Raw genomic sequence first — 115,343 nt, 5'->3', positions numbered from 1 at the left:
TTTTTTTTTGTATTCAGGAGAAGTACTAGTTAATAAATCATACTGTTTCTGACCCCAGGCAAAAATCGCATCACTAATCTTAATTGTCGTTTCATCTATTCTTGTAGATCTGTAGACTTTAGGTGATGCCCAACTGAGCCCTTCTTCATCCATGGTAACAATTTTCAGACCTACGACTTGAAGTTCTTGGAGTAAGCGTGATGATAGCGGAGAATGATCTTTATAGAAATAAATACCTCTTCCATATGAACGCGCGCTTTTGTAAACTCCTCCTTTTGTTCCCACAACTACCGAATAGCCTTTTTCAAGTGCCTTGTGAGCGATAAGTAATTTGGAATCTAATTCTCGTGGTATTATCTCAATTGGTAAGAAAAGTGTTTTTTTTATATCTTTCATTTATAAATTTTAAATTAAAGGTTAAAATATTTTTTGATAGCTCTCTTATTTCATTAAAATTTAATGTTTGTATAATGAATTTGTATATCGATTGATACCTAAAAAAGTGATAAAAAGTAATTCTTACGTAAATTTTTTAGGACTAGCATCAAGAATGTCCTGTGCAATCCAGTTATTTATGTTTTTTATTTGTGGAAAAAGTTCGTTGTATTTAGTTTGAAGTTTGGAAAGTACAGTTTCTCGATTATTCATTATTTCCATAACATGTTCTTTCATCTGAAAATAATCACTTGCACCTAAAACCAAATCCAGATATCGGTAGCTAAAAACGGGTTCATCGTTTTTATCGCGAAGAGATTTATTGTTATCAAATTCAGATATTCCTCTTAAGTCAAGATATTCAATCGTAGGTACGCCCAATGCTAGCATGTCTATCACAACACCAGAATAAAAACTTATTGCAAAATCACACTCTTTACCTAAAACAAATGGATGAAGGTCTGAATATATCCAATTATCGCCATAGTTTTCATTACCAAACACCTCCTCATAAATCCCCTCTTTCCTCTCTTTCGGATGCAGTTTAACCACAATATTTTTTTTAAGATCTTTCCATGCCAATAGTTTGATGTTTTCTAAGGCTTTCTTTTTGCGTTCATATGGAAAATACTTTGTGGTGCCTGGTCTCGAGATTATAAAAATTGATCCTTTGTTCTTCTCATTGATTTTATTACTCTGTTTGAGAATATTTAATCGTATAAATTCCATCCAGTTGGGACTATGTCTAGGCACTCCCACAACTTCCATCTTTGATTTATGTATAGCGTATTCATATTCATAAAATGGACGCTCTTTGGAAGAAAATAAATATGCATTTACATCTTTTCTAAAATCATTGTTTAGTTTATTTTTTGTTTTCCTTAAAATACCGCCATCATTTATATTAATTCCATGTTGAATAGAGAACTTGGGAACTTCTGCAAAATTCTTCATCAATTCTAAATTATATGACTTTGACTCTTCATAAATATCAAAAAGAAGATAAGCTTCATTTTTTTCGGTAAATTGCCAATTACATAAATATTTTTTATTTAAAAGTTTACTAAATTTATTGTAACCGTAATGAATTAAACTACCCAGTGTTTTGGTAATTGGCCATTTTTTTAACTTTCTAGAAACTCTTAATAAAAACCATTCAAGTTTTGAAGGCTTATTTATTATTTTCGCCTCTGAAAAAGTATTGGTAGTTAACCAATGTTTCCCATGAGATTTGAAAATAATAGAGTCAAAAATTTTAGCCGCTAAAATAATTAGAACATTTGATAAATGAATCTGATTAATAGCGTTAGATTTTGGAAAAATAATAACAAATTTTAAATCTTTCCGCTTTTCTTTAAGACTCCAAATCACAGGTAACCAATTATCTAGCATGCCCAAACTAGGAGAACATAAAAAATAGACAACTTTTTTTAATGGTAGTTTTTTACTCATTGGTAAGCAACTAGTAGCAAACTTATATCTAACAAACTAAACTTATACATATTTTTCTATTTTTAATATTTGACTTTAAATTGCCTTTTATAAAATTTCAGAGGAGCCTCTAATTTGATTAATTCTACTTGTTAAATTATTATAAATATTTTTATAGTTATTATCTTATAATTCTGCCAGTTCCTCTATTAGCAATAACTTTTCTAACTTCATCAGCCGAAAACCTTGAGGCATCTCCAATGGTAGTGTGATTAAGTGCAGCTAAAGTTGTTGCAAAGTCAATAATTTTTTGGTATGAATATTTCTTGTCATTTAAAAGCCCATAAATTATCCCAGCAACAAAGCTATCACCAGTTCCGACTCTGTCCATTATTGATTCAAGGTTGTACTTTAAACCTTCAATTTTTTTTATATCTTTATCTTTTACAAATAGGAATCCATTCCAAATGTTGGTAGAGGCTGATAACGCTTCTCTGTTTGAAATTGAGATATACTTCAAGTTTGGAAACTGTTCAAAACATTTAGTTGCAATATCAGTATAATTGTTTTCAGAATCTGGATGGATTCCTAGAACATCCTGAAAATCACTTTCATTCCCAGCGATTAAGCTGGCTCGTTTACATAAAGACCTCATATATTCTGTAATCAATTTGGCATCTTTATTTACCCATTTCCAAAGGTTTTCTCTATAATTTAAATCTACAGAATAAGGTATGTCTACCTTTTGAATGGCATCTAGTAAAACATTTTTAACATTTTCAGAGATTGCAGGAGAAATACCAGAGAAATGAAACCAAGATGTATCCTGAAATATCTCTTCCCAGTTAAAGTCATTTGTTGACATTTGGCAAAATGATGTGTTATCCCGGTCATATATAACAAAGGAATTTCGAGGGCCAATGCCATTTTCTGTCCAGTAAATTCCCACCTTATCACCGCCAGTTTTGATGAAAGTAGTATCCACACCAAACTGTATTAGGCTTTGGATTATTTTATCTGTAAGTACATTATCAGGAAGCCTTGTAATAAATCTAGATTCTAAACCTAGATTACTCAAGGCAATGGCGACATTTGATTCACTACCTCCTGTCTCAATTCTGAAATAAGTAGCTTGAGTCAGACGTTCACCTTTTTCAACCGGAGACAGTCGCAACATTATTTCTCCGAAAGTTGTTACTTTTTTTATCATAGTTTGTGTATTTCTTTTAAACGTCTCTCAACTATAGCAATGTCTTCTTCAACATCGACAGCATATGAGTTCCCTTCTACTTCTAACATCTTAACTCCTATACCAAGATCAAGATACCTCAATATCTCAATATCTTCAGAACTTTCAAGTCTAGATTTTCTACCAAAATCTCCAAAACCCAATAATTGCTCTCTATTAAAGGCATATATACATACCTGTTTGTAATAAGTTTCAGGTCTGTTTTCGTAATTTTTAAATCCAGGTATGGTCATTCTTGACATGTATACCATTTCGTTATCTTCAGTCGTTATAACTTTAGGTATATTAATATTACCAGGATCTTCATCTGTATTTAATTTTGCCATGGCGTTAATGACGTAAGAATCGTTATTTACTTTCATATTTGCCACTGCTTGAATTATTTCATGATTAATAGTGGGTTCATCTCCTTGTATATTTATATATATATCTGCATGTACCTTTTGGGCAACTTCTGATAGTCTATCGGTTCCAGTAAGGTGAGTATCAGAAGTCATCACAACATTGAAACCTTCATCCTCTACTACCTTCTTGATTCTTTCATCCTCTGTTGCAACAAATACATTTTCGTTTCCCAGCGCTTTTCCTGAAAGTTCTGCAACCCATAACACCATTGGTTTTCCAAGAAGTTTAGTTAGTGGTTTACCAGGGAATCTAGATGACTTGTACCTTGCAGGGATAATACCAATAATCTTTTTAGTCACAATCAAATTGTTATTTATAAACTGAATCCGTAATGAAATTAATGGATAGCTTTTCACGAAGTTCGTTAAGAGAAACTATAATATTTTCATTTTGTTGTTCCATGACTTTTCTTTCGACAATTCGATCATACTCTGTGTAACTATAGTTATCAGAATCGAACTTATAGCCATCAAAACCTGCAAGATATACTTCTTTAACTTTTTGATCTATTAAAAGGTTTAATAAAAGGATGGTTACATTGTCATTTTTATTGCTTGTTTTTGTAGCAAGGGTATTATAGTCTACTACTTTATAATTACTGCTGTCCGAGTTTACATGAATATTAGTAGTAATAATTGCTTTTTCAGGTTCGATTTCCTCAATAAATTTGTCGTAACGTTTTTGATTTGAAAAGAAGAAATAACTGGGTTTGAAGTTTTTGGGGATATGATTTACAGCAATAGTTAATGGTTTTTTGGTATTGATAAATTTCTCTACATTTTCTTTTTGACTAATTAAACTAGGACCTGGAGCCAATACTAAAATGTTTTGATCTTTAAAAAAGTCTACACTAAAATTAATGGGTAAATCAACATTCGATTTAAAATTGAGATACAACTCTTCAATACGGTGTTTATTAAAATTCTTTTTTTCACCATTATCTAATAAGCCTAAAATTTTTTGAATATCTACAATCGACAAGTTCTTTTTATTGACTAAAAATGTAGAATAATTTGGATGACAATTAAATGAAGCTGAAAGAAAATGAGCAATTGAATAACCCCAATAATTTTCTCTATAAATAGATTCTAAATATTTATCAATTATTTCTAATAAAGGAACAATATTATATTCTGTGCTTTTTTTCTTGTTTAAAAAATTGGCTATTAGCTCTGTAGTCAAATTACCAGCGCCTCTGCCCATTCCTTGGATTGATGAATCAATTATAATTTCTCTCTCAAAATCCTTTATTTGAATAAAATCAATAGCATTTGAATAGGCTAATTGCAAGTTATTATGGGAATGATACCCTAGTCTAATATGCTTCTTTAAGTTATTTTCAAATAAATAATGTAATCTCCTAAAATCATCTCCAAACATAGCTCCAAAGCTATCCACAATGTACATAGCATAAACATTATATTTGTTTACTTCAGTTAACATTTCTAGCAATTCAGTATCAGAGTACGACAAAGTAACCATTGGCTGAACATATACTCGATATTTTTTTTCAATCAAAATTTCAATATCGTCTAGTGCTTCTCTCCAGTCCTTTCTATGAAAAGCATAGCGAATCATATTTACCGGCCCTGACTTTTTATTATAAGATGGTAAAGAGTCAATATCAAGATCCCCTTTATTTACCATCACACAAAAATCTGTACTTTCAATATCTCTGTCTAAAGATAACAACAATTCATTAACTTGACTTATTTCTGAAAAAACTGTCGAATCACTTGAGTTTTTATGCTTTTGATTTACAAAGCCACACTCTACAATTTCAATGTTAGAATCAATTAACGCCTTTACAATTGCTTTTGTTGATTCCAATGAGAACTCCCAATTGTTTACATACCCACCATCACGTAAGGTACAGTCCAAAATTTTTATTAAATTATTATTCTTCACAAGGTTAATTTTTTTAAAAGTTAATAATTAAATTGATATTACTCACAGCCTTTCAGTTTAGAATTTCAATTTAATTGTAATTATGTTTGTCATCTTTTATTGTATCATTGAATCATTAGGGATACTAATGCTAGGTTTTGCCTTCCTTAAAACCCAAAACATTTTAAATATTAATAATATCGCATTTATAACACAGAAAGAAGCAATCGTTAATAAATCATCATTAAAGTATATAGCTGTCATATTTAGTGTAGCCGCGCTTAATAAAACTGTAATGACGGAAAAAACAAGCGCAAATCTCTGTATTCTAATAACAGTAATTACCCTCCAACAAGCCCCACCTATAAAACTAAAATAAGACATTATTGACAACCATCTGGCATATGTTCCGGCTATAAACCAGTCTTCTCCAAATATAAAGCCAAATAACCAAGGACCCCAAATAATTATTATCGCATATGGGATTATCCCAATCGCGGCCAAAGCTGCGGTTGCTTTTAATAATAGCTTTCTTATGTCCTCACCTCTATTAAAATTTTTTGCAATTTTTGGGTAAAAAACATTACTGAATGATTTTGCGATAATGCTACTAGGAAGTGTAATTACCCTTGATCCTAACGCATAGAAACCAACCACAACAGGCCCAAAAAAGCCTGTAAGTAATAAAATTGGTAATTTACCTGAAATATTCCCCACAAATGATTGTGGTGCCTTATACAATGGAAAATCGCTATATTTTTTTGCCATTTTATTGACAAGGCTAATAGAAAACCAATTGGCATTCTTAATACTATTAAACCTTTTTTTAGACCAAATGAATTGACTGCATGATAATGAAGTGGCGTGAAGTACTCTTCCAAAAGTTGCTATGTAAACTAAAAACAAAGCCGTTGGACTATTCAAACCCGCTCCAATTTTGGCGACTTGAACCATAGAAGTGTTAATAACCATGATTTTTGTTATTTTTCTAAATTGTTCTTTTCTCGTTAGCCATTGATCAGCAATAATAGCACACACTCCAAAAAAAACAAATAATGGTATTAACAAAACATATGAGTCAATTTCTTTTATTTGAAATAATGAAACAATTTGGCTTTTTAAAAAAATAAATATTAATGCGACTAACAATGAAATAATCCCAGAAATCATAAATGATAATAAAACAATTGCTTTCGCATCTCCATCCTTTTTGGGCAAAACAATTGCACTTGAATAGGTTAAAGAACCAACCGATTGAATAATACCTGTAATAGCAAGAAATACTCCTAGTACTCCAAGCACTTCCGGCTCATATAGTCTTGTGATTATAGGAGAACTTCCTACCACAATAACTTGTGCTACAGCCGTTCCAGTGAACACAGTGAACACATTACGCACAAAAGGCCTATTAATTAGTCCAATGAACTGGTTTTTCATTTTTTTAATAACACTTATCTGACATGGGCGTTCCTTTGGGAAAGTCACGTTGGAACACTTTTCCTAAAAGATTGTTTAAAAATTTTGGATGCATTCCATATCCAGGACGAATACTTCTGACATTTTCTAAAGTAATTTTATCGCCAGCCTTAACATCTTTTACAATAAATAAAGAGCGAGAAAACTGACGACTTTTCTTTTTCTTTTCTGTCATTGCATAATTTACATTACCCATCATAAGTTCAGCCTTTCGAACAGCTTTAACCATTTCTGTAAACTCTTTTTCATCTAGAGAAAAATGAGCATCTGCCCCGCCAACTTCTTTATTTAATATAAAATGTTTCTCAATCACTGAAGATCCTAAACAAGTTGCAACAACAGGTCCTTCAATACCCATTGTATGATCTGACAAGCCTACTTTAACACCAAATCTTTTTTTTAAATCTGGAATCGTTAATAAATTTGCATCTGCTGGATCTGCTGGATAGGCAGAAGTACATTTTAGAATTGTTATATCATTATTATCTAAATTCTTACATGTTTCTATTGCTAACTCAATATCATCTATTTCAGCAATACCTGTAGAAATAATCATCGGCTTACCTTTACTGGCTGCATATTCTATCAAAGGAATATCTTGTATTTCGAAAGATGCTATTTTATAAATTGGTGTTTCTAATTCTTCTAAAAAATCTACAGCAGTTGTATCAAATGGAGATGAAAAACATACTAAACCTTCTTCTTTTGCAACTTTAAAAATTTCTTTATGCCATTCCCATGGAGTAAAAGCTCTTTTATATAAATCGTAAAGATATTCACCATCCCATGCAGTTCCATGATTGATTTTAAAGTAATCATTTTTACAATCTATAGTTAAAGTTTCTGCAGTATAGGTTTGTAATTTAATAGCATCAGCTCCTGATCTTTTAGCGGCTCTCACCGTCTCTAGAGCAACTTTTAAATCTCCATTATGATTTGCTGATAATTCTGCAATAATAAATGTCTTATTTTTCACAATTAAATTAATTTATTTCCAACTTCTAATTTTATTTGTGTTCTTAATTTAGTTAATTCTAATGCCCCATTCGGAGTTTTTACAATTATATTTGGTCTATTCACTAAAACTATTCCATTGTCCATTGAAGCATTAAAACCAATTTCAGAAAATTTAACCGTATCAATAATTATTTTCGTTTTTTTATAAAAAGCAAATGCACCAGGATAAGGATAGCATTGTGCTCTTACCCAATTATATATTCTCTCTCTTTGCCAACTCCATTCAATTTTACCATCTGAAGGTGTTCTTTTTCCAAAATAAGTAGCAAGGGCTTCACTTTGCTTAATAATGAGTAATTTTTTATTCTCACAGTTAGAAATTACATCAAGCACCAATTTAAAGTAATATTTTTTATACTTTTCAAGTACATCATTTCCGGTGTCAAGAATATCAATAGGAATAACGATTTGTTTTATTATACCACCCGAATCACAACCCTCATCAATTATATGAGCAGTAATTCCAGTTTCTTTTTCATTGTTAATAATAGCCCATACATGTGGTGTTCTTCCCCTATATTTTGGGAGCAGAGAACCATGAATATTAAAAGTTAGTTTACCTGAATGATTTATAATATCTTTTTCAATTAAAAAAAGGTAATTTATAGAAGCAATTATATCTACAGGTATATTTTTGATGAAGTTATACCCTCTATTATTTCTGGGGTTACCAGAGTAATATGGTATTTGTTTTAATTGGCAAAAATTAATAATATTTATTGAATTAAAATCAGTTAGCACAAAACCTATCGTAAATCTAGATTCTAGTTGAACCAAAGTATTGAGACCTAAATTACCACTTGTTAAAACACCTAAAACCATTATTTATTATTTATCTTTGAATGGATTACAACATCCAAAAAGAGATTATTAAAATAACAATGATCTTTCAAAATTGCATCTTTGAAATATCTGTTGGCTTTCAGCACTTTATATAAATGAGGTCTTAAATCAAAAGCATAAACATAAATTTTATGCATATTCAATTCATTAAATGCAACAATTTCAATCAAATTTAAAAATGAAGACCAATACAAACTGAAATAATTTTCTTCTAATTCAGTTTTCATTATAAATGAAATTTCAGCATTTCTATCTACCCAATTAACATGTACTAGTCCTCCATAGCCAATTAATTCATCATTTTTAAGAAAAGAAAATAATATTTGATTTGGTTTTTCTTGTGGAAATAATGAATAAATAGTCGTTCTATAATAATTATCTTGACTTTCTTTACTTAAAGGTTCTACTTGCCTAAGATGATACATTTGTTCGTTTCTCCACTCCATAATATCTTGCCGGTCTTCAAATCGAATTGGAACAATTTTGAATTCTTGATTTTTAAAAACATTTGTTTTTAAACAAACATATTTTAAAGGAAATATCATTCTTTTAGTTGGTATTTTAGTTCTGCTAATTTCCAATCAACATAGGTATCAATATCTTGCGCTTCTAATTCAGAAATTATTATACCTCCTGTATTAGAATTAAACAATTTTTTTTCTCTTAAAACTTGTTCTACTAAACCCCAATAAAACTGTCCAGCATCATGGTATCTATTTTCCAAATCTTGTGAGCGAGTAGACAAGTATCTGTCATTTATCATTTTAACTTTACCTTTTTCCAAACCTAATGCTCTTTGAATGGGAAAACTGAATGCTAAAATTGGGAACACAGTATCAAACCTCTCAATTATTAACTTATTATAAGCTAATTTAAGTGTATTCGGTGTCACAAAAGGAGCACAAGAATATAAGCAACAAAAATACTCGAATTCTAAATTTAATTTTCTTTTATAATCCTTAATTACCTCTTCAATAACTTGGTAAGTTGTTGCAAAATCATTAGAATTATTAACTGACCTTAAAAAAGGGACTTTAGCCCCAAAATTAATTGCAATGTCAGCAATCTCATGATCATCAGTAGAAACCATTATTTCATCAAACAATTCAGACTCTATTGCTGCTTGAATGGAATATGCAATAATAGGTTTTCCTAAAAAATCCTTAACATTTTTTCTAGGAATTCTTTTACTTCCTCCCCTAGCTGGTATAATACATATATTACCCATTAACAAATTCTTTAACTTGTTCAATCACAAAATTTTGTTCCTCTTTTGAAAGCGTAGGATACATTGGTAAGCTGATACACCTAGAATAATATTTTTCTGCATAAACAAGATTAGCATCTGCATACCCTATATTCTTATAATACGGCAAAGTATGCACTGGTACGTAATGAATTTGAGCCAAAATTCCTTTAGAGTGAAGAAAATCATACAATTCTTTTCTATTTTCTACCTCTATAACAAAAAGATGATGTGCATTATACCTCCCAACAGGCAAGTCTTGAAACTTAATTTTTCCCTTAAATGCTTTTTTATAGGCTAAAGAAATTTCATTTCTTCGCTCAACTCCTTTCTCATTCTTCGCTAGTTGCACAATTCCCAAAGCAGATTGAAAATCGGTCAAACGGTAATTGAATCCCAATTCGATCATTTCATAATACCAACCTCCATGGTTTTCTTCCATGTTTTCTTTGGTTATTCCATGAGTTCTCAAAAGCATGAGTTTGTCATACAATTCTTTAGAATTTGTAGTCAACATCCCTCCTTCTCCACAGGCGATATGCTTGACCGGGTGAAAAGAAAAAACACCGACATCGGCATAATTTCCGTTTCCACAAAAGTTTTTATCTTCTTTCGTATCAATAAAATATCCACCAGGCGCATGACAAGCATCTTCAATTATCCAAAGATCATTAGCGTCTGCCAAAGCTCTAAAATCTTCCATATTAACTGGAAGTCCAGCAAAATCAACAGGTATTATTCCCTTAAAAAAACCTTCTGGCTTTGATTCAATCAATTCTTTAACAGAACTAATATCAAGTAAATATGTATTTGGGTCAATGTCTGCAAACCAAACCTCTGCTCCTACATAACGTATACAGTTGGCTGTAGCTGCAAAAGTAATAGGAGTTGTAATTACGCGATCTCCTTTAGATAAATTTAAAGCTAGAACAGAGAGATGTAATCCAGAGGTAGCATTGTTAACTGCTACAGCATAGTTAGCTCCGACGTATTCAGCAAATTTAGATTCAAATTCTCTAACTTTTGGACCCTGAGTAAGGTTATCAGATTTTAAAGTTGATAATACTGCATCGATATCATTTTGATCTATATTTTGTCTACCGTAGGGTATTTTTCTCATTATGCTTTAAAATTTGGATCCACATGAGTTTTCACCAACTCTCTCAAAGATTCTACCGTTTCCCAGTCTGAGTTATTTCCTGAATTGTATGAAAACCCTTCAGCCACATCAACTCCATTATAGGCTTTTTTATAATCATCTTTTGAATACTGTGAATATGGTGAATTTTGTGGAAGAATTGCATAATATTTACCTACATCAACTGTATTATATGAATCAGATGCTGTTATCATCTCTTCATGTAACTTTTCTCCTGGTCGAATTCCTACTATTTTTTGTTCTAGTTTTGGAGCGATAGCAGTTGCAACATCAGTAATTTTATATGATGGTATTTTGGGAACAAATATTTCTCCTCCCCAAGCCTTTTCGATTGCATAGAAAACCATTTCACACCCATCTTGTAAGGAGATATTAAAACGTGTCATTTGATTATCTGTAATTGGAAGGAATTTTTCTCCTTTTTTCTTTTTATTTAGGAAAAAAGGCATGACAGACCCGTTTGATCCCATTACATTTCCATATCTGACAACAGAAAAACGAATATCCCTCTTTCCTTTTATATTATTTGCTGCTATAAATAATTTATCCGAAGCTAATTTAGTAGCCCCATATAGATTAATTGGAGCCGCTGCTTTATCTGTTGATAAAGCAACAACCTCACTAACTCCAGATTCCAATGCTGCATCAATAACATTTTCTGCACCATTAATATTAGTTTTCACGCATTCCATAGGATTGTATTCAGCTAAATGAACATGTTTCATAGCTGCTGCATGAATTACAATATCAACCCCTTCAAAAGCTCTTTTTAACCTTTCTTTATCTCTAACATCTCCGATAAAGTATCTCATAACAGGATATTTATCTTCAGGAAATTCTTGAGCCATTTGAAAATGTTTTTGCTCATCCCTGGATAAAATTACGAGTTTTTTTAAATCTGTATTTCTTTCAAGAATTAGTTTTGTAAACATTTTACCAAAAGATCCTGTTCCTCCAGTAATTAGAATAGATTTATTATTAAGGTTTAACATAATTTTTCTTAGTAATTATTTTTTAAATGGGTGTTTTTCAAGTGGTTTTTTTACAAAAGGGTGATATTCTCCTTTTATGCCAATAGGTTCAGTATTTCTTATATTATGTACTATCTCAATTGCTTGCCTTGCATCTTCCAATCCATATCCATTTCCATCGAGAATACCTTCATAAACTTGAGTATGCAAATCTGTAAAACCTCCACTAAATTCTAATTCTTCTCCTTCGATGGTTATAGACCTATACGTTCTTTGACCTTTAGATTTAATTTCTTGTGGCAAAACGTCGTAACTTATAGATAAAAACCATCTTACTCTCGCTCTTTCAAATTCTAAATAACCAGAAGCTCTATCGTGTGTATGAATGTGAACTATATTTTCTTTTACATTCCCAAAAATCCAAGATAACATATCATAAAAATGAACTCCAATGTTTGTTGCAATTCCTCCAGACTTGGTAACATCTCCTTTCCAAGAAGTATAATACCAATTTCCTCTTGAAGTTAAATAGGTTAAGTCGACATCAAACACTTTATCCTTGGGTACTGCTTCAATTTTTTTCTTCAAATCTATAATGCTTTGGTGCATTCTTAATTGTAAAATATTATAGACTCTTTGCCCAGATTCTCTTTCCATTCTTTGAAGGGCATCTAAATTCCAAGGATTCAGTACTAATGGTTTTTCACAAATCGCATCTGCACCTCTACGCAAAGCCATTCTAATATGTGCATCATGAAGGTAATTTGGTGTGCAAATACTAATATAATCTAATCCGATTCCTTTATCATATTTTAATTTCTCTAAATGTCTATCAAAACGTTCAGTTTCAACAAAAAAATCTGCTTCTGGAAAATAACTATCCATCACACCTACACTATCAAAAGTATCTAAAGCAGCCAAAAGATTGTTTTTTGTATCTTTGATAGCTTTTAAATGTCTTGGTGCAATATAACCTGAAGCTCCAATTAGGGCAAAGTTTTTCATTTTAAATTTATTCTATTTTTTTAACTATATTTTCTTTGATTCTATATCATTTATTACTTTCTATGCAAGTAACTATTCCATTCTTATCAAAATGAAAGCTTTTTCATATTCGCTTGAACTGACAATTTATTTTGAATGATCACCTACTTTAGAGCAAAATCTAATGTTTCTTTAGTGCCACACTTCCATAATGTACAAAAGTAAATTGCCCAATATTATTTTCACCTACTATAGTTACATTTTTACCAATACTTACTTTTTTATTTAATATTGTTTAAGGCACCAACTTTTCCTATTTTACAGTATCTAGAGTCATAACATCCGTAAAAAAACATTGAAAAGCCTAAAATAAAATATACCCTCTTCACAAATTACACCTATTTAAATCGAACATTACTTTGTAGTTTGTCATTGTATACAAAATACTACATATTAAAAAATCACTAAATTTTTGTAATTAACACATTTTTTCCCTAAAATAAAATTTAAAGTCTTGAGAGAAGATGTCAAATTTTAGTTTTATTTCACATTTGACAATCTTTACCCATAACTGCAGTTTAACTCGCAAAGTATTTTACTTTTTTTTTACATTTTTTAAATTTTAGTTGCCATCAACCTAGCTCAAAAACGAATATGATTCCTCTATTTAGTTTTCAAATTTTCCTGCATTAGCATTAACACAGATAACTCTATTTTTCATCTCCCAAAACAAGTGTCAGAAACTAAAACTTACATATTTTAGACCTATAACTTTAAAACTAATACTGAAATTGAGATTGACTCTTATTTCGTTTACAACTTTACATTAGTTTTTGTAGTTATATGCTGTGCTATTTTGATTTTTATTTAAATTAAAATAACTTACATCTAATTCTAATGTAGATAATTATCTGTAATTACACACCCATTATTTTATAGTAAATATTTACTCATTTTAGACACAAATACTTCACTTTATCCTACGGCTTCGCCATCACCACTCACAGTAATGAATTATTCACTCACTAAAAATTTTCAATTGATCAACTCAATTGAAATGATACTACAGCGCCTAAACTTTGCAATCTAGCCATGCATTTCTTTCCTTGTAACTTAAGTATTTTTGCATCTTGATTCAATAAAGGTACATTGATAATATCACCCTCTGAAAGGTTCTTTACTTCTATATTAAATTTATTTTCTAAATAACATTTCATTGCCAATACCTCATCATTAGAGATGCAAGCACGTTTTCCTTGCTCAAATAAATACCGAACTACTCCTGTTACTTGGAATACTTTACTGGTGTCTTGCTCATCGAGATGAACCAATACCATAGAAGGCAATAACGGCACTTCTACTTTTTTACTCCGGTCAGACCATTGCCTAACCTCTAATCTAGTAGGTGCATAGACTTCTATACCTATGGCAGAAAGTCGTTCAGTAACTTTCAACTCATTTCTAGGCTTGGTATGCAGGACAAACCAGTTTTTTGTATTCATTTTTATTTTTGAAATGTTAATAATGACACCAAATTTAACCTTAATTTTATTTTTAATGTACTACTCTAACTATAATGCTTTATCTCTTTGGTTTTTAGGTAAACAATTTTTAACATCATAAACAACAGAACTAGATTTCTTTAATATTTCTAAATCCAACTCTTTGAATTTGTCATGTGCGACAGTCAAAACAATGGCATCAAATTTTTTGTTAGGTAAAAGGGTTGTCGAATTCAAACCATACTCATGCAACACCTCTTCCTCGTTTGCCCATGGGTCATAGATGGTAACGTCTGTACCATATTCTTTTAAAGTCAAAATTACATCTACAGCCTTTGTATTACGAACATCAGGGCAGTTTTCTTTAAACGTAATACCTAAAACCAATACATTAGCCTCTTTTATTTTTATGTCTTCAGCAATCATTAATTTAACAACTTCAGAAGCTACAAATTCCCCCATACTATCATTTAAACGTCTTCCTGCTAAAATAATCTCTGGATGATAACCATATTCTTGAGCTTTTTGAGCAAGGTAGTATGGATCTACACCTATACAATGTCCACCAACTAAACCTGGTTTAAATGGTAAAAAATTCCATTTTGTACCAGCTGCCTCTAAAACATCATGGGTATTAATATTCATTAATCCAAAAATTTTTGCTAATTCATTTACAAATGCAATGTTAATATCTCTTTGAGAATTTTCTATCACTTTAGCTGCTTCAGCTACTTTGATTGTTGGTGCTAAATGTGTACCTGCTGTAATTACAGATTTATACAAATTATCTATTTTAACCCCAATATTACGTGTTGAACCTGATGTAACTTTTAATATTTTCTCAACAGTATGTTGCTTATCTCCTGGGTTAATTCTTTCAGGTGAGTATCCCGCATAAAAATCTTCATTAAATTTAAGGCCTGATATTTTTTCTAAAACTGGAATACATTCCTCTTCAGTAGCTCCAGGATAAACAGTAGATTCATAAATTACAATATCTCCTTTTGCCAAAACCCCTCCAACAGTTTCACTTGCTTTTATTAAAGGTGTTAAAATAGGTCTATTATTTTTATCAACAGGTGTAGGGACTGTCACAATAAAGTAACTACAATCTTTAATATCATCAGTAGATGTTGTACAAAAAAGACCTTTATATAAATTATTTTTATCAACTAAAACCGATTTCAATATATCATTCTCAACTTCCAATGTTGAATCAACTCCAGTCATTAATTCATCTACTCTTTCTCTATTTATGTCAAATCCAATAACTGAATATTTTGTAGCAAACAGCCTTGCTAATGGCAAACCAACGTAACCTAAACCTATTACTGCAATTTTATTTTCTTTCATTTTTTTATAAATTTTCCCAGTACCATTTAACGGATTTTTTAAGCCCTTCTTGTAATGAAAATTGTGGGCTGTATTTTAATCTGCTTTTTGCTTTTTCTATACTGGCATGAGAATGAGGTATATCTCCTACCCTATTTGGTCCATACTTAATTTCAATATCTAAAACGTCTGGTTTAAATTCCATCAAACAATCTTTCAAGTACTCTATTAAATCGTTTAAGGTATTTCTGCTACCATATGCAACATTGTAAACTGAATTTGTAGCAGCTTGATCGGCAATTAAACTCAAAATATTAGCTTGAATTACATTGTCAATATAAGTAAAATCTCTAGAAAAAGAACCATCTCCGTTAATTACAGGAGATTTACCTGACATTAATTTTTTTACAAATTTAGGAATAACGGCTGCATAAGCACCATCTGAATCTTGCCTTCTTCCAAATACATTAAAATATCTTAAACCAATTGTTTCGATTCCGTAAGTTTTTGAAAATACATCAGCATATAGTTCGTTAACATATTTTGTAATTGCATATGGAGAAAGTGGCTTACCAATAACGTCCTCAATTTTAGGTAAACTAGAAGAGTCCCCATATGTAGAAGAACTTGCCGCATAAACAAAGCGTTTTACTTTATTATCCCTTGAAGCAACTAACATGTTTAAAAAACCATTAATATTAACTTCATTTGAAGTTATGGGGTCTTTGATAGATCTAGGAACTGAACCTAATGCAGCTTGATGTAAAACAAAATCAACATTTTCAGTAGCCTTTAGGCAATCATTTAAATTTCTAATATCCCCAGTTATATGTCTAAATCTACTATTATTTTTAAAAGTAGAAATATTACTTTCTCTACCTGTTGCAAAATTATCTAAACACACTACATAGCAACCAAGAGATAGAAGATACTCACAAAGGTTAGAGCCTATAAAACCAGCACCACCTGTAACTAAAACTCTTTTTTCTTTTATTTTTTCATACATATGAATTAATTTCCTTTTAAAGTACGAAAGTATAAAAAATAACTTATTTCTTATATTTTTATAGCTATAATATTATTTCTTTTTAAGAAGCCATGATGAAGATTGAATCTTATCTCCTAAACCATCGACTAGTTTAACGCCTAACTCTTTACAAATTGTACTTTCAGGTATAGAGTTATTATTCTGATCACCACCATTTGCGAATGAAAATTTAAAATCATTTTTAAATTTATTAACTATATAATTAATAGTTTCACAAACGGTTTTATCTTTATCTATTGATAAAAAAGCCTTATCTACAGCTTTAATATTTTCAACAATCAACAATCTTTCACTCTCTTTTTGAAATTCTTTTGACCTCTTTAGAGTTCTTTGATAATCGTTATTTACAATAACAAACAATAAATCTGAAATAGATTTAGCTTGATTAAAATATTCTATATGACCTTTATGGATAGGATTAAAATAACCAGAAACAATTACAACATTTTTTTTCATAATTCAGTTAAAATTATTTTTAATTAAAAAATCCTTTACAAATATTTGTAAAGGATTGTTATTGTGGGCGCGAAGGGATTCGAACCCCTGACCCCTTGGGTGTAAACCAAGTGCTCTGAACCAACTGAGCTACGCGCCCTATAATAGCGGATGCAAATATATAATAGATTTTAAACTTACCAAAAGAAAAAGTTAATTATTATTCAAAATAATTTAATGTTACATAACCTCCATCTTTTAAATACTGTTCTTTCTCCATTAAACTTAAATCTCCTTGCATCATATCCTTAACCAAATCTTGCAAATTGTACTTGCATTCCCAGCCTAACTTGTTCTTTGCTTTTGTTGCGTCACCGATCAATAATTCTACTTCTGTGGGTCTAAAATATTTAGGATCAATAGCTAATATTTGTTTTCCTTCTTCAAGTTGGTACTTTTTGTTATTACAAGATTTTATATATCCTTTTTCCTCTACACCTTCTCCTTTAAATTCTAACTTGATACCAACTTCATCAAAACTCATTCTTACAAAATCTCTAACGGTTGTTGTTTTACCTGTAGCTATAACCCAATCTTCTGGCTCCTTTGCTTGTAAAATTAACCACATCATTCTTACATAATCTTTTGCATGCCCCCAATCTCTTTTTGCATCTAAATTACCCAAATAAAGCTTATCCTGTAATCCCAACGCAATTCTTGATACTGCCCTTGTTATTTTTCTAGTTACAAAGGTTTCCCCTCTTAAAGGTGATTCATGATTAAATAAAATTCCATTACAAGAAAACATACCATAAGCTTCTCTGTAGTTAACAGTTATCCAATAAGCATACATTTTTGCAACTGCGTAAGGAGACCTAGGATAAAATGGTGTTGTTTCTGTTTGTGGAACTTCTTGAACTTTTCCATATAATTCTGAAGTTGAGGCTTGATAAATTCTTGTTTTCTTTTCTAAACCAAGTAATCTAACAGCATCTAAAATTCTTAACGTCCCTAGTCCATCTGCGTTTCCTGTATATTCTGGTGTTTCAAAAGATACAGCTACATGGCTCATTGCAGCTAAATTATAAATTTCATCTGGTTGAATTTCTTTAATCAAACGCGTAATGTTTGTACTGTCTGTCATATCACCATAATGCAAAAAGAAATTCCTGTTATCTACATGTGGATCTTGATATAAATGATCAATTCTATCAGTATTAAAAAGGGAAGATCTTCTTTTCATTCCATGAACTTTATAGCCTTTTTTCAGCAAAAACTCACTTAAATAAGCACCATCTTGTCCTGTTACTCCTGTTATAAATGCAACTTTCATATTTTAAATATCTTCTAATTTTACTTCTTTAATATTTTCTATGTTTTCTAAAAACCATTGATAAGTTTTTGAAATCCCTTCATTTAACTCTGTAGAAAACTGCCAACCTAAATCTTTCATTTTAGAAACATCCATTAACTTTCTTGGTGTTCCATCTGGTTTTTCTGAATCCCAAATAATTTTTCCCTGATGTCCAATTTCTTGTTGGATAGTTTCAGCCAATTCTTTTATTGTAATATCTTTTCCTGTACCAATATTATATAAAAATTCTGACATTTTATTTTCTAACGCAAAAACAACAGCATTTGCCATATCATCTACAAATAGGAATTCACGCATTGGGGTTCCACTTCCCCATAAAATAACATCAGTATGATTGTTGAGTTTTGCCTCATGAAATTTACGAATCATTGCTGGTAAAACATGTGATGTTTTTAAATCAAAATTATCATAAAAACCATATAAATTTGTAGGCATTAAACTAACGTAGTCTTTTTTAAATTGTTTTCTAATAGCTTGGCAAGCTTTTACACCTGTTATTTTAGCAATTGCATACCATTCATTGGTTGGCTCTAATGAGTCCGTTAACAAACATTCTTCTTTTAGGGGTTGTTTCGCTAATTTTGGATAAATGCAAGAACTGCCTAAAAAGATAAATTTCTTTACCCCGTTTTGTAAAGAACTATCAATTAAATTATTTTGAATTTGCATATTTTCCATTAAAAATTGATATGGAAAATCATTATTTGCCAAAATACCACCAACTCTTGCAGCTGCATCTATTACAACATCTGGTTTTTCTATTTTAAAAAAATTACCTACTTCTTGTTGATTTCTTAAATCTAATTCCTTGCTCGATTTTCCTATTAAACTTGTGTATCCTTTACTTTCTAGAGCGCGCCAAACTGCTGTACCAACCATACCTTTATGACCTGCAATATAAATTTTTGTATTTTTATTTAAACTCATTTTCTAAATAATTTCTGCAACAACAAATGTACTACCTCCAATATAAATTAAATCGCCTTTATTTGCATTTGTAGTTGCTTTCTTATATGCTTTTTTCACAGAGCTATACACATCTCCTTGTAAACCAAATTTTTTAGCTTCTTTTTGTAAAATTTTGGCAGATAAACCTCTTGGAATATCTGGTTGACAAAAATAGTAAATTGCTTTTGCAGAAAATAATTGTAAAATTTCATCTATTTTTTTATCAGAAACAATACCTAAAACAATATGCAGATTCGTATATTTTTCTTTTTTTAATTGGTGCAAAACAATTTGCAAACCTTCTTTATTATGTGCAGTATCACAAATTACTTTAGGGTTTTCTACCAAAATTTGCCACCTGCCTTTTAAATTGGTGTTTTTTACTACGTTTAATAAACCTTCTTTTATATTTTTTGAGGATACTTTAAATTCCTGTAATTGTTTTACAGCTATTACAGCAGTATTCATATTTTTCTGTTGATAATTACCAAATAAATCAGTCTTATAGTCTCTTTTAAAATCTGAAGCAAATGTTATTAATGCATTACAATCTTTTGCTTTTTCTAGAAAAAGGTCCTCAACCTCAACTTGTCTTTCTCCAATTATTATAGGTATATTATTTTTTATAATCCCTGCTTTTTCTAAAGCTATTTCTGGTAAAGTTTCTCCTAAAAATTGTGTATGATCTAAGCCTATATTGGTAATTACTGAAAGCTCTGGAGTTATAATATTTGTAGAGTCTAATCTACCTCCTAAACCCACTTCTATAATTGCAATATCTACCTTTTCTTTAGCAAAATAATTGAAAGCCAGACCTACTGTCATTTCAAAAAAAGATAACTTCTGGGCTTCTAAAAATGATTTGTATTTTGTTATGAATGAAGATACTTTTTGTTTTGGAATTTCCTTACCATCAATACGAATTCTTTCTGTAAAGTTTTTTAAATGAGGAGAAGTGTAGAGTCCTACTTTATAACCAGCTTCTTGTAAAATTGACGCTAACATATGACTTGTAGAACCTTTGCCATTTGTGCCACCAACATGAATTGATTTGAACTTTTTTTCAGGATGATTTAGAACTTCTGAAAATGCTAAAATATTGGTTAAATCCTTTTTAAAAGCAGTTTTTCCTTGCCTTTGATACATTGGCAATTGTGCAAACATCCAATCTAATGTTTGTTTGTAATTCATATAAAATTAAATTTTTCCTATTTGATAGTATTCAAATCCTTTTTCTTTAAGGTTAAAGAAATTATATTGATTTCTACCATCAAAAATAATGGGTGATTTTAACTTTAGCTTAATCTCTTCGAAATCTGGAGATCGAAATTCTTTCCATTCTGTCATCAATATTAATGCATCAGCATTATCTAAAACTTGATATTTAGAATCGAAGTATTCAATATTGTTTAATTCTGACAAGTATAACTCTTTAGCTTTATCAATAGCTTTTGGATCATAAACTTTTACAGAGGCTCCTTTTTCTAACAATTCTTTTATTACATAAATTGATGGAGCTTCTCTAACATCATCTGTACCTGGCTTAAATGACAACCCCCAAATTGCAAAATTTTTGCTTGATAAATCTTCACCAAATTTATCTATAACTTTATTTGCAATAATTAACTTTTGAGCATCATTTACCTTTTCTACTGAAGATATTAACTTTGTTTCATATCCAAAATTTTTAGCAATTTTATGTAAAGCTTTTACATCTTTTGGAAAACATGAACCACCATAACCAGCACCAGGATAAATAAAATTATAGCCAATTCTACTATCTGAACCTATACCAATCCTTACTTTATTTACATCAGCACCTACTTTTTCGCATATGACAGCTATCTCATTTATGAAAGAAATTTTTGTAGCCAACATTGCATTAGCAGCATATTTAGTCATTTCAGATGAGCGAATATCCATTCTTATAAAACGATCATGAGTTCTAAAAAAAGGAGAATATAGTTGCTCCATTTTATTGAAAGTTTCTTCAGATTCTGCTCCAATTACAATGCGATCTGGCTTCATAAAATCTGTAATTGCTGTACCTTCTTTTAAGAATTCAGGATTAGAAACAACACTAAAGGATAGATTCTCACTTCTTTTATCGAGTTCCTCTTTAATTATTTTTTTTACTTTGTCAGCAGTGCCAACTGGAACAGTTGATTTATTTACTATAATTATATCGTTCTTTATAATTTTACCAATTTGCTTAGTTGCTTCTAAAAAATATTTTAACTCAACATCTCCATTTTCTTTCATTGGAGTTCCAACTGCAATAAAAACAATTTCAGAATTTAATAGAGAATAGGATAAGTTATCATGAAAAAATAATGTTTTATTACTATTTTTTATAATCAGGTTAGTTAACCCAGGCTCAAAGATTGGGATAATACCTTTATTTAAATTCTTAATTTTAGTAGAATCTAAATCGATACATGTTACTTGATTTCCCATTTCAGAAAAGCAAGCTCCAGAAGTTAGACCAACATAGCCACAACCTATAACTGTAATTTTCAAATTACTTATCTTTAGTTTTCAAATTTTCTTTTTCTTGGACTTCTCTTCTTAAGCCACTACTAGAAAAGCGATGTTCTCTTTTATTAAAATATAAGTCAATACCTTTTTCTTCACAATATTTTCTTCCTGTAAATTGCTTACTAGCATATTCTTCTCCAATTATTCTAACATCAATTTTAAAAGAACGTAATACATCCTCTAAATCTTGTTCAGTTGCATAAGGTATAATCTCATCAACAAATTTACAGCCTTTTAGCTGAATATATCTTTCAACCACAGATTGTACTGGTTTATTTTTACCTGGCCTATCTAATGTAGGATCAGTTTGCAAGCCACATATCAAATAATCGCACTGTCTTTTTGCATCTTCTAACATTGTTATATGACCAGCATGTAACAAATCAAAAGAACTAAATGTTATACCAACTTTCATAAAATATTTTTTACAAATTTAATTGTTTAATGGAAAAAATAGTTTTTAATTCTAATAATATCTATTCTGTCAAAGAAAACTTATAGATAATAGTACCTATTTGTTTTGATGGAGCTTTTTCATCAGCATTCCATTGTGTTCTTAACGCAGCTGCTTTTGCAGGTTTTAATAAACAGGTAGCTGTATTTGTTGAACCCTTTACTCCTGGAATTGCCTTAATAACTTTACCATTTTTATCAACCTCAATTCTTACAACTACGATACCTTCTTCTTGACAATCTGGTTGTTCTTTTGGTTTTGATAAAGCTTTTCTACCTGCTAAATTATAATTTCCTCCAGAACCACTACCCGTATTTCCATAATATTTATTAGAATCAGGGTCTCCTTTTTTATTTCCTTTTACCCCATTTTTATTATCATCTCCCTCACCTTTTGGCTCACCTTTATCTGCATTACCATTTAACAAACTGTTTAATGCATCTGTTGTTTCTTTTGATGGTTTTGGCTTTGGTTTTTCTTTGGGAATTTCTTTTTTCTCAACCTCTTTAACAGGCTCTTTTTTTACTTCTTTTACTTTCTCTACTACAGGTACATCTTTAGTAGTATCATCTGTAATAATTTCTTCTTTAATAATTTCTTTTGGAGTTTCTTTAACCTCTTCTACTACCTCTTTCTTCTCAACTACTTTTGGAGAAGCTACTTTTTTAGTCGTTTTTACGGGGTCTCCTTTACCCACATTAGAATCTCCGAAATTAATAGCCAAACCATATTCTTCTGGTGGATCTAAATAAGTCATTCCAAAATTGAAGACTACAAACAACAATAACAACAAAATTATTGTTGTTATTGTTGCTGACTTTCTTTTATGCTTTGTTTCTAAAAACCTCATTTACTTCCCTTTTACAGCTAAAATCATTTTTAATTTATTTTTATTAGCTATATCTATTACCTTCATCACATTTTTATAAGGCACATCTTTGTCTCCTCTAATCACAATCGTTTTCTTTTTATCTGTACCTACGCTTTTCAATAATTCACTTTCTAATCTTGATGAATTAATACGAGTTTTATCAATATAAAATTGAGATTTACTAGTAATAGTTACTGCAACAGATTTGTTATTTTCTGTTTTACCTCCTGCCTTTGGCAATAACACATCAATAGCACTAACAGTAACTAAAGTTGAGGTAAGCATAAAAAATATCAACAGTAAAAACACAATATCTGTCATTGATGACATATTGAATGATGGATCTACTTTATTTCTTCCTCTTAAATTCATTTTTATTATTTAAAAATTAAAAAATTGAATAATTAAAAAATCTTTAAATACTTTAATTTTTTAATCTTTCAATACCCTTATATTGGCTCGTTCAATAAATCTAAAAACTCAACCGATTTTGCCTCCATCTGATACACCACTTTATTGGTTCTAACTACCAAATGATTATAAGTGATGTATGCAATTATACCTACAATTAGACCAGCAACTGTTGTTGTCATTGCTGTATATAATCCATCAGAAAGCATTTTAATATCGATTTGCCCACCTGCATTTGCAATTTCATGAATTGCTACAATCATTCCAATTACAGTTCCTAAAAAGCCTATCATTGGTGCTGCACCAGCAATTGTTGCTAAAACAGATACGTTCTTTTCAAGCTGATACACTTCTAATTTACCAGCAGTTTCTATTGCTGTATTAATATCTTCTAAAGGTTTTCCTATTCTAGAAATACCTTTACCTATTAACCTTGCTGTTGGTGTATTTTTACTTTTACAAAGTGCATCAGCAGATTCTAGTTTTCCATTAGAAACATAGTCTTTTATTTGATTCATAAAATTTTTATCAACTTTTGATGCTGATTTTATTGCAAAAAAACGCTCAAAATAAATATACAAAGCGACTGCTAAAAGCAAAAATAGAATTGCAATTATAATTTGCCCTCCTAAACCACCATCTATAATCAATTTGTAGATGGACAGCGTTTTTTCTTCAGATAAGTTATCCTCTAAAATTTCTTTATTTTCTTGGAAAAATGAAATCATTCAAAATCTTATTTATGTTCTTTATAGTAACGACTCAATTATTTTAAAATTGTTTCATCGTTTTATTGTTTTATTGTTTTATTGTTTTATTGTTTTATTGTTTTATTACTTCACAAAAAAAATGCCATTTTGCATAAAATCAAAATGGCATAGTATTTTTTATACTTACTCTACACAAACATTCTTATTACAATAAAAGATGCTGAACCTACTAAAAAACCAACAAAAGCTAGCCAAGATATTTTCTTTAAATACCAGAAAAAATCTATTTTTTCCATACCCATTGCAACTACACCAGCAGCAGAACCAATTATCAACATACTTCCACCTGTTCCTGCAGAAAACGCAATAAAATGCCACAAAGGATTATCTAAAGGTTCAGAAAACATTCCTAAACTGGCTGCAACTAATGGAACATTATCAATAATTGCAGAGCCAATTCCCAATAATATCACTACTAAATCAGAAACTTGAGTTCCAGGTAATTCTGTATTTATTAATGGAATACTTTCTTTTAAGCTATCTGCAAAGTTAAATAGAATACCTAAAGATTCTAGTGCTGCTACTGCCATTAAAATACCTAAGAAAAATAAAATACTCGGCATTTCTATTTTTGATAATGAGGAATGCACAGGGCTGTGCATAGCATGCTCATTATGTTCTTGTGCTTGACTACCTTCTACACTTGATATAGAAAACTTTCTTCTGCTATAAATTTCTGCACACGTTGCTACAATTCCTAGTGATAACATCATCCCTACATAAGGTGGTAAATGAGTTACTGTTTTAAATACAGGTACAAAAACGATTGCTCCTAAACCAATTAAAAGCATTCTTCCACTAAATTTACTTTTAGGTTTTTCTACTTCATTTTCATCAAAATCTATATCACCTTGAAAAGCTGGTAAAAATGATGCAATTGTAGATGGAACAATCATACATAATAATGAAGGTATAAATAGATATACAAATAACATACCTGTACTTACTTTATCACCAATCCAAAGCATTGTAGTAGTTACATCTCCTATTGGTGAGAATGCACCACCAGCATTTGCTGCTATAATAATTAAACCTGCAAACCAAATTCTATCTTCTCTGGTTTTGACTATTTTTTGTAAGATTGATATTAGTACAATTGTTGCAGTCAAATTATCTATAATTGCTGATAATATGAAGGCTAGGATTGAAAACATCCAAAGTAATTTTTTCTTACTTTTAAAGTTAACATAGTTTTTGATTGTTGAAAAGCCATCAAAATAATCGATAATTTCAACAATAGTCATTGCTCCTAAAAGAAATACTAATATTTCAGCAGTTTTTCCTAAATGATGCAACAAGGTTTCTTCTACTAGATGCAATTTATCATCATGTGCCATTGAAGAAAAACCTTCTACCAAACCATGCTTACTAGAATCAAACCAATTAGAAAAACTATCAACACCTAAAGCAACAATAGCCCAACAAACTGCCATCATTACAAGTGCTGGAATTAATTTATCCATTTTTATGTTATGCTCTAATGTAATGGCTAAATAACCCAATACAAATACTACAATAATTATTGATTCCATGTGTAAAATTTAATTTTTATATCAATTGTTCTAACGCTATTTCAAACGCTGTTTCGCTTATTCTTTTTTTATAAGGGCTTTTTTCAAAAGTTTTTTCTAAAGCTTTTTTTATTGTTTTTGATGTATCATCAAAAATTGCTTTATCTGTCATCTCTACTCTTCTTTCCATAAAGTATGCAAAAACTCTAGCCATACCACAGTTAGAGATAAAATCTGGAATTAAACTCACTTTTTTATCAGTATCTTCCATGATTGGTCCAAAGAAAATTTCTTTATCAGCAAAAGGAACATTAGCTCCAGATGAAATTACTTCTAAACCAGAGGCTATCATTTGATTGATTTGATCTTGCTGAATCAATCTTGATGCTGCACATGGTGCAAAAATTTCACACTCTAAATTCCATATTTTCTGATTAATTTCATTAAAAGGAATCATATTTTCTGCAACCAACGTGTTACCATCTTTATTCAAAAATAAGTTTTTTATTTCTTCAAAAGTAAATCCGTTCTCGTTAATAACCCCTCCATCTCTATCTATGATACCTACAACTTTAGCTCCCATTTCTGCTAAATAATAAGCTGCTGCAGAGCCTACATTTCCAAAACCTTGTACTACTGCTTTTTTACCAACTACTGAACCACCATAAATATTATAATAATGACGAACAGCTTCTGCAACACCAAAACCTGTAATCATATCAGCAACTGTATATTTGTTGAATATGTCTGGAGACAATCTATCATCTTCAATTACTTTAATAACACCATGCCTTAACTGACCTATTCTATTAATTTTATCTGCTTCAGTTGGTTTAAAATGTCCGTTAAAAACTCCTTCTTGAGGATGCCAAACACCACTTTCTTCTGTAATCGGGATTACTTCATGAATTTCATCAATATTTAAATCTCCACCTGTACCATAATAGCTTTTTAATAATGGAGCAACTGCTTTGTACCAACGTTCTAAAACTCCTTTTTTTCTTATATCATGTGGATCAAAATTGATTCCTGATTTTGCCCCACCAATTGCTGGACCTGAAACCGTAAATTTTACTTCCATTGTTTTAGCCAAAGAAAGTACTTCATTCATATCTAACCCTTTACGCATTCTTGTACCACCACCTGCTGCACCTCCTCTTAAGGAATTTATTACTGTCCAACCTTCTGCTTCTGTTTCAGAATCTTTCCAATTAAAAACAATCTCTGGTTGTTTATTTTCATATTTTTTTAATAATTCTTTCATGTTTATTTTAATCATTTACAACGTTTACTTAATATTTTTAGCAATTTTCTTATAAAACAGACTAAAAAAGTTAAAGTTGATTCATATTACAAACAAATTTTAAGAATTAATACTATTATTTGATCTTTACAAACTTAATGTAAAATTTACGATTGTTAAAATTTTTCACTTTAAAAACTACGGATTCACCACAACTCCTGAAGAATGGCTTTTACTAGCACCTGTGACTGATTTTAAACAGTTAATTTCATTATTTATTTTTAGCAGTCCTAAAAAAGAAAAAATAAATGCTTCTTTAAAATTGATAAGTTTTTTACTAGGCAACTCAATTGTGATTTTTGCATAAAACTGAATTCTTTGTATTAAAAAATCATTAAAAGCTCCACCTCCAGTTATTAGAACATTATCATTTTTATAAATAACTTTACCAATCTGAATAGCAATATGCTCTGCAAAAGTTCTTAAAATTGATGGAATATTGGTTTCTAGTTTATCAATCAAAGGAAAAATATCTTGTTGAACCCACTCTAAACCCAGAGATTTTGGAGGTTCTTTTTTGTAAAACTCCAAAGCATTCAAACCCTCTAAAAGTTCGTCATTTATTTTTCCTTCGGATGCAATTTTACCAGATTTATCATATTCTAAACCTATTTTATTTGTATAATAATTCAATACAATATTTGCAGGACAAATATCAAAAGCTATTCTTTGATTATTTTTTTTGAATGAAATGTTAGAAAATCCGCCTAAATTTAAACAAAAATCATAGTTAGAAAAAAGTAGTTCATCTCCAATTGGGACCAGAGGTGCTCCTTGTCCACCTAATTTTACATCTTGCGTTCTAAAATCATACACCACTTTTTGATTTGTAATTTTCGCAATTTCTTCTCCAGAACCAATTTGTAGTGTAATTCCATCTTCTGGTTGATGCAAAATTGTGTGTCCATGAGAAGCAATAAAATCAATTTGAGTAACTTTATAATCAATTATAAATTGATTGATAATTTTTCCTAAAAATCTACCATATTCAGTGTCCAACTCTTCTAATTTGTCTTTTGAAAAATGAATTGCAGTTTGTAAAGTTTGCTTCCATCTTTTAGAATAATTAATGGTTATAGCATCAATAACATGAAACTTTTGGTAGTTTTTTTCATCAAACTTTACATAAACCAAATCAACTCCATCTAAAGATGTTCCAGACATCACTCCAACTGAAAAAACCTCTTTTTTAATCATATATGTAAAAATAGCAAAAGTCTATTGAAAATATGTTACGAAATCGATATCTTTGCACTCCAAAATTAAGAATTTAACAAATAGTTTCAGAATGGATTTTAGCTTAACAGAAGAACATTTAATGATTCGTGATGCTGCAAGAGATTTTGCACAAACAGAATTATTACCTGGTGTAATTGAAAGAGACAACAAACAAGAATTTCCTCAAGAATTAGTAAAAAAAATGGGAGATTTAGGTTTTATGGGAATTATGGTAGATCCAAAATATGGAGGAAGTGGAATGGATGCTACTTCTTATGTATTAATTATGGAAGAACTATCTAAAATTGATGCCTCTGCTTCTGTAATTGTTTCTGTAAATAATTCTTTAGTTTGTTATGGTTTAGAATCTTATGGAACAGAAGTGCAAAAACAAAAATACTTAACCAAATTAGCAACTGGAGAATTTGTTGGAGCATTTTGTTTGAGTGAACCAGAAGCTGGTTCTGATGCTACATCACAAGCTACGACTGCCATTGATAAAGGAGATCATTATATAATCAATGGAACTAAAAACTGGATTACAAGTGGTGGACGTTCAGATGTTTATCTAGTAATCGCACAAACAGACAGGGAAAAAGGACACAGAGGAATCAACGCTTTTATCGTAGAAAAAGGAATGGAAGGTTTTCATGTTGGTCCAAAAGAAGACAAACTAGGAATCAGAGGTTCTGACACCCATACTTTGCAGTTCAATGATGTAAAAGTGCCAAAAGAAAACAGAATTGGAGAAGATGGTTTTGGATTTAAATTTGCCATGAAAACCCTTTCTGGTGGTAGAATTGGTATTGCTGCACAGGCTTTAGGAATTGCTTCTGGAGCTTACGAATTGGCTTTAAAATACTCTAAAGAGCGTAAAGCTTTTGGTACAGAAATCTGTAATCATCAAGCTATTGCCTTCAAATTGGCAGATATGTATACAGAAATTGAAGCTGCAAGAATGTTGGTAATGAAAGCTGCTTGGGACAAAGACCAAGGCAATAATTACGATATGTCATCAGCAATGGCAAAATTATACGCAAGTAAAGTTGCTATGGAACAAACTGTTGAGGCTGTGCAAATTCATGGAGGAAATGGTTTTGTAAAAGAATATCATGTAGAGCGTTTAATGCGTGATGCAAAAATTACGCAGATTTATGAAGGCACTTCAGAAATTCAGAAAATTGTAATTTCTAGAGGAGTTATCAAAGGATAAATTTACATCCGAGCATATAAATTTATAAAATCCATCTTTTCTAGATGGATTTTTAATTTCTTCAAAAATCAATCTCTATATTATACAATTGTAAACCCGAAGCTTGTGCAATATTTCGCATATATTTTCTATCATTATTTTCTTTTAAAGAATTTTCTATAAAATCTAAATCAAAATTTCCTTTTCCCACTTCAAAAAGAGTTGCCATCATCAAACGAATTTGATAACGTAAAAACCCTTTCCCTCTCACCTTTAATATATAAGATTGCTTTGGAAAAAAACTTGCAGTTAAAATATCATTCTTAACAATTTCGCAAAAATCTATTCTTCTTTTAAGAATAGTATGCTCTGATGGTTTTGTACAGTATTTATGAAAATAATGTTCTCCTTCAAATAACTTTGCTGCATTTTGCATCAATTCTAAATTCAAATCAAAATCAATATTTACCATAAAAGGAGCTGCAAATGGATGATTTTTTTTACCATAAGAAAAATAATAGTGATACTCTTTAATCTTTGAGGCATTAATTACATTAAAGCTGGTCTTAACCTTCTGAATAGAAATCGCTCTAAAATCGGCAGGAAAATTAGAATTAAGGTTGAATAAAAAATCTTTTTGTTCAATTTCTTCAAATAGAAATAATTGAAAAAAGTAACAGTTTGCTGAAACTTTTGCGTCGGTTCTACTAGAACCTATAGTCTTATAGCTTTCTTTTTTTAATACAAAAGACAAGGATTTATCAACTATATCATGCAATGTTTTAGCATTTATTTGTTTTTGCCATCCAGAAAACCGAAAACCGAGAAATTGTAAACAAATCACGTAAGAAAATGAATATTTCATAGGTGCTAAAATACAATTTTTACATTTTTTTTTACAAAACCATCATTTTTATGAATATCTCAAAATTATATATCAATTTTTTACGAACCCAATATTTTTTAGCTTCATCTAATACAAAAATAAACTTATCTTAATTTAACCCCCATTTTTTTGAGGGTATAAATCTAAATTACAACGTTTTCGAAAAACGAATCCCTTGTTATTTTGAATTTAATATATACATTTACCGCGTTCAAATAATAAAATAAAAACTAAAAGAACATTATTATGAAGAAAATTATTTTTACTTTTTTATTAGCAAGTAGCTTGTTAGTAAATGCTCAAGAAGAAGAAAAAAAATTTACATTAAGTGGTAGCATTGATACTTACTTTAGAGGAAATATTAGCGGTGGAAATTTTGATACTGCTCCTGGCAGTTCATTTGCAAACCAACCTGGTTTTGCTTTAGGTATGATTAATGTGATTGCTGGTTATGAAGGAGAAAAAGTAGGTTTTGTAGCAGATATGGTATATGGTCCAAGAGGTGCTGATGCTGTATTTAACTCTGTTGGAAATTCTTCATCTATTGTTAATCAATTATATGCTTACTGGAATGTTAGCGAAAAAGTTAAGCTTACTATTGGTAATTTTAACACATTTTTAGGTTATGAAGTAATTTCTCCAACTGCAAACTTCAACTATAGTACTTCTTACCTTTTTTCTTATGGCCCTTTTAGTCATACAGGTATTAAAGCTGATTTTACTTTAGGTGAAAATTCTTCTTTAATGTTAGCGGTAATGAACCCAACTGACCGAACAGAATTTAACCCAAATGGTAGTTATGCATTAGGTGCTCAATTAGGAATTTCAGGTCAATTTCTAAACGTATTAGTAGACCCAGACTTCTTTGAAATAGATTATACAGGTGGTTTTGACCTTTCTGATTCTTTCTTTTTAGGAATAAATGCTGCTTACAATAGTGGTAATGATGGTGCTGCTGGATTTTATGGTGCTGCATTATATCCACAAATTGCAACTTCAGACTCATTTAAAATTGGTTTAAGAGGCGAGTATTTTGTTGAAGATGGTGCATTTGGTGCAATTGGTACAGGTGTGGCTGATTCAAGTGTATTCGCTACCACTTTAACAGGAAACTACACGATTGGAGCATTAACAATTATACCAGAATTAAGATTAGATTCTGCATCTGAAGCTGCATTTGTAGGAGATAAATCGTTAAGTTCTTTCGCTTTAGCAGCTGTTTATTCTTTCTAGGATAAAGAAAAACTATTAATTACTAACTAAAATTTACACAATTATGAGTTTATTATTAACATTATTTCAAGACGCTCCTGTTTCTGAAGCTTCTAAAGTTTTAGAGCAAGTAAATGGAGATATGGGAATGCTTTGGATGCTATTATCTGGTATTTTAGTATTCTTTATGCAAGCAGGATTCACTTTAGTTGAATCTGGTATGACAAGATCTAAAAATGCAGTAAATATCGCTATGAAAAATTTACTAGATATTTGTGTTGGATCTTTAAGTTTCTGGTTAGTTGGATATTCGTTAATGTATGGTGATACTTCTAACGGATGGTTCTTTTGGAGTGGATTATTCCAAGGAGAAGGAGCTGACTTATTCTTCCAAACTATGTTTGCTGCAACAGCTGCAACAATTGTATCTGGTGCTATAGCAGGTAGAACTAAATATACTACTTATATTATTTTCTCAATTGTCATGACTGCAATCATTTATCCAATCTCTGGTGGATGGCAATGGCAAGGTTCTGGTTGGTTAACCGAATTAGGTTTTATTGATTTTGCTGGTTCTTCAATTGTACACTCTGTAGGTGGATGGGCTGCATTAGTAGCTGCATTTATGGTAGGTCCAAGAATTGGGAAATTTGTTAATGGAAAAGTATTACCTATCCCTGGTCATAACCAAATATTAGCAACTTTAGGTGTATTTATTCTATGGTTAGGATGGTTTGGTTTTAATGGTGGATCTCAATTAGCTTGGGGTGGTGCTGATGCTACTGGAGCTTCAACTGTAGTTTTAATTACAAATTTAGCTGCTGCTGCAGGTGGTTTAGGTGCATTAATTACAACTTGGATTTGGTATGGTAAACCTAATTTAGCACAAACATTAAATGGTGCTTTAGCAGGTTTAGTAAGTATTACTGCTGGTTGTGGTAATATGACTGCTGGTGGTGCTGTTTTAGCTGGTTTAATTGGTGGTATCATTGTTGTATTCTCTATCGAATTTATTGAAAAGAAATTAAAAATCGATGATGCTATTGGTGCTGCTTCTGTGCATGGTGTTGCAGGTGCTTGGGGTACTTTAGTAATCGGACTTTGGGGTGTAGATGGTGATAAAGCTATTGGATTATTCAATGGTGGTGGAGCTTCTCAACTAGGTTCACAAGCTATAGGTGTTTTAGCATATGCAGCTTGGTCTGTAGCTTTATCTTTCATCGTATTCGGAATCTTAAAAGCAACTATGGGATTACGTGTTAGCGAAGAAGTAGAAATCGAAGGTTTAGATATTTCTGAACATGGTTCAATTGCTTATCCAGGAGTAAGAGTTAGAGAAATTGATGAAGACAAATAGTAGATTTTAAATTTTTATCAAATATTTAAAAAACACACAGTTTATACTGTGTGTTTTTTTTATTCAATAAAATTAAGATTCAATTTTTACAGAAAAAAAAATATAGCTCTTAAAAATAATAAATAATGAAATTCTCTTGAAATATAACATATTTATTTTTTTCTATTTTGTGCCACTTTAACAGAAAACTAACGAAATTTTATCATGAAAAAAATTGAAGCAATTATTAGAAAATCAAAATTTAGAGCTGTAAAAGAAGCTTTGCATCAAGTAGGTGTTAACTTCTTCTCTTACTGGGATGTAACTGGTCTAGGAAACGAAAAAGAAGGACATGTCTACAGAGGGGTAAGCTACAGCACAAGTGATATTCAAAGAAGATACTTATCTATTGTAGTTAATGATGATTTTGAAGAGGTTACAATAAATACAATAATAAAATCAGCTAGTACTGGTGATGTAGGTGATGGTAAAATTTTTGTAAGCGAAATAAAAGACGCTTACAGAATTAGAACTGGCGAAAAAGGAGGACAAACTTTAAACTAATAAACTTTAAAATTTTATAATGGAACAGCTACCAATTAATAATGTATGGATGATGATCTGTACAGCCCTTGTATTCTTTATGCATTTAGGATTTGCATTTTTAGAAATTGGATTAACAAGGCAAAAAAATACAATAAACATATTATTTAAAAATATTTTTATCATTACAGTAGGTCTTTTACTTTACGCTTTAGTAGGTTTTAATTTAATGTATCCAACTTGGGGGCCAAATGCTGCTGGCTATTTAGGTAATTTTATATTTGGAATTTCTGCACCTTTAAAAGATGGTGCTTTAGATTTATCTTACAACGAAGGCTACACATATTGGACAGACTTCTTATTCCAAGGAATGTTTGCTGCAACTGCAGCTACAATAGTTTCTGGTGCAGTAGCTGAAAGAATGAAAATCTTACCCTTTATGATTTTCACTTTAATCTATGTTGGTTTTGTATATCCAATAGCTGGATCTTGGAAATGGGGTGGAGGATTTTTAGATCAATTAAATACACCTTTTTATGATTTTGCGGGTTCAACATTAGTCCATTCTGTTGGTGGTTGGGCTGCTGTTGTAGCAGTTTGTTTATTAGGCTCTAGAATTGGTAAATTTAAGAATGGAAAAATTCAAGCCATTCCAGGTCATAATATTCCTTTAGCTACTGCAGGTGTTTTAATTCTTTGGTTAGGATGGTTTGGTTTTAATGGTGGTTCAGTATTATCCGCAGACCCAGAATTAACCTCGTTAACTTTAGTTACTACTTGTTTAGCTGCAGCTGCAGGTGGTGTAGTTGCTTCATTAGTATCGACTGTTATGTTTAAAAACCTAGATTTAACAATGTTTTTAAATGGTATTTTAGGAGGTTTAGTAGGTATTACTGCTGGTGCAGACCAAATGTCTCCAACTGATGCAATCTTAATTGGTGCTATTGCTGGTGCTATAATTGTTTTTGCTGTCACACTAATAGATAAATTAAAATTAGATGATCCAGTTGGTGCAATCGCTGTACATTTAGTTTGTGGAATCTGGGGAACATTAGCTGTTGGTATTTTTGGAAATCTTGCGGGTTTTGATCAATTTTTGAGTCAATTGATTGGTGTAGGTGCTTATGCTGTTTTCTGTTTAGCAACTTCATTTATCATCATATTCACATTAAAGAAAACAACGGGCATTAGAGTTAGTGAACGTGAAGAACTTGAAGGTTTAGATGCTCATGAACATGGTATGGATGCTTATCCAGATTTTAGATTGAATGAACATTAAAATTTAATATTTAAAACTAAAATCACCTTAAAAGTTAAAAATTTTAAGGTGATTTTCTGCTTTTTATGAATATCATAATTATAAATGATTAAATTATGATAAATAAATTTTTTTCAATGATTTTTTATTTTCATCATAAAAATTATATTAAAAGACTAAAATCGTTAATTTTTTTTCAGTAAAATATATATGTTTGTGAATATAATTTAAATGAACATGAAGAAACAAGGACTATATTTACCAGAATTTGAACACGAAAATTGTGGAGCTGGTTTTATATGTAATTTGAATGGTGAAAAGACAAATCAAATTATACATGATGCACTAGAAATACTAGTAAAACTAGAGCATAGAGGAGGTGTAAGTGCTGATGGAAAAACTGGTGATGGTGCTGGTTTGTTGATTGATATTCCTCACAAATATTTTACACGAGTTTGCGATTTTCCACTTCCAGAACAAAGAGAGTATGCTGTTGGAATGGTATTTCTTCCTAAAGTTTCTAATCAATATGATTTTTGTAAAAAAATATTTGAAAATGAAATCGTTGCACAAGGTCTTACTGTTTTAGGGTGGAGAAAAGTACCTGTTGATTCTACTCAACTAGGTGAAATTGCTTTGGCATCAGAGCCTAATATAGAGCAGCTTTTTGTTAGTAAAACTAAAAATATAGATGAAGCTACTTTTAAAGCAAAACTTTATGCAGCTCGTAAAATAACTGAACACGCAGTTAGAAACTCTAAAATTTCTGAAGCTCATTATTTTTATGTGCCAAGTTTATCTATAACCACTATTATCTACAAGGGTATTATTATGCCAGAAGATATTGGTCCTTATTATTTAGATCTTCAGGAAATTGATTTGGTAACACGTTTGGCTTTAGTTCATCAACGTTTTTCAACGAATACAATGCCAACTTGGGAGCTTGCACAACCATTCAGACATATGTGTCAAAATGGAGAAATTAATACCTTAAGAGGTAATGTGAGTAGAATGCGTGTGCGAGAAGAAATAATGAGGAGTGATGTTTTTGGACCACAAATAGACAAGTTATTTCCAATTATATTACCAGGTAAATCTGATTCAGCTTCTATGGATATGGTTGTAGAATTATTAACTCATACAAATAGATCTCTACCAGAAATTATGATGATGATGATTCCAGAAGCATGGGAAAAACACAAAACCATGTCTCCAGAAAAAAAAGCGTTTTATGAATACAATGGATGTATTATGGAACCTTGGGATGGTCCTGCTTCTGTGCCTTTTACAGATGGAGATTATATTGGTGCTTTATTAGATAGAAATGGTTTAAGACCTTCTAGATACACGTTGACAAAAAGCGGAAAATTAATCATGTCATCAGAAGTTGGTGTAGTAGATATCGAACCTTCTGACATCGAAAAACATGGTAGACTTGAACCAGGAAGAATGTTTTTAGTTGATATGAATGAAGGTAGAATTATTGATGATGAAGAAATTAAAAATAAAATTGTTTCAGAAAGACCATATCAAGAATGGTTAGACAAAACACGTTTATATTTAAGTGATGTTCCTTATACAAACGAAACTTGCCCTATAGAAACTATAGATATTAAGACACGCCAACGTTTATTTAATTACACTTTTGAAGATATTCAAGAAGTAATTACACCTATGGCTCAAAACAAAAAAGAAGCTTTAGGATCAATGGGTATAGATACACCTTTAGCTGTTTTATCAGACAGACCTCAATTAATATCTAATTATTTTAAACAACTATTTGCACAAGTAACAAATCCTCCTTTAGACGGAATTCGTGAAAACATCGTAACTGACATAAGTTTAAATTTAGGAAAAGACAGAAATATTTTCAGTATTACTGAACGTCAGTGTAGAAAATTAAGAATTAAAAATCCAGTAATATCTAATGCTGATTTAGAAAAAATTAGAACTATTGATGTAGAAAATTTTAAGGCAGAAACCATAGAGATTTTATATCCAAAAGCACAAGGATTAAACGGTTTAGAAAATGCTTTAGATATCATCATTACTCAAGTAGAAAAAGCAATTGAAAGAAAAACAAATATCATTATTCTTTCAGACAGAGGAGTCAATCAAGAGTTTGCTCCAATTCCAGCTTTATTGGCTTGTTCTTATGTAAACCATCAGTTAAATAGGTTACGTAAACGTTCTTATTTTGATATTATTATTGAATCTGCAGAACCTCGTGAACCACATCATTTTGCTACTTTATTTGGTTATGGAGCAAGTGCCGTAAATCCTTACATGGTAAACGAAATTATCAGAATGCAAGTAAAAGAAGGCTTCATTACTGATATGGACGAGCAAAAAGCAGTAGACAATTTCAACTTTGCCATTGGTAAAGGTATTTTAAAAGTGATGAACAAAATTGGAATCTCAACTTTACATTCGTATAGAGGTTCTCAAATTTTTGAAATCGTAGGTTTCAATTCTCAATTTGTTGAAAAATATTTTCCATATACAGCTTCAAGAATAGAAGGTATTGGGCTATATGAAATTGAAAAAGAAATAGATAAAAGATACAAACAAGCATATCCTAATAATCAAATTGATAAAAAATTAGGCTTAAATATTGGTGGTGATTACAGATGGAGAAGAAATGGAGAACGCCATTTATTCAACCCAACTACAATCTCTAAATTACAACAAGCAGTTCGTTTAAGTGATCAGGCTAGTTATAATGTGTATTCGAATGCTATCAACGAACAGTCAGAAAACCTAATGACTATTCGTGGTTTATTTCAGTTTGATAATTTAGATCCAATTCCACTGGAAGAAGTAGAACCTTGGACAGATATTGTAAAACGTTTTAAAACAGGTGCAATGTCTTATGGATCAATTTCGAGAGAAGCACACGAAAATTTAGCAATTGCAATGAATAGAATTGGTGGAAAATCTAATTCTGGTGAAGGTGGTGAAGATAGAAAACGTTTCCAAAAAGATATAAATGGAGATAGTAGAAACTCTGCAATTAAGCAAGTAGCTTCTGGTAGATTTGGGGTAACTTCTCATTATTTAACCAATGCCAAAGAGATTCAAATTAAAATGGCACAGGGAGCAAAACCTGGAGAAGGTGGTCAATTACCAGGCTATAAAGTTTTACCTTGGATTGCAGATGCAAGAAATTCAACTCCTTTTGTAGGATTAATTTCTCCTCCTCCACATCACGATATTTATTCTATTGAAGATTTAGCACAATTAATTTTCGATTTAAAAAATGCAAATCGTGAAGCTAGGATTAATGTAAAATTAGTTTCAGAAGTTGGTGTAGGAACTATTGCTGCTGGTGTTGCTAAAGCAAAAGCAGATGTAGTTTTAATTTCTGGTTACGATGGTGGAACAGGAGCTTCTCCTCTAACCTCATTAAAACATGCTGGTTTACCTTGGGAATTAGGTTTATCTGAAGCACAACAAACGCTAGTTTTAAACAATTTAAGAAGTAGAATTGTTGTAGAGTGTGATGGACAGTTAAAAACGGGAAGAGATGTTGCAATTGCAGCTTTATTAGGTGCAGAAGAATTTGGTTTTGCAACTGCTCCTTTAGTAGCTTCTGGTTGTATTATGATGCGTAAATGTCATTTAAATACGTGTCCTGTAGGTATTGCTACTCAAGACAAAGAATTACGCAAAAACTTTAAAGGTACACCAGAACACGTAATCAACTTCTTTTATTATGTTGCAGAAGAGTTAAGAAAAATTATGGCACAATTAGGTTTCAGAACTTTAGCTGAAATGGTTGGGCAGACCCATAAAATAAATGCAAATAAAGCAATTAAACATTACAAAGCTAAAGGTTTAGATTTATCTAGCATTTTACATAGACCTACTGCATACAGAGAAAGCATCGTAAAAAATACAGAACAACAAGATCATAATTTAGATAATGTTTTAGACTTTACTATTTTAAAAGACTCACACAGAGCTTTATATCGTAAAGAAAAAATGAACTTGGTATATCCTATTAAAAATACAAACAGAACTGTAGGTGCTATTGTGAGTAACGAAATTTCTAAAATTTATGGCCATTTAGGTTTACCTGAAGATACTTTAAATATTAATTTTACGGGTTCTGCTGGTCAGAGTTTTGGAGCATTTGGTGCTTACGGATTAACGTTTACGCTTGAAGGTAACACCAATGATTATTTAGGTAAGGGTTTATCTGGAGCAAAATTAATCGTAAAAAAACCAGCCACTGCAGATTTTATTGCTGATGAAAACATTATTGTAGGGAACGTTTGTATGTTTGGGGCTGTAAACGGACAAGCCTATATTAACGGAATTGCAGGCGAGCGCTTTGCAGTGCGTAATTCTGGTGCAACAGCTGTTGTAGAAGGTGTTGGAGACCATTGCTGTGAATATATGACAGGTGGTAAAGTAATTGTTCTAGGTAAAACAGGAAGAAATTTTGCTGCTGGAATGAGTGGAGGAATTGCATATGTCTATGATCCAGAAAACAAATTTGTAAACGGATTGTGTAACACTGAAACCATCGAATTTGAAAATATTTCTGATGAGGATGCAGCTGATTTAAAAGCAAACATCGAAAAACACGTTTTATATACAAATAGTAAAAAAGGTGCTACTTTATTAGCAAATTGGGATACAAGTTTAGACAACTTTATAAAAGTAATGCCAACTGAATACAAGCGTGCATTAGAGCGTTTAGCTACAGAAGAACCAATGGTAGAAGAACTAACAACAGCATAATCATAATGTCATGGGAAAAGTAACAGGATTTAAAGAGTTTGAAAGACAAGATGAAAAATACACTTCTGTAAAAGATCGTGTAAAAAATTATAAAGAGTTTACAGTACCACTTTCAGAGAAAGAGTTAACCAAACAAGGTTCACGTTGTATGGACTGTGGAATTCCATTCTGTCATAGTGGCTGTCCATTAGGAAATCTAATTCCAGATTTCAATCATATGGTACATCAAGGAGAATGGCAAAAAGCTTCATGGATTTTACATTCTACGAATAATTTTCCTGAATTTACTGGTAGGTTATGTCCTGCTCCTTGTGAGCAAGCCTGCGTATTAGGTATTATCGAAGATCCAGTATCTATAGAAAATATAGAAAAAAATATTGTAGAACGTGCTTTTAAAGAAGGATGGATTAAACCACAACCTCCAAAAACAAGAACAGGAAAAACTATTGCTATAGTTGGTTCAGGTCCTGCAGGTTTAGCTGCTGCTCAACAATTAAATAGGGCTGGTCATATAGTTACTGTTTTTGAAAGAGATGATGAAGTGGGTGGTTTATTACGTTATGGAATTCCGAATTTTAAAATGGAAAAAGGAATTATAGATAGACGTGTTGCCATTTTAGAAGCTGAAGGTATTGTATTTAAAACCAATATAAATGTTGGAGTAAATTATGATGTTGAAGATTTAAAAACTTTCGATGCTGTAGTTTTATGTGGTGGTGCAACAGAAAGACGTAGTTTACCAACTCCTGGTATTGATGCTGATGGTATTGTACAAGCTATGGACTTCTTAACACAACAAACCAAAGTATTATTTGGAAAAGAAGTAAAAGACCAAGTAATGGCTACTGATAAAAATGTAATTGTGATTGGTGGTGGAGATACAGGTTCAGATTGTATTGGTACTTCTAATAGACATGGAGCAAAATCTGTGGTTAATTTTGAAATTATGCCAAAACCTCCAGGACATAGATCAGCAACTACTCCTTGGCCTTTTTGGCCTTTACAATTAAAAACATCTTCATCTCATAAAGAAGGAGTTGAACGTAATTGGTTAATCAACACAAAAGAATTTATAAAGGATGAAAGTGGGAAGCTAATCGCTTTAAAAACTGTAAATGTTGAGTGGAAAATGATACCTGGAGAAAGACCTCAATTAATAGAAATTGCAGGTACAGAAAAAACTTGGCCTTGTGATTTGGCTTTACTAGCTTTAGGTTTTACTGGACCAGAAAATACATTAGCTCAAAAATTAGGGCTTAAAACTGATGCGCGTTCTAACTACAAAGCAGCCTATGGTAAATACCAAACTAATATTCCGAATATATTTACTGCTGGAGATATGCGTAGAGGACAATCTTTAATTGTGTGGGCAATTTCTGAAGGTAGAGAAGCTGCAAGACAAGTAGATATTTACTTAATGGGCAAATCTGAATTACCATCTAAAGACGTTACTGGAGATTTAGTTGCAATGTAAATTATTCTTGATAATTAAAACTAAAAAAACCACTCAAATGAGTGGTTTTTTTAGTTTTATTAGTTTATTGGCTCCCCATACAAATCATAATCACCTGCATCGTAGATTTTTACATTGATAAATTCTCCAATTTTTATATAATGCTTTTTAGCATCAACTAGAACATCATTATCAACATCTGGAGAATCAAACTCTGTTCTTCCATAAAAATACTCACCATCTTTTCTATCAAACAAACATCTGAATGTTTTTCCAATTTTCTGCTGATTCAATTCCCAAGAAATTTGAGACTGAATTTCCATAATTTCATTGACTCTTTTAAATTTTACATCTTGGGGTACATCATCTTCTAAAACATACGCACCAGTATTTTCTTCATGAGAATATTCAAAGGCTCCTAAACGTTCAAAACGCATTTCTTCTACCCAATCTTTCAATTCTTGAAACATTTCTTCTGTTTCTCCTGGATACCCTACAATCAATGTGGTTCTTATTGCAATTTCAGGCACAACCTTTCTAAATTTATGAATTAAAGCCGTAGTTTTTTCGTGCGTTGTTCCTCTTTTCATAGATTTTAACAATTCTGTATTAATATGCTGCAAAGGAATATCTAAATAATTACACACTTTTGGTTCGTTTTTCATCACCTCTAAAACATCCATAGGAAAACCAGTTGGAAAAGCATAGTGCATTCTTATCCATTCAATTCCCTCAACTTTTGCTAAAGCCTCTAATAATTCTGCTAATGCTCTTTTCTTATAAATATCTAACCCATAATAGGTTAAATCTTGGGCAATTAGCATGATTTCTTTGATACCATTTGCAGCTAATTTCTCTGCTTCTATTATAATATCTTCAATTGGTGTTGATCTGTGTTTCCCCCTCATTAATGGAATTGCACAAAAAGAACAAGGTCTATCACAACCTTCAGCAATTTTTAAATACGCATAATGTTTTGGTGTAGTTGTTAAACGCTCACCTATCAACTCATGTTTGTAATCTGCTTCTAAAACCTTTAGCAAATTAGGTAAATCGTGTGTTCCAAAATATTGATCTACATTAGGGATTTCCTTTTCTAAATCTGGTTTATAACGTTCACTTAAGCAACCTGAAACGAAAACTTTATCAATTTCTCCTGCTTCTTTTCTTTTTGCGTAGTGTAAAATTGTATCAACAGACTCCTCTTTCGCTTTACCTATAAAACCACAAGTATTAATTACAACAATATTTCCATCATCTTCAGGGTCTTCATGTACTACGTCCTTACCATTGGCTTTTAACTGTCCCATCAACACTTCACTATCATAAATGTTTTTAGAACACCCTAAAGTAACCACGTTAATCTTATTTTTTTTGATGGTTTTTGTACGCATAATACTTCAATTTTAGCAAGTGCAAATATACGTTTTAAATAAGTTTTGACGATATACTTTACTAGTATTAAAAAATTATTATCTGTAAATTAATTTTGAACAAAAAATATGAAATTCATAGATATTTATTGACAATACATTATTTAATATCTTTACTTTTTTAATACTTTCATTATCCAATTAAAGCAGTCTTCGTTATTCATAATACTCCAAGAATGAGGATGTCTGGTACCATCTAATTTATACCCTTTTCCCATTGAAATAAGAACATTTGCATCAGTATTACCCATCAATTTTAAATCATTTATCATAGCAACAATATCAGTGCCATTCCAATCATAGAGGTCTCGTCTTCTTTCATTTATCAACCAATTTACATCTAAATCTGTATACATTCTAATAGGTATATTTTTTAAATATTTTGCGTTACCACCATTTTCTACTTCATTAGAATAGATAGACGCATTTATATATTTTTCTGGAAACTCTTTTGGTGAACCTCCGTAAATCTTATTGTAATTATTCATAATCCATTTTGCTTCCCCTACTCCTAGTTCAGAATAATTTCGTTTGATTTCTCTCTGGCAATATTCATACAAATGTGCTTTATCTAAAGGAACATCTAATCCAAAAACTCCTTTGGGTTTTAAGAACGTATTTTCTTTATTTTTAACTGACATTTGTGTGTAAATCAAAGAAATCATTCCTCCATTAGACAGACCACCAAGAACAAAATTTTCTTTTGGAATATTATATTTTTCAACTACTTCTTTAAATATTTTATCTAAAACTTCAATTTCTACTTTTCTATCTTCTGTGCCCCAGTTTATAGAAGGTATTATTGTTGCTATACCTTTCTCAAATGCAAGTTTTGGTAAAGAAATTTGTTTTATTAAATCTTGGGTTGTTTCTCCTCCAGAAGGTAAAATTACAATAGCTCCATTTATTTTTCCTTTTGGTATTAATTTTAAATAATATAAAGCATTACTTTCTCCATCATTAACGTATAAATCTGATGTGTCTGGAATATTTAAAATAACTTTATCAAAATCTTGACGATTACAGCTAATCGTAATTAATAATAAAAAAAGTAAACTTATTTTTAATTTATCCATTTTAAAATTTAATTAATAATTCAGTTAGAACTCATGTATAAAATATGAAAACTTATTCTTTTAAAATTGTCTTAATTTCATTTGAAATCTCGTGAACATTTTTATGTTTTTGATTTGTTTGAATAATAATTGTAAACGCATTTTCTCCATTAAAAAATCTTCTAACGATACATTCGTAATTTCCTGATGTACCATGATGAGAATGTTCAATTATCTTGTTATCCTCAAACTCTACATTACCTAAAGGAGATTGGATATTACCAGAAAAATTTGCTTTTTCAGAAAGTAACTTTAAAGAAGTTTTACTAATAATTTTATAAGTATGAAGTTGCTCTAACCAGTTGTATAAATCTCTTGCAGAAAGACTAAAAAGAACACCCGATATTTTTAATTTATAAGCATCTTCTTTGTAATTTTTATCAAATGGAATGGCCATTAAAGTACGATTTGAATAAGGAATTTCAGAATGAATAACAGCACTTTTTAATCCAAAAGGAATAAATAAATTTTGTTTTACATATGCTACAAAAGGTTGTTTTGTAATCTTTTCAACTATTTGAGCCAATAACATTGGGCTATGATTTGTATACAAATAATCTGAACCTGGTTCAAAATTTAATTCTTTAAGATTTAATACATCACTTTTAATTTTCTCATCAGTAATTATATCTCCATTTTTAAAATATTTGCCCCACTCAACTCTTGGCAAACCACTTGTGTATTGTAACATATTTTTAATTGATACTTTATGTGCCCAATTTGGTAAATCTTTCAAATAAACATCAATTTTATCATTTACATTTAAAAGCCCTTTTTCTTGTAATTGCAGAATTGAAACTGCTGGAAATTCTTTATAAATAGAACCTAAATCAAAACGAAAATCTTTTGTTAATCGGATAGTTTTAGAACCATCAGCAAAACCAAAAGAATTTTCATAAATCGTTTGTCCATTTTTAATTACTAGTACATTTCCATTGAGTTTGTCTTTGTTATACTTTTCTTTTAGATAGGAGTCTATAATAGCGTTATTTTGGCAATTGGAAAAAGCAACTGCAAAAAATAAAACAGATAATGTGATAAGTTTTGTTTTCATATTTTAAGTAATTTATAATTTGATGAATTGATTTTTTTTTGAGACGATTTAAAAATAAAATTGCTACGTTTTTAAAAATCAAAACGATAATTCATTTTAAAAGCAACTCCCCAATTTTGCCTTGTTAATTGCTGATTAAAGTTGTCTGAAACCACCAAATAAATGTAAGACAAGGGTTTATATTCCCATTGCAATCTACTGTTTACATTAAAATTATAGATTTGAGTATTGTACTGAATATAAGTTGTCCAGTTTAAGCGATTGTTAAAAAACACCTCTCCTGTAAATCGTGTTAAATGAAATGTTTCTTCACCTAATTCATTTAAATTGATTTTATTGATGTCGTAAGTCAACTCTAAATTTGCAAAAGGCAATAGTTGATAGTTTAAATAAGCACCTGCTGTTGTTCTTTCTCCTCCATAATACGTTCCTTTTTGAATATTAAAACGATATCGAAATTTTTGATTATTAGCAGAATTATAACCCAATTTTAAAATTCCAAAATTATAGATTCCAGGAGTTATGGCATTTCCATTTCCTAAAGCATCAAAACCATATTTTAAATCCACATAATCATAATTTACAACATAATACACAGCAGATAAATCTTTAAAAAAAACAGCAGAATTCAAGAAATTTTGCGATTGTATTAAGCGTCCACTTTCATCAAAATAATTATTTACACCATAGTTTAAATAACGAACAGAATTTAATGTTTTGGACTTTTCATAGAATTTTTCGTACTCAATTCCAGATGAAGTTTGTAAGTATCCTTCTCTAACAACAACATCATTTATAGCATCATAATTATACAATCTTGGTGTAAAACCTACATCTGTAATGTAATTTTCTCCTAATTTAATAATGGAAGTATTCCAATTCAAACCTCTTTTGTTGTACCAAATTCCTGCATTATAAAAGTGATTGTTCCCAAAAACTCCATCACTAAAACTCTTGCTATAATTGAGTAAACCTATCCATTTATTGTCATCTGATCTATAATTAAGATTTAGACCTGTAACTCGATTATAATCTTCTGCAAAAGAGAAATTATTAGTTTCTTGTCTGTTGATGATGTAACCTGTACTCGTAAAATTTTTATTCAATTGTTGTTCTGCAACAACAACTCCATAATTTTGAGAAGCAACGTTTGATTTTTCACTAGTTTGCACATTTAACACTCCAATTCTTGTTTTTTGAGCAATATTTCCAGATAATTTTAACCCAAATTGAATATTATTATCACCTCCTATTCTTCTTGAATAAAAAGGATTTGCACCATAAATCCCTAGGTTTGCAAACAAGTCGCTATTTTCTAAAAAGAAGTTTCTACGTTCAGGAAAAAAAATAGAAAAACGTGTTAAATTGGTGACTTGCTGGTCTACATCAATTTGAGAAAAATCTGGATTAATAGTAGCATCTAATTTTAAAGAGGATGTTAGATTATACTGCATATCTAAACTTGGGATAAATGATGTTTTTTCTGTTGAATTACCAACATCTTTTTGGTAATTTGTAGTAATTGATGGAATAAATGCAAAACGAGAGGGCGATTTGTTTGGTAAATTTTCTACTTGAAATTTCTCTGTAAATCGCAAATCTAAATTCGCATAATTTCTTTTGACATTTTTTAAAATGGTCCAAGAATTATTTTTGATATCTCTTACATAAAACTGAATTCCAAACGTATTATTCTCTGTATTATAATTTAAAAACTTTAACGGAATCGCAATTTCATATTGCTTTTGCTTGCCATTTAAAAAGGTGGCAGATTGCCAAACTGCATTCCAACTAAAACTTAAATTATAACCTTCACTATCTCTACCCACTAAACCATCAGTTTGATTTCCTAAAGAATTTACTGCAAAAAAATAACCATTTTGTTCTTGATTTTGGGTATCTAAAATCATCACAAAAGCATCGCTTAAAAAAATAGAAGTATCTCTTTTTAAAGTACTGATTTGCGTTTTTTCTGTGGTGTCATAATAAACAGCACTTACAAACAAATATTCTTGGTTATGAAACATTTTAACCGAAGTTTGGTTTTTTGCCAAACCAATATCTGTGGGCAAATAATTGTAAAAATTGGTGTTTTTTTCTACTTGATTCCAAACAGCTTCATCAATTTTTCCATCAACTGTAATAGCAGTGTTGATGTATTTTATCTCTGGTTTTTGGGCGTAAGTAATCACTCCTAAAAAGGAGAAAATGAAAATTATATTAAAAAAACGCATCTTATTATTTCTAGAAATTGTAAAATTGCTCTACAATTTTGGAAGTTAATTTCCCTTCAATAAGTTGTTTTTCAACCGTACCAAATCGTATTGTTTTTGGGTTATGAAATACATCTTGTATAAACCAATTTACATAAGGTATATTTATAAATTTTTCTGACTCTTTAATAGAAACCCATTCAGCTTTATCTATAATTTCGGGTAGTTTAGAGTGTTTAGATTTTGTTTTCATCACAAATAGATTTCTTGTAGAAAAGTAGTTTTTGGAGGGTGCTTTTACCCCGTAAATTCCTCGTAATTCAATATTAGAAACTTTTATTCCATACGTTTTAGCAATGCTATCCATACCTTCCTGAATGCTTTGTTTGGTATTTTGATACAAACCTGGAGTTACCCAAATGTTTTGATTTTTGATTTTTACAACCAACAATTCATTTTTTTCATTTAGAATCAACATTCTATGAAACGTGGTCACTTTCTTTTCTTGAGCTTTTAATGATAAACTCACAAAAGAAAATAACAGTAGTATTATTTTAAATTTCATAGATTTAATTTTTAGATTCATCTATTCTAGTTGCAGTTTTACTAATAATTAACCAACCTTTTTCGGTTTTTTTTAGGAGAAATAAATCAATATACACCCAACTTCTATTTGGGCCAGCAATTTCTACTTTTGCAGTAGCAATGTCTTTAATAACTTCTGTTGCCAGTATTTTAGCAACTCGCCCATTAAATTCTCCTTTCTTTTTGTTCTTAAAAAAAGCTGTATATTCTTTTGGTGTGTATCGTTTAAAATCTCCATCTCTACCCGTTAAATACAAAGTGGCATTTTGGATGAAAGCACTCTCTAACAATTCTAGTTTGTTATAAGAACTGCCCTCCATATACTTCTGTAAGGTTTTAGCAATAGCTTCAGTTTGGGTTTGTGCTTGCGAGATTTGAAAGCCAAAAATGGCAATACACACTACAATTACTTTTTTCATTTTTTTGGTTTTAAAGATTGTTGTAAATCTCTAAAATGGATGAAAAAAAGTGGTGAGCGTTTATAATTGAAATGTCCAGAATTATAAATTTGGATAAAAAGACTTAAGCATGTTCTTTTTTAAATACAGATGGTGTTACCCCAACTATCTTTTTAAATGTGGCGTAAAAAGTTGATTTAGAACTAAAACCAGCTTCAAAACCAATAGCTTCTAAAGTATAATTATTGTTTTGCTTTAATAATTGCTTGGCTTCTTCAATTCTGTGTTCGTTGATAAATAAAGCGAAGCTTTTTCCTAAATTATCATTTAATAATTGTGATAATTGATGTTTAGAAACCGACAATTCGCCTGCAATATCTTGTAACTTTATGTTGGTGTTTTTATGAAACTGATTTACCAACATTACATTTTTTAAAGCTTCAATTAATTGATTCGCTTCTTGTGGAGCTATCTTTTTTGACGCATATTTTTCTGGAATATCTTTAAACACATTATCTCTATTACTTTTAAACAATAGAAAAATTAGCAATCCATAAAATACCACCGAAAATGTAATAGTGCCTACCAAATACAAATAAAAATACCCAATAATATAAGCTGAAAAAATTAAAACATTACCAACAAAAACCCAGATTAACCACAATTCTGATGTAGTTAGCTTTGTGTTTTTAGCAACCAATTTTTTAAAAATATCTTTTAATAAAATACCAGAAAACAAAATATAAACACCCCAAACCACATAAATAAAATGGATAAAATATTGATGCCAAAAAGTAACATTTTGTCTATAAGGTTTTAAAATACCTACAAAAAGCACAATAAAAAACAGTACTAAAAAATGGGCTTTCCATTGTTTTGGTATCACTTTTTTGTTTTCTATAGAAGCTTTTATATAGTAATACAAAGCAAACCCAATTAAAAAACAAGCAGACAACCCTACTTGCGAAACCACCAAATCTCTATTGGCTTTTTCTGTAAAAATAATATAGACTGATTTACCAATGCGTAAACTTAAAAATAGCAATAATGCTCCAAACATTAAATTTTGGGTTCTTTTTTCTTTACTAAAAAACAGAAAATATAAACTCGCCAAAAAACCGTTAAAAACACCTATGGAACAAATAAAAAATAAAATTGGATTCTCAAAAGTCATTATTAGTCAAAGAAACAAAAAAACCTGAACATTATAATTGATTTTTACAATTTGTATATTCTATTCGAGTTATAAAACACAAAATTATCATAACTGACATGTCTTAAATATTTATAATATAAATAGATAATCAAACTTATAAAGTATTTGATTCTATAATAGAAAATAAGATATTTGAGATTTAAACAAATTACTTAAAAAAGCTATCGACAAACTCCACTTTATTAAACACTTGCAAATCATCTATACCTTCTCCTACTCCAATATATTTCACAGGAATTTTAAACTGATCTGAAATACCAATAACAACTCCACCTTTTGCTGTACCATCTAATTTGGTTACTGCTAAAGAGGTTACTTCTGTGGCTTTTGTAAATTGTTTTGCTTGCTCAAATGCATTTTGACCTGTAGAACCATCTAAAACCAACAAAACATCATGAGGCGAATTGTCTACCACTTTTTGCATTACACGTTTTATTTTGGTTAATTCATTCATCAAATTTACCTTATTGTGCAAACGACCAGCAGTATCTATAATAACAACATCTGCATTTTGTGCTACTGCAGATTTTAAAGAATCAAAAGCCACAGATGCAGGGTCAGAACCCATTTCTTGTCTTACAATTGGTACATCTGTTCTGTCTGCCCAAACCTGTAATTGATCTATGGCAGCAGCTCTAAAGGTATCTGCAGCTCCTAAAACTACTTTTAAGCCTTTCTTTTTAAATTGACTTGCTAATTTCCCAATTGTAGTAGTTTTACCTACTCCATTTACACCAACTACCATTAAGACATAAGGCACTTTTACACCTTCTTTTTTGGGAATATCAGGAATTACAAAATCTGTTTCATTACCAATATTCGTTTCAGATAATAAGCCTGCAATTTCTTCTCGTAGAATTTTATTTAATTCGTCTGTGCCTACATATTTATCTTTAGCTACCCTTGCTTCAATTCTATCAATAACTTTAAGTGTTGTAGTAACACCAACATCAGAGGCTACTAAAACCTCCTCTAAATTATCTAAAACATCATCATCTACTTTAGATTTACCTGCAACAGCTTTAGATAATTTGCCAAAAAAGCTTTCTTTAGATTTCTCTAAACCTTTATCTAATGTCTCCTTTTTTTCTTTTGAAAATATATTTTTAAAAAAACTCATTTTTCTTTTTACTTATTTAAATGAAAATACCTTAAAAAGCATGCCATTTATTTGGTTTGGTCAGATTGTCGTTAAAAAGTTAAGCTTTACATTACTTTTAAAATCTTTAGTATTATTAATTTAACTTTTGAACATGTCCAAAAATACGGAAATATAAGGCATAAAAAAAGCTACTTTCAAAAAGAAGGTAGCTTTTATATATTGTATAACAAGTAATTACTTTTTTGCTAAAAAGTCATTTACTTTAGATGGATCCATGATTGATTCTACAAACATGTAAGCTCCAGTTTTTGGTGATTTTACCATTTTGATAGCTTTACTTAATCTTTTTGATCCTGTTTGTAACGATGCTACTGATTTTTTTGCCATTGTTTAAATCTTTAAATCTATGTGCTCAAAATAATTGAGTTCTAGATAGTTTTATTACTTAATTTCTTTGTGAACAGTCATTTTCTTTAAGATAGGATTGAATTTCTTAATTTCCATTCTATCTGGAGTGTTCTTTTTGTTCTTTGTAGTGATGTACCTAGATGTACCTGGCTTACCAGTAGCCTTGTGCTCTGTACATTCTAAAATTACTTGAACTCTGTTTCCTTTTTTTGCCATCTCTGTAAAATTTTAAGCTTTAGCTATTTATTTAGTTAAAAAACCTTTAGCTCTTGCCTCTTTTATAACTGCAGAAATTCCTTTCTTGTTAATATTTTTTAAAGCAGATGCAGATACTTTTAAAGTAATCCACTTATCTTCTTCTGGAATGTAAAAACGCTTAGTCATTAAATTAGCGTCAAACTTTCTTTTAGTTTTATTCATTGCATGAGAAACATTGTTTCCCACCATTGCTTTTTTACCTGTTAATTCACAAACTCTAGACATCTTCTTACAGTATTTATTGTGTTATCTTTAAGCGAGGTGCAAATCTACAAATAATTCTAATTGTGAACAAAACAAATTTATTTATTTTTTATTATTAATTTTTGCATCATTTCTAATGCTTTGTTTACAGTTTTATCTATGACCCTACCTCTTGGTTTTCCGAAGTTAAATTCTTCTACAACTACCTCATTATCTGTAACTATTGCTATAAAAACTACACCTACACTTTTGTCAGTTTTATCTGTTGTTGGTCCTGCATTGCCTGTAACTGCAATTGCATAATTAGTTTGTAATTTTTGTTTTGCACCTTTTGCCATTTCTATTGCTACTTCTCTACTAACAACAGAATGCTTATCAATAATCTCTTTAGAAATATTTAATATATTAATTTTAGTTTCTTTTGCATAAGTAACAAAACTACCTTTATAATAGGAAGAAGAACCTGGTACAGAAACTAAAGTTGATGCTATTTTACCACCTGTTAAACTTTCTGCTGTACAAATAGACTTATTATTATTCTTTAATAAATTACCAATAGTTTGTTCAATTTTTCCACCATCATCTAATCCTGTAATAATATCTGGAATTAGTTGATATAAATCTTCGATCTTTTCTTGCAATCTATCTTCTAATCGTTTTTTATCATCACCTTTAGCGGATAAACGCAAACGAACTTTACCATAATTAGGCAAATACGCTAATTTGATAAATTCTGGTAAGTTATTCTCAAAATCTTCAATTCTTTCTGCTAAAGAACTTTCGCCCATTCCATAAGTCATAATGGTTTTATGAATGATAAATGGTAATTTGAATTGCTTTTGAATTCTTGGTAAAACCTCAAATTCCATTAAACCTTTCATTTCATTTGGAACTCCTGGTAATGATACAAAAACGGTTTCATTTTCATAAAACCACATTCCTGGTGCTGTGCCATATTTATTTTTTAAAACAGTTGCTTTGGTAGGAATCATACCCTGTAAACGATTTAACTCTCCAAAAGGAATATTATATTTTGCGAATAATGTTTTTACATGATTTACTACTTCTTCATTTAAAGTTAATGAATCATTAAAATATTCTGCAATGGTATATTTAGTGATATCATCTTTTGTTGGCCCTAAACCACCAGTAACGATTACAATATCTGCTCTACTTTCTGCTTCTTTAAGTGCATTTAAAATATGTTGTTTATCGTCTTGAATGGATGAAATCTGATATACAGAAACACCAATTTTATTCAATTCTGTACCAATCCACTGTGAATTGGTATCTACAATCTGTCCTATTAAGATTTCATCTCCAATTGTTATGATTTCTGCCTTCATAATTTAATTTTATTCGCAAAATAATATGTGTTATACGTCTTATAAGTTTACTCTTTTCCAATATCATTAATATCGAAATGATTTGGATTTTCTTTATGCAGTTTCGCTTTTAGAATTCTAAAAAAAACATAAGAAATCATAATACTAAATAATACAGACAGGTTTCTGTGATTATCAAAATTTTGATTGATTGAGAAATCAGTAATTAATCCGTAAATCAATAAATAGAGTATTCGTATTGCCAAACAAATAAAAAAACCAATACAGAAGTATGTAATTAAGTTTTTTCGATATTTTTTTGCTAAAAACACAAAACAGCCACCAATAAATATTGATATAACTAATTGAATTGCAAAATTAATCATTTTTTATTTTATAGTTTTCCAATCTTATCAACTTCACTTTCACTTTTCTTAAGTTTTCTGCCCCAAACTATATTCAAAATCTGAAACAGTATAAATGTAGTAATAATACCCACTAAAAATGATTTAAAACCAATTTCAGGATATGTAAAATCATCTAATTCTTCAAAAACAAAAAATCTATAATATATAAGGTAAACAAAATATCCTAAAAAGAAAGTTAACAAACCTACTAAAGCTAACAACCATTTATTCTTTTTGTAATTTTCTGCTAATCTATAGAAGTAAAAACCTACATAGAATAAAATTATATAACCAATTATTTGCATTTTTCAGGAAAATATTATTCTTCTATTTTCCTAATTTCATCTATCATATTATTTTTTCTTGGATCATTATTTTTCCAAGTTTTTTCTAAATATTTATATAATAGATAGCAACTTAAAATTCCAAAAGGTAAGGCTATAAATGATAATAATACATCATTAACACTATCAATAAAACCTTCAAAAATAATTTCTACAATACCAACAACGATTCCACCAAGAACTAATAATCCAATGTAATAAACAACGATTCCTAAAATAGCATAACCCCATCTACTTTTATTGTATTCTTCAGCCAATTTGTAGAAATACTTTCCAATCCAATACAGTAATATTAATCCTAACATTCTTTTTCTTTTTTTAATTATTTATTACTTCACTTTAATACTAAAAGCTTCTCTACCCTCAATAACACCTTTTAACACATCATTTTCAAAAACTTTTCCAACACCTGCAGGTGTACCTGTAAAAATAATATCGCCTTTTTTTAAAGTGAAATATTGTGAAACATAAGCAATTAATTCGTCAACTTTCCAAAGCATTCCGTTTGTATTGCCACCTTGCACAAGCTCATCATTTTTATATAACTGAAATGATAAATTTTCTAAATCAAAATTTTCTTTTGGATAAAACTCTCCAATTACTGCACTACCATCAAATGCTTTTGCCTTTTCCCAAGGTAAACCTTTTGCTTTGCATGTTGCTTGAACATCTCTTGCTGTAAAATCAATTCCTAAACCGATTTCATCATAATATTTGTGAGCAAACTTGGCATCAATGTGTTTGCCAACTTTATTAATTTTTACTAAAACCTCTACTTCATAATGTACATCATCAGAAAAAGGTGGAATAAAAAACGGGTTCTTTCTCGGTAAAATTGCAGAATCTGGCTTTAAAAATACAACAGGATTTTCTGGTTTTTCGTTAGCCAATTCTTCAATATGTTTTGCGTAATTGCGCCCAATACAGATTATTTTCATAAAAACAGCCCATCCTAACCTTCCCAAAGGGAAGGAACTCCAATCTAGGTGAAATTCGAGTCTTTACGTTTCTTTTGCGTTCTATATTTTTCTCCTTTGGGGAAATTAAAAGGGCTTTTACTCCCCAGCTTCTGGAAAAATAATTGCTCTATTTCCTGAAACAATAATTTGATTATTCAAATGGCATTTTACAGCTCTTGCCAAAACTAATTTTTCGATATCTGCACCAATTCTTTTTAAAGTTGTTGGTGTACTTTCGTGTGAAACTGGCTTAACATCTTGCTCGATAATTGGTCCTTCATCTAAATCTTCAGTTGCATAATGAGCTGTTGCTCCAATTAGCTTTACTCCTCTTTCGTAAGCCCTCTTATAAGGATTTGCTCCTTGAAAAGCCGGTAAAAAAGAATGATGAATATTGATAATTCTTTCTTTGTAATGATTGATGAATTTTGAAGATAAAATTTGCATATACCTTGCCATTACAACTAAATCAATTTCATTAGAATCTAACAAATCAATGACTTGTGCTTCTTGTTGCTTCTTTGATTCTTTAGTAACTGGTAAATGATAAAAAGGAACATCGAACATTTCTGCAATATGCCTTAATTTATCGTGATTATTAATAATCATTTTTACATTACAATCTAAATGCCCTTCTTTGAAACGTTCTAACAAATCATATAAATTATGACTCGTATGCGAAACCATTAACGCCACATTTTGTTTTTTATCGCCGTAATTTACAGACCAATCAAACTGCAAAGGTTCTGCTAACTCTAAAAAACTAGTTTCTAATTCTGACTTGGAAATATTAGTTCCATCAGCATTTAGACGAATTCTCATAAAATAAGTGTCTTCAATAGAATTTACATATTGCTGACAACTTAAAATATTGAATCCTTTTTGGTAAAAGAAATTCGTAATTTTTGCTACCAAACCTTTTTGATCTGGACATTTTATTAAAAAAGTTACGATTTGTGATTTCATATTCTCTATTGAAAAATTGAAAGATTTAATATTTAAAAATTAGGTTTCGAATGCACTCAAACTGACAGAATGAAAACTCTGACTGCTAACTGAATACTTTTTAACTGCCAACTGATTTATGGTATCCATTTTTTAGGAAAATTTGGCTTTCTTTTTTCCAGAAAAGCATCTCTTCCTTCTTTTGCTTCTTCTGTCATATAGGCTAAACGTGTTGCTTCACCTGCAAAAACTTGTTGCCCAACCATTCCATCATCCGTTAAATTCATCGCAAATTTTAGCATTTTTATAGATGTTGGTGATTTTGCTAAAATTTCTTGGGCCCACTCATAAGCTGTACTTTCTAAATCCTCATGAGGAATTACCGCATTTACCATTCCCATTTCATAAGCTTCTTGTGCAGAGTAATTTCTTCCTAAAAAGAAAATTTCTCTTGCTTTTTTCTGACCTACCATTTTCGCTAAATATGCAGAACCATATCCACCATCAAAAGAAGTTACATCTGCATCTGTTTGTTTAAAAATTGCGTGTTCTTTGCTAGCTAAAGTTAAATCACAAACCACGTGTAAACTATGTCCACCACCAACTGCCCAACCAGAAACTACTGCAATAACTGCTTTTGGCATGAATCTGATTAATCTTTGTACTTCTAAAATATTTAATCTGTGATAACCATCTTCTCCTACATAGCCTTGATGTCCTCTAGCTTTTTGGTCTCCACCAGAACAAAAAGAATATACACCATCTTTAGTACTTGGTCCTTCTGCAGACAATAAAACCACACCAATATTTACATCTTCTCCTGCATCATAGAAAGCATCATATAGTTCTGATGTTGTTTTAGGTCTAAATGCATTTCTAACATTTGGTCTGTTAAATGCTATTCTTGCAACACCATTGCATTTCTTATAAGTAATATCTTCGTATTCTTTGGCTGTTTTCCACTCTGGTTGTATCATATTTTTGTATTTTACACGTTCTAAAATCAGAACAAAATCGATAGTTACAAAAATAAACAATCTAAATTATGATTAAGAAGACACTTCCATTTATATTTCTACTTTTTTCTTTCTTTGGATTTTCTCAAAAATACATCCTCAAAGGAATTGAGTCAGATATTTTAGAAACCACAAGAGATATTAGAATTTATATACCTGCAGGCTATGAAAAGGATAGTATAAAAAATTATCCTTTAGCAATTGTATTAGATGAAGAATATTTGTTTGATACTTATGTTGGCAATTCCATTTTATTTGCTAAAAAAGACAAAGCTCCTAAACAAATTATTGTTGGTGTTAAAATGGAAGAAACTAAAGGTAAAGACATTTCTTTTGATAAAAATACTGGTAAATTAACTACTTCTGCTAATTATTTTTATGAGTTTTTAAGAGACGAGGTCTTATTTTATATGGAAAGTAACTATCGAACCTCACCTTTTGTATCTTTTGTGGGGCAGGGTTATTCTGCAAATATAGTAAGTCATTTTTTAAAAGAAAACACACCTTTTATTAATTCTTTTGTATGCATAAATCCTAGTTTTTCTGATTTTATAGTGAACGAAATCAGTTTTTATAATTTACCGAAATTTAGCAAAGAAGATAACACCTTTTATTTCTACACAAATAATTCAAGCTCTTTTTCTCAAGCTAAACAAGTCAAAATCGATCAAGTTCAGAAGGCTATTGCTAGTTTTGATATCAAAAATTTTAATGTAATAAATGATAATATTACTACAGTAAGTTCAATTTCTGCTATTGGAGAAGCTGTACCTAGAGCTATGACAAAACTATTTGAAATCTATTCTGCAATTACAAAAGAAGAATATGATGAAAAAATAAAAGACCTCTCTCCTATTGACGCTATTGCATATTTAGAAGATAAATATCTTGAAATCGAGTTTCTGTTTGGTACAAATTTAGGAATTAGAGAAAGAGATATTTATGCTATAGAAAGTATTATCATCGAAAAAGAAAATGGAGACAGATTGCGTGATTTTGGCAAAATGATTTTAAAAAGATTTCCTTCATCTCCTTTAGGAGAATATTATATTGGAAGGTATTATGAAGAAGGCAAAATGTTTAAAAGAGCCTTAAAATATTACAAAGTTGGTTATGGTAAAATGGATCCTTCTGACCCTAATGCTGATGCTTATTATGAAAATATTTTAAGATTGGGTGGACAATAATTAAGTTTGCAGTGTTTTAGTTTTCAATTAGCAATTATACTTTACGCTAATAACCAGATTGCAAACTGTAACTGCTTACTCTTTTAAAAGTTCAATTCTATCTTCCTTAATAACAATCAATTTTCTTCTGTATAAATTACCAACTGCTTTTTTAAATGCTTTTTTACTCATTTTCATATGAAATCGAATCGAATCTGGAGAACTTTTATCTGTTAACAATAAAAAACCTTCTCTGCTATTTTTTAGTTTTTCTAACACTTTTTCTACGTCAGCATCAATTACATTTCTAAAACCTTGTGGACGCAAAGAAACATCAATTTTACCATCTTCTCTAATGTTTTTGATGTAGCCAGTAACTTCCATATTTTCTTCTAAATCTTGAAAAACTTCACTTCTAAAAAGCAAACCATCAAACTCTTCATTTATTAAAACTGTGTAGCCTAAACCTGTTTCTGTTTCAATTACTAAATTTACTTTATCGCCTTCTTTAAAGTTATAATCAAACTCATTTGAACTGTTTTCTTCTTCGTGTAAATCCATTATTTTATGTATTTAAAATAGTCTTTTAAAACTGTATCGTTTTCTAAACTTGGTGTAAAAATTTCTAATATTTTTGGTTTTTCTGATGTTTCAAAAAACCCGTTTAATTTTTCTTCCACAGTTTCTGTTGATTGTGCTTGCAGATAGTCAAAGCCGTGCATTTTACACAAATATTCCGCAGTTAAACAATGTGGTGTTTCAAAATATTTAGCTGCATTTGTGGTTGATGGTCCAGGAATAATTTTAAAGATTCCTCCTCCAGAATTGTTAACCAAAATTATTCTAAAATTATTAGGAATATTTTTGTTCCAAAGAGCATTAGAGTCGTAGAAAAAACTTAAATCACCAGTAATAAAAACAGTTTGCTTTTTGCTTGCAAAAGCGGCTCCAATTGCTGTTGATGTACTGCCATCAATTCCACTTGTACCTCTGTTACAAAATACTTCTAAACTATTATCAATAGTAAACATTTGCACGTATCTAATAATGGCACTATTGCTTACCTGTAATTGTGAATTATTTGGAATTTGTTGTAAAACCTGCTCAAATACTTTTAAATCTGAATGTTCTATTTTTGATAAATATGCTGCATGTTTTTCTCTTCTTTTGTCTCTAATTTTTAACCATTTTGGTTGATAATTACTTTCCTTTTTTGAGATGATTTTATTAAAATTAGAGAAAAAATCTACTGGTTTTGTTTGTATAAATTCTGACAAGCAAAAGAACGTATTTGTGGCTTTTTTCTCATCAATATTCCAGTGATGTTTGGGTTGATAATCTCTTAAAAAACGTTTGATTCTTTTGGAAACTATCATTCCACCAAAAGTGATGAGTATATCTGGTTGTAACTCTTTAAAATCTGAATCTTCCATAGAAAAAATCAATTGATCTATGGCATTTATAGCTTTATCATGATGCAGGTTAGACGTGGTTTCTGTCAACAATAAAACTGAATCGTCTTCTGAATACAAATCCATTAAATTGTGTAAATCTTCATCAGGATAATTTACACCTATCAATAGCATTTTTTTATCAGCTGCATTCCAAATTGAAGCCAATTCTTCATAGTTAATATGAGAATTGTCTAAAGAACTCATGGAAATATGTGGAAAATGAAAAGTTTTCATTTGCTCTACAGTTTCATAAAGAGGTTCATCAAAAGGAACATTAATGTGGACTGGACCTTTTTGTGATGTTGCCAATTGCAAAGCTTCGCCAATTAATTGTTTGTTTCTCGCTAAAAACTTTGGGTTTTCTACCAAATTTGCAGAAAACAAGATATGATTTTCAAAAACATTTTCTTGTCTGATGGTTTGTCCATCTCCAATATCTATTAAATGTTTGGGTCTGTCAGCAGATATAACTACCAAAGGAATATCGCTATAAAAAGCTTCTGCAATTGCTGGATAATAATTTAACAATGCAGAGCCAGAAGTGCATAAAATTGCTACTGGCTTTTGTTTTTGTTGCGCAATTCCTAGAGCAAAAAAAGCAGCACACCTTTCATCAACTACACTTAATGTTTCTATTTCAGAATGATTAGAAAACCCAATAGTTAATGGTGCATTTCTTGAACCTGGAGAGATTACAACAGTATCAATATAAAATTGATGACAAGCTGAAATTACGAGCTGTGCTAACTCTTTTTTTGGGAATAAAGCCTCTCCTGATTTCTCTAAAGGAGAGGAACTTATGCTGGAAATTTTTATGTTAGTTTTTTTACTCAAAAAAGGTCTTTTAATTATAAAGATAAGTTGGCAAACAAGTTTAGCCCTGATTGAACGATTTGTTTGAGCTCTTTTTTATTCTTTTTCGGAATAAAAAAAGCGAGTAGTGAAAGCAGGAAATAGCTTCAAAAAAATAGTGATTAAAATTACAACCAACTTTTCACATAACAGTTCCTCTCCTTTAAAAAGGTTTAGATGGGCTTTCTAATTTCCTTTTTTATAATCTGCTAAAAATTTAGCCAAACCAATATCTGTTAATGGGTGTTTTAACAAACCTTCAATAGCACTTAAAGGACCTGTCATTACATCAGAACCTAATTTTGCACAATCAATAATATGCATTATATGACGTACAGAAGCTGCTAAAATTTCTGTAGCAAAACCATAGTTATCGTAAATTTGACGAATTTCTGCGATTAAATTTAAACCATCTGTAGAAATATCATCTAATCGTCCAATAAAAGGTGATACATAAGTGGCTCCTGCTTTTGCTGCTAACAATGCTTGCCCAGCAGAAAACACTAAAGTTACATTTGTTTTAATGCCTTTTGATGAAAAATATTTACACGCTTTTACGCCATCTTTTATCATTGGTAATTTTACCACAATCTGCGGATTTAAAGCAGCTAAAGCTTCTCCTTCTTTAACCATTCCATCAAAATCTGTAGAAATTACTTCAGCAGAAACGTCACCATCTACTAATTCACAAATTGCTTTGTAGTGATTGATTATATTATTTTCTCCAGTAATACCTTCCTTTGCCATCAAAGAAGGATTAGTGGTAACACCATCTAAAATACCTAATGCCTGTGCTTCTTTTATTTGCTCTAAATTTGCAGTATCTATAAAAAATTTCATCTATTGGAAAATTATAATTAATTTCTACAAAGATAGTTACAAAGATGTTGATTTTTAAATATAATAGTTACAAGTTTTAAACAGGCTTTTAATTGAAAACCTTTTCCAAAAAGACACTAATTTTACGAGAAAGAATTGTATTTGATGTATCTGCAATCAAATCATTGATATCTTCATGAGAATAACCATCCATAGCAACAATTTCTGAAATCCCGTTTTTAGATTGTAATTTTTCTACAAATGCATTTAGAATTTCTTTTCTAACTGTTGTTCCTCTTGAAGCAAATAACCAATTTGGCACTGTATTTCCAAAATTATCTAATTGATGATAGGGAGAAGCGTTTTTTTGTAACGTTTTATCATCAGAAAAAGCATTTACATATAACTCTTGTTGAGTTAAATTATTAATTGCATAAGGCACATTATAAGCTTGAGTATCTAGACTAATTACTCCTTTAATATTCTTAAAATTAATATCTCTGTCCAGAAATAATTGTTGATTTACACCAGCTAAAGCCACTAAATGTGCACCTGCAGAATGTCCTAACAAAACAATGTTAGAAGTATCTCCTCCGTATTTTTCGATATTATTATAAATCCATTGTAATGCATCTGCAATATCTATAATATGAGCAGGGTGTTTTATCCTAGCATTATTATTAACTTCATAAGGAAAAGGAGATAATCTGTAATTTATAGAAATAAAAACATAACCCAAATTATTAAAAAAGGGTGCTTTTCTTTGCATATCATTGGCTTTATCTCCTGTAACCCAAGCACCTCCATGAACCCAAATCACAATTGGTTTTACCACTTTTGAGTTAGGTACTGTATAAATATCAAGACTAGTCAAATTACCATTAACTGCATTCTGTTTGTATAGAATAGTTTCATTTTCTAGAAACTCAATATTTGTAGTTGATTCTTTAAAAATTTCGTCACTCGATGAACAATTACAAAAGAAAATAATACAAAACACATAATAAATAACTTTCATTTTTTAACGTATATATACTTTATAGACTTAAAATTACACAAAAGGTTTAACAAGGTATTTAGAATGCTTTTTTTAAAAAATGTTATTTTTGTAAAAAATTTCACATGATTTTTAGAATTATATCTGTTTTTTTTTTAATTGTTGTATCAACCTCTTGTAGTTCTTCACCTGAAAAAGAAGATATCGAAGATACAAACGATACTATTAATTGTACTACAACAGATATAAATATTACTGAACTTGATAGTATTGTAATTCATAATTCTAATCCTTCTATTTGGAAAGGTAGTTTTTCTGATAATGAAATTAAAATTCAATTTACAACAATTATTGGGGTTGATGATGAGACTGAAAACTATACCTTTATCTTATCAAAAGTGAATAACTGTCTAAAAAAAGAACGTGCTTATAAATTTTATGATGGTAAATTAGTAGATGTTTCAGCTGTTACTGAAATGGATATTTTAGAATTTTATGTAAAAGATTGGGAAGTAAACACTTATTTTTCTGGGCTCATAGTATTTAGAGACCCTCACAACAAAAGATTGTACAGTAAAAAAATATGGATTGATAATTTTGATGCAGAGGAAGTAACTTCTCAAAATTTAGTTTTTGATGATTGTTTGGGTGTTAAACTCCCAATTGAAATTGATGTTGACGAAGATAATATTACTGATTTTATATTAGGCTTTGAAGAAAGTAGAAATATAGGTAATACTCCTAAATTTAATACCTACACGTTAAAACTAATCTCCACTTCTACAAAAAATAAAATTCTTTCACCTATAAAAAATACGGAACCTTATACTATTGTTTTTCAACCACCTTTTTCATCAGAAAACACAAAACAATATTTTGGAGGAGTAAAAAGTGAATTAGATATCTTCTATGAGTATGATACACCTTACGAAAATTACAATTATTTTTTAAGTAATAATCTTACGTATAGAGGTATACTACAAAACAATACTCCAGATTACTTTGTTATTAGTAAAGAAATTGACGGAAAAGAACATTATGGCTGGATAAAATTTGAACTTGACACTTCTAACTGTGTAGCTTCAGTATTATTTGCTTACTTAAACAGTAATCCAGAAACTCATGTTCAAATTAGATAATTACAATTTGTAGTGATTCATCAATAACTTTTCATAAACTTGATCTGGTAAAATACGTTTTAAAACAATCGAAAATTTCTGCATAAATTCACCAACTTTATAATGAATTTTTGGCTTTTTGGTATTTATAATTTTATAAACTGCTTTTGCCATTTCTATAGGATTCATACCAGAATCAACATGAGCATCCATTAAATCTAAATTCTCTTGATATTTTTCTTTATAAGCTGAATTTTCTAATACTGGAGCATGATATCTACCAGCTGCAATATTAGTAGCAAAATCACCAGGAGCAACGTTAACTACATTAATTCCTAGGTTTTTAACCTCCATACTTACAGCTTCAGTTACAATTTCTAAAGCCCCTTTTGATGCAGAATATATTCCTCGAAAAGGCAAACCCATATACCCAGCAATTGAGGTCACATTAATAATTAAACCAGATTTCTGGCTTCGCATTTGAGGTAGAACAGCTTTCATAACATCAATTGCTCCAAAAAGATTAGTGTTAAAAACAGATCGCATTTCGTCTGTTGATGTTTCTTCTACAGGACCAGTAATTCCCATTCCAGCATTATTTATCAACACATCAATTGTATGTTCTTTGTTTAAAATATAAGATATAGCAGATTGAATAGTATCAACTTTTAATACGTTTAAAGGAATTAATTCAAAATTAACATCTTCTATATTTTTAGGTTTTCTACTGGTACCATAGACTTTATATCCTCTTTCTGATAAAAAAGTAGCAATAGATTTTCCTATTCCTGAAGAAGCACCAGTTATTAAAACAACTTTAGACATATTTTTTTGTTGAAGATTCAAAGTTAAATCAAATATTTAAAAGGAAAGATTTCTGTAATAAGAATTTAAAAAAGTACTTTAAAATTAAAGCATAAAAAAAGGCAAGCTACCTACATCACACTGCTACAACCTAATACCCTTGCTGTGTTCCCACCCTGGGGGATTCAAAGGGAGCTAGTTGTGTAGGACTTGCCACTGCAAATTTACAATCTATTTTTTTTAAATCAATTAAAAAAATGTCAAAATTTTTGTAACGTATTCTATAATTTGATTACTAACTATTTGATGCTTATTATCAACTATATAAAAAGTATCAAAATTGAAATTAATATATTTGTATAACTAACTAAATTTTAAAACAATGGAAAATCAAGTGAACACTAAAAGCATTATCTTAAATAATGGATTATACTTTGGTATAGTATTAATTTTGGCAGGTTTAATACCTTATGCAATGGGCATGCATTTTGAGCCAACTGCTGGTTATATTAATTTTGCTGCAATAGCATTGGTCATTATTTTATTTCCAATTCTAGGAATGAATAAATTCAAAAATTTGAATAATGGATTTATGAGTTGGGGGCAAGGAGTAAAAATAGGATTAGGTATCGTAATTTTAGGAACTGTTATTAGTGTTTTATATCAGTACGTATTTACTACTTTTATTGAACCAGAATTTTACACTCAACTAGAAGAAATAACTAGAAAAGCACTTGTTGATGCTGGTTTGACTGAAGAACAAATTGAAGGTCAATTAAAAATGCAAGCAAAATTTCAAGGAACAGCAATAGGTTATGCTATGGGGCTTTTATTTATGACATTTTTAGGGTTTGTTTCTTCTGCTATCATAGCTGCTGTTAAGAAAAAATCTGAAGAGGATTCTTACTAAACCAAAAAATTATTCGTTCAATATTTTATAAAAGTGTAACTTTGACTATTAATTATAGATATTGATATAGAATATGGATATTTCAGTGGTAATTCCACTTTTAAACGAATCAGAATCTTTACAAGAATTATATGATTGGATTGCAAAAGTCATGCAATCCAATCGTTATTTATATGAAGTTATTTTTATTGATGATGGTAGCACAGACAATTCTTGGAATATTATAGAAAAGTTATCGGAAAAGCACAAAGAAATTAAAGGCATTCGTTTCCAACAAAATTATGGAAAATCTCAAGCTTTAGATGCAGGCTTTGAAATTGCCCAAGGTAATGTTGTTATTACTATGGATGCTGATTTACAAGACAATCCTGAAGAAATTCCTGAATTATACAATCTAATTATTAAAGATGATTTTGATTTAATTTCTGGTTGGAAAAAGAAACGTTATGATAATGTAATTACCAAAAACATTCCTTCAAAATTATTTAATGCTGCAGCCAGAAAAACATCAGGTTTAAAATTGCATGATTTTAATTGCGGACTTAAAGCTTACAAAAACCTAGTTATAAAAACGGTAAAAGTTAGCGGAGAAATGCATAGATATATTCCTGTTTTAGCAAAAAACGAAGGTTTTACTAAAATTGGCGAAAAAGTAGTAAAGCACCAAGCTAGAAAATATGGAGAAACAAAATTTGGAATGGATAGGTTTATCAATGGTTTTCTAGACTTAATTACAATATCTTTTTTATCAAAATTCGGAAAAAGACCAATGCATTTTTTTGGTCTCTGGGGTACGCTTATGTTTATTTTTGGTACAACTTTGGCATTTTATATTGGTGCTTATAAATTATACAAAGTTTACAATGGAATAAGAACTATATTAGTAACTGACAATCCTTGGTTTTATATTGCATTAACTTCAATGATATTAGGAACATTATTATTTTTAGCTGGTTTTATTGGAGAGCTTATTGTTAGAATAAAAAATAATGAAAAAGATTATATTATTAAAGAAAGATTAAGGCACTAATAATATTCATAATTACAATCGCCATTAATAATACACAAAATTAAAAATGAAAGAATTTATTACAAAAGCAAAGCTGTGGTTAACATCAACTTTTGACACTGAAACTCAAACTGAAATTCAAGATTTAATAGCAAATAATCCTAAAGATTTAGCAGACAGGTTTTATAAAGATATGGAATTTGGAACTGGAGGAATGCGTGGAGTAATGGGAGCTGGCACAAACAGAATTAATAAATATACTTTGGGCAGAGCAACACAGGGCTTATCAAATTATTTGATAGAAAATACTGATAAAGAGCAGTTAAGTGTTGTTATTGCTTACGATTGTAGGCATAACAGTAAAAAGTTTGCTAAAGTTGTAGCTGATGTTTTATCAGCAAATAATATAAAAGTTTTTTTATTCGAAGATTTACGCCCAACACCAGAATTGTCTTTTGCGGTTCGTCATTTAGATTGTGATGCAGGTATAGTATTAACGGCTTCACACAATCCACCAGAATATAATGGTTACAAAGTTTATTGGGCAGATGGTGGACAGATTGTACCTCCACATGATAAAGGTATTATTGCAAATGTGAATGCGTTAAATTTCTCCGAAATTAAATTTGATGCTAATGAAGATTTAATTGAAACTATAGGCAAAGAAGTAGATGACGTTTTTATTACTGAATCTGCAAATAAAGGTTCTTTATCAAATAATATTGATCGTAAAAACTTAAAAATAGTATTTACCTCTTTACATGGTACTTCAATTATGTCTGTGCCAGATGCACTTGCAAAAGCAGGTTATACAGATGTTCATATTGTAGAAGAACAAAGAAAACCAGATGGAGATTTCCCAACAGTAAAATCTCCAAATCCAGAAGAACCAGAAGCACTAGAAATGGCTACAAATTTAGCAGATCAATTAGGTGCAGATATCGTTATTGGTACCGATCCTGATTGTGACAGATTAGGAGTAGCTGTTAGAGATTTGGATGGAAAAATGAAATTGATGAATGGTAACCAAACTATGGTTGTAATGACTGATTTTGCCATTCAAAAATGGAAAAATGAAGGTAAAATTAATGGTAATCAATTTGTAGGAACAACAATTGTTTCTACAGAATTAGTAAACGAGGTTGCAGCTGGTTATGGTGTTCAAACAAATGTTGCTTTAACCGGTTTTAAATGGATTGCTAAAATGATTCGCGATAATCCTGATATGGATTTTATTGGTGGTGGTGAAGAAAGTTTTGGATATATGGTTGGCGATTTTGTAAGAGATAAAGATGCTGTTACAGCAACTCTTTTAGCTTGTGAAGTGGCTGCTTTAGCAAAACAAAATGGAAGTTCTTTCTATGAAGAATTACTGAAAATTTATGTTAATAATAAATTTTATAAAGAGCATTTAATTTCCATCACAAAAAAAGGAATGGATGGTGCAGCTGAAATTCAACAAATGTTGAGTGATATGCGAAATAATCCTATTTTAGAAATTGATGGAGAACAAATAGAAACACTTTCAGACTATCAAGCATCAACAAGAAAAAATTTAATTACTGGAGAAGTTACAAATATTGATTTACCTAAATCAAACGTATTAATTTATCAAACAGCTTCTGGAACAAGAATAGCTGCAAGACCAAGTGGAACTGAACCTAAAATAAAATTCTACTTTAGTGTAAATACTTCTTTAGATAAGATTGAAAATGCTCAACAAGTTGAATCAGAATTGGATGCAAAAATTCAAAGAATTATTAAAGAGATGAAATTGAATTAATGAGTCATTTTAAAGACATTCTTAAATATGAAAAGAAATATAGAAAGTTTACGCTTTTAAATATTCTCTTCAATATTTTCTATGCAATATTTAATGTGCTTTCTGTATTGGCTTTTATACCTGTACTAAATATTTTATTTGGAAAAGAAAAAAAGGTAATCCCAAAACCTTCTTATGAAAACTCCACTAGTATTAGTGATTATCTAAAGGAAAGCTTTTATCATTTTATATCACAAAAAATTGAAAATGAAGGCGAAATTAAAACACTTTTATTCATATGCTTTTTGTGTTTGAGTTTATTCTTCTTTAAAAATTTATTTAGATATTTAGCGTCTTATTTTATCACTTTTTTAAGAACTGGTATTGTAAAAGATATTAGAGACCAACTTTATAATAAAGTATTAGAATTACCTGTTTCTTATTTCACAGAAAAAAAGAAAGGTGATATTATTGCTAGAATGACTGCTGATGTGCAAGAAGTAGAAGTATCTATTTTAACATCTATTGAAACTATTGTTAGAGAACCTTTAACTGTTATTATTGCTGTTTCAATCATGTTTTTTATGAGTGTAAAATTGACGCTTTTTGTGTTTATTTTATTACCAGTATCTGGTTTTATAATTTCATCTATCAGCAAAAAATTAAAAGCAAATTCTGTAAAAGCACAACAAGAAACTGGAACTTTTTTATCGTTTATAGAGGAAACTTTATCTGGTTTAAGAGTAATAAAAGCATTTAATGCAGAACATGTAATTGGCCATAAATTCCTAAAATCTACAGCTAAATTTAAAACGTTGATGACCAGTGTTTTTCATAGACAAACACTAGCATCTCCAATGAGTGAATTTTTAGGTTCTGCAACCATTATTGCTATACTTTGGTATGGAGGCAGTGAAGTCATTTCTAAAAGTAGCTCTTTAAAAGCAGAAGAATTTATTGGTTACATTGTATTGTTTTATACAGTTTTAAACCCAATTAAATTAATTACAACTACCTATTATAATTTTCAAAAAGGCGAAGCTTCAGCAGAAAGAATTATGCAAGTTTTAAATACTGAAAATAGTATTAAAGATAAACCTAATGCTACTGCAAAAGAGAATTTTAACAATATTATTTCTTTTGAAAAAATCTCTTTTAAATATAAAGATGATTATGTTTTACAAGACTTTTCTTTAGATATTAAAAAAGGAGAAACTGTAGCTTTGGTAGGGCAATCTGGAAGTGGAAAATCTACATTAGCCAATTTAATTACTCGTTTTTATGATGTAAATAAAGGGGTTATTTCTATTGATGGCATCAATATAAAAGATATTACTAAAAAATCGTTAAGAGATTTAATGGGTATTGTTACACAAGATTCAATTTTATTTAACGATACTGTTGAAAATAACATCAAATTAGGAACAGAAAATGCTACTGAAACAGAAGTTCTAGAAGCTTCTGAAATTGCTAATGCCAATGAATTTATACAAAATTTACCTGAAAAATTCAATACTAATATTGGTGATAGTGGAGGAACACTTTCTGGTGGACAAAAACAACGCTTATCTATTGCTAGAGCAGTTTTAAAAAATCCGCCAATAATGATTTTAGACGAAGCAACATCAGCATTAGATACAGAATCTGAACAATTGGTTCAAATGGCTTTAGAAAAGATGATGCAAAACAGAACTTCTTTAGTAATTGCTCACAGGTTATCTACCATTCAAAAAGCAGATAAGATTGTAGTTTTAAATAAAGGTAAAATTGTAGAACAGGGTAAACACGAAGAATTACTTGCTAAAAAAGGTGAGTATTTTAAGCTAGTAACCATGCAATCTTTTGGGTAAAAATGAACAATTTTATTACTAAAAAAGTACATTATTTACGTTTTAAAACGTTTAACACAACTAAAAGTATTTTTTTATTTGGTTTATTTTTTGCATTTGTTATCAGTTTAAAAGAAGTAACCAATCTTTCTTATAATAATTTTCAGATATTTTATTTTGGCTCAACAGATTTTTGGGATGGAATAAATCCGTATTCAAATTGGTATCATTTAAATAAAAAAGGTAATCCTTTAGATTTATTCTTATACTTACCCGTTTTTTCAATTTTATTTTTACCTTTCACATGGTTTCCTATGTGGTTGGGTGCTTTTGTTTGGAACTTCTTTACCTACTCTATTTTTTATTATTCGATTTTTAATTTACCAGATAAATTCAATTTTAAAGATAAAAAATTCATCTTTTTCATTTCTTGTTTGTTACTGTTTGCTACAATTTTATCCATGCAATTTAACCCACTAATTGCAGCTTTGTTTTTATTGGCGTTTATTCATTTTGAAAAAGATAATCCTAAACTAGCAATTCTGTTTATTTTATTATCAGGATTTACAAAAGTCTATGGAATTTTTCAATTATCGATGTTAATTTTTTATCCAAAATTTTGGAAAAATGTAGGGTTTACAATTCTTCTAGGTATATTTTTATTCTTTTTACCCTTGATAAAATTAGATTTTTCTGAATTTCTACCTTATTATCAATCTTGGTTTGATACTCTTTCAGGGCATTCTAGAATGCAAGGTTTCTATAGCATTTACAGACCTGTTTATGCTATTTATCCTGATATAAACAAGTATGCAACTATTTTATCAATTGGTGTTTTATTTTCTTTGTTTTTTTTAGGATTATCAAAAATGAAACGTTTTCAAAACTCATTTGCTTTACGAGTTCAATTTTTAGGAATTTTAATGAGTTACACCATTTTATTTGGCTTGAGTTCAGAACTACACACTTATGTAATTGCTATGGTTGGTTATGCAATGTGGTATCTTTTTACTAAAACATCAAAACTTGACAAAATTTTACTTTGGATAAACTTTTTTTTGATAGCAATTTTTCCAGTAGATATTTTATGCCCTGTAATCATTTCAAAATTTGTGCTTGGCAAATTACATTTGAGCGTTCTGATTTTCTTTGCTACTTGGTTAATTATGGTTTACAAGACTTTTTTTACCACTCAAAAAAGATAAATTTAACTTGCAGTCAATCCTAATGCAATTCCTTTTTTAATCATAAAGTCATAAGACGCTTGGTATTCATTAGGAATTTTACCATCTAAAATTGCATTTTTAATGGCTTCTTTAATTACCCCAATTTCCCTACAAGGTTTTAAATTAAAAGCTTTCATAATTTCTTCTCCAGATACTGGTGGCTGGAAATTACGAACTTTATCACGTTCTTCTACTTCTTTAATTTTAGAACGAACTAATTCAAAGTTCTTATGATAACGTTTAAATTTCTTTGGATTTTTAGTAGTTATATCTGCTTCGCAAAGTGTCATTAAAGCATTAATATCATCACCTGCATCAAAAATTAAACGCCTTACAGCAGAATCTGTAACATCAGTAGCTAACACTATTGGTCTCGAACTCAATAAAACCAATTTTTGTACAAACTTCATTTTTGCATTCAAGGGCATTTTTAAACGCTTAAACAGTTTATAGACCATTTTAGAGCCCACAAATTCATGCCCATGAAACGTCCAGCCAACTTTTTTAGAAAATCTTTTTGTAGGAGCTTTACCAATATCATGCAACAAAGCAGCCCATCTTAACCAAACATTATCTGTATATTTTGCGATGTTATCAACTACTTCTAACGTGTGATAAAAATTGTCTTTATGCTTTTGTCCTTCTACTTCTTCTACTCCTTTTAAAGCGATTAACTCTGGTAAAATTTGATGTAATAAACCTGTTTTTTCTAAATGTAAAAAACCTATTGAGGGTTTTGGTGAGCTTAAAATTTTATGTAATTCATCTACAATTCTTTCTCTTGTAATTATTTGTAAACGATTCGCATTTTTAGAAATAGCATTTAAAGATTCATCTTCAATTTTAAAATTGAGTTGCGTTGCAAAACGGATGGCTCTCATCATGCGTAAAGGATCATCAGAGTAGGTAATATCAGGATTTAAAGGTGTTCTAATAATTTTATCCTCTAAATCTTTGATTCCATTAAAAGGGTCTAATAAATCGCCAAAATTAGTATTATTCAAACTTAATGCTAATGCATTAATGGTGAAATCTCTTCTATTTTGATCATCTTCTAAATTACCTTCTGTTACTTCAGGATTTCTACTATCTTCTGAATACGATTCTTTTCTAGCTCCTACAAACTCAATTTCAACATCTTTAAAACGCAACATGGCTGTACCATACGTTTTAAAAATTTGCACTTTAGGTTTATTGGGCAATAATGATGCTACTTTTTGAGCAAGGTCAATTCCACTACCAACAGCAACCACATCAATATCTTTAGCTTTGCCTCTTTGCAAGAAAAAGTCGCGTACAAAACCACCAATTACATAACTTTCTAATTGTAATTCTTGAGAGGCTTTAGAAATAATTGTAAAAATCTCTGATGAGATTGCTTCTTTAAAGTTCATGAATTTGGTTTCGCTTTTAGGCAATGACAAAGTTAACTTTATTCCTATTAATGATAAAAGAAAAATATTTTTTTATGTGATTGTTACTCCTAAATTTATAGTATGTTTTTTAATTGTACTTTTACCAAAATTCATATTCCAAATTTATAAGTAAATCGTAAATGATAATTGTAAGAATTATTGGCGGACTTGGAAACCAGATGTTTCAATATGCTTATGCAAAGTCCTTACAAACAAAAGGTTACAAAACCTTTATTGATACAACTGGGTTTAGAAACTACAAACTTCATGGAGGTTATGGTTTAGATTTATTTAAAATTGATATAGAAAATTCTTTACCTTTTACTAACTTTTTGTCTAAAATTAGACTTATAAAATCTTTAAAAGAGAAAAGTCTCTTGTTTAATGAAAGGTTAACAAAACCCTCTGAAGATGCTTATATTAAAGGTTATTTTCAAACAGAAGATTATTTTAAAGAAATAAGAGCAGTATTGTTAAAACAATTTGTCTTAAAAAAAGAACTTTCTAATTCTACAATTTCATATTTAAGAGATATTACAATTCAAAAAAATTCATGTTCTTTACACATAAGAAGAGGTGATTATATTTCTAATAAAAAAGCCAATGAAGTGCATGGTACTTGCGATTTAGAATACTACAAACGAGCTGTAAAATTGATGAGAAGTAAATTTAAAGATGTTCGTTTTTTTATTTTTTCTGATGATATAGATTGGGTAAAAAAGAATTTAAAAGTACAACATGCAACTTATATCAATCATAAAGTAATTCCTCATGAAGACATGCATTTAATGAGTTTGTGTAAACATAATATAACTGCAAACAGCAGTTTTTCTTGGTGGGGAGCTTGGTTAAACCAATATGAAAATAAAGTTGTTATTGCCCCAGAAAAATGGTTTGTAAGCAAAGAAAATGAAGTTGCCTGTAATAATTGGATTCAATTATGAGTACCTACAAAGTATATTACATCAACCTAGACAAGAGTATAGATAGGCGTGAATTTATGGAAAATCAGTTTAAAAAACTGAATATTCCAATAACTCGTATTTCTGCTATTTATGGTAAAGAACTACCAGCTGAAGTGCTGAAGAAAGAAAAAAAGAAACACAATATTTTAGCTCATTTCCCTTATCCAAATGATGGTGAAATTGGTATTTGTTTAACACATTTTAAGCTCTGGGAATTTCTATCAAAACAGCCTGAAGACTTTTCTATTGTTTTAGAAGATGATGCATTAATTCAAAATAACTTTTTTGAAGATTTAGAACAGCTACTTAAAGAAATTACTATTGATACATTTTTAGATATTTCTGGAAAAAAAGGTTTTTATCCTCTAAAAAAAAACAAATTAATTACTACTTTTTTAATGCCACCTGTTTTGATGATTGGGCAAATAATTGGCAAAAACGCTGCGAAAAAATTATCGCAAAATTTAAGTGATTATTATGCTCCCATTGATGTGATGAAACAAGATGTGTACAAACATAAAGTCCCTTTACACAATACCAACAAACAATATGTAATTAGTGTAGATAAGAAAATGGGAGGAAGTACAATTCAGCAAAACAATATGATTGTTTGGAAAAAAGTAGTCCGCGAAATTATTCGTCCTTTTTGGCAAATATTATCATTATTTACAGTAAAGTTGTATAGGTGTATTCGAAATTACTTTTTCTATAAAAGAAACTAATCTTCTTTAAGTCCTCTATTTAAAATCCAAAGTTTTATATATCGAGTTAACACAGCATAACCTTGTGTTATTGAAAGAATTAAACCTGTATAACCATCTAAAAATCCTCTTTTTAAAATAAAATGAGAAAAAATTCTGTAAGTAGGTTTTATAATAATATGGAATAAGTTTACTTTCTTTCCTCTTGCATGTAATTCTTTGGCTTTTAATTCTCCATATTGATGAATTTTAGAAATAAAGTGATTGTAGTTTTTATATCCAAAATGGTCTATTTTTCCTTTAAAAAAACCTAGCTCTCCATCCGTTTTTATAGTTTCGTGAACTATACCTTGATACTTACATTTATCTTTTAAAAATAATCGTACAACTTTATCTCTTTGCCAACCTGAATATTTTATTCTTTTACCAGCAAAGAAAAAACTTCTTCTAACATAAAAACCAACAAATTCTTTAGGATTTTGTACAGCTTCTAATATTTCTTTTTTAACATCAGGCGTAACTCTTTCATCAGCATCTAAAATATAAATCCAAGGATTTTTTGCCTGCGTTATTGCAAAGTTTTTTTGAGAAGAAAAATCATCAAACTTTCGCTTGATGATTTTTACATTGTGCTTTTCAGCTAATTCAATAGTTTTGTCTGTACTATGAGAATCTATGACAATAATTTCGTCTGCAAAATCGACAGATTTTATAGCTGCTTCAATATGAATTTCCTCATTGAGTGTAGGAATTATTGACGAAATTTTTGTCATAGCTTTTTTTAAATCTTAAACAGCAACATCATACTCACGTAAAGCATCATTTAGCGATGTTTTTTTATTTGTGCTTTCTTTTCTTTTTCCAATGATTAATGCACAAGGTACATTGTACTCACCAGCAGCAAACTTTTTGGTGTAACTACCAGGAATTACAACAGATCTTGCAGGTACTCTTCCTTTCATTTCAACAGGTTCATCACCTGTAACATCAATAATTTTTGTACTCATTGTTAATACAACATTTGCACCTAAAACTGCTTCTTTTTCTACTCTAACACCTTCTACAACAATACATCTAGAACCTATAAAAGCACCATCTTCTATAATTACAGGAGCCGCTTGTAATGGTTCTAATACACCACCAATGCCTACTCCACCAGATAAATGTACATTTTTACCAATTTGTGCACAAGAGCCAACTGTAGCCCAAGTATCTACCATAGTTCCTTCATCTACATACGCTCCTATATTAACATAACTAGGCATTAATATTGTACCTGCAGAAATAAAAGCTCCATGCCTTGCAACTGCATTTGGCACAACTCTAATTCCTCTTTCTTTAAAGTTTCTTTTTAATGGAATTTTATCATGGTACTCAAAAATACCAGCTTCTAAAGTTTCCATTTTTTGAATAGGAAAATATAAAACAACCGCTTTTTTAACCCATTCATTTACTTGCCAACCATTTTCAATTGGTTCTGCAACTCTTAACGCTCCTTTATCTAATAAATCTACAACTTTTCTAATCGTATCAATTGTATTTTGTTCTTTTAACAATTCACGATTTTCCCAAGCAGATTCGATAATTTTTCTAATATCTTTCATGATTACTATTTTAGTGATACAAATATAATTCTATCAACAAAAATCAAGGCGAATATACACTTTTTAAACAGATTTTAAAGGGTTGTTTAATTTCGTATGTTTGCAAAAAATTAATCTTTTATTTTGGGAAGAATTTTAGCCATAGATTTTGGAAAAGTAAGAACAGGAATTGCTATTACTGATGAACTACAAATTATTGCATCTGGCTTAACCACAGTTAAAACAGATAAATTGTTAACATTTTTAAAAGAATATACTTCTAAAGAAGATGTTGAGCTTTTTTTACTTGGCAAACCCAAACAAATGGATAATTCTGATAGTGAAAGTGAGGTTTTAATACTTCCTTTTTTAGAGAAACTGCAGAAAGAAATTCCTTTAATTCCTATAAAAAGGATAGATGAACGTTTTACTTCTAAAATGGCTTTTCAAACAATGGTTGATGGTGGTTTAAAGAAAAAACAACGTAGAAATAAAGCTTTGGTTGATGAAATTAGTGCTACAATAATTCTACAGTCTTACCTATACAATCAGTAATTTCTTTAACAAAATTCTTAAAATAAAAATTCGTAATTCGATTTTCTAAATTGTACTTTTGTACACCAAAAAATAAAAAATGATTTTACCTATTGTTGCTTATGGTGATCCTGTTTTAAGAAAAAAAGCAGTCGAAATTGATAAGGACTACCCAAATTTGACAGCCCTTATTGCAAACATGAAAGAAACCATGTACAATGCTTCTGGTGTTGGTTTAGCAGCTCCACAAATTGGTAAAGCCATTCGTTTATTTGTAATTGATGCATCACCTTTTGCCGAAGATGAAGATTTAGAGGAAAAAGATAGAACAGCTTTAAAAACTTTTAATCGTGTTTTTATTAATGCAAAAATTATTGAAGAAGAAGGAGAATCTTGGGTGTTTAATGAAGGATGTTTAAGCATTCCTAATGTAAGAGAAGATGTTTACAGGCAACCTAAAGTTACCATTGAATATCAAGATGAAGATTTTAAAACACATACTGAAGTTTTAGAAGGATTAGCTGCAAGGGTTTTTCAGCACGAATACGATCATATAGAAGGTATTTTATTTACAGACAAACTTTCAACACTTAAAAAGAGATTAATAAAAAAGAAATTAGATAATATTTCTAAAGGGAAAATAAATGCAGATTATAGAATGCGTTTTCCAAATTTAAAAAAGAAAAAATAGTCTGTTCACAGACAAAAAAATATACAAATGGAATTTAGTAAAATTATTTCAGTTACTGGTAAACCAGGTTTATTTCAAGTAATATCACAATCAAAAAATGCAATTATTGTTGAATCTTTAAGCGATAAAAAAAGATTGGCAATTAATGCTACTCAAAATGTAAGTTTATTAGAAAACATAGCTATTTATACTTATGAAGAAGATATGCCATTGCTCGATGTTTTTAAAGCAATTTCAGAAAAAACAGAAGGAAAAGAGGCTATTTCTCACAAAGAAAGTGGTAATAAATTAAAAGCTTTTTTTGCAGAAGTATTGCCTAATTATGACGATGAAAGAGTATACACATCAAACATAAAAAAAGTAATTCAATGGTATAATTTATTAATTTCTTTTGGCTTTGATTTTTCGAAAATAACAGAAAGTTCTGAAGAAGAGACTGAAGAAAAAGCATAACTAAATTTTGAATAACAGAAAGGAACAATTAGCAGCAATAAATCGTCTATTAGATATTATGGATGATTTGCGTGAAAAATGTCCTTGGGATAAAAAGCAAACCTTCGAAAGCTTACGACATTTAACAATTGAAGAGACTTACGAGTTGGCAGATGCTATTCTAGATAATGACTTGCCAGAAGTTAAAAAAGAATTAGGAGATTTATTTTTACATATTGTTTTTTATGCTAAACTTGGCAGCGAAACTAATGCTTTTGATATTGCTGATGTTGCCAATTCTATTTCTGATAAACTAATTGATAGGCATCCTCATATCTATGCTGATGTTAAGGTTGATAATGAGGAAGATGTAAAACGCAATTGGGAACAACTAAAGCTTAAAGAAGGCAAAAATTCTGTTTTAGAAGGTGTGCCTAAAAGTTTACCTGCTTTGGTAAAAGCCAATAGAATTCAAGACAAGGTTGGTGGTGTTGGTTTTGATTGGGAAGAACCTCATCAAGTTTGGGAAAAAGTGCAAGAAGAACTTACTGAATTAAATGTTGAGATAAAAAACGGAAATCAAGAAAACATCGAAAAAGAATTCGGTGATGTGTTATTCTCAATGATAAATTACGCACGTTTTATTGGGGTAAATCCAGAAAATGCTCTAGAAAAAACAAATAAAAAATTTATCAATAGATTTCAGTTTTTAGAAAAAGCTGCAAAAAAAGAGGGCAAAGAAATAGCAGATATGTCTTTAGCTGAAATGGATGTTTTTTGGAACAAAAGCAAAAAGTACTTTTCTTAAGAATTCGTTAAAACCAAAATCGTATTTATAAAGGTTGTTATTTTTCTTATATCTTTAATAAATCAATTTAAAATCAACCATTTATGAAAATTCTGAAACTTCCTTTTATTTTATTGTGCTTAAGTTTAGCTATACTATCATCTTGTATTTCTAATGAGCCCAATGACAAAAAATTAGCTACTAAATTTAATCAAGAAGACTACAAATTAGTAAACGCTGCGATTTTAGATTATGTAGATGGTTTGTATTTAGTAGATTCAACTAGAATAGATAAAAGTGTAGATAAAAAACTACGAAAAGTAGGTTTTTGGTACAATCCTGACAAAAAAGAATACGTAGATAATTTAGAAATGACACATACTCAATTATCTAATTTAGCTGCCAAATGGAATAAAAGTGGAAAAAGAGTCAATAAAGATTCTCCTAAAGAAATTGAAATTTTTGATGTGAATTCTAAAACAGCGTCAGCAAAATTAACTGCTGCATGGGGTATAGATTTATTTCATTTAGCAAAAGTAGATAACCAATGGAAAATTGTAAATGTAATATGGCAAAGTCAGCCAAAAACTGAATAGCATTCTAATACTCTAAACCAATTTGTTTTCTAACTTTATCTAGAGTTTTTATTAGGTTTTTAGAAAGCTCAAAAGTCATTATATTACTTTCTGTTTTATCATCTCTTAACAACTGATTAAAATGTTCTATTTCGTAACTATAACCAATCGTTTTGTAGTTAAAGTTGATTGTTTTTTCAGTTTGATTCTTAATGATAGTTACAGTTGATGGCTCATGAAAACGTCCATTAATTTTTATTTCTCCTTCTTCAAAAGTAAAAATAGCTACTGTTTTTGTTTCTTCTAATAATGTACTTTTTAAAAAGGCTTTTGCATTATCGTATTCAAAAGTCATTGAGCAACTAGAATCTGCTCCTGTTTCAAAAAAAGTTGCTTTTGCAGCTATAGAATTTGGAATCCCTAATGCAGATAAAGCTGTAAAAATTGGATAAATACCAATATCTAATAATGAGCCTCCACCAACTTCTTTTTTCATCAATCTACTTTGTAAATTGTATTCCGCTTTAAAACCAAAGTCTGCTTGCAATTCAATTAAATCTCCGTATTTCTTACTTTCAACAATATCTAGCACATATTTATAATGAGGCAAAAAACACGTCCATAATGCTTCCATTAATAATACATTATTTGCTTTTGCAGCTGCAATCATTATTGATACTTCTTGCAAATCCATTGCAAAAGGTTTTTCACATAAAACTGCTTTTTTATTTTGCAGGCATAATATAGAATGGTCTTTATGAAAACTATGTGGTGTTGCAATATAAACTGCATCAATATTAAAATCTTTTGCTAAATCTTCATAAGAATTATAGGCATTCTCTACTTGATATTTTTCAGCAAAATCATTGGCCTTTTGTTGACTTCTAGACGCTACTGCTACAAGCTTTGCATTTTCAACTGTATTTAAATCTTGAGCAAATTTATCAGCAATTTTACCAAGGCCGATTATACCCCATTTAACAATTCTCATTGATTTATTCATTGGTTTTAATGTTGTAATATGGAATATTAAAGTAACCTTCTTTCAATAAAAAAAAGACTGAATCATTAACTTTTACGTTATCAAAAACGGAACTAGAAACATTAAATCTTTCATTTATTTTATTCAATTCTGGTATTGTTAAGTTAAGATAGTAACTCGTAGTTTTACCTTTACTCATATCTTTTTCCAAAACTAAAGTTTTGTAAGAAACATAAGCTTCATTATCTAGATTTACATTAAAAAAAACAATTAATAAATGACCATAAGCAAAAGAGATTAATAATAAATAAGTCAATTTTCCATAAGCTTTTTTGGTCTTTATAATATATGCTTTTGAAGCTAATATGCATAAAATAAAAATGGATATGGAAACTAAAGTTAATGGAATCCATAGATTTTTGAACTCATAAATATCAATTCCTAAAAGTATTATTAAAAACACCAAAAATATTGGAGCAGAAAACCCCCAAAAAATACTTGGATAAATAGTTACTTCATCTTCTTCTTTATCTGCAAATTTTATCAACCCTTTAAAGTAAAAAACGATACAAATTATAATAATAGGTATTGCAATTAAGACCCAAGCACTAATCATTTTATATTCTTTAAAAAAGATTGTAGATATTGTAATTAAGACACTTGTTATATTTATTATTTTGGCTACTTTTTTAGCACTTTTTAGTTTCCCCTCTTTTTCTGCATTACTAAATCCATATTCTGAATTTCTATAAAAATCATCAATTTCATTTTCTTCTTCAATTGCATCTAAATCGTTTGAATTTTTAGAAAGCCAAACCAAAATTTCATCAACATTTTTAAAGAATATTGAAAACTTTAATTTCTTTTTAAAAACTCTTTTTTTAGGATGAACATGAATATAATTTCTTCCACGTTTAAAACCTTGAATTTCTTCAATTCTTAATTTACGAGAACTTATAGCTGTTATTGAAGTAATGGAATTTTCTGCAATAATAACTTTAGAGATTAGAACATCTCTGATTCCTAATATCGATAAAGGCAAAAAGATTATTGAAAATGGAATTGTAAAGTAGTATATATTAATTGAACTTTTAGCATCATTATTAGAAAGAAATAAAATAGCAACTGAAAAAAACAACAAAATTAATGCACAAATTACACCTATAACTTTAAGTATTTTTCCATATTGATAAACTCTCATAAACGTAAACTTATTATTATGCTTCGTTTAATTTCATCTTTGTATTTGGTAATAAAACTTGAATAAGAACAGCAAGTAACATCACTAAAACACAACCCAATAAGTTGAGCCATAAATAAGGCAACCAATCTTGATTGTAAACGTAAATAATTATGATTTGTGTAATTATAGCAGCAATAAAAACAGCATTTCCTTTTACAAATTTTATAAAGAAAGCTAATAAAAAAATACCTAAAACGTTTCCATAAAAAATAGAACCAATAATATTAACCATCTCAATTAAGTTTTCAAATAAATTGGCAATACACGCCACTGAAATTGCAATTAAACCCCAAAGTAACGTGAACCATTTAGATGCTTTTACAAAATGTGCTTCGCTTTTTTCTTCTTTTACATTACGCTTGTATAAATCAATGGCTGTTGTACTTGCCAAAGCATTTAATTCTGATGCTGTAGATGACATAGCTGCTGATAAAATAACCGCCAATAACAAACCAATTAAACCTCTTGGTAAATTATTTAAAATGAAATGAATAAACACATAATCTTTGTCATTAGATTCTATTTTATCTAGAGTATTTTCTTCATCCACCTTATTTATAATCACTTTTGATTTTTCTTTCAGTATGGAATCTCTTTTATTTAAAGATAAAATTTGTTCCTTTTCCTCAAGTTGAAAGCCATCTAAAAAAAGTACTTTTTTACTATTTTCAATGTTGATATGCTCTTGCTCTAATGCTTTATATTCTGCTGCATATTTGGTCTTTACAACCTCTTCATTTGCTGTTGGATTAAAATTTAAAGGAGAAGGGTTAAATTGATAAAACACAAAAACCATGACACCAATTAACAGAATAAAAAATTGCATTGGCACTTTTAATAATCCATTAAAAATTAAACCTAATTGACTTTCTCTAACAGATTTACCAGATAAATAACGCTGTACTTGACTTTGATCTGTACCAAAATAAGACAGCATTAAAAAAGTTCCTCCAAGAATACCTGTCCAAACAGTGTATCTGTTGCTTAAATCAAAAGAAAAATCTAATACTTCCATTTTGTTACTAGCACCTGCAATTTCTAAAGCATTTGTGAATGTAATATTTTCAGGAAGCTGACTCATAATCATAAAAAAAGCGATTAGCATACCCACAAAAATGATAATCATTTGTTGTTTTTGAGTAACGTTGACTGCTTTTGTTCCTCCAGAAACCGTGTAAACAATTACTAAAAAACCAATGATGATATTGAGCGTTAATAAATCCCAACCTAAAACTGCAGATAAAATAATGGCTGGCGCAAATATGGTAATTCCTGCTGCTAAACCTCTTTGAACTAAAAATAAAATTGCTGTTAAACTTCTGGTTTTTAAATCGAAACGTCCTTCTAAAAATTCGTAAGCTGTATATACTTTTAATTTATGATAAATAGGTATAAAAACCACACAAATAATAACCATTGCAATGGGTAGCCCAAAGTAAAATTGCACAAAACCCATTCCACTATGAAAAGCTTGACCAGGAGTTGATAAAAACGTAATTGCACTCGCTTGTGTTGCCATAACTGATAAACCAATTGTCCACCATTTAGAATCGCTACCACCTTTAATATAATCTGTTACATTGGCATTTTTTCGGGTTACATAAGTTCCGTAAGCAACAATAAAAATTAAGGTTACTGAAAGGATTATCCAATCTATAGCATGTAATTTACTTTCTATATCCATGGTTTATACCGTAAAATGATTCGTAACAAAATAAAAAACAATCAAATAAATAACATTTGCAACCAATACAAGTGTGTATTCTTTTTTCCAAGGATATTTTTGTCGATTCATAACTTATAAATTATCATTTGCTTTACAATTATCTATTGGTTAGCAAACTGGTTTAGCCCTGATTGAGTGGCTTATTTGAGCTCTTTTTGAGGAACGAAAAAAAGCGAGTAACGATACTGAAATAAGTCCAGCACAAGAAGCAGGGAAAAAGCTTCTAAAACTTTTACTCTTTTTTACCCACAGAAAGCATATTTGCAAACAACTTATACGCCCCAGAAACACCTGCAGGCAACTCTCTAAAGAAACTTAAACCTGTGTATATATAATGCCCATCTCCATATTCTGCAATCAACAAACTACCAAGTTTTGGGGTTTCACCTTTGTCATTCATAGAAAAAATTGGTGTGTATTCTTCACTCCAATTGTTAGGAAAATACAATCCTCTTTCTTGTACCCAGCCTTTAAAATCTTCATTTGTGATTTTATTTGGAAAGTTTAACAACTCATGTTCTGGGTCTAAAATTGTTACTTCTGCAAATTCATCTGTTACTCTATCTCTAGATAAATCTAAAGTATAAGGTGCAGCAACATCTACTCTTCTATTTGTATTGTACTGCACTATTAAATTACCACCATTATTTACATACTCAAGCAAATATTTTTGTTTAAACTTGAGCTCTTTTACAACATTGTAAGCTCTAATTCCTAAAACAATTGCATCAAAATTGTGTAGATTTTTATCGTTAATTGTTGATGGATCTATCACAGAAACTTGATACCCAATTTGGCGTAAATTATCTGGTATTGCATCTCCTGCTCCCTTAATATACCCAATATTATTACCTTCTTTTTTAATATTTAAACGAACTACTTTTGCTTTAGAATCTAATAGAACTGTTTGTTTAGGAATGTGATTGTAATTGATTTCTACCAATTCTTTTTTGTATGTTTTGCCATTTAAAGAAGCTACCACTTTTAGCATTCCTTCAGATTGATTTTTTGGTGGAGTTACCATAAATTCTATGATTTCTTTATCATTCTTTTGCTGAATATTAAACATACTACCATAAGGACTTACAGACCAATTTTCTGGTACTTCTAGAGCAATTTCTCCACTTACATAATTTGCACCAGCTTTAACCTCTACCACTACTTTTTTAGGAATACTATCAGAAAAAATTAAGACCTTATCTTTTAATTTTGTGGTAACTCTTGGTACAACTTCAAAGGGTTCGTAAATCTCTCCTTTATCTCTCTCTGAATATCTTCTTATCACATTTTTAGTGATGGTTACTGGTACAAAATTTATAACCAAATTAAAATCTACTTTTACCTCTCTTGGTGTTTCTGGTTTCCCAATTAATTGTTGGTTGTACACTTTGTACATACCCAATCCCCAGTTTTCTTTTAACCAATAAGGAGCTGAAAAGTTAGCCGATTTTAATGTGATTTTTTCTTTGAAATTCAGTTTTTTATTTTGCTCTAAAGAAATTCCCTTAAAGTACTCTTTGTCATCTAAACTAGATTTTATTGAAGTCAGTTGAATTGCAACATCACTTCTATTCAAGACCTCTATTGTTACATCTATTTTAGAATTTGGCACACCTGTTGAACTTGCAGCAGAAACTTCTAAATACAGACCTGCACAAGCTTCGATGATTTCTAGAATTTGTTTTTGTTTTATTTTTTTCCAATGTTTGTCTTCCAGTTTTATAATCAAACTATAAGCTTCTAACAATTTTGGTAGATGTTTTGCAGGGTTTACAAAATCAAAATTTTGTTCTAAATCATACAAAATATCTCCTATCTCACCACCATTTTCTATACGATTCCAAGTAGTATTGATGCCTGAAAAAATATCATTTTTATCTTTTAATTCTTCGCCTTTTAAAAATTCTAAATATTCAGATTGCGAACCTCTTGTAGTAACACTACCAAAACCTTGGCATAAATGCTGGCTACTAGCAATTGATGCTAACTCGTTGTTAGACAAACCCTTTAAAGGATAATACACGCCAACATCTAACTTTGTAAATTCTTTAGCAACTTCTGCAAATTTTGCTTTATCTCTATAAAACCAAGAAGAGGTGTTGTAGAATAAACGTTTGGGTTGCCAAACTTCTGTGTATTTTAAATGATTTTGAAATTTTGAAGAATCTTGTGCCATTTCAAAAGCTTCTACACTTAAAATTGCAGAACTCGTATGGTGCCCATGAGTTGTACCTGGTGTTCTATGGTTAAAACGATTTATAATTACATCTGGTTTAAAGGTTCTAATTGCCCAAACAACATCACTCAATACTTTTTCTTTGTTCCAGATTTTCAACGTTTCTTCTGGGTGTTTAGAATATCCAAAATCGTTGGCTCTTGTAAATAATTGTTCTCCACCATCTACACGTCTTGCAGCTAATAATTCTTGCGTTCTTATAACACCTAACAATTCTCTAATTTCTGGTCCTATTAAATTTTGTCCTCCATCTCCTCTAGTCAACGATAAATAGCCTGTTCTTGCCTTTACATTATTTGCTAAATATGCAATTAACCTTGTGTTTTCATCATCAGGATGTGCAGCAATGTATAAGGCTGTTCCTAAAAAGTTTAGTTTTTGAACTTTCTCAAAGATTTGATTTGAAGATAGTTTTTGAGGTTTTTGAGCATAAAAAACTGTTGAAATAGCTAGAAATAAAACAGTTACAAAATATAATTTCTTCATATTTATCTATAAGTCATTGAAACAAAAGTAGTTTTTTTATTAGGTATGTTGCAAGTGTTAACATAATTATAACGTTTATAAATTCATTAACAAAATGCTCATAACCTGTTAATAAATTAATTTTAAAAACGACTTAATAAAGTTATATTTGTAAGAATAATTTTGAAAAAAAAATCAATGAAATTTATTGTATCAAGTTCGCAATTGTTAAGGCAATTACAAGTTTTAGGCGGCGTTATAAATAGCAACAATACTTTACCTATTTTAGATAACTTTTTATTTGAGTTGTCTGAAAATCAATTACAAGTTTCTGCATCAGATTTAGAAACTACCATGAGTTCTGTTGTTGAAGTAGAAAGCGACAATTCTGGCTCTATTGCTGTAAATGCACGTTTGTTATTAGATACTTTAAAGACATTTCCAGATCAACCTTTAACGTTTAAAACAGAAGGAGATAGCACTATAGAAATTAGTTCTGACCAAGGTAAATATGATATGGCATATTTTGGTGGTGATGAATTTCCGAAAGCAGTAAATTTACCTTCGCCAAGTGTAACTGTAGTACCTGCACATATTTTAGGTACTGCCATTTCTAAAACTATTTTTGCTGCTGGTAATGACGATTTACGCCCAGTAATGAGTGGTGTGTTTTTTCAGTTTAGTTCACAGAGTTTAACTTTTGTAGCTACTGATGCTCATAAACTAGTAAAATATTCTAGAACAGATGTTACTGCAGACCAAACTGCAGAATTTATTATGCCAAAAAAACCTTTAAATTTATTAAAAGGGATTTTAGGCGGTTCTGAAAGTGAAGTTACTATTGAATATAATGATGCCAATGCAAAGTTTACTTTTGATAATGTAGTGTTGGTTTGTAGATTAATTGATGGCAAATATCCAAACTACGAAGCAGTAATTCCAAAAGAAAATCCTAATAAATTAACGGTTGATAGAGCTTCTTTCTTAAACTCTGTAAGACGTGTTTCTATCTTCTCTAGCAAAACAACGCATCAGATTCGTTTAAAAATGGCAGGAACTGAATTGAATATTTCTGCTGAAGATTTAGATTTTGCCAACAAAGCAGACGAACGTTTGAGTTGCGATTACCAAGGTGATGATATGCAAATTGGTTTCAACTCTCGTTTTTTAAGTGAAATGTTAAACAATCTAAACTCCAATGAAGTTTTAATTGAAATGAGCTTACCAAACAGAGCAGGTATTTTAACACCTATTGATGGTACTGATGAAGGTGAAAAAATTACGATGCTAGTGATGCCTGTTATGTTGAATAACTAGAACTCGCATTTAGAAAAATATATTTTGAGAAAGCATAGTTTATTTACTATGCTTTTTTTGTTACATATAATAAAAATATCTATTAGGTGGATTTTCAATCTCTTTTGGTAAATATTGTATAATTTCGCCGACTTTTTTTGAAAACTGAAGTGTGATAGGCGAACTATCATAGTAGTCTGCATTATTAAAATTCATTTTTGTTAAGGCAAAAATTTCTTTACATATATCTTTTATTGGTGTTTCTCCTATATTTTCTACTCTTAAAGGAGAAGGAATAAAGGGACCAGGATAAGTATTGAAATATGGAATATATCCTGAAGTATATAAAATAGCCTTATCTTCATTTAACTCAACATAAGTACCTCTTAACACTGGATAATCTCCTGACCTTAAAACCCTAAACTTGGTAGGTCTTATACAAACAAAGTCAAAATCAGCTTCAACTCCTAAAACACTTTCTATTCCTTCAATTATACCTCCTACTTCATCATATTCTGAACTAATATATGAATCCCAAAACTCACTTGTTTTATGAACCACCACTCTTTTAGGAGTATGCTTATTTATCCTGATATATTGTTTTAATACATTCTGTATTAATTCACGAGCATATTCTCTATGCAAGTGTGGAGTAACGACTTTTGTTTTACTTTTATTCCATTCAAATTGTTTTCCTGTAAAAACTAAACCTTTGCCATCCTTATTAAATGCTTGTGCAATACTTGACCTTAAACTATTATCGTTAATTTCATTTACTTTATGAAAACTAATTCCTAAATAACAAGTATCTGCATCAATATCTTTAATTGTCCAAGGAGTACAATTTGCTGTTTTATAATATTGAGCAACACAATAATTCCATGCAATCATTGAAGTATCTTGTATACTCTTCTTTTTTCCTGTTATAGTATCTTCAAGAATTAGTTGAACAGGTATATTTTTATTTAATGAAAGTATTTCAGCTTTTAAATATCGTCTAAAATTTAACCAAGTATTACCAACTTTAATAGTTGAAAGTTTATCAAATATTTCATTACTTACCACTATTACAATAATATCTGGAATTACAGATAAATTGTTTTCAATAATTTCATCGTAGGCATTTTTAAATAATTCTACTACCCTTAAAATTTTTAATTCTGTAGTATTTTCATTTATAAAAATATCTTTTAACTTCGATTCTTTAATAACTAAATCATTGTCAGGGTTGTTTAAAAATTCACATTTAAAACAGCTTTCAGAATTAAATCCTGGAAAATCTGGATTGAGTTTTTTATTTATTCCTTCAAATAAAATTTCATTTTCAAAATCAAAATCATCAAACAATGTTTCCTTTTCAAAATTAGTGTTCCCTTTATTCTTAAGCTTAAAAGTACTACCAGATTCAATTTTTTCAGAAAATCTTTCAATCATTTCTTTGTAAAGACTAATTTCCTTTTTTGTACCTATAACTGAATAGTGGATTTCCGAACGATGTGTTCTATTACTTAAAGAATAAAAACCAGTAGTAGATATTCCTTTTTTGGGATCATCACACAAAAAATCATCTGCAAATTCAAGTAAAGGTTCATTTAGTAATTCTATTTTCATAAATTAGAAAAGTGATGTTTGATTAATATCCTCTATTTCTTTAACTTTCAGGTTACTTTTAACTTCTCTAATTCCAAAATTAACCCTTTCTTTTACAAAACTCATTATTTCAAGTTTGACATAATCACTTTCAAAAAACAAAGTAACATTAGATATGTCCAAATAATTTCTAATAAAATATATATGGTTTAAATATTGTGGATTTCGTTCAGATTGCTTTAACCTATTAGTTAATCTTGAAATTCTAGCTTTGTCAGTTAATGGATTACTACCATTTTCAGTGAAAAAATATTTAGGGTCTAAAATTAAAAATAATTCTTCATCAATCCACTCATAAGATATTTGAAATGCAAGATGTCTAAAAAAACTTGATTTTTCATAATATGTATATTTAGAGACTAAAGCTCTTCTATCATATCTTCCTGTTCTACTTTTTGATTTACCAAACCTAAATACTTCTCTTTTAGAGTTTTCTTTTAATTTAGTATCAATTGGTTCTTCATAATTACGACTAGAAAAATAAAATCTTTTATAAGTTTTATTGTATTTAACACCTTTTTTGTAAAAGAAATCCTTCACGTATCTGTTAACTAACTTAATAATAATATTTCTTTCAACCTGACCAGTCCTTATAAACTCTTTGGTTTGTTGTTTTTTAAAATCAGAGTTTTTTAAAATACTATTTCTAAATTCAATGTTATAATTACTTAAATCATCAAAAGAATATAAATCTGTAGATTCTAAACTAAATTCAGGAATAGGATAGAATTCATTTTCATGAATGATATTATATATTTTTTTTAAATCTGTATAGGAGCTTTCAAATTTTTTAATATATGGAGGAAGTGAAACTCTAAAAATATTAAAGTAAAGGTTTTCAGATATTCCATAATCTACTCTAGTTTGAAAATCAACTTCTGTTACACTTTCAAAAGAAGAGTTTTCTCCAAGTAAATTTTGTGATTTATCAAATGTAATTTTGTGAGTAATACGATTTTTTAAAACTAGGTTCTTGTTTACTTTTTTAGCAAATAACAGATCCTCTTTTTCAAAGTACATAACAACTACTACTGGTAATTTATGATCGTTCCAATATTTAATGTCGTTTGTTTTTGCAATAAAATCAAATGAATCTACTGTTTCATTACAAATGTAACTTTTCTCTTTAGTAGATTTTAACTGTACTTTTATTATTTCTCCTGTAGCTTCTTTTTTTCCATCATTCGTAATTTTAGTTAGCTCAATTTCACCATCAATTCCATAATCATATTTTTGCTCTTCTCTGAACAAAAGTGTAGGACTATGATTTATACAATATAGCTGAAAGTTAGCAACTCCTTTTTCACCAGTAATATGTTGATCAGATACAATTTTAGGCATAAAAATAAAACAATTTTGATTAAATATAGTGAAAAAAAAATCATTCTATTAATTAAAAAAGAAATTAGTTTTTAATAATTTAATATTTATTTGAATCTTTTTCATTAATCTTTTTTTGTTTATTTTTATAATATTAGTTTCATAAATAATCTATGAATATCACGAAATAATATTAATTTTATTATTGGTAATTTTATAACAGTTTTCCTGTTTTTTATTAAAATAAAAAGTTATGAGTACTTTAGAAATTCGTAATGAAATATTAGAAATTGTTAAAAATGAAGATGAATCTTCATTACAAAACTTATATCGAATTATAAAAAGCTACAAACACCAAAAACAATTAGATAAAATGATTGAAGAAGGTGAAGAAGATATTAAGGCTGGCAGAACTTATACAATAGAAGAAGCTAGAAAAATGATTTTCCTAATTCAACTTTAATAATCTATGAATGAAAAAATATACTATTCTCATTTATACAAAATCGCAAAAGATTTAAACAAAGAGTTTTCGCTACAATCTGCTTTACGAAATTCTTTAGAGAAAACTTGTGAATCTTTAGCTATAGAAACTGGTTGGATTTGGCTTACAGAACCTAATAATACATCTGTGTATTTAGCAGCTTCGTATAACTTACCTCCTGCTTTAAAAAATCATCCAGAGCGTTTGTCTGGTTGGTGTTATTGCATTCAACAATATTTATCTGATGATATTGAGGAAGCCATAAATATCAGTGAAATTGCTTGCACAAGACTCAAAGACATCGTTTCTGGAACAAATGATTTAAAATTTCACGCAACTATTCCTATTATCCTAAAAGGTGAAAAAGTGGGTTTATTAAATTTATTAACCAAAGCATCTAAAAAGCTTAAAGATGAAGAATTAACTATTCTGAATTCGATAAGCGATTTGATAGGAACTACCATACAGCGTACTCGTTTTAAAGGGAATTTTCCGAATACAAATCAAGCTACAGAGAAATCAAACTTACAGCTTACAAATACTTTTTTATCTAATAGAATTGAAGCCTTAAAAACTGTTTTGACCAGTAATTTAAGTGACAAACAGAAACTTATTGAAATTCAAGAAAAAATAGAAAACTTTCAAAAAGACTTCTCTATTTTAGTAAAAGAAACAGAAGATTTAAAAAGTAAAAAAGTAAGCTCATCTGGGTTTCAATTTCCAGAAACACCAATTTCTAAAAGAGAATTAGAAGTTTTAAATTTAATAAAAGAAGGTTTTACGAATGATGAAATTGGCAAACGTTTATGTATTACAGAACGAACTGTGAAGTTTCATATTACAGCTATTTTATCAAAACTAAAAGCGAACAATAGAACAAAAGCTGTGGATATTGCTCTAAAAAGAGGTTTACTTTCTATATAATTTGCTACCTGTACCAAAGTACAGTATCAATTCTGTTCTAAAGTCTATTTTACAACCAAAAGTATTGTTGGTACTTTGTATCAAACAAAATAGGTAATTATGACAGATACAAACAAGCTTCTAAAAATAGGATTGATAGCAATGAGTAAAAGTATGGAAAATGGCTTTTGGTTGCATGGACATGTAGGTGCAGAAATCTTAACGAATACTTTCTTTATTCAAGATTTAGAGATAGATGAAAAGACGAAAAACGCCATTTTAAACAGAATTACACACATCATCAACTCTAAAAGAGCATATATTAGTGATGAATTACTTGCTCAAAAAAGTAAAAACGCAGACATTTCAGCAATAGAATTTGAACTTGAAAATAACATTAACAAATTATCAACAGCAGGTCATGGTGTAATTTTTGGAACATTAATTTTAAAAGCATTACAAAAACTTAACAATTGTTTGCCAAAAGAAGTTGCAGATGGTTTGACAAAATTATTACAAAACACGCAACAAGATTATGCTGAACGATATTATGGTTTTTACGACTATCAAAACAGAGAAATTGACATTTCTAATTTACCCAATTTTGAAACGTTAGACGAAGTCGCAAAATATTGTATGAATCATCAAGAATATTACGAAAGTCAAGAAATTGATGGAAAATTCTATCATTTTCACGGAAAACAAATTCATTTAATTACCCACTCAAATGCGTTAGTGATTCTTAATGAAATAGGTTATTCTAATTTGGCTTACAAAGGTTTACCTGAACTTTCTAAACAAATTATTTTGGGTTCAATTACGCCACCAAATGCAAAACCTTATCAAACCAAAAACATTTTTAATCCTCTTAATGCTTCTTTTTGGGAGAGAAATGTAACAGATGAGCATCATAATAAATTGGCTTATGCTGTTATTTATCTTTTAAAGAGATATCCAGATTTAGATCAAGAAACCATTTTGCAACAAGTTTCTGGTCATTGGGAATTGATGCGTTAATATCTTATTTCTTACGAGTATCAATAATCAATTTTTAACTATCTTTAGTACATAATTAAAACTAAAATTAGTGACCTTTCAAGAAGTAAACCTAAAAAGAAGAAGCATTCGAGATTTTTTAGACAAACCAGTTTCTGATGATATTATCAACGAAATTTTAAAAGAAGCTTTAGAAGCTCCATCAAGTTCTAATACTCAACCTTTTAAGGTAGTTGTTGCTACTGGTAATATTTTAAAAAGCATAGGTAATGAGCTTACTCAAAAATACAAGGCTTCTCTTACTTTAAGAAAACAGAATATTATAGGTAAAATTTTAACAGCTCGTAAATATGGGTTAAAACCCAATAAAGTTTACGAAACAATACAAGGTAAATATCCAGGTATTTATCAAGATAGAAGAATAAAAACAGCAGTTGGGTTGTATAAAGTGTTAGGATTAAAAAGAGAAGACAAGAAAAAAAGAGATGAAGAAATGACCAAAAACTTCTATTTCTTTGGTGCACCTGCTGCCATTTGGATTTTTGCTAATCCAAAAATGAAATATACAGCTTTGGTAGATACTGGTATTTTTATGCAGAATATTATGTTATCTGCTACTAGTAAAGGTTTAGGAACTTGCCCACAAGGTGCATTAAATCTTTGGCGAGAACCAGTAGATAAACATTTTAATGTTCCTAAAGGATATGAATTGGTTTGCGGTTTATCATTAGGCTACCCAAGTGATGATAAGGTAAATTTTTACAGACCAGAAAAATTATCAGTAGAAGAATTGTTAGTTTCTAAAAAATAGAGTTTTATATTTACTTTAATGAATTTCCTAGCACACCTCTACTTGTCTCAAAACAACACCAATATTATGATTGGTAATTTTATCGCAGATCATATCAAGGGGAATCATTACAAAAGTTTTTCTAAAGAAATTCAACAAGGTATTTTTTTGCATAGAGAAATTGATACGTTTACAGATGCTCATAAAATTGTTAGACAAAGCAAACGTAGACTTCATGAACGCTACAGACATTATGATGGTGTTATCATCGATATTTTTTTCGATTATTTTTTAGCAAAAAACTGGAACGATTATTCTGCAATTCCTTTAAAAATTTATACAAAATCCGTTTATGATTTATTTGATAAAAGAGCATCAGAATTACCTATAAAATCACAACAGTTTATTAAATATATGATTGAATATGATATTCTTTTCAATTATCAATTTGAAGATGGTATAGCAAAAGTTTTAAATGGAATGAATCGCAGAACAAAAGGAAAATCTCAAATGCATTTGGCCATAGAAGATTTAAAAGAGTTGCAATCAGAATTTGAAGAAGATTTTACATTTTTTTTTAGCGATTTAATTACATTTACAAATCAATCATTAAAAAAACAATTTTAGATTCAGTACTTTTTGGTATTTAAAAGTTATTTACGAGGATAATTATAACGTTTTGGAAAAAAAAGGAAATAAATAGATTGATAGTAAACCAACCAACAAAGAAATTAAAAACATTTTTTATCTTGATATCTTTATTGGATAAAAATTCAAGTAAAGAATTAAAAAGAAAATAAGTTATGAGTATACAACCATTTCATTTAGCAATTCCGGTTCAAGATTTAGAAAAATGTAGAACGTTTTACAGAGACATTTTAAATTGTGAAGAAGGAAGAAGTGATACACATTGGGTAGATTTTAATTTCTTTGGGCATCAATTGGTCATTCATCAAAAAGAAAATTTTAACCCAGAAAGAATTTCAAATCCTGTAGATGGTCATGATGTGCCTGTTCCACATTTTGGAGTCGTCTTAAATTGGAGTGATTGGCAAGATTTATCAGAAAGATTAATAGCTGCTAATACAAATTTTGTAATAGAACCTTGTATTCGTTTTGAAGGAAAAGTTGGTGAGCAAGCTACCATGTTTTTTAACGATCCAGAAAATAATGCTCTAGAGTTTAAAGCTTTTAAAGATATGGGGCAGTTGTTTGCTAAATAAGTTCTCGATAAAAATTTGCTCATAATTCACAAATTCTCTCGAACTTTAACAGAACTGACAACCACATGTCATTGCGAGTTTACGAAGCAATCTCTTTATTTGTGGACAGATTGCTTCGTCCTTACGTCCTCGTAATGACATGGTTTTTTAATACCTCAAATCAATTTTCTATATCATCAAAAGTTAATTGTAACCTTCTAATCAATTCATAAATATCTATTTCGTTATAAGTGGCAAAACCAATTCTAATACAATTATGGCTCAAGTTTGCATTGTCATAACGTTGCCACTCACCTATTTCTAATTTGTATTTTCTTGCAGTTTTTGCAATAGTTTTCCAAGAATAGTTATCATTGAGTTTTAACCAAACAGCCATTCCTCCTTTTGGAATTTCGAAAGAAAAAAAATCTGAAAAATTTTCTTTCAACAACCTACAAAACAAATCTCTACGTGCTTTATAAACTTTCATCACCTTATTGATGTGCCTGTCCAAATCACCCGATTTTATAAAATTTTCAAAGGTCAATTCTAACAAAGCATCTCCTTGTCTATCAATAAATCTACGTTGATTTGCAGCTTCATTCACAAAAGTTTTAGGCGCAATTAAATAGCCAATTCTAAATACTGGAGCCACAGTTTTACAAACAGAACCAATATAAATCACATTTCCATGAGTATCATGACTTGCCAAAGGTAAAATAGGAGAATGGTTGTAATTAAAATCATAATCATAATCATCTTCTATGATTCCGAAATTGTACTTTTTTGCTAAATTTAACAAATGAAGTCTTCTTTCTGCAGATAAAGTTACTGTAGTTGGGTGATGATGATGTGAGGTTACATAAACCGTTTTTATCTTTTTTTGTTTGCAGATTTGTTCAATTTCATCAGTAACCAAACCATCTACATCCACAGAAACTCGTAATAAATTAGAGTTTCTTTGTAAAAAAGTAGTATCTGCAGAAGTGTAATTTGTTTGCCCAACTATAATACAATCATCATTTTGCAGCAATAATTTAGATGCCAAATAAATTCCCATTTGACTTCCTCTAGTTATTAGAATATTTTCTTTTTTAATGTTTAAACCACGGGTTTTGTTTAAATAATCTGCTAGCGTAATTCGTAATTTTTCATTTCCAAAAAGAGAACCATAAGACATTTCTTTATAAATGTTTTTTCTGCTACAAATTCTTCTATAGGTTCTTGCTAAATCTTCTGTTGGTGTTAATCTGGCATCAGAAATGCCATCATTTAAATATAGAAACCCTTCTTTTGGTTTAAAAAATGTACGTTTTAAATCCTCATTTTTATAAAACTCGAATCCAGTATTTTCTAAAGATAAGGCTGCTTTATTCAAATCAAAATTTTGCTGTTGTAATTCAGGCAAATTTGCATTTACAAATGTTCCTTTTTTGGGGACACTTTCTACCCAACCTTGCAATATCAGCTCTTCATAACAAGCCACAACTGTTTTTCTATGAACATTTAAAAGTTCAGATAATGCTCTACTTCCAGGTAGTTTGGTTTTAGGTACTAATTTTCGTTCTTTAATCAATTGAATAAATTGATTTGCCAATTGCAAATACAAAGCTTGCTTGCTTTTTCTATCAATAGTAAAACTGGTTTTATATGGAAACATAATCTGGACTATTATTTATTTTTATTCTGGATTACTTTAATAGTCCATAAATGTAATAATTTTACTCAAGTAAACAAGATATATGATACAACTTAAACTTTTTACAGCCGAAGATTTTTCTAGGTTGATAAATTGGGTTGATACTAAAAAGTTGATGTACATTTTTAGTGCTGAAAGATTTAGTTTTCCATTAAATCATGAACAACTGGCAACATATATAAATGCAGAGGATAGAATTGCTTATAAAGTTATTGTTAAAAATAGTAACGAAATTATTGGTCATGCAGATTTTAGTAAAATTAATAAACAAAGTAAAAGTGCTAGAATTTGTAGCGTTTTAATTGGAGATAGAAAAAGTAGCAATAAGGGTTTTGGAACACAAATCATCAATGAAATGATTCGTATTGGTTTTCAAGAAATGAAACTACACAGAATAGATTTGGGTGTTTTTGATTTTAATAAACAAGCCATAAAATGCTACAGAAAGTGTGGTTTCGAAATTGAAGGTTTGTTTAAAGATAATATAAAATTTGAAGATGAATATTGGTCTACTTATAACATGAGTATTATAAATAATTATGATAATGAAAAAACAAGAATTAAATCCCAAAGAATTTGATATTTATTACAAAAGATATATTGACAAATTGGACAATGAAACTGAACTAATTGAAGGTTTTATTGATGGAAAAGCAACATTAATTTCATTTTTAAAATCGATTCCAGAAAATAAGTTGCATTTCAGATATCTACCTGAAAAATGGTCTATAAAAGAAATTCTACAACACTTAATTGATACTGAAAGAATCTTTATGTACAGATGTTTTAGAATTGCAAGAAAAGACACAACAGCTTTGGCTGGTTATGATCAAGAAATTTACATACAACCATCTAATGCTGATAAAAAATCTTTAGATGATTTGATTAACGAATTTATCATCAATAGAAATAATTCTATAGCCTTATTACAAAGTTTGTCTACTGATGATTTATCTTTTATCGGAAATGCTAATGGAGGAAAAATGTCTGCAAGAGCTGCAGCTTTTATCATAATTGGTCATGATATTTGGCATACAGAAGTTATTAGAGAGAAGTATTTATAATGTAATAAATAAAGATAAAAATTTGTGAATTCATGGTAGAAAATAAAGTATCATTCTACCAAAATAAACGCTAACAGACGTAGTAAATTTGTAAAAATAAATCAACTCAAAAAATGGAAATAGCTGAAGACGTAAAAAAATATATAGATAAAAGTGTACTTTGTTGGTTGGCTACTGTTTCAAAAGAAAATATACCCAATGTATCTCCAAAAGAAATATTTAGTTTCTATAAACATGATACCATAATCGTTGCCAATATTGCTTCTCCTCAAACTGTAAAAAACATCAATCAAAATAAAAATGTTTGCATCAGCTTTATAGATATATTAGTTCAAAAAGGGTATCAATTGAAAGGAACTGCTAAAATTATCAAAAAATCTCACACTAATTTTTCTGAAATGGAAAAAATACTTACACAAATGACTGGAGGTAATTTCCCTTTTGCAAGTATTACAGCAATTACTGTGCTTCAAATAAAACCGATTATTGCTCCAAAATACATTCTTTTTCCAAATACTACTGAAAAAGAACAAATAGAAAGTGCTAAAAAAACATACAATCTATAAAATGGAAATAACAAAAGTAAACCTACAATCTAAATTAGAAAAGTTCAATGAATATTGGACTCCAAAAATAGTTGGCGAACTTAATAATCAGTTTGTAAAAGTTGCCAAATTTAAAGGAGATTTTGTAATGCATAAACATGATGATGAGGATGAATTATTTTATGTAATTGCTGGTACTTTATTTATAAAATTGGCTGACAAAACTTTAGAATTAAACGCAGGAGAATTTGCAATTATACCTAAAGGCGTATTACATCAGCCTTTTGCTCCAGAAGAAGTACATATACTTTTATTTGAACCTGCATCAACACTTAATACTGGAAATACTGTAAACAATTTAACTGTTTCTAAACTAGATAAAATATAATGTTAGAAATAAGACCCAGTTGCGAACACTGCAATAAAGACTTGCCAAACACCTCAACAGAAGCAATGATTTGTTCTTTTGAATGTACCTATTGTAAAACTTGTGCCTTGGAAATTTTCGAGAATGTATGCCCAAGTTGTGCTGGGAATTTTGTGGAACGTCCAATTCGTCCATCAAAAATGATTGAAAAATATCCACCATCAACAACAAGAATTTTTAAACCAAAAGATTTAGAAAAAGCTAAATTATTAATAGAAAAAAATCAAAATATTCATCCATCAAAAAGATAAATAAATGGTTGTAATAAGAAGAGCAAATTATAAGGATATTGAGACCATTATAACTTTAGGAAAAACAACTTTTATGGAGTCTCATAGTGCATTTATTCAAAATGATGATGCAGTACAGCAATTTTGCGAATCAGCTTTTGATCCTGATAAAATTAGAAAAGATTTATCTGATGAGAACCTATTGTTTTGGTTGCTTTTTTATAAAGAAGAAGCAGTAGGTTTTGCAAAAGTAATCTTAAAGAGTTCCAATAGTTTAATTAAAAAACAAATGGTTTGTAAGTTGGATAAAATCTATATTTTAAATGCGCATATAGGGAAAAAATTAGGAAAAAAATTACATACAGAAGTTATCACAACAATGACAAATTTGCAATACGATTGCATTTGGCTAGTCACTTATATATACAACTACAAAGCCATTTCTTTCTATGAAGCGAATCAATATAAAAAAATAGGTTATTATGATTTTATGGTAGCTGGCAAAGGATACAAAAATCACGTTTTAGTAAAAAACTTAAAAAAATGAAAACATACGAACAATCAAAAATCAACAGAGTAAAAAGAGGAACAAAAAGAGCTACTTATGATGTTTTAACCATAAATTCCATTTTAGATGCAGGTTTTATAGGCTATGTAGGTTACGTTTTTGAAGGCAAAGCCATCACAATTCCTATGGCTTATGGAAGAATGGATAACAAAATTATTTTACACGGTTCTAATGCCAATAGAATGTTGACATCTCTTTTAAAAGTAGGTGAAATGAGCATGACAGTTATGCATTTAGATGGGTTGGTTTTGGCACGATCTGGTTTTCATCATTCAGTAAATTACAGATCTGCCACTTTATTTGGCACTGTTAAAAAAATTGAAGAAAAAGAAGAAAAAGATGCTGCTCTTTTCTGTTTTATGGAACATATGATGAAAGGCAGATGGGATGGAATTCGTGAAATGAATCAAGCTGAATTTGATAGAACTTTAACTGTAGAAATGGCCATTGAAACTGCCTCTGCAAAAATTAGAGATGTAGGTGTAAATGATGAACCAGAAGACTATGATTTAAATGTTTGGGCTGGATTAGTACCCATAAAACAAATTGCTGAATATCCTATTGCTGATAAAGGAAAACCACAAGAAATGGAAATCCCCAAACATGTTTTAGATTATTATGAACAAAATAAATAAGGAATGATATAAAAATGATAAATTAGCTTTTTAATTTATCATTTTTTTTATGAAGAAATTTTTAAAAATCACTGGAGCCATTCTCGTTTTAATTATTGGGTTTCTAGTGGTGTATTATTTAATGAATAATGAAACCTTACCTGAAGGTAAAAAAGGAAAAGAAGCTGATGCTTTGGCTATTAAAATGTTTAATGCTATCAATCATGAAGCCTTTGAGAATGCAGAAGTTTTAGAGTGGAGTTTTAGAAATGCTCATTTTTACAAATGGAACAAACAAAAAAACACAGTTATTGTTTCTTGGGATGAAAATAAGGTGATTTTGAATACCAAAGACAAAACTAAATCTGAAGTTTTTGTCAATGATAAAAAAGTAGAAAATAAAGAAATATTACAAAAAGCTACAGACTACTTTAATAATGATTCTTTTTGGTTAGTAGCTCCCTATAAAATTTTTGATACTGGCACAGAAAGAAGTATTGTAAAACACGAAGGCAAAGATGCTTTACTAATTACCTACACTTCTGGAGGCTCAACTCCTGGAGATTCCTACTTATGGATTTTAGACGACAACTACTTCCCTACTGTTTTCAAAATGTGGACGAGTATTATTCCAATTGGTGGCGTTTCTGGTTCTTGGTCAAATTGGAAAACTACAGAAGCTGGTATAAAACTTCCTACAAAACATACCTTATCTTTATTTGGAATGGAGATTGATATGGGAGATGTAAAAGCCTACAATAAAGAAGCAAATGCTCTTGCTCATAAAATTTTAAAAGCCATAAAACACGAGAATTATAAAAATACTCGTTATTTAGAATGGAGTTTTGCAGGAAAAAGAAACTTTAAATGGGATAAGCAAGAACATATTGTTGATGTTTCTTGGGATAAATTCCGAGTACATTTATATCCAGCAGATAAAGAAAAAAGTACTGTTTTTTTTGAGGGTTTAAAGCAAGAGGATACTGATGAAAAAATAGTAAAACAAGCTTGGGACATTTTTAACAACGATTCTTTTTGGTTAGTTGCGCCTCATAAATTATTTGATGATGGAGTTGTAAGAACCATCGAAAATATTGAAAACGAAACTGCATTAAGAGTTACGTATACAACTGGAGGTACAACTCCTGGAGATAGCTATGTGTGGCTTTTAGATGAGAATTATGTTCCTAAAAGTTATAAAATGTATCTAAAAAATGGAAGAATGAATGGAACTCCTGCAACATGGGAAGATTGGATTTCCACAGAAAGTGGCACATTATTACCAACAAATCATACGTTTGAAAGTGGAGGAAAATTAAGTATGGGAGAAGTTAAAGGATATAATTAGACTATGAATGAAGATTTATTAAAAAGTTTGTTGGAGGCTTTACAGTTTTCGCCAAATAACATTCCTTTAAAACTACAAGTTGCAAAACTCTACATTCAAAATAATGAGGTTGCAATGGCAGAAAGTTTTTTAACAGAAATATTAGATTTAGATAGAAATCATATTGATGCTAAATTTGAGTTGGCAAAAATCTATTTTAAACAAGGCAAATATGCCCCAGCAGAAATTGTTTTAGAAGAAATTGCTGAAACTTCATCTGATGAAAAACATCTAGAATTATTATGTTATTGCTATTTACATCAAGATGATTTATCTAAAGCTAAAGACATCTATATCAATATTATAAATCAAAATAAAAGTTACAAAAACGAAGATTTTGATAAAAAATTAAAAGTTAATGCAACTCCAACTTTAGATGATGATTTTGTAGATGATGATGCTTTGCAATTCCTAAAAAAACCGACCATAAAATTCAAAGATATTGGAGGAATGGATAAAGTGAAAGACGAAATCGCTTTAAAAATCATAAAACCTTTACAACATCCAGAATTATACAAAGCTTATGGTAAAAAAATTGGTGGTGGAATTCTGTTATATGGCCCTCCAGGTTGTGGAAAAACACATATTGCAAGAGCAACTGCTGGTGAAATCAATGCAAATTTCATCAATGTAAGCATCAACGATATTTTAGATATGTGGATTGGTAATTCAGAGAAAAATCTTCACGAAATTTTTGAAATCGCAAGAAGAAATACACCTTGTGTTATCTTTTTTGATGAAATTGATGCGCTTGGAGCCAATAGAAGTGATGTAAATAAATCTTCAGGAAGAACAATAATCAACCAGTTTTTGAGTGAATTAGATGGTTTAAATAATGACAATGATGGCGTTTTAATTTTAGGAGCAACCAACACACCTTGGCATTTAGACCCTGCATTTAGAAGACCAGGAAGATTTGATAGAATTATTTTTGTTTCTCCTCCAGATCTAGAAGCCAGAAAAGCAATTTTCGCTATCAAACTAAATGGAAAACCTACAGAAATAGTAGATACTTCTGAAATTGCAAAAAAAAGTGATCAATTTTCTGGAGCTGATATTAATGCTGTAATTGATGTGGCAATTGAGCAAAAATTAACGGAATCTTTTAAAGATGGAATTCCAAAACCATTAAAATCAAGAGATATTGTTAAGGCTATCAAAAAAGTAAAACCAAGTACCAAAGAATGGTTTAGTTCTGCAAAAAATTATGCATTATATGCCAATGATTCTGGTTTATATGATGAAGTTTTGACCTACCTAAAAATCAAAAAATAATGGAAAACCAACATTATTTAAGAGGCGTGCAACTTTTTCAGTTGGGCAGGTATCAAGATGCTATCAGTTATTTTAAAAAGGCTTTACAGGAAATTCCTGAAGATTTCAATTCTATTTTTCATTTGGCACATTGTTATTTGAGTTTGGATGATTTAGAGAAATCAGAAGAAATGGCAACTGCATTGTTAAGAATAGATCCTGATGATGAAAATGCCTACTTTTTATTATCTCAAATTTATTTTAGTAAAAGTGAATTTAAAAAAGCTCTAGAATTCATCAACAAAGCCATCAGCATTTATCCTTATGAAGCTGATTTTTTTGGACAAAAATCTTATATCGAATTAAATGAGAAAAAATACGAATCTTCTCTAAAATTCGCAAATGAAGGCTTAGCTTTAGAACCAAACAACAAGCTATGTTTGAATGCAAGAGTGCAAGCTTTAACCAAATTAGAACGCAAAGAAGAAGCCACATCAACCATAGAAAATCTATTAGAAAAAGATCCAGAAAATGCGTATTCTCATGCAAATGTGGGTTGGTCTAATTTGGAGAATGGAAATACCAAAGGTGCTTTGCATCACTTTAAAGAAGCTTTAGCAATAGACCCAAATTTTGATTATGCTAGAGAAGGAATGAGCACTGCCTTAAAGTCGAAAAACTTTGTGTATAGTTGGTACTTGAAATATTCATTTTGGATGAGCAAAAAAAGCTCAAAACAACAATGGGTTTTTATAATTGGTATTTATTTGGCATATCGATTTTCAGTAAAACTGTTATCAAACACAGAATATACGTTTTTGGTAATTCCGATTATTATTGCGTATTTACTTTTTGCTTTGGGTGGTTGGTTAATGGAATCGCTATCAAATGCTATTTTAATTTTTGATAATTATGGCAAATATTTATTAGACAGAGATCAACAAAAAAGCGGACAAGCATTCTTAATTTTAGTTTCATCAGCTGTATTGGCTTTGATTACCTATGGGTTTTTAGGGAATCAATATTTTTTATTAATAGGTTTTGCGCTACTTTGTAGTTTAATTCCTCTTCCTAGAGGGTTTCTTATTGAGACAAGAAATAAAAAATTATTTCACTTTGGTGTTGGCATAGCTATGCTAGCTATTGCTTTTATTGGCCCATTATTCATTTCTGATTTGATGATGATTGGTATTGGAGTTTTAATACTTTTAATTGCTTTTACTTGGCTGGACAATATTATTAAGTAAATTTATAGAATATATAAAAAGTAGAAACTATATACACTTACTTATGAACTCAAAAACAATAGCAAACGGAATTTTAAGAGCTTTAGGAATTCTTGTAGCAATTTTTGCTGTTGGCTATTTTTTACATGCAATTCAATCCGTAATTATTTACATTATTATTGCAGGGATTTTATCTTTGATTGCTAGACCCATCATCATCTTTTTACGAAGAAAATTAAAGTTTCCAAATACGTTAGCTGTAGTAACAACAATGGCTTTAATGTTAGGCTTATTAACAGGGTTAATCTTAATGTTTATTCCTTTAATAGCAGAGCAAGGTAAAAGCTTATCATTATTAGATATAAATCAATTACAAAAAAATATTCAAGAAATATTTAATCAAATAACAGCATATTTTTCTTCGAAAGGAATAGATGTCTTAAATGAAATCAAAAACTTCGACTTTCTTTCTCAATTTCAAGAAATTCCAAATTTGTTAAATTCTGTTTTAGGTACTTTAGGCTCTTTGAGTGTAGGGTTATTTTCTGTTTTATTTATTTCTTTCTTTTTTATGAAAGATAGTCAATTACTAAAAAAAGGGGTTATGACTTTGATACCAAATGGTACTGAAAAAAGATTTTCAAAATCATTAGAAACTATCAACGATTTATTATCAAGATATTTTATTGGATTGATTTTTCAGATTACGATTTTATTTGTGTTATACACCATTATTCTATTGATTTTTGGTATTAATAATGCTGTTGTTATTGCTTTTTTATGTGCTTTATTAAACTTAATCCCTTATATTGGACCAATGATTGGAGCAGTAATTATGTTTATTTTATCAATGACCAGTAATATTGGGCAAGATTTTCAAACAGAAATTTTACCTACTACTATTTATGTAATGATTGGCTATTTTATTGCACAAATAGTAGATAATTTTGCGAGTCAGCCAATAATATTTTCAAAAACCACAAAATCTCATCCTTTAGAAATTTTCTTAATCATTATTATTGGTGGTCTGCTTTTTGGGGTTGTTGGCATGATAACAGCAGTGCCACTTTACACAGCTCTTAAAGTGATTTTAAAAGAGTTTTTAGCCGATAATAAAATTGTAAAATCTATTACTAAAGATATTTAACAATCTTTGAATACAGCAATTTTACATCAAAAAGTACAGCAATATATTTCTGATAATTTAACTTCAGAAATAACGAAACTCATCTTAAAAGGAAGTCCTTTTAATGATATTGCCATACAAGAATTGGCAAATCAAATTATTGCAAAACAAAAATCAAAGCAAAAGTTACCAACTTGGTTCACTACTAAAAACATCTATTATCCGCCTAAAATAAGTATTGAGCAAACTTCTTCTGAAATTTCAGCAGCATACAAATCAAAAATAATTTCTGGAGATGCAATTATTGATATTACTGGTGGTTTTGGCGTAGACTGTTTCTATTTTTCAAAAGAGTTTAATCACGTTACACATTGTGAAATTAATAGTGAATTATCTAAAATCGTTAAACATAATTATCAACAGTTAGGTGTAAAAAATATAACATGTATTGCTGGTAATGGTTTTGATTATTTAAAACAAACATCAGAGAATTTTGACTGTGTTTATATAGATCCATCAAGAAGAAGCGATGTAAAAGGCAAAGTTTTTTTACTAAAAGATTGTTTACCCTATGTGCCTCCGAAAATTGACTTTTTCTTTACAAAAGCGAATCAGATTTTAATCAAAGTGTCTCCTATTTTAGATATTAAAAGTACAATAAACGAGTTGAAGAATGTAAAAGAGATACATATAGTAGCTGTGAATAATGATGTTAAAGAAACATTGTTTCTATTAGAAAAAGGTTTTGTAGATGATATTCAAGTCAAAACTGTTAATATTCAGAAAGATAAAAAACAGGTTTTTCAATTTATATGGAATACAAATACAGTTTCCAAATATTCAAAACCTTTAAAATATTTATACGAACCTAATGCTGCTTTGTTAAAATCTGGAGGGTTTCATCAAATTTCTAAACAACTAAATATTTTTAAATTACATCAACATTCACATTTATATACCTCAAAAGAACTCATAGATTTTCCTGGAAGAACATTTATTGTTAATAACGTTATTGAGTATCATCCAAAAAAAATAAAAAAAGCATTACAAATTAAAAAAGCAAATATTACCACTAGAAATTTCCCTAAAACTGTTGCACAGATTAGAAAAGAGACAAAAATTAAAGATGGTGGAAATACTTATATTTTTTTCACAACTGCCTCAAACAACTATAAAATTGTTATTATTTCAGAAAAAAATTAAAGAAAGCTTAATATATTATTAACAATTGTAATTTTTTTTTCATTAAATGAAATATTTACTTATATTTGTATAACTTTATGTGTTTTATTTTTAGGGGTATAAGACGCTAAAGACATAAGTCTCGATTTTACATCGAGACTTTCTTTTTACAATAGTTTTTTATTAAGTTTGTAAACAGCAAGTTAGCTTTTATATATGCAAATACAAACCTACCAAAGTGTAAAATTATCTTCAAAATCTCAAAAAATTAAAGATGATGTTTTGGTTGTTGAAGCTCCTCTTCAAATAAATATTAATAACGAACCTTATACAGTTATTATGAGAACTCCTTGTGATGATATGGAATTAATAAGAGGTTTGCTATTTGCAGAAGATATTTATAAAAAAACTAAAACTTTTCAATATCAAATTATAGCAGAAGAAAATACCATCCCTTCAATTATAAATATTTCTATTGCCGAAAAAGATTTAGGTAAAGGATATTTGAACAAAAGAACATTATTATCTGTCTCTTCATGTGGAATTTGTGGTAAAAAAGAATTAAAAGATATAAGTGTTACAGGACATAAAATTAAAAACTCCACCTATTTTTCTTTGAGTGATGTACAGCTTATGCAACAAAAAATGATTAAAGTTCAGCATACCTTTCAACAAACAGGTGGTAGCCATGCAGCAGCAATTTTTAATCAAAACCATAAACTATTAAGCTGTAAAGAAGATATTGGCAGACACAATGCTGTAGATAAGGTTGTAGGCGATTTACTCTTAAATAATTCGCTAAAACCAAGTACTTTTTTATTTGTTAGTGGTAGAGTTTCTTATGAAATTGTTTCCAAAGCTTTTATTGCTAAAATTCCAATAATTATTGCAGTTTCTGCATGCTCTTCATTAGCCGTAGATTTTGCGAAAGAATTTGGTATTTGTTTAATTGGTTTTACAAGAAATAATAAGCTAACTTTATATGCTCAACCAAGTATGTTAAAAATGGTAGAAAATGCATAAAAAAACCAATGCTCAACCTCCAGAAAAATTAACAGGAATTGAACTCAAGAAAATTCCAAAATCTGCTGTAGGTGTTAAAGCTATAAAATCATCTATAAAGCATATTAAAAATGAGGTTGGTTTAATAAAAGGGATTGGTTTACTTAACAAACTAAATCAAAAAAATGGTTTTGATTGCCCAGGGTGTGCTTGGCCAGATCCTGATGAAAAAAGAGCTTTTTTAGCTGAATATTGCGAAAATGGTGCAAAAGCTGTTGCAGAAGAAGCGACTAAAAATAGAGTTACTCCTTTATTTTTCTCTACTTATGCAGTAAATAAATTAGCAGAATGGTCAGATTATGAATTAGGCAAAAGTGGTAGAATCACTAATCCTGTTTTTTTACCTGAAGGTGCAAATCACTACAAAGAAATTTCTTGGCAAGATGCTTTTCAAATTATCGCGAATGAGTTAAATGGTTTAAATTCTCCTGATGAAGCTATTTTTTATACTTCTGGTAGAACAAGTAACGAAGCTGCTTTTTTATATCAACTTTTTGTAAGAGAATTTGGCACAAACAACTTACCTGATTGCTCTAACATGTGCCATGAATCTAGTGGGGTTGCTTTATCAGAAACTTTAGGTATTGGTAAAGGTTCTGTAACTTTAGATGATTTTAAACATACAGATTTAGTCATTGTTATTGGTCAAAATCCAGGAACAAATCATCCAAGAATGCTAACTGCTCTAGGTGAAACTAAAAAAAATGGCGGAAAAATTATTACTATTAATCCTTTACCAGAAGTTGGGTTATTGAATTATAAGGATCCTCAAAACCCGTTAAAATGGGTGGGTTCTGGACAAGATTTAACAGATATTTTCTTACAAGTTAAAATTAATGGTGATGTTGCTTTGTTAAAAATCATTTTAAAATTGATGATTGAGCAAGAAGAAAAAGTGCCTTACTCTGTTTTTGATTATGATTTTATCAAAGAAAAAACAAAAGGGATAGAAGATTTAATTAGAGATTTAGAAACCTATTCAATTGATTTTCTGTTAACACAAACAGGAATACCATTCAAAAAAATTAAAGAAGCTGCAGATTTAATCATCAACCATAAAAAGGTTATTATCTGTTGGGCAATGGGTTTAACCCAACATAAAAATGCTGTTGATAATATTAGAGAAATTGTAAATATCTTACTATTAAAAGGTAGTATTGGTAAAAAAGGTGCTGGTACTTGCCCTGTTCGTGGGCATTCTAATGTTCAAGGAGATAGAACTATGGGTATTTGGGAAAAACCAAAGCACGATTTTTTAGATAAATTAGAAAATGAATTCAATTTTAAAGCTCCTAGAAAACATGGTTTAGATGTGGTAAATTCTATAAAAGCTATGTACGAGAAAAAAGCCAAAGTTTTTTTTGGTATGGGAGGTAATTTTATTTCTGCAACACCAGATACAGAATATACTGCAACTGCTCTACGCAATTGTGATTTAACAGTTCATGTATCAACAAAACTAAATAGAAGTCATTTAATTCATGGTAAAAAGGCATTGATTTTACCTTGTTTGGGGCGTTCTGAAAAAGACTTTCAAAAATCTGGAGAACAGTTTGTCTCTGTAGAAAACTCTATGGGTGTTGTACATTCATCAAAAGGTCATTTACAACCTTGTTCTGATGATTTATTGAGTGAACCTGCTATTGTAGCTGGTTTAGCTGCTACAACATTAAGAAGAACTAAAATAAAATGGAAAACTTTGATTTCTAACTACGATTTAATTCGTGATAAAATAGAAGCTACAATTCCTGGTTTTGAAAACTATAATGAACGAGTTAGAGAAAAAGGAGGCTTTTATTTACCCAATAATGCTAGAGACAATAATTTTGAACCAACAGCTACAGGTAAAGCAAACTTTAGTATAAATTCACCTTCAGATATTAAACTAGGAGAAAATCATTTTTTAATGATGACTATTAGAACTCACGATCAATACAATACCACAATTTATGGTTTAAATGATAGATATAGAGGAGTTTTAAATGAAAGAAGAGTAATTTTTATGAATCCTGATGACATGAAGAAATTAGGTTTTGAAAAACTAGATGTAGTTGATTTGACAAGTCATTTTGGAGTTGAAAAAAGAGTAGCAGAAAAATTTTTAGTGATTCCCTATGATATCCCAAAACAATGTACAGCTACTTATTTTCCTGAAGCAAATGTATTAGTCCCCATAAAAAGTGTTGCTAAATTTAGTAATACACCTACATCAAAAACAGTAATTATTACCATTAGCAAAAGACAACAATAAATGAAGAAGTTTTTATTTTCTATAATTTTACTTTTTAGCATTCAAATTCTTAACGCACAAACAGAAGTTACTCCTGAAAAGAAAACTCAAAAAGCTTATGGTAAAATTGATTTTCTTTCTATTGATATGCCAATTACTGATATACCAAATGAAAAAAATATGGGTTTTACTGGTATCCATTACAATCTATTTTTAAATGATTGGTCTTATGCTGGTTTGGGTATTTATGGAGCTGTGTCTGGTAATAGAGGTGGTTTTTTTACTTTAGGAGTAAATGCTGGTATTAAAAAATATTTTGGTAATAATTTTTATTTAGATACTGGTTTTCATTTTGGTGGTGGTGGTGGTAAAGGAGCACCTGATGGTGGAGGAGCATTTATCTTACCACATTTTAATTTAGGTTATGATTTTAAAAACTTTTCATTAAACTCTGGTTGGTGTTATGTCGATTTTTTTGATGAAGGAAACATTAAAGGTCATCAATTTAATGTAAGTCTAGAAATTCCTTTAGATTTTACATATTCAGATTATAGTAGTGCTGAACAAGAGTATGATTTTGGAGATTTAGAAAAATCAGATTGGAAAGTGTTATCAAAAAGAACTTCTTTAATGTTGCATCAAAATAATTTAAAAATAAAGGGTGATACTAAAGATACTGGAGGCAACAAATATAATGGAGAAACTATAAGACTTGCAGGTTTTGAACTTGCCTCTTACTTTTCTAAAAACTGGTTTGCTTTTGTAAAAGTAGATGGTGCTTTTGATGGCATAAAAGCTGGTTATATGGATGTTTTTTTAGGTGGTGGTTATTTGCATAGCTTCAATAAAAATAGAACAAATATCCTTGCAAAATTTGGACTTGGTGCAGGTGGAGGAGGTGGAATTGATACAGCAGGTGGTTTCCTAATTTACCCTGATATCTCTCTTGAACAAAAACTATTTGATGACATTTATTTTGCATTAAATACTGGTTTTGTGATGTCTCCAAATTCTGATGTCTTTACACAATCTTATGGTTTTGGCTTAAAATATTATGTAGAAAGAAATGGTATTCAATCCAAAGAAAATAAATTCTCTTCTGGTAAATTAAAAGGACTAGAAGTTATTACCAAACATGATGTCTATTTTAACGCTGACAGAGATTTTTTTCCTACTGAAAATTTACATCAAATATCATTACAAATTAATCTAGATTTAAATAAAAACGTTTATGTAGCTGGGCAAACCTCATTTGCTAATTTTGGAAACGCTGGTGCATACGCAGAAGGTATTGTTGGTTTAGGTGCAAGAACAGATTCATTTTTTAATGATAAAACAACATTATTTATACAAGCTTTAGCTGGTGCTGCTGGTGGTGGAGATATTAGTACAGGAGAAGGTTTAATTTTAAAACCAAGTGCTGGTTTTAGCTATAAGTTAAGTAACACATTAAGCTTTAGAGCTGCTGGGGGTTATGTAAAAGCGAAAGGTGGTAGTTTAAGTAGTACATTTGTGAATTTTGGTATAAAATATCACATCTCGTTTTTAAAAATGAATAAATAAAGGTATTTTTATATCAATAAATCCCTTAAACTTAAGAAATGAAATCCATACTATTTTTCTGTACTTTTATTCTACTAAATATTTATTCTATTAAAGCACAAGAAATTCATATCATTCCAAAACCTAATAAGATTATTAAAAAAGAAGGTAGCTTTACAATTGATAAAGAAACACAAATTGTAATTTCTGATGATAATAGAAAAACTGCATCTTCACTTATCAATTTTTTGAGTCAAGATTTTAATATGACTATTAAGGAAACTGCTTATCAAAATTTAAAAACAAATTTTATTCATTTTAAAACTGATGAAAATTTGAGTAATGAAGAGTATGATTTATCCATTTCTAATGACAATATTATCGTTTGTGCAAAAAGTGAAACTGGCTGGTTTTATGCATTGCAAACTTTTAAACAATTGTGTTCTTATAATGCTTCGTATTCAAAATATGAAAAAACGCTAACCTTAAAATCTCTTGATATAAAAGATAATCCTAGATTTAAATGGAGAGCTTTTATGTTAGATGAAGCTAGATATTTTAAAGGAATGGAACAAGTAAAATTGCTATTAGACGAAATGGCTTTTTTAAAAATGAATATATTTCATTGGCATTTGGTAGATGATCAAGGTTGGCGAATTGAAATAAAAAAATATCCAAGACTTACCGAAATTGGCTCTAAAAGAAAAAGTACACAAGTTGGCCCTTTGCAATGGGATAGCCCAATACAATCTGGTGAACCACATGAAGGTTTTTATACCCAAGAACAGATTAAAGAAATTATAGCTTATGCCAAAGAAAGGCATATTACAATTGTTCCAGAAATAGAGATGCCTGGGCATTCTACAGCTGCAATTGCAGCTTATAATTGGCTTGGTACTTCAAAAAAACAAATTGAAGTACCTATAAAATTTGGGGTTGGTAAAGATGTATATGATGTAACTGACCCAAGAGTGTATCGTTTTTTAACGGATGTTTTAGATGAAGTTATGGCTTTATTTCCATCTCAAGTAATACATATTGGTGGTGATGAAGTAAAATACAATCATTGGAAATCGTCAGCAAGTGTTCAACAATATATGAGAGAAAATAACTTGGCAACTCCAGCAGATCTGCAAGTTTATTTTACCAATAGCATCTCAAAATATTTACAAAGCAAAGGTCGTAGAATGATGGGTTGGAATGAAATTTTGGGAAGTAAATTACATTTTTATCAAGATGAAAAAGATACCAAAACCACACAAAAACTAGCAAAAGAAAGTATAATTCATTTTTGGAAAGGAGATGTAGAACTAGCTACAACTGCTGCAAGTAATGGTTATGAAATTGTAAATTCGCTACACAACTTTACCTATTTAGATTATTCTTATAAAAATTTATCAATTTCTAAAGGATATTCTTTTGATCCCATTCCAAAAGGATTAGATAAAAAATATCACAATAAAGTAATTGGTATAGGCTGCCAAATGTGGGGTGAGTGGATTCCAACAGTTGGAGAAATGCACTATAAAGTTTTTCCTAGAATTGCAGCTTATGCAGAAATTGGCTGGACAGAAAAACAGCATAAAGATTTTAAAAGATTTGAAAAATCTTTTAAACTTCTTCAAAGTAGATGGAAAAAGAAAGAAATTTATTATGCTCCTCATTAATTTTTAGGAATATAAAATAACTAACTTTTGGAAGAAATTGTTTCAATAGCACCAGGAAGAACTTGTCTGTTTGGAGATCATCAAGATTATTTGGGGTTACCAATAATAGCTTGTGCTATTGATAAGTATATTACTTTAAAAGCAATAAAAAATAACACAAATTACTTTTCTATTGATTTGCCCGATATTAATCAAAAAAGAAAAATTCCTGTTGATTTTAGTCATTTAAAACTTGAAAAGAGAGATTTTTTCTTATCAACATTACGTGTTTTAAAACGATACAATTGTATTCCGAATGCTGGATTTGACATACATATTACAGGCACAATTCCTATAAACTCTGGTACCTCTAGTTCATCTGCATTAGTAGTAGCTTGGGTTCAATTTTTGCTCGAAACTTTTGGTTCAAAAGAATTATTAAATCCAAAATCAATTTCGCAATTAGCTTTTGAAAGTGAAGTTATTGAGTTTAATGCTTCTGGTGGAAAAATGGATCAATATAGTATTGGTTTAGGTAATATTATTTATTTAGAAACTGGAGAAAATTTTTCTTACGAGATTTTAAAAACTCCTATAACTGGAATTATTATGGCAGATTCTGGAGTACCAAAAGATACTGAAGGTTTATTGACAAAGTTAAAAACCAATTCTTGGAGAGCTATTGAACAAGTAAGAGAACAACATCAAAACTTTGATGTAAAAAATGTTGATGAGAAAAGTATTGATAATTATATAGATTTAGTTTCTAAAGAATTAAAACCTTATTTAGAAGCTACTATTGGTAATTATCTAGTTACCAAAAAAGCATTATCAGCCTTTAAGGAAGATAATTTTGATATTTATAAAATTGGAAATCTATTGAATGAACATCATCATTATCTAAAAAATAAATTAAAGATTACAGTTCCCAAAATTGATAAAATGATTAAGAGTGCTTTGCAGAATAATGCTCTTGGAGCAAAAATTGTAGGTTCTGGAGGTGGTGGAAGTATTATGGCTTTAGCTACAGAAAATGATGAAGAAAAAATAATAAGTGCTCTTAAAAAAGCTGGCGCTATTAATGTTTATAAAGCAAATGTAACAGGAGGAGCTAAAGTATATATTCAAAAAAACAACTAAAAATGCATGATAATTTAATCATTTTAGCAGGTGGTATGTCATCTAGAATGAAAAAACCATCGAGCTCCAATAAAGTGAGTAAAGAAGATGAAAATCAAGCTAACAATAGAAGTAAAAGTTTGATTAGGGTTGGTAATGAAGGCAGACCGTTATTAGATTATCTTTTATACAACGCTAAAAAAGCTGGTTACAAAAACATATACATAGTTATCAATGAAAAAGGAAAACTCTTCAAAGAACTTTATGGGCATCAAAAAGAAAATAACAAATTTAATGGATTATTAATTTCATTTGCTATTCAATATATTCCTAAAGATAGAGTAAAACCTTTTGGCACTGCTGATGCAGTTTTGCAAACTTTAGAACAGTTTCCTCACTTAAAAAAAGTAAAATTTACAGTTTGTAATAGTGATAATTTATATTCAGAAACTTCACTATCAACTTTAAGAAAAACATCTCACAAAAATGCATTTATTTCTTACGATAGAGAAGCTTTAGAATTTCCTCTTGAAAAGATTTATTCTTTTGCTATTGTTAATTTAAATCATAATAACACACTAAAAGCTATAATTGAAAAACCAACTTTAGATGAAGCAAAAAATTACACAGATAAAAATGGTAAAACACGGGTAAGTATGAATCTTTTTAAGATGGATGGAAAAACTGTCTATCCTTATTTAAAAAATTGTCCTGTTCATCCTGTAAGAAATGAAAAGGAAATACCCACTGTTGTTTTAGATGTTTCCAAAAACACAGATAATGCTTTTTTTGGAATTCCTCTTTCTGAACATGTTCCGGATTTAACTGCCAAAGATGATATTGTAATAATTAAAGCATATTTAAAAAAACACTATAAAGATAAATTAATCTGGTAATTTTTAAATATTTATATTGCCATTGATATTAATAACATCAACCAAAATTAAATGATTGATTTAAGTACTTTAGATTATACATTAATAATAACTTTTTTTTTAATTACCTTATTTATTGGTATTTACGTATCAAAAAAATCTGGTAAAAACTCAACAGAATATTTTTTATCGGGTAGAAATATGCCTTGGTGGCTATTAGGTGTTTCTATGGTAGCCACAACATTTTCTACAGATACACCAAATTTTGTTACAGATATTGTTAGAAAAGACGGGGTCTCTTCCAATTGGATGTGGTGGGCTTTTTTGATAACTGGTTTACTTACCGTTTTTGTTTATGCAAAATTATGGCGTAAATCTGAAGTTAAAACAGATATTGAGTTTTATGAATTACGTTATGGAGGTAAACCTGCCAAGTTTTTAAGAGCTTTTAGAGCTTTGTATTTAGGCTTTTTATTTAATGTATTTGCAATGGCAGGTGTTACTCTAGCCGCCATTAAAATTGGTAGTATCATGTTAGGTTTACAACCTTGGGAAACTATTGTATATGCAGGTACTGTAACTGTTATTTTCAGTGCTCTAGGTGGTTTTAAAGGTGTTGTTTATACCGATTTTATTCTATTTTTTACTGCAATGATTGGTGCAATTGGAGCTGCTTATTATTTAGTAAACTTACCAGAAGTTGGGGGGATTGAAGCTTTAATTACTCATAAAAATGTTGCTGATAAGCTTTCCATTTTACCAGATTTTAATAATACTGAAGCAGTCATAACTTTGTTAATTATACCTTTAGCTGTTCAATGGTGGAGTTCTTGGTATCCAGGAGCTGAACCTGGAGGAGGTGGATATATTGCACAAAGAATGTTAGCTGCTAAAGATGAAAATCATGCAGTTGGTGCTACTTTTTTCTTTAATATTATGCATTACGCAATACGTCCTTGGCCATGGATTTTAGTAGCATTAGCATCTCTAATTGTTTTTCCTGACATTGCAAGTATTCAAGAAGCCTTCCCTAATATTGCTACTAATAAATTAGGTGATGATTTAGCGTATTCTGCTATGCTTACTAAATTACCAAGTGGATTATTAGGTTTAGTTTTGGCTTCTCTAATTGCTGCTTATATGTCAACTATTTCTACTCATTTAAACTGGGGTTCTTCTTATATTGTTAATGATTTTTACCAACAACATATTAATAAACATGCATCAGAAAAAGAACTGGTTAGAGTTGGAAAAATATCTACTTTAGTTTTAATGATATTTAGTGCTTTATTTGCACTATACCTGCAAAATGCGAAGCAATTATTTGATATTGTAATTATGTTTGGTGCTGGTACAGGTCTAATATTTATATTAAGATGGTTTTGGTGGCGTATTAATTCTTGGAGTGAAATTTCTGCAATGTTTATCTCTGGTATTATTTCATTAATTTTTTCTTCAAAATCTATAAGTGATATTTTTTTTAGTGATGAAGGATTAATGCCAACTTGGGCTAAATTCCCAATAGTTGTTTTAATAACAACATTATTTTGGTTGATTATTACATTTTTAACCAAACCAGAAGAACAAGAAGTTTTAGAAAAGTTTTATAATAAAACACAACCTGGAGGTCCAGGATGGAAAAAAATAATAGATAAATCTAGTAATATTCATCATTACAAAAAAAAATGGGATATTCCTTCAGGAATAATTGCAATGCTATTAGGTTGTGCATTTATATATAGTTGTCTTTTTGGAATTGGATATCTAATTTATGCAGAATATTCAAAAGCAATATGCTCTTTAATCAGCATTTTTATATCAGCACTTTTATTAGTTAAAATTTGGAAAAGAAATAAAGAAAACTATTTTTAAAATAAAAATATTTAATTTTTATTTTAAAATCGAGTAATATTTTATATATTGCACCTTTGTTTAACCCCTTAAACCCCTCAACAATGGACAAAAGCACTTTAAGACAGGTATTCTTACTTGTTATAACTTCAGTAGTTTTATATTTTTCAGGAAATCACATATTTTCAATTGGTAGCATAAAATCACTATCCCAAGGATTGATTGTAATTTTATTTTTCACATGTTTTTTTCCTTTCTTAAGCATGCTAATGCAGTTAAGTAGCAAATTTTTAACCTTTATTTTTAACCCAAAAAGATTAACTAACTTCCATAAAGAAGCTTAA

The 115,343-nt window shown here is 29.7% G+C and carries 109 protein-coding genes, 1 tRNA gene and 1 other RNA gene (1 of these 111 running past the window's edge); 47 read left to right on the top strand and 64 right to left on the bottom strand.

Features of this window, described 5'->3' with window-relative positions; translation table 11 throughout:
* The 29 genes from BTO18_RS00555 to BTO18_RS00415 form a co-directional block, all read right to left on the bottom strand.
* Positions 1-396, bottom strand: partial view of a surface carbohydrate biosynthesis protein gene (locus BTO18_RS00555; protein WP_105014346.1) — the beginning only. It extends 1,050 nt beyond the left edge of the window; 396 of the gene's 1,446 nt are visible here — the first part of the coding sequence; it begins with the start codon at positions 394-396; the stop codon falls past the left edge of the window.
* A 123-nt stretch (positions 397-519) separates the two neighbouring features.
* Positions 520-1,887 carry a hypothetical protein gene (locus BTO18_RS00550; protein WP_105014345.1) on the bottom strand — a complete coding sequence of 456 codons (1,368 nt, stop codon included), beginning with the start codon at positions 1,885-1,887 and terminating at the stop codon, positions 520-522.
* 160 nt (positions 1,888-2,047) lie between these two features.
* On the bottom strand, positions 2,048-3,076 hold the full coding sequence (locus tag BTO18_RS00545) for a sugar kinase (protein ID WP_105014344.1): 1,029 nt from the start codon (positions 3,074-3,076) through the stop codon (positions 2,048-2,050).
* On the bottom strand, positions 3,073-3,819 hold the full coding sequence (locus BTO18_RS00540; protein ID WP_105014343.1) for a 3-deoxy-manno-octulosonate cytidylyltransferase: 747 nt from the start codon (positions 3,817-3,819) through the stop codon (positions 3,073-3,075). The genes BTO18_RS00545 and BTO18_RS00540 overlap by 4 nt, the downstream gene beginning before the upstream one ends.
* Positions 3,820-3,829: 10 nt before the next feature.
* On the bottom strand, positions 3,830-5,428 hold the full coding sequence (locus tag BTO18_RS00535) for an aldolase catalytic domain-containing protein (RefSeq protein ID WP_170063208.1): 1,599 nt from the start codon (positions 5,426-5,428) through the stop codon (positions 3,830-3,832).
* A 96-nt stretch (positions 5,429-5,524) separates the two neighbouring features.
* The gene (locus BTO18_RS00530) at positions 5,525-6,844 is read right to left on the bottom strand and encodes a lipopolysaccharide biosynthesis protein (protein WP_105014341.1); all 1,320 of its coding nucleotides are present in this window, start codon (positions 6,842-6,844) and stop codon (positions 5,525-5,527) included.
* 4 nt (positions 6,845-6,848) lie between these two features.
* Complete coding sequence (gene pseI, locus BTO18_RS00525; RefSeq protein ID WP_105014340.1) at positions 6,849-7,859, bottom strand: pseudaminic acid synthase; 1,011 nt, start codon at positions 7,857-7,859, stop codon at positions 6,849-6,851.
* Positions 7,860-7,861: 2 nt separating this feature from the next.
* Positions 7,862-8,722: a methionyl-tRNA formyltransferase gene (locus BTO18_RS00520; RefSeq protein WP_105014339.1), complete on the bottom strand. Its 861-nt coding sequence runs from the start codon at positions 8,720-8,722 to the stop codon at positions 7,862-7,864.
* Entirely contained in the window at positions 8,722-9,288 is a 567-nt protein-coding gene (locus tag BTO18_RS00515) for a GNAT family N-acetyltransferase (RefSeq protein ID WP_105014338.1), read from the bottom strand. The genes BTO18_RS00520 and BTO18_RS00515 overlap by 1 nt, the downstream gene beginning before the upstream one ends.
* Positions 9,285-9,971: a pseudaminic acid cytidylyltransferase gene (gene pseF / locus BTO18_RS00510; RefSeq protein WP_105014337.1), complete on the bottom strand. Its 687-nt coding sequence runs from the start codon at positions 9,969-9,971 to the stop codon at positions 9,285-9,287. The genes BTO18_RS00515 and pseF overlap by 4 nt, the downstream gene beginning before the upstream one ends.
* Entirely contained in the window at positions 9,964-11,109 is a 1,146-nt protein-coding gene (gene pseC, locus BTO18_RS00505; RefSeq protein ID WP_105014336.1) for a UDP-4-amino-4,6-dideoxy-N-acetyl-beta-L-altrosamine transaminase, read from the bottom strand. The genes pseF and pseC overlap by 8 nt, the downstream gene beginning before the upstream one ends.
* Entirely contained in the window at positions 11,109-12,140 is a 1,032-nt protein-coding gene (gene pseB, locus BTO18_RS00500; RefSeq protein WP_105014335.1) for a UDP-N-acetylglucosamine 4,6-dehydratase (inverting), read from the bottom strand. Before pseB ends, pseC begins: the two co-directional genes overlap by 1 nt.
* 15 nt (positions 12,141-12,155) lie before the next feature.
* On the bottom strand, positions 12,156-13,124 hold the full coding sequence (locus tag BTO18_RS00495) for a Gfo/Idh/MocA family protein (RefSeq protein WP_105014334.1): 969 nt from the start codon (positions 13,122-13,124) through the stop codon (positions 12,156-12,158).
* A gap of 1,022 nt (positions 13,125-14,146) precedes the next feature.
* A complete protein-coding gene (locus tag BTO18_RS00490) occupies positions 14,147-14,605 on the bottom strand; it encodes a transcription termination/antitermination NusG family protein (RefSeq protein WP_105014333.1) in 459 nt (152 codons plus the stop codon).
* A 69-nt stretch (positions 14,606-14,674) separates the two neighbouring features.
* Positions 14,675-15,958: a nucleotide sugar dehydrogenase gene (locus tag BTO18_RS00485; RefSeq protein WP_105014332.1), complete on the bottom strand. Its 1,284-nt coding sequence runs from the start codon at positions 15,956-15,958 to the stop codon at positions 14,675-14,677.
* 4 nt (positions 15,959-15,962) lie between these two features.
* Entirely contained in the window at positions 15,963-16,943 is a 981-nt protein-coding gene (locus tag BTO18_RS00480; RefSeq protein WP_211295553.1) for an SDR family oxidoreductase, read from the bottom strand.
* A gap of 72 nt (positions 16,944-17,015) precedes the next feature.
* Complete coding sequence (locus BTO18_RS00475; RefSeq protein ID WP_105014331.1) at positions 17,016-17,441, bottom strand: adenylyltransferase/cytidyltransferase family protein; 426 nt, start codon at positions 17,439-17,441, stop codon at positions 17,016-17,018.
* Between the two features lie 64 nt (positions 17,442-17,505).
* Positions 17,506-17,580: transfer RNA gene (locus BTO18_RS00470), tRNA-Val, on the bottom strand.
* 60 nt (positions 17,581-17,640) lie between these two features.
* The gene (gene gmd / locus BTO18_RS00465) at positions 17,641-18,753 is read right to left on the bottom strand and encodes a GDP-mannose 4,6-dehydratase (RefSeq protein WP_105014330.1); all 1,113 of its coding nucleotides are present in this window, start codon (positions 18,751-18,753) and stop codon (positions 17,641-17,643) included.
* Positions 18,754-18,756: 3 nt separating this feature from the next.
* Positions 18,757-19,722 carry a GDP-L-fucose synthase family protein gene (locus BTO18_RS00460; protein WP_105014329.1) on the bottom strand — a complete coding sequence of 322 codons (966 nt, stop codon included), beginning with the start codon at positions 19,720-19,722 and terminating at the stop codon, positions 18,757-18,759.
* A 3-nt stretch (positions 19,723-19,725) separates the two neighbouring features.
* Positions 19,726-20,934 carry a bifunctional folylpolyglutamate synthase/dihydrofolate synthase gene (locus BTO18_RS00455; RefSeq protein WP_105014328.1) on the bottom strand — a complete coding sequence of 403 codons (1,209 nt, stop codon included), beginning with the start codon at positions 20,932-20,934 and terminating at the stop codon, positions 19,726-19,728.
* 6 nt (positions 20,935-20,940) lie between these two features.
* Entirely contained in the window at positions 20,941-22,263 is a 1,323-nt protein-coding gene (locus BTO18_RS00450) for a UDP-glucose dehydrogenase family protein (protein ID WP_105014327.1), read from the bottom strand.
* Position 22,264: 1 nt separating this feature from the next.
* Complete coding sequence (locus BTO18_RS00445) at positions 22,265-22,696, bottom strand: adenylyltransferase/cytidyltransferase family protein (RefSeq protein WP_105014326.1); 432 nt, start codon at positions 22,694-22,696, stop codon at positions 22,265-22,267.
* A 61-nt stretch (positions 22,697-22,757) separates the two neighbouring features.
* Entirely contained in the window at positions 22,758-23,585 is an 828-nt protein-coding gene (locus tag BTO18_RS00440) for an energy transducer TonB (RefSeq protein ID WP_105014325.1), read from the bottom strand.
* Positions 23,586-23,978: an ExbD/TolR family protein gene (locus BTO18_RS00435; RefSeq protein ID WP_105014324.1), complete on the bottom strand. Its 393-nt coding sequence runs from the start codon at positions 23,976-23,978 to the stop codon at positions 23,586-23,588.
* A 77-nt stretch (positions 23,979-24,055) separates the two neighbouring features.
* Complete coding sequence (locus tag BTO18_RS00430) at positions 24,056-24,745, bottom strand: MotA/TolQ/ExbB proton channel family protein (RefSeq protein WP_105014323.1); 690 nt, start codon at positions 24,743-24,745, stop codon at positions 24,056-24,058.
* Positions 24,746-24,915: 170 nt separating this feature from the next.
* Positions 24,916-26,319, bottom strand: a complete 1,404-nt coding sequence (gene nhaD / locus BTO18_RS00425) for a sodium:proton antiporter NhaD (protein WP_105014322.1) — start codon at positions 26,317-26,319, stop codon at positions 24,916-24,918.
* 16 nt (positions 26,320-26,335) lie between these two features.
* Positions 26,336-27,562, bottom strand: a complete 1,227-nt coding sequence (locus tag BTO18_RS00420; protein WP_105014321.1) for a Glu/Leu/Phe/Val dehydrogenase dimerization domain-containing protein — start codon at positions 27,560-27,562, stop codon at positions 26,336-26,338.
* A gap of 177 nt (positions 27,563-27,739) precedes the next feature.
* A complete protein-coding gene (locus tag BTO18_RS00415; RefSeq protein WP_105014320.1) occupies positions 27,740-28,798 on the bottom strand; it encodes an anhydro-N-acetylmuramic acid kinase in 1,059 nt (352 codons plus the stop codon).
* 91 nt (positions 28,799-28,889) lie between these two features.
* On the opposite strand from BTO18_RS00415, the gene BTO18_RS00410 reads away from it, so the two are divergent.
* Positions 28,890-30,032 (top strand): acyl-CoA dehydrogenase, encoded by a 1,143-nt coding sequence (locus tag BTO18_RS00410; protein WP_105014319.1) that lies wholly within the window; start codon positions 28,890-28,892, stop codon positions 30,030-30,032.
* Positions 30,033-30,093: 61 nt separating this feature from the next.
* Here BTO18_RS00410 and BTO18_RS00405 read toward each other — a convergent pair whose 3' ends face one another.
* Positions 30,094-30,876, bottom strand: coding sequence for a tRNA pseudouridine synthase A (locus BTO18_RS00405; RefSeq protein ID WP_105014318.1), 783 nt, complete (start codon positions 30,874-30,876; stop codon positions 30,094-30,096).
* Between the two features lie 267 nt (positions 30,877-31,143).
* Between BTO18_RS00405 and BTO18_RS00400 the strand changes: the two genes are divergently transcribed.
* The 6 genes from BTO18_RS00400 (at position 31,144) to BTO18_RS00375 (ending at position 41,469) form a co-directional block, all read left to right on the top strand.
* On the top strand, positions 31,144-32,130 hold the full coding sequence (locus BTO18_RS00400; protein ID WP_105014317.1) for an outer membrane beta-barrel protein: 987 nt from the start codon (positions 31,144-31,146) through the stop codon (positions 32,128-32,130).
* Between the two features lie 43 nt (positions 32,131-32,173).
* Positions 32,174-33,466 carry an ammonium transporter gene (locus BTO18_RS00395; protein ID WP_105014316.1) on the top strand — a complete coding sequence of 431 codons (1,293 nt, stop codon included), beginning with the start codon at positions 32,174-32,176 and terminating at the stop codon, positions 33,464-33,466.
* A gap of 204 nt (positions 33,467-33,670) precedes the next feature.
* Positions 33,671-34,009, top strand: coding sequence for a P-II family nitrogen regulator (locus BTO18_RS00390; protein ID WP_105014315.1), 339 nt, complete (start codon positions 33,671-33,673; stop codon positions 34,007-34,009).
* A 19-nt stretch (positions 34,010-34,028) separates the two neighbouring features.
* The gene (locus tag BTO18_RS00385; RefSeq protein ID WP_105014314.1) at positions 34,029-35,267 is read left to right on the top strand and encodes an ammonium transporter; all 1,239 of its coding nucleotides are present in this window, start codon (positions 34,029-34,031) and stop codon (positions 35,265-35,267) included.
* A gap of 216 nt (positions 35,268-35,483) precedes the next feature.
* On the top strand, positions 35,484-39,995 hold the full coding sequence (gene gltB / locus BTO18_RS00380; RefSeq protein ID WP_105014313.1) for a glutamate synthase large subunit: 4,512 nt from the start codon (positions 35,484-35,486) through the stop codon (positions 39,993-39,995).
* A gap of 10 nt (positions 39,996-40,005) precedes the next feature.
* Positions 40,006-41,469 carry a glutamate synthase subunit beta gene (locus tag BTO18_RS00375; protein WP_105014312.1) on the top strand — a complete coding sequence of 488 codons (1,464 nt, stop codon included), beginning with the start codon at positions 40,006-40,008 and terminating at the stop codon, positions 41,467-41,469.
* A gap of 59 nt (positions 41,470-41,528) precedes the next feature.
* Here the strand turns inward: BTO18_RS00375 and rimO are convergent, their stop codons facing one another.
* The 18 genes from rimO to BTO18_RS00285 form a co-directional block, all read right to left on the bottom strand.
* Complete coding sequence (rimO, locus tag BTO18_RS00370; protein ID WP_105014311.1) at positions 41,529-42,842, bottom strand: 30S ribosomal protein S12 methylthiotransferase RimO; 1,314 nt, start codon at positions 42,840-42,842, stop codon at positions 41,529-41,531.
* Positions 42,843-42,994: 152 nt separating this feature from the next.
* Positions 42,995-43,957, bottom strand: coding sequence for a hypothetical protein (locus tag BTO18_RS00365; protein ID WP_105014310.1), 963 nt, complete (start codon positions 43,955-43,957; stop codon positions 42,995-42,997).
* Positions 43,958-44,009: 52 nt separating this feature from the next.
* Positions 44,010-45,050, bottom strand: a complete 1,041-nt coding sequence (locus BTO18_RS00360; RefSeq protein WP_105014309.1) for a serine hydrolase domain-containing protein — start codon at positions 45,048-45,050, stop codon at positions 44,010-44,012.
* A 71-nt stretch (positions 45,051-45,121) separates the two neighbouring features.
* A complete protein-coding gene (locus BTO18_RS00355) occupies positions 45,122-47,284 on the bottom strand; it encodes a DUF5916 domain-containing protein (RefSeq protein WP_105014308.1) in 2,163 nt (720 codons plus the stop codon).
* 10 nt (positions 47,285-47,294) lie between these two features.
* Complete coding sequence (locus tag BTO18_RS00350; protein ID WP_146106863.1) at positions 47,295-47,828, bottom strand: NUDIX hydrolase; 534 nt, start codon at positions 47,826-47,828, stop codon at positions 47,295-47,297.
* Between the two features lie 4 nt (positions 47,829-47,832).
* Positions 47,833-48,267 carry a nuclear transport factor 2 family protein gene (locus BTO18_RS00345; RefSeq protein ID WP_105014306.1) on the bottom strand — a complete coding sequence of 145 codons (435 nt, stop codon included), beginning with the start codon at positions 48,265-48,267 and terminating at the stop codon, positions 47,833-47,835.
* Between the two features lie 103 nt (positions 48,268-48,370).
* On the bottom strand, positions 48,371-49,420 hold the full coding sequence (locus BTO18_RS00340; protein ID WP_105014305.1) for a helix-turn-helix domain-containing protein: 1,050 nt from the start codon (positions 49,418-49,420) through the stop codon (positions 48,371-48,373).
* Between the two features lie 190 nt (positions 49,421-49,610).
* A complete protein-coding gene (ftsY, locus tag BTO18_RS00335) occupies positions 49,611-50,582 on the bottom strand; it encodes a signal recognition particle-docking protein FtsY (RefSeq protein ID WP_105014304.1) in 972 nt (323 codons plus the stop codon).
* 216 nt (positions 50,583-50,798) lie between these two features.
* On the bottom strand, positions 50,799-50,951 hold the full coding sequence (locus BTO18_RS00330) for a DUF4295 domain-containing protein (RefSeq protein WP_105014303.1): 153 nt from the start codon (positions 50,949-50,951) through the stop codon (positions 50,799-50,801).
* 54 nt (positions 50,952-51,005) lie between these two features.
* Positions 51,006-51,188, bottom strand: a complete 183-nt coding sequence (gene rpmG / locus BTO18_RS00325; RefSeq protein WP_068364892.1) for a 50S ribosomal protein L33 — start codon at positions 51,186-51,188, stop codon at positions 51,006-51,008.
* Between the two features lie 27 nt (positions 51,189-51,215).
* Positions 51,216-51,455, bottom strand: a complete 240-nt coding sequence (gene rpmB, locus BTO18_RS00320) for a 50S ribosomal protein L28 (protein ID WP_105014302.1) — start codon at positions 51,453-51,455, stop codon at positions 51,216-51,218.
* Positions 51,456-51,532: 77 nt separating this feature from the next.
* The gene (locus BTO18_RS00315; protein WP_105014301.1) at positions 51,533-52,780 is read right to left on the bottom strand and encodes a competence/damage-inducible protein A; all 1,248 of its coding nucleotides are present in this window, start codon (positions 52,778-52,780) and stop codon (positions 51,533-51,535) included.
* Positions 52,781-52,827: 47 nt separating this feature from the next.
* The gene (locus BTO18_RS00310) at positions 52,828-53,145 is read right to left on the bottom strand and encodes a hypothetical protein (RefSeq protein ID WP_105014300.1); all 318 of its coding nucleotides are present in this window, start codon (positions 53,143-53,145) and stop codon (positions 52,828-52,830) included.
* 8 nt (positions 53,146-53,153) lie between these two features.
* On the bottom strand, positions 53,154-53,471 hold the full coding sequence (locus BTO18_RS00305) for a hypothetical protein (protein WP_105014299.1): 318 nt from the start codon (positions 53,469-53,471) through the stop codon (positions 53,154-53,156).
* A 14-nt stretch (positions 53,472-53,485) separates the two neighbouring features.
* Positions 53,486-53,815 carry a hypothetical protein gene (locus BTO18_RS00300; RefSeq protein WP_105014298.1) on the bottom strand — a complete coding sequence of 110 codons (330 nt, stop codon included), beginning with the start codon at positions 53,813-53,815 and terminating at the stop codon, positions 53,486-53,488.
* Between the two features lie 24 nt (positions 53,816-53,839).
* Positions 53,840-54,448 carry a fumarylacetoacetate hydrolase family protein gene (locus BTO18_RS00295; RefSeq protein ID WP_105014297.1) on the bottom strand — a complete coding sequence of 203 codons (609 nt, stop codon included), beginning with the start codon at positions 54,446-54,448 and terminating at the stop codon, positions 53,840-53,842.
* Between the two features lie 117 nt (positions 54,449-54,565).
* Entirely contained in the window at positions 54,566-55,435 is an 870-nt protein-coding gene (gene purU / locus BTO18_RS00290; RefSeq protein ID WP_105014296.1) for a formyltetrahydrofolate deformylase, read from the bottom strand.
* A gap of 116 nt (positions 55,436-55,551) precedes the next feature.
* Complete coding sequence (locus BTO18_RS00285; RefSeq protein WP_105014295.1) at positions 55,552-56,391, bottom strand: 1,4-dihydroxy-2-naphthoyl-CoA synthase; 840 nt, start codon at positions 56,389-56,391, stop codon at positions 55,552-55,554.
* A gap of 68 nt (positions 56,392-56,459) precedes the next feature.
* Between BTO18_RS00285 and BTO18_RS00280 the strand changes: the two genes are divergently transcribed.
* Positions 56,460-57,617, top strand: coding sequence for an alpha/beta hydrolase-fold protein (locus BTO18_RS00280; protein WP_105014294.1), 1,158 nt, complete (start codon positions 56,460-56,462; stop codon positions 57,615-57,617).
* 75 nt (positions 57,618-57,692) lie between these two features.
* Here the strand turns inward: BTO18_RS00280 and BTO18_RS00275 are convergent, their stop codons facing one another.
* The 4 genes from BTO18_RS00275 to BTO18_RS00260 form a co-directional block, all read right to left on the bottom strand.
* Complete coding sequence (locus BTO18_RS00275) at positions 57,693-58,157, bottom strand: S1 RNA-binding domain-containing protein (RefSeq protein WP_105014293.1); 465 nt, start codon at positions 58,155-58,157, stop codon at positions 57,693-57,695.
* Positions 58,157-59,851 (bottom strand): 2-succinyl-5-enolpyruvyl-6-hydroxy-3-cyclohexene-1-carboxylic-acid synthase, encoded by a 1,695-nt coding sequence (gene menD / locus BTO18_RS00270; protein WP_105017456.1) that lies wholly within the window; start codon positions 59,849-59,851, stop codon positions 58,157-58,159. The genes BTO18_RS00275 and menD overlap by 1 nt, the downstream gene beginning before the upstream one ends.
* 237 nt (positions 59,852-60,088) lie before the next feature.
* Complete coding sequence (gene fsa / locus BTO18_RS00265) at positions 60,089-60,742, bottom strand: fructose-6-phosphate aldolase (protein ID WP_105014292.1); 654 nt, start codon at positions 60,740-60,742, stop codon at positions 60,089-60,091.
* Between the two features lie 88 nt (positions 60,743-60,830).
* A complete protein-coding gene (locus BTO18_RS00260; RefSeq protein ID WP_105014291.1) occupies positions 60,831-61,739 on the bottom strand; it encodes an alpha/beta hydrolase family protein in 909 nt (302 codons plus the stop codon).
* Positions 61,740-61,843: 104 nt separating this feature from the next.
* Between BTO18_RS00260 and BTO18_RS00255 the strand changes: the two genes are divergently transcribed.
* Positions 61,844-62,857: a hypothetical protein gene (locus tag BTO18_RS00255; protein WP_105014290.1), complete on the top strand. Its 1,014-nt coding sequence runs from the start codon at positions 61,844-61,846 to the stop codon at positions 62,855-62,857.
* Here BTO18_RS00255 and BTO18_RS00250 read toward each other — a convergent pair whose 3' ends face one another.
* Together BTO18_RS00250 and ffs are read right to left on the bottom strand one after the other, a co-directional pair.
* The gene (locus tag BTO18_RS00250) at positions 62,858-63,661 is read right to left on the bottom strand and encodes an SDR family oxidoreductase (RefSeq protein ID WP_105014289.1); all 804 of its coding nucleotides are present in this window, start codon (positions 63,659-63,661) and stop codon (positions 62,858-62,860) included.
* A 96-nt stretch (positions 63,662-63,757) separates the two neighbouring features.
* Positions 63,758-63,856: signal recognition particle sRNA small type (gene ffs / locus BTO18_RS00245), an RNA gene on the bottom strand.
* 166 nt (positions 63,857-64,022) lie between these two features.
* Between ffs and BTO18_RS00240 the strand changes: the two genes are divergently transcribed.
* The 5 genes from BTO18_RS00240 to BTO18_RS00220 all read left to right on the top strand — a co-directional run bounded on the left by BTO18_RS00240 (position 64,023) and on the right by BTO18_RS00220 (position 70,355).
* Positions 64,023-64,550, top strand: coding sequence for a DUF4199 domain-containing protein (locus BTO18_RS00240; RefSeq protein ID WP_105014288.1), 528 nt, complete (start codon positions 64,023-64,025; stop codon positions 64,548-64,550).
* A gap of 73 nt (positions 64,551-64,623) precedes the next feature.
* Positions 64,624-65,580 (top strand): glycosyltransferase family 2 protein, encoded by a 957-nt coding sequence (locus BTO18_RS00235; protein ID WP_105014287.1) that lies wholly within the window; start codon positions 64,624-64,626, stop codon positions 65,578-65,580.
* Positions 65,581-65,626: 46 nt separating this feature from the next.
* The gene (locus tag BTO18_RS00230) at positions 65,627-67,342 is read left to right on the top strand and encodes a phospho-sugar mutase (protein WP_105014286.1); all 1,716 of its coding nucleotides are present in this window, start codon (positions 65,627-65,629) and stop codon (positions 67,340-67,342) included.
* Positions 67,342-69,171 (top strand): ABC transporter ATP-binding protein, encoded by a 1,830-nt coding sequence (locus BTO18_RS00225; RefSeq protein WP_105014285.1) that lies wholly within the window; start codon positions 67,342-67,344, stop codon positions 69,169-69,171. The genes BTO18_RS00230 and BTO18_RS00225 overlap by 1 nt, the downstream gene beginning before the upstream one ends.
* Positions 69,172-69,173: 2 nt before the next feature.
* Positions 69,174-70,355 carry a glycosyltransferase family 87 protein gene (locus tag BTO18_RS00220; RefSeq protein ID WP_105014284.1) on the top strand — a complete coding sequence of 394 codons (1,182 nt, stop codon included), beginning with the start codon at positions 69,174-69,176 and terminating at the stop codon, positions 70,353-70,355.
* A gap of 2 nt (positions 70,356-70,357) precedes the next feature.
* Here the strand turns inward: BTO18_RS00220 and BTO18_RS00215 are convergent, their stop codons facing one another.
* The gene (locus BTO18_RS00215) at positions 70,358-71,770 is read right to left on the bottom strand and encodes a CCA tRNA nucleotidyltransferase (protein ID WP_105014283.1); all 1,413 of its coding nucleotides are present in this window, start codon (positions 71,768-71,770) and stop codon (positions 70,358-70,360) included.
* 161 nt (positions 71,771-71,931) lie between these two features.
* Here BTO18_RS00215 and BTO18_RS00210 point away from each other — a divergent pair, with 161 nt between their 5' ends.
* Positions 71,932-72,735 carry an alpha-1,2-fucosyltransferase gene (locus BTO18_RS00210; RefSeq protein ID WP_105014282.1) on the top strand — a complete coding sequence of 268 codons (804 nt, stop codon included), beginning with the start codon at positions 71,932-71,934 and terminating at the stop codon, positions 72,733-72,735.
* Positions 72,732-73,478: a glycosyltransferase family 25 protein gene (locus tag BTO18_RS00205; RefSeq protein ID WP_226789070.1), complete on the top strand. Its 747-nt coding sequence runs from the start codon at positions 72,732-72,734 to the stop codon at positions 73,476-73,478. The genes BTO18_RS00210 and BTO18_RS00205 overlap by 4 nt, the downstream gene beginning before the upstream one ends.
* Here the strand turns inward: BTO18_RS00205 and BTO18_RS00200 are convergent.
* Positions 73,475-74,230, bottom strand: a complete 756-nt coding sequence (locus BTO18_RS00200) for a glycosyltransferase family 2 protein (protein WP_105014280.1) — start codon at positions 74,228-74,230, stop codon at positions 73,475-73,477. The genes BTO18_RS00205 and BTO18_RS00200 overlap by 4 nt on opposite strands.
* Positions 74,231-74,245: 15 nt before the next feature.
* Positions 74,246-75,061, bottom strand: coding sequence for a 2,3,4,5-tetrahydropyridine-2,6-dicarboxylate N-succinyltransferase (locus tag BTO18_RS00195; RefSeq protein WP_105014279.1), 816 nt, complete (start codon positions 75,059-75,061; stop codon positions 74,246-74,248).
* Positions 75,062-75,184: 123 nt separating this feature from the next.
* Here BTO18_RS00195 and ruvX point away from each other — a divergent pair, with 123 nt between their 5' ends.
* The 5 genes from ruvX to BTO18_RS00170 all read left to right on the top strand — a co-directional run bounded on the left by ruvX (position 75,185) and on the right by BTO18_RS00170 (position 78,080).
* Complete coding sequence (gene ruvX, locus BTO18_RS00190) at positions 75,185-75,595, top strand: Holliday junction resolvase RuvX (RefSeq protein WP_105014278.1); 411 nt, start codon at positions 75,185-75,187, stop codon at positions 75,593-75,595.
* Between the two features lie 79 nt (positions 75,596-75,674).
* Positions 75,675-76,265 carry a peptide deformylase gene (gene def / locus BTO18_RS00185; RefSeq protein ID WP_105014277.1) on the top strand — a complete coding sequence of 197 codons (591 nt, stop codon included), beginning with the start codon at positions 75,675-75,677 and terminating at the stop codon, positions 76,263-76,265.
* A 27-nt stretch (positions 76,266-76,292) separates the two neighbouring features.
* Positions 76,293-76,718, top strand: coding sequence for a DUF5606 family protein (locus BTO18_RS00180; RefSeq protein ID WP_105014276.1), 426 nt, complete (start codon positions 76,293-76,295; stop codon positions 76,716-76,718).
* Between the two features lie 7 nt (positions 76,719-76,725).
* Complete coding sequence (gene mazG, locus BTO18_RS00175; RefSeq protein ID WP_105014275.1) at positions 76,726-77,505, top strand: nucleoside triphosphate pyrophosphohydrolase; 780 nt, start codon at positions 76,726-76,728, stop codon at positions 77,503-77,505.
* 83 nt (positions 77,506-77,588) lie between these two features.
* The gene (locus BTO18_RS00170; protein ID WP_105014274.1) at positions 77,589-78,080 is read left to right on the top strand and encodes a nuclear transport factor 2 family protein; all 492 of its coding nucleotides are present in this window, start codon (positions 77,589-77,591) and stop codon (positions 78,078-78,080) included.
* A 4-nt stretch (positions 78,081-78,084) separates the two neighbouring features.
* Here the strand turns inward: BTO18_RS00170 and BTO18_RS00165 are convergent, their stop codons facing one another.
* From BTO18_RS00165 to BTO18_RS00150, 4 genes are all read right to left on the bottom strand, one after another.
* Positions 78,085-79,062 carry a Gfo/Idh/MocA family protein gene (locus BTO18_RS00165; RefSeq protein WP_105014273.1) on the bottom strand — a complete coding sequence of 326 codons (978 nt, stop codon included), beginning with the start codon at positions 79,060-79,062 and terminating at the stop codon, positions 78,085-78,087.
* Positions 79,055-80,242, bottom strand: coding sequence for a hypothetical protein (locus tag BTO18_RS00160; protein ID WP_105014272.1), 1,188 nt, complete (start codon positions 80,240-80,242; stop codon positions 79,055-79,057). The genes BTO18_RS00165 and BTO18_RS00160 overlap by 8 nt, the downstream gene beginning before the upstream one ends.
* Positions 80,243-80,258: 16 nt before the next feature.
* Entirely contained in the window at positions 80,259-81,968 is a 1,710-nt protein-coding gene (locus BTO18_RS00155; protein ID WP_105014271.1) for a sodium:solute symporter family protein, read from the bottom strand.
* Between the two features lie 274 nt (positions 81,969-82,242).
* Positions 82,243-84,732 carry a PIG-L family deacetylase gene (locus tag BTO18_RS00150; RefSeq protein WP_105014270.1) on the bottom strand — a complete coding sequence of 830 codons (2,490 nt, stop codon included), beginning with the start codon at positions 84,730-84,732 and terminating at the stop codon, positions 82,243-82,245.
* A 177-nt stretch (positions 84,733-84,909) separates the two neighbouring features.
* Between BTO18_RS00150 and dnaN the strand changes: the two genes are divergently transcribed.
* Entirely contained in the window at positions 84,910-86,028 is a 1,119-nt protein-coding gene (gene dnaN, locus BTO18_RS00145; RefSeq protein ID WP_105014269.1) for a DNA polymerase III subunit beta, read from the top strand.
* 60 nt (positions 86,029-86,088) lie between these two features.
* On the opposite strand, the gene BTO18_RS00140 is transcribed toward dnaN, so the two are convergent.
* Positions 86,089-87,618 carry an argonaute/piwi family protein gene (locus BTO18_RS00140; protein WP_105014268.1) on the bottom strand — a complete coding sequence of 510 codons (1,530 nt, stop codon included), beginning with the start codon at positions 87,616-87,618 and terminating at the stop codon, positions 86,089-86,091.
* 3 nt (positions 87,619-87,621) lie between these two features.
* On the bottom strand, positions 87,622-88,998 hold the full coding sequence (locus BTO18_RS00135) for a DUF4365 domain-containing protein (RefSeq protein WP_105014267.1): 1,377 nt from the start codon (positions 88,996-88,998) through the stop codon (positions 87,622-87,624).
* Positions 88,999-89,230: 232 nt separating this feature from the next.
* Here BTO18_RS00135 and BTO18_RS00130 point away from each other — a divergent pair, with 232 nt between their 5' ends.
* The 6 genes from BTO18_RS00130 to BTO18_RS00105 all read left to right on the top strand — a co-directional run bounded on the left by BTO18_RS00130 (position 89,231) and on the right by BTO18_RS00105 (position 93,373).
* Positions 89,231-89,440, top strand: coding sequence for a hypothetical protein (locus tag BTO18_RS00130; RefSeq protein ID WP_105014266.1), 210 nt, complete (start codon positions 89,231-89,233; stop codon positions 89,438-89,440).
* A gap of 6 nt (positions 89,441-89,446) precedes the next feature.
* Positions 89,447-90,385 carry a LuxR C-terminal-related transcriptional regulator gene (locus tag BTO18_RS18110; protein ID WP_105014265.1) on the top strand — a complete coding sequence of 313 codons (939 nt, stop codon included), beginning with the start codon at positions 89,447-89,449 and terminating at the stop codon, positions 90,383-90,385.
* A gap of 99 nt (positions 90,386-90,484) precedes the next feature.
* Positions 90,485-91,381, top strand: coding sequence for a hypothetical protein (locus BTO18_RS00120; protein WP_105014264.1), 897 nt, complete (start codon positions 90,485-90,487; stop codon positions 91,379-91,381).
* A 70-nt stretch (positions 91,382-91,451) separates the two neighbouring features.
* Positions 91,452-92,171 (top strand): nitroreductase, encoded by a 720-nt coding sequence (locus tag BTO18_RS00115; RefSeq protein WP_105014263.1) that lies wholly within the window; start codon positions 91,452-91,454, stop codon positions 92,169-92,171.
* An 18-nt stretch (positions 92,172-92,189) separates the two neighbouring features.
* On the top strand, positions 92,190-92,777 hold the full coding sequence (locus BTO18_RS00110; RefSeq protein WP_226789069.1) for an acyl carrier protein phosphodiesterase: 588 nt from the start codon (positions 92,190-92,192) through the stop codon (positions 92,775-92,777).
* 176 nt (positions 92,778-92,953) lie between these two features.
* Entirely contained in the window at positions 92,954-93,373 is a 420-nt protein-coding gene (locus BTO18_RS00105) for a VOC family protein (RefSeq protein WP_105014261.1), read from the top strand.
* Positions 93,374-93,533: 160 nt separating this feature from the next.
* On the opposite strand, the gene pdxR is transcribed toward BTO18_RS00105, so the two are convergent.
* Entirely contained in the window at positions 93,534-95,012 is a 1,479-nt protein-coding gene (gene pdxR / locus BTO18_RS00100) for a MocR-like pyridoxine biosynthesis transcription factor PdxR (protein ID WP_105014260.1), read from the bottom strand.
* An 82-nt stretch (positions 95,013-95,094) separates the two neighbouring features.
* On the opposite strand from pdxR, the gene BTO18_RS00095 reads away from it, so the two are divergent.
* From BTO18_RS00095 to BTO18_RS00005, 19 genes are all read left to right on the top strand, one after another.
* A complete protein-coding gene (locus BTO18_RS00095; RefSeq protein ID WP_105014259.1) occupies positions 95,095-95,631 on the top strand; it encodes a GNAT family N-acetyltransferase in 537 nt (178 codons plus the stop codon).
* Positions 95,597-96,115: a DinB family protein gene (locus tag BTO18_RS00090; protein ID WP_105014258.1), complete on the top strand. Its 519-nt coding sequence runs from the start codon at positions 95,597-95,599 to the stop codon at positions 96,113-96,115. The genes BTO18_RS00095 and BTO18_RS00090 overlap by 35 nt, the downstream gene beginning before the upstream one ends.
* A gap of 113 nt (positions 96,116-96,228) precedes the next feature.
* On the top strand, positions 96,229-96,681 hold the full coding sequence (locus BTO18_RS00085) for a pyridoxamine 5'-phosphate oxidase family protein (protein WP_105014257.1): 453 nt from the start codon (positions 96,229-96,231) through the stop codon (positions 96,679-96,681).
* A gap of 1 nt (position 96,682) precedes the next feature.
* Positions 96,683-97,048 carry a cupin domain-containing protein gene (locus BTO18_RS00080; protein WP_211295552.1) on the top strand — a complete coding sequence of 122 codons (366 nt, stop codon included), beginning with the start codon at positions 96,683-96,685 and terminating at the stop codon, positions 97,046-97,048.
* Positions 97,048-97,338 carry a DUF1272 domain-containing protein gene (locus tag BTO18_RS00075; protein ID WP_105014256.1) on the top strand — a complete coding sequence of 97 codons (291 nt, stop codon included), beginning with the start codon at positions 97,048-97,050 and terminating at the stop codon, positions 97,336-97,338. The genes BTO18_RS00080 and BTO18_RS00075 overlap by 1 nt, the downstream gene beginning before the upstream one ends.
* A gap of 4 nt (positions 97,339-97,342) precedes the next feature.
* Entirely contained in the window at positions 97,343-97,864 is a 522-nt protein-coding gene (locus BTO18_RS00070) for a GNAT family N-acetyltransferase (protein ID WP_105014255.1), read from the top strand.
* Positions 97,861-98,520 carry a pyridoxamine 5'-phosphate oxidase family protein gene (locus tag BTO18_RS00065; RefSeq protein ID WP_105014254.1) on the top strand — a complete coding sequence of 220 codons (660 nt, stop codon included), beginning with the start codon at positions 97,861-97,863 and terminating at the stop codon, positions 98,518-98,520. Before BTO18_RS00070 ends, BTO18_RS00065 begins: the two co-directional genes overlap by 4 nt.
* Before the next feature lie 49 nt (positions 98,521-98,569).
* Positions 98,570-99,847, top strand: coding sequence for a hypothetical protein (locus tag BTO18_RS00060; protein ID WP_105014253.1), 1,278 nt, complete (start codon positions 98,570-98,572; stop codon positions 99,845-99,847).
* Between the two features lie 3 nt (positions 99,848-99,850).
* Positions 99,851-101,161 (top strand): ATP-binding protein, encoded by a 1,311-nt coding sequence (locus BTO18_RS00055; RefSeq protein WP_105014252.1) that lies wholly within the window; start codon positions 99,851-99,853, stop codon positions 101,159-101,161.
* Positions 101,161-102,387 (top strand): tetratricopeptide repeat protein, encoded by a 1,227-nt coding sequence (locus BTO18_RS00050; protein ID WP_105014251.1) that lies wholly within the window; start codon positions 101,161-101,163, stop codon positions 102,385-102,387. The genes BTO18_RS00055 and BTO18_RS00050 overlap by 1 nt, the downstream gene beginning before the upstream one ends.
* A 43-nt stretch (positions 102,388-102,430) precedes the next feature.
* A complete protein-coding gene (locus BTO18_RS00045) occupies positions 102,431-103,513 on the top strand; it encodes an AI-2E family transporter (protein WP_105017454.1) in 1,083 nt (360 codons plus the stop codon).
* Between the two features lie 6 nt (positions 103,514-103,519).
* The gene (locus tag BTO18_RS00040; RefSeq protein WP_105014250.1) at positions 103,520-104,695 is read left to right on the top strand and encodes a class I SAM-dependent methyltransferase; all 1,176 of its coding nucleotides are present in this window, start codon (positions 103,520-103,522) and stop codon (positions 104,693-104,695) included.
* 195 nt (positions 104,696-104,890) lie between these two features.
* Entirely contained in the window at positions 104,891-105,697 is an 807-nt protein-coding gene (gene fdhD / locus BTO18_RS00035) for a formate dehydrogenase accessory sulfurtransferase FdhD (protein ID WP_105014249.1), read from the top strand.
* Positions 105,690-107,987, top strand: a complete 2,298-nt coding sequence (locus BTO18_RS00030) for an FdhF/YdeP family oxidoreductase (protein ID WP_105014248.1) — start codon at positions 105,690-105,692, stop codon at positions 107,985-107,987. Before fdhD ends, BTO18_RS00030 begins: the two co-directional genes overlap by 8 nt.
* Positions 107,988-109,529, top strand: a complete 1,542-nt coding sequence (locus BTO18_RS00025; protein ID WP_105014247.1) for a hypothetical protein — start codon at positions 107,988-107,990, stop codon at positions 109,527-109,529.
* Between the two features lie 38 nt (positions 109,530-109,567).
* The gene (locus BTO18_RS00020; protein ID WP_105014246.1) at positions 109,568-111,175 is read left to right on the top strand and encodes a beta-N-acetylhexosaminidase; all 1,608 of its coding nucleotides are present in this window, start codon (positions 109,568-109,570) and stop codon (positions 111,173-111,175) included.
* Between the two features lie 27 nt (positions 111,176-111,202).
* On the top strand, positions 111,203-112,294 hold the full coding sequence (locus BTO18_RS00015) for a mevalonate kinase family protein (RefSeq protein ID WP_105014245.1): 1,092 nt from the start codon (positions 111,203-111,205) through the stop codon (positions 112,292-112,294).
* A gap of 2 nt (positions 112,295-112,296) precedes the next feature.
* Positions 112,297-113,169 (top strand): sugar phosphate nucleotidyltransferase, encoded by an 873-nt coding sequence (locus BTO18_RS00010; protein ID WP_105014244.1) that lies wholly within the window; start codon positions 112,297-112,299, stop codon positions 113,167-113,169.
* A gap of 51 nt (positions 113,170-113,220) precedes the next feature.
* On the top strand, positions 113,221-115,020 hold the full coding sequence (locus tag BTO18_RS00005) for a sodium:solute symporter family protein (RefSeq protein WP_105014243.1): 1,800 nt from the start codon (positions 113,221-113,223) through the stop codon (positions 115,018-115,020).
* Positions 115,021-115,343: the final 323 nt, after the last annotated feature.

Source organism: Polaribacter porphyrae, assembly GCF_002954685.1.
Lineage (GTDB): Bacteria > Bacteroidota > Bacteroidia > Flavobacteriales > Flavobacteriaceae > Polaribacter > Polaribacter porphyrae.
This window is presented reverse-complemented; position numbering and strand designations above follow the sequence as displayed.

Excerpts from the sequence above, each read along its gene's own strand:
- BTO18_RS00550 (WP_105014345.1), bottom strand. The coding sequence starts at position 1,887 with ATGAGTAAAAAACTACCATTAAAAAAAGTTGTCTATTTTTTATGTTCT.
- BTO18_RS00545 (WP_105014344.1), bottom strand. The coding sequence starts at position 3,076 with ATGATAAAAAAAGTAACAACTTTCGGAGAAATAATGTTGCGACTGTCT.
- BTO18_RS00530 (WP_105014341.1), bottom strand. The coding sequence starts at position 6,844 with ATGAAAAACCAGTTCATTGGACTAATTAATAGGCCTTTTGTGCGTAAT.
- BTO18_RS00520 (WP_105014339.1), bottom strand. The coding sequence starts at position 8,722 with ATGGTTTTAGGTGTTTTAACAAGTGGTAATTTAGGTCTCAATACTTTG.
- BTO18_RS00515 (WP_105014338.1), bottom strand. The coding sequence starts at position 9,288 with ATGATATTTCCTTTAAAATATGTTTGTTTAAAAACAAATGTTTTTAAA.
- pseF (WP_105014337.1), bottom strand. The coding sequence starts at position 9,971 with ATGGGTAATATATGTATTATACCAGCTAGGGGAGGAAGTAAAAGAATT.
- pseC (WP_105014336.1), bottom strand. The coding sequence starts at position 11,109 with ATGAGAAAAATACCCTACGGTAGACAAAATATAGATCAAAATGATATC.
- pseB (WP_105014335.1), bottom strand. The coding sequence starts at position 12,140 with ATGTTAAACCTTAATAATAAATCTATTCTAATTACTGGAGGAACAGGA.
- BTO18_RS00495 (WP_105014334.1), bottom strand. The coding sequence starts at position 13,124 with ATGAAAAACTTTGCCCTAATTGGAGCTTCAGGTTATATTGCACCAAGA.
- BTO18_RS00490 (WP_105014333.1), bottom strand. The coding sequence starts at position 14,605 with ATGAATACAAAAAACTGGTTTGTCCTGCATACCAAGCCTAGAAATGAG.
- BTO18_RS00485 (WP_105014332.1), bottom strand. The coding sequence starts at position 15,958 with ATGAAAGAAAATAAAATTGCAGTAATAGGTTTAGGTTACGTTGGTTTG.
- BTO18_RS00480 (WP_211295553.1), bottom strand. The coding sequence starts at position 16,943 with ATGTATGAAAAAATAAAAGAAAAAAGAGTTTTAGTTACAGGTGGTGCT.
- BTO18_RS00475 (WP_105014331.1), bottom strand. The coding sequence starts at position 17,441 with ATGAAAAAAAATGTTGTAATTGTTTCTGGTTATTTTAATCCTATCCAT.
- gmd (WP_105014330.1), bottom strand. The coding sequence starts at position 18,753 with ATGAAAGTTGCATTTATAACAGGAGTAACAGGACAAGATGGTGCTTAT.
- BTO18_RS00460 (WP_105014329.1), bottom strand. The coding sequence starts at position 19,722 with ATGAGTTTAAATAAAAATACAAAAATTTATATTGCAGGTCATAAAGGT.
- BTO18_RS00455 (WP_105014328.1), bottom strand. The coding sequence starts at position 20,934 with ATGAATTACAAACAAACATTAGATTGGATGTTTGCACAATTGCCAATG.
- BTO18_RS00445 (WP_105014326.1), bottom strand. The coding sequence starts at position 22,696 with ATGAAAGTTGGTATAACATTTAGTTCTTTTGATTTGTTACATGCTGGT.
- BTO18_RS00440 (WP_105014325.1), bottom strand. The coding sequence starts at position 23,585 with ATGAGGTTTTTAGAAACAAAGCATAAAAGAAAGTCAGCAACAATAACA.
- BTO18_RS00435 (WP_105014324.1), bottom strand. The coding sequence starts at position 23,978 with ATGAATTTAAGAGGAAGAAATAAAGTAGATCCATCATTCAATATGTCA.
- BTO18_RS00430 (WP_105014323.1), bottom strand. The coding sequence starts at position 24,745 with ATGATTTCATTTTTCCAAGAAAATAAAGAAATTTTAGAGGATAACTTA.
- nhaD (WP_105014322.1), bottom strand. The coding sequence starts at position 26,319 with ATGGAATCAATAATTATTGTAGTATTTGTATTGGGTTATTTAGCCATT.
- BTO18_RS00420 (WP_105014321.1), bottom strand. The coding sequence starts at position 27,562 with ATGAAAGAATTATTAAAAAAATATGAAAATAAACAACCAGAGATTGTT.
- BTO18_RS00415 (WP_105014320.1), bottom strand. The coding sequence starts at position 28,798 with ATGATTAAAAAAGAGGTTTTTTCAGTTGGAGTGATGTCTGGAACATCT.
- BTO18_RS00410 (WP_105014319.1), top strand. The coding sequence starts at position 28,890 with ATGGATTTTAGCTTAACAGAAGAACATTTAATGATTCGTGATGCTGCA.
- BTO18_RS00405 (WP_105014318.1), bottom strand. The coding sequence starts at position 30,876 with ATGAAATATTCATTTTCTTACGTGATTTGTTTACAATTTCTCGGTTTT.
- BTO18_RS00400 (WP_105014317.1), top strand. The coding sequence starts at position 31,144 with ATGAAGAAAATTATTTTTACTTTTTTATTAGCAAGTAGCTTGTTAGTA.
- BTO18_RS00395 (WP_105014316.1), top strand. The coding sequence starts at position 32,174 with ATGAGTTTATTATTAACATTATTTCAAGACGCTCCTGTTTCTGAAGCT.
- BTO18_RS00390 (WP_105014315.1), top strand. The coding sequence starts at position 33,671 with ATGAAAAAAATTGAAGCAATTATTAGAAAATCAAAATTTAGAGCTGTA.
- BTO18_RS00385 (WP_105014314.1), top strand. The coding sequence starts at position 34,029 with ATGGAACAGCTACCAATTAATAATGTATGGATGATGATCTGTACAGCC.
- gltB (WP_105014313.1), top strand. The coding sequence starts at position 35,484 with ATGAAGAAACAAGGACTATATTTACCAGAATTTGAACACGAAAATTGT.
- BTO18_RS00375 (WP_105014312.1), top strand. The coding sequence starts at position 40,006 with ATGGGAAAAGTAACAGGATTTAAAGAGTTTGAAAGACAAGATGAAAAA.
- rimO (WP_105014311.1), bottom strand. The coding sequence starts at position 42,842 with ATGCGTACAAAAACCATCAAAAAAAATAAGATTAACGTGGTTACTTTA.
- BTO18_RS00365 (WP_105014310.1), bottom strand. The coding sequence starts at position 43,957 with ATGGATAAATTAAAAATAAGTTTACTTTTTTTATTATTAATTACGATT.
- BTO18_RS00360 (WP_105014309.1), bottom strand. The coding sequence starts at position 45,050 with ATGAAAACAAAACTTATCACATTATCTGTTTTATTTTTTGCAGTTGCT.
- BTO18_RS00355 (WP_105014308.1), bottom strand. The coding sequence starts at position 47,284 with ATGCGTTTTTTTAATATAATTTTCATTTTCTCCTTTTTAGGAGTGATT.
- BTO18_RS00350 (WP_146106863.1), bottom strand. The coding sequence starts at position 47,828 with ATGAAATTTAAAATAATACTACTGTTATTTTCTTTTGTGAGTTTATCA.
- BTO18_RS00345 (WP_105014306.1), bottom strand. The coding sequence starts at position 48,267 with ATGAAAAAAGTAATTGTAGTGTGTATTGCCATTTTTGGCTTTCAAATC.
- BTO18_RS00340 (WP_105014305.1), bottom strand. The coding sequence starts at position 49,420 with ATGACTTTTGAGAATCCAATTTTATTTTTTATTTGTTCCATAGGTGTT.
- ftsY (WP_105014304.1), bottom strand. The coding sequence starts at position 50,582 with ATGAGTTTTTTTAAAAATATATTTTCAAAAGAAAAAAAGGAGACATTA.
- BTO18_RS00330 (WP_105014303.1), bottom strand. The coding sequence starts at position 50,951 with ATGGCAAAAAAATCAGTAGCATCGTTACAAACAGGATCAAAAAGATTA.
- rpmG (WP_068364892.1), bottom strand. The coding sequence starts at position 51,188 with ATGGCAAAAAAAGGAAACAGAGTTCAAGTAATTTTAGAATGTACAGAG.
- rpmB (WP_105014302.1), bottom strand. The coding sequence starts at position 51,455 with ATGTCTAGAGTTTGTGAATTAACAGGTAAAAAAGCAATGGTGGGAAAC.
- BTO18_RS00315 (WP_105014301.1), bottom strand. The coding sequence starts at position 52,780 with ATGAAGGCAGAAATCATAACAATTGGAGATGAAATCTTAATAGGACAG.
- BTO18_RS00310 (WP_105014300.1), bottom strand. The coding sequence starts at position 53,145 with ATGATTAATTTTGCAATTCAATTAGTTATATCAATATTTATTGGTGGC.
- BTO18_RS00305 (WP_105014299.1), bottom strand. The coding sequence starts at position 53,471 with ATGCAAATAATTGGTTATATAATTTTATTCTATGTAGGTTTTTACTTC.
- BTO18_RS00300 (WP_105014298.1), bottom strand. The coding sequence starts at position 53,815 with ATGTTAGGATTAATATTACTGTATTGGATTGGAAAGTATTTCTACAAA.
- BTO18_RS00295 (WP_105014297.1), bottom strand. The coding sequence starts at position 54,448 with ATGAAAATAATCTGTATTGGGCGCAATTACGCAAAACATATTGAAGAA.
- purU (WP_105014296.1), bottom strand. The coding sequence starts at position 55,435 with ATGAAATCACAAATCGTAACTTTTTTAATAAAATGTCCAGATCAAAAA.
- BTO18_RS00285 (WP_105014295.1), bottom strand. The coding sequence starts at position 56,391 with ATGATACAACCAGAGTGGAAAACAGCCAAAGAATACGAAGATATTACT.
- BTO18_RS00280 (WP_105014294.1), top strand. The coding sequence starts at position 56,460 with ATGATTAAGAAGACACTTCCATTTATATTTCTACTTTTTTCTTTCTTT.
- BTO18_RS00275 (WP_105014293.1), bottom strand. The coding sequence starts at position 58,157 with ATGGATTTACACGAAGAAGAAAACAGTTCAAATGAGTTTGATTATAAC.
- fsa (WP_105014292.1), bottom strand. The coding sequence starts at position 60,742 with ATGAAATTTTTTATAGATACTGCAAATTTAGAGCAAATAAAAGAAGCA.
- BTO18_RS00260 (WP_105014291.1), bottom strand. The coding sequence starts at position 61,739 with ATGAAAGTTATTTATTATGTGTTTTGTATTATTTTCTTTTGTAATTGT.
- BTO18_RS00255 (WP_105014290.1), top strand. The coding sequence starts at position 61,844 with ATGATTTTTAGAATTATATCTGTTTTTTTTTTAATTGTTGTATCAACC.
- BTO18_RS00250 (WP_105014289.1), bottom strand. The coding sequence starts at position 63,661 with ATGTCTAAAGTTGTTTTAATAACTGGTGCTTCTTCAGGAATAGGAAAA.
- BTO18_RS00240 (WP_105014288.1), top strand. The coding sequence starts at position 64,023 with ATGGAAAATCAAGTGAACACTAAAAGCATTATCTTAAATAATGGATTA.
- BTO18_RS00235 (WP_105014287.1), top strand. The coding sequence starts at position 64,624 with ATGGATATTTCAGTGGTAATTCCACTTTTAAACGAATCAGAATCTTTA.
- BTO18_RS00230 (WP_105014286.1), top strand. The coding sequence starts at position 65,627 with ATGAAAGAATTTATTACAAAAGCAAAGCTGTGGTTAACATCAACTTTT.
- BTO18_RS00225 (WP_105014285.1), top strand. The coding sequence starts at position 67,342 with ATGAGTCATTTTAAAGACATTCTTAAATATGAAAAGAAATATAGAAAG.
- BTO18_RS00220 (WP_105014284.1), top strand. The coding sequence starts at position 69,174 with ATGAACAATTTTATTACTAAAAAAGTACATTATTTACGTTTTAAAACG.
- BTO18_RS00215 (WP_105014283.1), bottom strand. The coding sequence starts at position 71,770 with ATGAACTTTAAAGAAGCAATCTCATCAGAGATTTTTACAATTATTTCT.
- BTO18_RS00210 (WP_105014282.1), top strand. The coding sequence starts at position 71,932 with ATGATAATTGTAAGAATTATTGGCGGACTTGGAAACCAGATGTTTCAA.
- BTO18_RS00205 (WP_226789070.1), top strand. The coding sequence starts at position 72,732 with ATGAGTACCTACAAAGTATATTACATCAACCTAGACAAGAGTATAGAT.
- BTO18_RS00200 (WP_105014280.1), bottom strand. The coding sequence starts at position 74,230 with ATGACAAAAATTTCGTCAATAATTCCTACACTCAATGAGGAAATTCAT.
- BTO18_RS00195 (WP_105014279.1), bottom strand. The coding sequence starts at position 75,061 with ATGAAAGATATTAGAAAAATTATCGAATCTGCTTGGGAAAATCGTGAA.
- def (WP_105014277.1), top strand. The coding sequence starts at position 75,675 with ATGATTTTACCTATTGTTGCTTATGGTGATCCTGTTTTAAGAAAAAAA.
- BTO18_RS00180 (WP_105014276.1), top strand. The coding sequence starts at position 76,293 with ATGGAATTTAGTAAAATTATTTCAGTTACTGGTAAACCAGGTTTATTT.
- BTO18_RS00170 (WP_105014274.1), top strand. The coding sequence starts at position 77,589 with ATGAAAATTCTGAAACTTCCTTTTATTTTATTGTGCTTAAGTTTAGCT.
- BTO18_RS00165 (WP_105014273.1), bottom strand. The coding sequence starts at position 79,062 with ATGAATAAATCAATGAGAATTGTTAAATGGGGTATAATCGGCCTTGGT.
- BTO18_RS00160 (WP_105014272.1), bottom strand. The coding sequence starts at position 80,242 with ATGAGAGTTTATCAATATGGAAAAATACTTAAAGTTATAGGTGTAATT.
- BTO18_RS00155 (WP_105014271.1), bottom strand. The coding sequence starts at position 81,968 with ATGGATATAGAAAGTAAATTACATGCTATAGATTGGATAATCCTTTCA.
- BTO18_RS00150 (WP_105014270.1), bottom strand. The coding sequence starts at position 84,732 with ATGAAGAAATTATATTTTGTAACTGTTTTATTTCTAGCTATTTCAACA.
- dnaN (WP_105014269.1), top strand. The coding sequence starts at position 84,910 with ATGAAATTTATTGTATCAAGTTCGCAATTGTTAAGGCAATTACAAGTT.
- BTO18_RS00140 (WP_105014268.1), bottom strand. The coding sequence starts at position 87,618 with ATGAAAATAGAATTACTAAATGAACCTTTACTTGAATTTGCAGATGAT.
- BTO18_RS00135 (WP_105014267.1), bottom strand. The coding sequence starts at position 88,998 with ATGCCTAAAATTGTATCTGATCAACATATTACTGGTGAAAAAGGAGTT.
- BTO18_RS00130 (WP_105014266.1), top strand. The coding sequence starts at position 89,231 with ATGAGTACTTTAGAAATTCGTAATGAAATATTAGAAATTGTTAAAAAT.
- BTO18_RS18110 (WP_105014265.1), top strand. The coding sequence starts at position 89,447 with ATGAATGAAAAAATATACTATTCTCATTTATACAAAATCGCAAAAGAT.
- BTO18_RS00120 (WP_105014264.1), top strand. The coding sequence starts at position 90,485 with ATGACAGATACAAACAAGCTTCTAAAAATAGGATTGATAGCAATGAGT.
- BTO18_RS00110 (WP_226789069.1), top strand. The coding sequence starts at position 92,190 with ATGAATTTCCTAGCACACCTCTACTTGTCTCAAAACAACACCAATATT.
- BTO18_RS00105 (WP_105014261.1), top strand. The coding sequence starts at position 92,954 with ATGAGTATACAACCATTTCATTTAGCAATTCCGGTTCAAGATTTAGAA.
- pdxR (WP_105014260.1), bottom strand. The coding sequence starts at position 95,012 with ATGTTTCCATATAAAACCAGTTTTACTATTGATAGAAAAAGCAAGCAA.
- BTO18_RS00095 (WP_105014259.1), top strand. The coding sequence starts at position 95,095 with ATGATACAACTTAAACTTTTTACAGCCGAAGATTTTTCTAGGTTGATA.
- BTO18_RS00090 (WP_105014258.1), top strand. The coding sequence starts at position 95,597 with ATGAAAAAACAAGAATTAAATCCCAAAGAATTTGATATTTATTACAAA.
- BTO18_RS00085 (WP_105014257.1), top strand. The coding sequence starts at position 96,229 with ATGGAAATAGCTGAAGACGTAAAAAAATATATAGATAAAAGTGTACTT.
- BTO18_RS00080 (WP_211295552.1), top strand. The coding sequence starts at position 96,683 with ATGGAAATAACAAAAGTAAACCTACAATCTAAATTAGAAAAGTTCAAT.
- BTO18_RS00075 (WP_105014256.1), top strand. The coding sequence starts at position 97,048 with ATGTTAGAAATAAGACCCAGTTGCGAACACTGCAATAAAGACTTGCCA.
- BTO18_RS00070 (WP_105014255.1), top strand. The coding sequence starts at position 97,343 with ATGGTTGTAATAAGAAGAGCAAATTATAAGGATATTGAGACCATTATA.
- BTO18_RS00065 (WP_105014254.1), top strand. The coding sequence starts at position 97,861 with ATGAAAACATACGAACAATCAAAAATCAACAGAGTAAAAAGAGGAACA.
- BTO18_RS00060 (WP_105014253.1), top strand. The coding sequence starts at position 98,570 with ATGAAGAAATTTTTAAAAATCACTGGAGCCATTCTCGTTTTAATTATT.
- BTO18_RS00055 (WP_105014252.1), top strand. The coding sequence starts at position 99,851 with ATGAATGAAGATTTATTAAAAAGTTTGTTGGAGGCTTTACAGTTTTCG.
- BTO18_RS00050 (WP_105014251.1), top strand. The coding sequence starts at position 101,161 with ATGGAAAACCAACATTATTTAAGAGGCGTGCAACTTTTTCAGTTGGGC.
- BTO18_RS00045 (WP_105017454.1), top strand. The coding sequence starts at position 102,431 with ATGAACTCAAAAACAATAGCAAACGGAATTTTAAGAGCTTTAGGAATT.
- fdhD (WP_105014249.1), top strand. The coding sequence starts at position 104,891 with ATGCAAATACAAACCTACCAAAGTGTAAAATTATCTTCAAAATCTCAA.
- BTO18_RS00030 (WP_105014248.1), top strand. The coding sequence starts at position 105,690 with ATGCATAAAAAAACCAATGCTCAACCTCCAGAAAAATTAACAGGAATT.
- BTO18_RS00025 (WP_105014247.1), top strand. The coding sequence starts at position 107,988 with ATGAAGAAGTTTTTATTTTCTATAATTTTACTTTTTAGCATTCAAATT.
- BTO18_RS00020 (WP_105014246.1), top strand. The coding sequence starts at position 109,568 with ATGAAATCCATACTATTTTTCTGTACTTTTATTCTACTAAATATTTAT.
- BTO18_RS00010 (WP_105014244.1), top strand. The coding sequence starts at position 112,297 with ATGCATGATAATTTAATCATTTTAGCAGGTGGTATGTCATCTAGAATG.
- BTO18_RS00005 (WP_105014243.1), top strand. The coding sequence starts at position 113,221 with ATGATTGATTTAAGTACTTTAGATTATACATTAATAATAACTTTTTTT.